The 102,341-nt window shown below is 42.7% G+C and carries 102 protein-coding genes and 1 tRNA gene; 37 read left to right on the top strand and 66 right to left on the bottom strand.

Annotation, left to right across the window (positions count from 1 at the left end):
* The coding region (locus ACI882_RS11865; protein ID WP_411748502.1) for a DegV family protein at positions 1-793 on the bottom strand (793 nt) is incomplete at its 3' end.
* A 118-nt stretch (positions 794-911) separates the two neighbouring features.
* On the opposite strand from ACI882_RS11865, the gene ACI882_RS11860 reads away from it, so the two are divergent.
* Complete coding sequence (locus ACI882_RS11860; protein ID WP_411748501.1) at positions 912-2,276, top strand: anthranilate synthase component I family protein; 1,365 nt, start codon at positions 912-914, stop codon at positions 2,274-2,276.
* On the opposite strand, the gene thrH is transcribed toward ACI882_RS11860, so the two are convergent.
* Entirely contained in the window at positions 2,273-2,890 is a 618-nt protein-coding gene (gene thrH / locus ACI882_RS11855) for a bifunctional phosphoserine phosphatase/homoserine phosphotransferase ThrH (protein WP_411745698.1), read from the bottom strand. The genes ACI882_RS11860 and thrH overlap by 4 nt on opposite strands.
* A 223-nt stretch (positions 2,891-3,113) precedes the next feature.
* Here thrH and ACI882_RS11850 point away from each other — a divergent pair, with 223 nt between their 5' ends.
* Positions 3,114-3,833 carry a phosphoadenylyl-sulfate reductase gene (locus ACI882_RS11850; RefSeq protein ID WP_411745697.1) on the top strand — a complete coding sequence of 240 codons (720 nt, stop codon included), beginning with the start codon at positions 3,114-3,116 and terminating at the stop codon, positions 3,831-3,833.
* Here the strand turns inward: ACI882_RS11850 and cysB are convergent, their stop codons facing one another.
* Positions 3,834-4,808 carry an HTH-type transcriptional regulator CysB gene (gene cysB / locus ACI882_RS11845; protein WP_411745696.1) on the bottom strand — a complete coding sequence of 325 codons (975 nt, stop codon included), beginning with the start codon at positions 4,806-4,808 and terminating at the stop codon, positions 3,834-3,836.
* Between the two features lie 153 nt (positions 4,809-4,961).
* Here cysB and ACI882_RS11840 point away from each other — a divergent pair, with 153 nt between their 5' ends.
* Positions 4,962-5,735 carry a sulfite exporter TauE/SafE family protein gene (locus tag ACI882_RS11840; protein WP_411745695.1) on the top strand — a complete coding sequence of 258 codons (774 nt, stop codon included), beginning with the start codon at positions 4,962-4,964 and terminating at the stop codon, positions 5,733-5,735.
* 7 nt (positions 5,736-5,742) lie between these two features.
* On the opposite strand, the gene ACI882_RS11835 is transcribed toward ACI882_RS11840, so the two are convergent.
* Entirely contained in the window at positions 5,743-6,174 is a 432-nt protein-coding gene (locus tag ACI882_RS11835) for a hypothetical protein (protein ID WP_411745694.1), read from the bottom strand.
* Between the two features lie 98 nt (positions 6,175-6,272).
* Here ACI882_RS11835 and ACI882_RS11830 point away from each other — a divergent pair, with 98 nt between their 5' ends.
* Together ACI882_RS11830 and ACI882_RS11825 are read left to right on the top strand one after the other, a co-directional pair.
* Positions 6,273-7,337, top strand: a complete 1,065-nt coding sequence (locus ACI882_RS11830; protein WP_411745693.1) for a 3-deoxy-7-phosphoheptulonate synthase — start codon at positions 6,273-6,275, stop codon at positions 7,335-7,337.
* Positions 7,338-7,424: 87 nt separating this feature from the next.
* Complete coding sequence (locus tag ACI882_RS11825; RefSeq protein ID WP_411748500.1) at positions 7,425-8,579, top strand: cation:proton antiporter; 1,155 nt, start codon at positions 7,425-7,427, stop codon at positions 8,577-8,579.
* On the opposite strand, the gene ACI882_RS11820 is transcribed toward ACI882_RS11825, so the two are convergent.
* Positions 8,576-9,421, bottom strand: coding sequence for an alpha/beta hydrolase (locus tag ACI882_RS11820; RefSeq protein WP_411746178.1), 846 nt, complete (start codon positions 9,419-9,421; stop codon positions 8,576-8,578). The genes ACI882_RS11825 and ACI882_RS11820 overlap by 4 nt on opposite strands.
* A 75-nt stretch (positions 9,422-9,496) precedes the next feature.
* Between ACI882_RS11820 and lexA the strand changes: the two genes are divergently transcribed.
* A complete protein-coding gene (gene lexA, locus ACI882_RS11815) occupies positions 9,497-10,099 on the top strand; it encodes a transcriptional repressor LexA (RefSeq protein WP_411746177.1) in 603 nt (200 codons plus the stop codon).
* Positions 10,100-10,153: 54 nt separating this feature from the next.
* Here the strand turns inward: lexA and dnaQ are convergent, their stop codons facing one another.
* Genes dnaQ through ACI882_RS11800 form a run of 3 tightly spaced genes read right to left on the bottom strand, consistent with a single transcriptional unit; the run spans position 10,154 to position 12,116 of the window.
* The gene (dnaQ, locus tag ACI882_RS11810) at positions 10,154-10,882 is read right to left on the bottom strand and encodes a DNA polymerase III subunit epsilon (RefSeq protein WP_411746176.1); all 729 of its coding nucleotides are present in this window, start codon (positions 10,880-10,882) and stop codon (positions 10,154-10,156) included.
* On the bottom strand, positions 10,879-11,322 hold the full coding sequence (gene rnhA, locus ACI882_RS11805; protein ID WP_411746979.1) for a ribonuclease HI: 444 nt from the start codon (positions 11,320-11,322) through the stop codon (positions 10,879-10,881). Before rnhA ends, dnaQ begins: the two co-directional genes overlap by 4 nt.
* Positions 11,319-12,116: a class I SAM-dependent methyltransferase gene (locus ACI882_RS11800; RefSeq protein WP_411744852.1), complete on the bottom strand. Its 798-nt coding sequence runs from the start codon at positions 12,114-12,116 to the stop codon at positions 11,319-11,321. The genes rnhA and ACI882_RS11800 overlap by 4 nt, the downstream gene beginning before the upstream one ends.
* A 92-nt stretch (positions 12,117-12,208) precedes the next feature.
* Here ACI882_RS11800 and ACI882_RS11795 point away from each other — a divergent pair, with 92 nt between their 5' ends.
* The gene (locus ACI882_RS11795; RefSeq protein WP_411744851.1) at positions 12,209-13,903 is read left to right on the top strand and encodes a LysM peptidoglycan-binding domain-containing protein; all 1,695 of its coding nucleotides are present in this window, start codon (positions 12,209-12,211) and stop codon (positions 13,901-13,903) included.
* A gap of 6 nt (positions 13,904-13,909) precedes the next feature.
* Here the strand turns inward: ACI882_RS11795 and sohB are convergent, their stop codons facing one another.
* On the bottom strand, positions 13,910-14,974 hold the full coding sequence (gene sohB, locus ACI882_RS11790; RefSeq protein ID WP_411744850.1) for a protease SohB: 1,065 nt from the start codon (positions 14,972-14,974) through the stop codon (positions 13,910-13,912).
* A gap of 73 nt (positions 14,975-15,047) precedes the next feature.
* Between sohB and ACI882_RS11785 the strand changes: the two genes are divergently transcribed.
* Positions 15,048-15,359, top strand: a complete 312-nt coding sequence (locus tag ACI882_RS11785; RefSeq protein WP_411744849.1) for an SCP2 sterol-binding domain-containing protein — start codon at positions 15,048-15,050, stop codon at positions 15,357-15,359.
* A gap of 45 nt (positions 15,360-15,404) precedes the next feature.
* Here ACI882_RS11785 and ACI882_RS11780 read toward each other — a convergent pair whose 3' ends face one another.
* Positions 15,405-17,057, bottom strand: coding sequence for a hypothetical protein (locus ACI882_RS11780; RefSeq protein ID WP_411744848.1), 1,653 nt, complete (start codon positions 17,055-17,057; stop codon positions 15,405-15,407).
* A gap of 283 nt (positions 17,058-17,340) precedes the next feature.
* Between ACI882_RS11780 and dusA the strand changes: the two genes are divergently transcribed.
* From dusA to ACI882_RS11765, 3 genes are all read left to right on the top strand, one after another.
* Positions 17,341-18,333: a tRNA dihydrouridine(20/20a) synthase DusA gene (dusA, locus tag ACI882_RS11775; RefSeq protein ID WP_411744847.1), complete on the top strand. Its 993-nt coding sequence runs from the start codon at positions 17,341-17,343 to the stop codon at positions 18,331-18,333.
* 80 nt (positions 18,334-18,413) lie between these two features.
* Entirely contained in the window at positions 18,414-19,346 is a 933-nt protein-coding gene (gene tal / locus ACI882_RS11770) for a transaldolase (RefSeq protein ID WP_411744846.1), read from the top strand.
* 34 nt (positions 19,347-19,380) lie between these two features.
* Positions 19,381-20,289, top strand: coding sequence for a DNA replication terminus site-binding protein (locus ACI882_RS11765; protein WP_411744845.1), 909 nt, complete (start codon positions 19,381-19,383; stop codon positions 20,287-20,289).
* Positions 20,290-20,297: 8 nt separating this feature from the next.
* Here ACI882_RS11765 and nqrM read toward each other — a convergent pair whose 3' ends face one another.
* From nqrM to ACI882_RS11725, 8 genes are read right to left on the bottom strand one after another with little or no spacing between them, the layout of a single operon-like run.
* Entirely contained in the window at positions 20,298-20,537 is a 240-nt protein-coding gene (nqrM, locus tag ACI882_RS11760; RefSeq protein WP_411744844.1) for a (Na+)-NQR maturation NqrM, read from the bottom strand.
* Position 20,538: 1 nt separating this feature from the next.
* Positions 20,539-21,597 carry an FAD:protein FMN transferase gene (locus tag ACI882_RS11755; protein ID WP_411744843.1) on the bottom strand — a complete coding sequence of 353 codons (1,059 nt, stop codon included), beginning with the start codon at positions 21,595-21,597 and terminating at the stop codon, positions 20,539-20,541.
* A 20-nt stretch (positions 21,598-21,617) separates the two neighbouring features.
* Positions 21,618-22,844 carry an NADH:ubiquinone reductase (Na(+)-transporting) subunit F gene (gene nqrF / locus ACI882_RS11750; protein WP_411744842.1) on the bottom strand — a complete coding sequence of 409 codons (1,227 nt, stop codon included), beginning with the start codon at positions 22,842-22,844 and terminating at the stop codon, positions 21,618-21,620.
* A 21-nt stretch (positions 22,845-22,865) separates the two neighbouring features.
* On the bottom strand, positions 22,866-23,474 hold the full coding sequence (gene nqrE / locus ACI882_RS11745; RefSeq protein ID WP_411748499.1) for an NADH:ubiquinone reductase (Na(+)-transporting) subunit E: 609 nt from the start codon (positions 23,472-23,474) through the stop codon (positions 22,866-22,868).
* Positions 23,474-24,133, bottom strand: a complete 660-nt coding sequence (locus ACI882_RS11740; protein WP_411746498.1) for an NADH:ubiquinone reductase (Na(+)-transporting) subunit D — start codon at positions 24,131-24,133, stop codon at positions 23,474-23,476. The genes nqrE and ACI882_RS11740 overlap by 1 nt, the downstream gene beginning before the upstream one ends.
* Before the next feature lies 1 nt (position 24,134).
* Positions 24,135-24,914 carry a Na(+)-translocating NADH-quinone reductase subunit C gene (locus ACI882_RS11735; protein ID WP_411746499.1) on the bottom strand — a complete coding sequence of 260 codons (780 nt, stop codon included), beginning with the start codon at positions 24,912-24,914 and terminating at the stop codon, positions 24,135-24,137.
* Entirely contained in the window at positions 24,907-26,109 is a 1,203-nt protein-coding gene (locus tag ACI882_RS11730) for an NADH:ubiquinone reductase (Na(+)-transporting) subunit B (protein ID WP_411745601.1), read from the bottom strand. The genes ACI882_RS11735 and ACI882_RS11730 overlap by 8 nt, the downstream gene beginning before the upstream one ends.
* A 2-nt stretch (positions 26,110-26,111) precedes the next feature.
* Entirely contained in the window at positions 26,112-27,449 is a 1,338-nt protein-coding gene (locus tag ACI882_RS11725; protein ID WP_411745602.1) for a Na(+)-translocating NADH-quinone reductase subunit A, read from the bottom strand.
* 340 nt (positions 27,450-27,789) lie between these two features.
* Here ACI882_RS11725 and mfd point away from each other — a divergent pair, with 340 nt between their 5' ends.
* From mfd to ACI882_RS11710, 3 genes are all read left to right on the top strand, one after another.
* Entirely contained in the window at positions 27,790-31,242 is a 3,453-nt protein-coding gene (mfd, locus tag ACI882_RS11720) for a transcription-repair coupling factor (protein WP_411745603.1), read from the top strand.
* A gap of 15 nt (positions 31,243-31,257) precedes the next feature.
* Entirely contained in the window at positions 31,258-32,094 is an 837-nt protein-coding gene (locus ACI882_RS11715; protein ID WP_411746500.1) for a CsiV family protein, read from the top strand.
* 365 nt (positions 32,095-32,459) lie between these two features.
* Entirely contained in the window at positions 32,460-33,824 is a 1,365-nt protein-coding gene (locus tag ACI882_RS11710; RefSeq protein WP_411746501.1) for a hypothetical protein, read from the top strand.
* A 47-nt stretch (positions 33,825-33,871) separates the two neighbouring features.
* Here the strand turns inward: ACI882_RS11710 and ACI882_RS11705 are convergent, their stop codons facing one another.
* On the bottom strand, positions 33,872-34,624 hold the full coding sequence (locus ACI882_RS11705) for an S-methyl-5'-thioinosine phosphorylase (RefSeq protein WP_411746502.1): 753 nt from the start codon (positions 34,622-34,624) through the stop codon (positions 33,872-33,874).
* A gap of 21 nt (positions 34,625-34,645) precedes the next feature.
* Positions 34,646-34,721, bottom strand: a tRNA-Arg gene (locus ACI882_RS11700).
* A 121-nt stretch (positions 34,722-34,842) separates the two neighbouring features.
* Here ACI882_RS11700 and ACI882_RS11695 point away from each other — a divergent pair.
* Complete coding sequence (locus tag ACI882_RS11695) at positions 34,843-35,388, top strand: YecA family protein (RefSeq protein ID WP_411746503.1); 546 nt, start codon at positions 34,843-34,845, stop codon at positions 35,386-35,388.
* A gap of 114 nt (positions 35,389-35,502) precedes the next feature.
* On the opposite strand, the gene ACI882_RS11690 is transcribed toward ACI882_RS11695, so the two are convergent.
* A complete protein-coding gene (locus tag ACI882_RS11690; RefSeq protein ID WP_411746504.1) occupies positions 35,503-35,805 on the bottom strand; it encodes a BolA family protein in 303 nt (100 codons plus the stop codon).
* Between the two features lie 70 nt (positions 35,806-35,875).
* Here ACI882_RS11690 and ACI882_RS11685 point away from each other — a divergent pair, with 70 nt between their 5' ends.
* Positions 35,876-36,421, top strand: a complete 546-nt coding sequence (locus ACI882_RS11685) for a hypothetical protein (RefSeq protein ID WP_411746505.1) — start codon at positions 35,876-35,878, stop codon at positions 36,419-36,421.
* Here the strand turns inward: ACI882_RS11685 and ACI882_RS11680 are convergent.
* The 7 genes from ACI882_RS11680 to ACI882_RS11650 form a co-directional block, all read right to left on the bottom strand.
* The gene (locus tag ACI882_RS11680) at positions 36,418-36,936 is read right to left on the bottom strand and encodes a hypothetical protein (protein ID WP_411746506.1); all 519 of its coding nucleotides are present in this window, start codon (positions 36,934-36,936) and stop codon (positions 36,418-36,420) included. The genes ACI882_RS11685 and ACI882_RS11680 overlap by 4 nt on opposite strands.
* A 102-nt stretch (positions 36,937-37,038) precedes the next feature.
* Positions 37,039-38,736 (bottom strand): protein-disulfide reductase DsbD family protein, encoded by a 1,698-nt coding sequence (locus ACI882_RS11675; protein WP_411746507.1) that lies wholly within the window; start codon positions 38,734-38,736, stop codon positions 37,039-37,041.
* Positions 38,737-39,621 (bottom strand): FAD:protein FMN transferase, encoded by an 885-nt coding sequence (locus ACI882_RS11670; RefSeq protein WP_411746508.1) that lies wholly within the window; start codon positions 39,619-39,621, stop codon positions 38,737-38,739.
* 4 nt (positions 39,622-39,625) lie between these two features.
* The gene (locus tag ACI882_RS11665) at positions 39,626-40,939 is read right to left on the bottom strand and encodes a DUF3570 domain-containing protein (protein WP_411746509.1); all 1,314 of its coding nucleotides are present in this window, start codon (positions 40,937-40,939) and stop codon (positions 39,626-39,628) included.
* 18 nt (positions 40,940-40,957) lie between these two features.
* Entirely contained in the window at positions 40,958-41,170 is a 213-nt protein-coding gene (locus ACI882_RS11660) for a DUF4266 domain-containing protein (RefSeq protein WP_411746510.1), read from the bottom strand.
* Between the two features lie 84 nt (positions 41,171-41,254).
* A complete protein-coding gene (locus ACI882_RS11655) occupies positions 41,255-42,919 on the bottom strand; it encodes a DUF1501 domain-containing protein (protein WP_411746511.1) in 1,665 nt (554 codons plus the stop codon).
* A gap of 15 nt (positions 42,920-42,934) precedes the next feature.
* Entirely contained in the window at positions 42,935-45,316 is a 2,382-nt protein-coding gene (locus tag ACI882_RS11650; RefSeq protein WP_411746512.1) for a c-type cytochrome, read from the bottom strand.
* Between the two features lie 231 nt (positions 45,317-45,547).
* Here ACI882_RS11650 and ACI882_RS11645 point away from each other — a divergent pair, with 231 nt between their 5' ends.
* Complete coding sequence (locus ACI882_RS11645) at positions 45,548-45,898, top strand: hypothetical protein (RefSeq protein ID WP_411746513.1); 351 nt, start codon at positions 45,548-45,550, stop codon at positions 45,896-45,898.
* A gap of 38 nt (positions 45,899-45,936) precedes the next feature.
* On the opposite strand, the gene ACI882_RS11640 is transcribed toward ACI882_RS11645, so the two are convergent.
* The 3 genes from ACI882_RS11640 to ACI882_RS11630 form a co-directional block, all read right to left on the bottom strand.
* Entirely contained in the window at positions 45,937-46,401 is a 465-nt protein-coding gene (locus ACI882_RS11640; protein WP_411745421.1) for a bacteriohemerythrin, read from the bottom strand.
* A 12-nt stretch (positions 46,402-46,413) separates the two neighbouring features.
* A complete protein-coding gene (locus ACI882_RS11635; RefSeq protein ID WP_411745420.1) occupies positions 46,414-46,866 on the bottom strand; it encodes a bacteriohemerythrin in 453 nt (150 codons plus the stop codon).
* 235 nt (positions 46,867-47,101) lie between these two features.
* Complete coding sequence (locus ACI882_RS11630) at positions 47,102-47,791, bottom strand: GntR family transcriptional regulator (protein WP_411745419.1); 690 nt, start codon at positions 47,789-47,791, stop codon at positions 47,102-47,104.
* Between the two features lie 125 nt (positions 47,792-47,916).
* On the opposite strand from ACI882_RS11630, the gene ACI882_RS11625 reads away from it, so the two are divergent.
* Both ACI882_RS11625 and ACI882_RS11620 read left to right on the top strand, forming a co-directional pair.
* Positions 47,917-49,266, top strand: coding sequence for a glutamine synthetase family protein (locus ACI882_RS11625; RefSeq protein WP_411745418.1), 1,350 nt, complete (start codon positions 47,917-47,919; stop codon positions 49,264-49,266).
* Complete coding sequence (locus ACI882_RS11620; protein WP_411745417.1) at positions 49,266-50,576, top strand: NAD(P)/FAD-dependent oxidoreductase; 1,311 nt, start codon at positions 49,266-49,268, stop codon at positions 50,574-50,576. The genes ACI882_RS11625 and ACI882_RS11620 overlap by 1 nt, the downstream gene beginning before the upstream one ends.
* A gap of 13 nt (positions 50,577-50,589) precedes the next feature.
* On the opposite strand, the gene ACI882_RS11615 is transcribed toward ACI882_RS11620, so the two are convergent.
* Positions 50,590-51,393: a YihY/virulence factor BrkB family protein gene (locus tag ACI882_RS11615; protein WP_411748498.1), complete on the bottom strand. Its 804-nt coding sequence runs from the start codon at positions 51,391-51,393 to the stop codon at positions 50,590-50,592.
* Between the two features lie 53 nt (positions 51,394-51,446).
* Here ACI882_RS11615 and arsC point away from each other — a divergent pair, with 53 nt between their 5' ends.
* The 3 genes from arsC to ACI882_RS11600 are packed head-to-tail and all read left to right on the top strand — an operon-like array spanning position 51,447 to position 52,778.
* The gene (gene arsC, locus ACI882_RS11610; protein WP_411745415.1) at positions 51,447-51,791 is read left to right on the top strand and encodes an arsenate reductase (glutaredoxin); all 345 of its coding nucleotides are present in this window, start codon (positions 51,447-51,449) and stop codon (positions 51,789-51,791) included.
* On the top strand, positions 51,791-52,384 hold the full coding sequence (gene wrbA, locus ACI882_RS11605; protein WP_411745414.1) for an NAD(P)H:quinone oxidoreductase: 594 nt from the start codon (positions 51,791-51,793) through the stop codon (positions 52,382-52,384). The genes arsC and wrbA overlap by 1 nt, the downstream gene beginning before the upstream one ends.
* Entirely contained in the window at positions 52,377-52,778 is a 402-nt protein-coding gene (locus tag ACI882_RS11600) for a DUF2069 domain-containing protein (RefSeq protein WP_411745413.1), read from the top strand. Before wrbA ends, ACI882_RS11600 begins: the two co-directional genes overlap by 8 nt.
* Here the strand turns inward: ACI882_RS11600 and ACI882_RS11595 are convergent.
* Complete coding sequence (locus tag ACI882_RS11595) at positions 52,775-53,743, bottom strand: GlxA family transcriptional regulator (protein WP_411745412.1); 969 nt, start codon at positions 53,741-53,743, stop codon at positions 52,775-52,777. The two genes, ACI882_RS11600 and ACI882_RS11595, sit on opposite strands and share 4 nt — an antisense overlap.
* A 374-nt stretch (positions 53,744-54,117) precedes the next feature.
* Between ACI882_RS11595 and ACI882_RS11590 the strand changes: the two genes are divergently transcribed.
* Positions 54,118-56,244: a M4 family metallopeptidase gene (locus tag ACI882_RS11590; protein ID WP_411745765.1), complete on the top strand. Its 2,127-nt coding sequence runs from the start codon at positions 54,118-54,120 to the stop codon at positions 56,242-56,244.
* Between the two features lie 239 nt (positions 56,245-56,483).
* A complete protein-coding gene (locus ACI882_RS11585; RefSeq protein WP_411745764.1) occupies positions 56,484-58,319 on the top strand; it encodes a beta-ketoacyl synthase in 1,836 nt (611 codons plus the stop codon).
* 174 nt (positions 58,320-58,493) lie between these two features.
* Here the strand turns inward: ACI882_RS11585 and ACI882_RS11580 are convergent, their stop codons facing one another.
* The 4 genes from ACI882_RS11580 to ACI882_RS11565 form a co-directional block, all read right to left on the bottom strand.
* Positions 58,494-58,958, bottom strand: a complete 465-nt coding sequence (locus ACI882_RS11580) for a hypothetical protein (RefSeq protein WP_411745763.1) — start codon at positions 58,956-58,958, stop codon at positions 58,494-58,496.
* A 200-nt stretch (positions 58,959-59,158) separates the two neighbouring features.
* Positions 59,159-59,857 carry a DnaA regulatory inactivator Hda gene (gene hda, locus ACI882_RS11575; RefSeq protein ID WP_411745762.1) on the bottom strand — a complete coding sequence of 233 codons (699 nt, stop codon included), beginning with the start codon at positions 59,855-59,857 and terminating at the stop codon, positions 59,159-59,161.
* A gap of 6 nt (positions 59,858-59,863) precedes the next feature.
* Positions 59,864-61,048 (bottom strand): AI-2E family transporter, encoded by a 1,185-nt coding sequence (locus ACI882_RS11570; RefSeq protein WP_411746832.1) that lies wholly within the window; start codon positions 61,046-61,048, stop codon positions 59,864-59,866.
* A 10-nt stretch (positions 61,049-61,058) separates the two neighbouring features.
* Positions 61,059-62,153, bottom strand: coding sequence for a DUF2066 domain-containing protein (locus tag ACI882_RS11565; protein ID WP_411745070.1), 1,095 nt, complete (start codon positions 62,151-62,153; stop codon positions 61,059-61,061).
* A gap of 188 nt (positions 62,154-62,341) precedes the next feature.
* On the opposite strand from ACI882_RS11565, the gene purM reads away from it, so the two are divergent.
* From purM to ACI882_RS11545, 4 genes are all read left to right on the top strand, one after another.
* Positions 62,342-63,391 carry a phosphoribosylformylglycinamidine cyclo-ligase gene (gene purM, locus ACI882_RS11560; RefSeq protein ID WP_411745069.1) on the top strand — a complete coding sequence of 350 codons (1,050 nt, stop codon included), beginning with the start codon at positions 62,342-62,344 and terminating at the stop codon, positions 63,389-63,391.
* Between the two features lie 2 nt (positions 63,392-63,393).
* A complete protein-coding gene (gene purN / locus ACI882_RS11555) occupies positions 63,394-64,044 on the top strand; it encodes a phosphoribosylglycinamide formyltransferase (protein WP_411745068.1) in 651 nt (216 codons plus the stop codon).
* A 22-nt stretch (positions 64,045-64,066) separates the two neighbouring features.
* Positions 64,067-64,792 (top strand): DUF3108 domain-containing protein, encoded by a 726-nt coding sequence (locus ACI882_RS11550; protein ID WP_411745067.1) that lies wholly within the window; start codon positions 64,067-64,069, stop codon positions 64,790-64,792.
* A 77-nt stretch (positions 64,793-64,869) separates the two neighbouring features.
* Entirely contained in the window at positions 64,870-65,865 is a 996-nt protein-coding gene (locus ACI882_RS11545) for a 2-hydroxyacid dehydrogenase (protein WP_411745066.1), read from the top strand.
* 64 nt (positions 65,866-65,929) lie between these two features.
* Here ACI882_RS11545 and ACI882_RS11540 read toward each other — a convergent pair whose 3' ends face one another.
* Positions 65,930-68,107 (bottom strand): malate synthase G, encoded by a 2,178-nt coding sequence (locus tag ACI882_RS11540; protein ID WP_411745065.1) that lies wholly within the window; start codon positions 68,105-68,107, stop codon positions 65,930-65,932.
* Between the two features lie 106 nt (positions 68,108-68,213).
* Entirely contained in the window at positions 68,214-69,164 is a 951-nt protein-coding gene (locus ACI882_RS11535; protein WP_411745064.1) for a LysR family transcriptional regulator, read from the bottom strand.
* A gap of 214 nt (positions 69,165-69,378) precedes the next feature.
* On the opposite strand from ACI882_RS11535, the gene ACI882_RS11530 reads away from it, so the two are divergent.
* Positions 69,379-70,974: an isocitrate lyase gene (locus tag ACI882_RS11530; RefSeq protein WP_411745063.1), complete on the top strand. Its 1,596-nt coding sequence runs from the start codon at positions 69,379-69,381 to the stop codon at positions 70,972-70,974.
* Between the two features lie 515 nt (positions 70,975-71,489).
* Here the strand turns inward: ACI882_RS11530 and ACI882_RS11525 are convergent.
* A complete protein-coding gene (locus tag ACI882_RS11525; RefSeq protein WP_411745959.1) occupies positions 71,490-72,026 on the bottom strand; it encodes an NUDIX hydrolase in 537 nt (178 codons plus the stop codon).
* 232 nt (positions 72,027-72,258) lie between these two features.
* Between ACI882_RS11525 and ACI882_RS11520 the strand changes: the two genes are divergently transcribed.
* Entirely contained in the window at positions 72,259-72,900 is a 642-nt protein-coding gene (locus tag ACI882_RS11520; RefSeq protein ID WP_411745960.1) for a PolC-type DNA polymerase III, read from the top strand.
* Here ACI882_RS11520 and ACI882_RS11515 read toward each other — a convergent pair.
* The 6 genes from ACI882_RS11515 to ACI882_RS11490 form a co-directional block, all read right to left on the bottom strand.
* Complete coding sequence (locus ACI882_RS11515; RefSeq protein ID WP_411745961.1) at positions 72,876-73,415, bottom strand: L,D-transpeptidase family protein; 540 nt, start codon at positions 73,413-73,415, stop codon at positions 72,876-72,878. The two genes, ACI882_RS11520 and ACI882_RS11515, sit on opposite strands and share 25 nt — an antisense overlap.
* Positions 73,416-73,554: 139 nt before the next feature.
* A complete protein-coding gene (locus ACI882_RS11510) occupies positions 73,555-74,325 on the bottom strand; it encodes a class I SAM-dependent methyltransferase (protein WP_411745962.1) in 771 nt (256 codons plus the stop codon).
* Between the two features lie 22 nt (positions 74,326-74,347).
* The gene (locus ACI882_RS11505; protein WP_411745963.1) at positions 74,348-74,755 is read right to left on the bottom strand and encodes a GFA family protein; all 408 of its coding nucleotides are present in this window, start codon (positions 74,753-74,755) and stop codon (positions 74,348-74,350) included.
* Between the two features lie 92 nt (positions 74,756-74,847).
* Positions 74,848-75,336, bottom strand: a complete 489-nt coding sequence (locus ACI882_RS11500; protein ID WP_411745964.1) for an AAA family ATPase — start codon at positions 75,334-75,336, stop codon at positions 74,848-74,850.
* A 28-nt stretch (positions 75,337-75,364) separates the two neighbouring features.
* Positions 75,365-76,303 carry a ketopantoate reductase family protein gene (locus ACI882_RS11495; protein ID WP_411746896.1) on the bottom strand — a complete coding sequence of 313 codons (939 nt, stop codon included), beginning with the start codon at positions 76,301-76,303 and terminating at the stop codon, positions 75,365-75,367.
* An 86-nt stretch (positions 76,304-76,389) separates the two neighbouring features.
* Complete coding sequence (locus tag ACI882_RS11490) at positions 76,390-77,118, bottom strand: class I SAM-dependent methyltransferase (RefSeq protein WP_411746895.1); 729 nt, start codon at positions 77,116-77,118, stop codon at positions 76,390-76,392.
* A gap of 230 nt (positions 77,119-77,348) precedes the next feature.
* On the opposite strand from ACI882_RS11490, the gene ACI882_RS11485 reads away from it, so the two are divergent.
* On the top strand, positions 77,349-79,262 hold the full coding sequence (locus ACI882_RS11485; protein ID WP_411746894.1) for a DNA topoisomerase III: 1,914 nt from the start codon (positions 77,349-77,351) through the stop codon (positions 79,260-79,262).
* Between the two features lie 279 nt (positions 79,263-79,541).
* Here the strand turns inward: ACI882_RS11485 and ACI882_RS11480 are convergent, their stop codons facing one another.
* On the bottom strand, positions 79,542-80,612 hold the full coding sequence (locus tag ACI882_RS11480; protein WP_411745782.1) for a fatty acid desaturase family protein: 1,071 nt from the start codon (positions 80,610-80,612) through the stop codon (positions 79,542-79,544).
* Positions 80,612-81,694, bottom strand: coding sequence for a flavin reductase family protein (locus ACI882_RS11475; protein WP_411745783.1), 1,083 nt, complete (start codon positions 81,692-81,694; stop codon positions 80,612-80,614). The genes ACI882_RS11480 and ACI882_RS11475 overlap by 1 nt, the downstream gene beginning before the upstream one ends.
* 128 nt (positions 81,695-81,822) lie before the next feature.
* Here ACI882_RS11475 and ACI882_RS11470 point away from each other — a divergent pair, with 128 nt between their 5' ends.
* Positions 81,823-82,467 (top strand): TetR family transcriptional regulator, encoded by a 645-nt coding sequence (locus tag ACI882_RS11470; protein ID WP_411745784.1) that lies wholly within the window; start codon positions 81,823-81,825, stop codon positions 82,465-82,467.
* Here the strand turns inward: ACI882_RS11470 and ACI882_RS11465 are convergent, their stop codons facing one another.
* The 3 genes from ACI882_RS11465 to ACI882_RS11455 form a co-directional block, all read right to left on the bottom strand.
* Complete coding sequence (locus ACI882_RS11465) at positions 82,468-83,223, bottom strand: TSUP family transporter (RefSeq protein ID WP_411745785.1); 756 nt, start codon at positions 83,221-83,223, stop codon at positions 82,468-82,470.
* Positions 83,224-83,282: 59 nt separating this feature from the next.
* Complete coding sequence (locus ACI882_RS11460) at positions 83,283-85,034, bottom strand: hypothetical protein (RefSeq protein ID WP_411745786.1); 1,752 nt, start codon at positions 85,032-85,034, stop codon at positions 83,283-83,285.
* A gap of 155 nt (positions 85,035-85,189) precedes the next feature.
* Positions 85,190-85,360 carry a hypothetical protein gene (locus ACI882_RS11455; RefSeq protein ID WP_411745787.1) on the bottom strand — a complete coding sequence of 57 codons (171 nt, stop codon included), beginning with the start codon at positions 85,358-85,360 and terminating at the stop codon, positions 85,190-85,192.
* 489 nt (positions 85,361-85,849) lie between these two features.
* Here ACI882_RS11455 and ACI882_RS11450 point away from each other — a divergent pair, with 489 nt between their 5' ends.
* Positions 85,850-87,049, top strand: a complete 1,200-nt coding sequence (locus ACI882_RS11450) for a saccharopine dehydrogenase family protein (protein ID WP_411745883.1) — start codon at positions 85,850-85,852, stop codon at positions 87,047-87,049.
* Positions 87,050-87,059: 10 nt separating this feature from the next.
* Positions 87,060-88,226: a carboxynorspermidine decarboxylase gene (nspC, locus tag ACI882_RS11445; protein ID WP_411745884.1), complete on the top strand. Its 1,167-nt coding sequence runs from the start codon at positions 87,060-87,062 to the stop codon at positions 88,224-88,226.
* Between the two features lie 176 nt (positions 88,227-88,402).
* Here nspC and ACI882_RS11440 read toward each other — a convergent pair whose 3' ends face one another.
* The 3 genes from ACI882_RS11440 to ACI882_RS11430 form a co-directional block, all read right to left on the bottom strand.
* Entirely contained in the window at positions 88,403-88,876 is a 474-nt protein-coding gene (locus ACI882_RS11440) for a DUF1499 domain-containing protein (RefSeq protein ID WP_411745885.1), read from the bottom strand.
* Positions 88,877-88,911: 35 nt separating this feature from the next.
* Complete coding sequence (gene nrtS, locus ACI882_RS11435; RefSeq protein ID WP_411745886.1) at positions 88,912-89,142, bottom strand: nitrate/nitrite transporter NrtS; 231 nt, start codon at positions 89,140-89,142, stop codon at positions 88,912-88,914.
* Between the two features lie 192 nt (positions 89,143-89,334).
* On the bottom strand, positions 89,335-90,222 hold the full coding sequence (locus tag ACI882_RS11430; protein ID WP_411745887.1) for a LysR family transcriptional regulator: 888 nt from the start codon (positions 90,220-90,222) through the stop codon (positions 89,335-89,337).
* 85 nt (positions 90,223-90,307) lie between these two features.
* Here ACI882_RS11430 and ACI882_RS11425 point away from each other — a divergent pair, with 85 nt between their 5' ends.
* Positions 90,308-91,222: an NAD(P)H-binding protein gene (locus tag ACI882_RS11425; protein WP_411746981.1), complete on the top strand. Its 915-nt coding sequence runs from the start codon at positions 90,308-90,310 to the stop codon at positions 91,220-91,222.
* A gap of 77 nt (positions 91,223-91,299) precedes the next feature.
* On the opposite strand, the gene ACI882_RS11420 is transcribed toward ACI882_RS11425, so the two are convergent.
* From ACI882_RS11420 to ACI882_RS11365, 12 genes are all read right to left on the bottom strand, one after another.
* On the bottom strand, positions 91,300-92,376 hold the full coding sequence (locus ACI882_RS11420; protein WP_411748497.1) for an ABC transporter ATP-binding protein: 1,077 nt from the start codon (positions 92,374-92,376) through the stop codon (positions 91,300-91,302).
* Positions 92,377-92,384: 8 nt separating this feature from the next.
* Positions 92,385-94,001 (bottom strand): ABC transporter permease, encoded by a 1,617-nt coding sequence (locus tag ACI882_RS11415; protein WP_411748496.1) that lies wholly within the window; start codon positions 93,999-94,001, stop codon positions 92,385-92,387.
* A gap of 2 nt (positions 94,002-94,003) precedes the next feature.
* The gene (locus tag ACI882_RS11410) at positions 94,004-95,020 is read right to left on the bottom strand and encodes a Fe(3+) ABC transporter substrate-binding protein (protein ID WP_411745663.1); all 1,017 of its coding nucleotides are present in this window, start codon (positions 95,018-95,020) and stop codon (positions 94,004-94,006) included.
* Between the two features lie 79 nt (positions 95,021-95,099).
* A complete protein-coding gene (locus tag ACI882_RS11405; RefSeq protein ID WP_411745662.1) occupies positions 95,100-95,702 on the bottom strand; it encodes a YitT family protein in 603 nt (200 codons plus the stop codon).
* A gap of 141 nt (positions 95,703-95,843) precedes the next feature.
* Positions 95,844-96,284, bottom strand: a complete 441-nt coding sequence (locus tag ACI882_RS11400; RefSeq protein WP_411745661.1) for a methylglyoxal synthase — start codon at positions 96,282-96,284, stop codon at positions 95,844-95,846.
* 2 nt (positions 96,285-96,286) lie between these two features.
* Positions 96,287-96,655, bottom strand: a complete 369-nt coding sequence (locus ACI882_RS11395) for a VanZ family protein (protein ID WP_411745660.1) — start codon at positions 96,653-96,655, stop codon at positions 96,287-96,289.
* 50 nt (positions 96,656-96,705) lie between these two features.
* On the bottom strand, positions 96,706-97,101 hold the full coding sequence (locus ACI882_RS11390; protein WP_411745659.1) for a VOC family protein: 396 nt from the start codon (positions 97,099-97,101) through the stop codon (positions 96,706-96,708).
* Positions 97,101-98,225, bottom strand: a complete 1,125-nt coding sequence (locus ACI882_RS11385) for a 1-acyl-sn-glycerol-3-phosphate acyltransferase (protein WP_411745658.1) — start codon at positions 98,223-98,225, stop codon at positions 97,101-97,103. Before ACI882_RS11385 ends, ACI882_RS11390 begins: the two co-directional genes overlap by 1 nt.
* A gap of 164 nt (positions 98,226-98,389) precedes the next feature.
* Positions 98,390-98,707 carry a hypothetical protein gene (locus tag ACI882_RS11380; RefSeq protein WP_411745657.1) on the bottom strand — a complete coding sequence of 106 codons (318 nt, stop codon included), beginning with the start codon at positions 98,705-98,707 and terminating at the stop codon, positions 98,390-98,392.
* Complete coding sequence (locus ACI882_RS11375; RefSeq protein ID WP_411745656.1) at positions 98,707-99,105, bottom strand: YiiD C-terminal domain-containing protein; 399 nt, start codon at positions 99,103-99,105, stop codon at positions 98,707-98,709. The genes ACI882_RS11380 and ACI882_RS11375 overlap by 1 nt, the downstream gene beginning before the upstream one ends.
* Positions 99,102-99,776: an HAD family hydrolase gene (locus tag ACI882_RS11370; protein ID WP_411746966.1), complete on the bottom strand. Its 675-nt coding sequence runs from the start codon at positions 99,774-99,776 to the stop codon at positions 99,102-99,104. The genes ACI882_RS11375 and ACI882_RS11370 overlap by 4 nt, the downstream gene beginning before the upstream one ends.
* Positions 99,773-100,846 (bottom strand): zinc ABC transporter substrate-binding protein, encoded by a 1,074-nt coding sequence (locus tag ACI882_RS11365; RefSeq protein WP_411744215.1) that lies wholly within the window; start codon positions 100,844-100,846, stop codon positions 99,773-99,775. Before ACI882_RS11365 ends, ACI882_RS11370 begins: the two co-directional genes overlap by 4 nt.
* Before the next feature lie 74 nt (positions 100,847-100,920).
* Between ACI882_RS11365 and znuC the strand changes: the two genes are divergently transcribed.
* Both znuC and ACI882_RS11355 read left to right on the top strand, forming a co-directional pair.
* Positions 100,921-101,685, top strand: coding sequence for a zinc ABC transporter ATP-binding protein ZnuC (gene znuC, locus ACI882_RS11360; protein ID WP_411744214.1), 765 nt, complete (start codon positions 100,921-100,923; stop codon positions 101,683-101,685).
* On the top strand, positions 101,678-102,341 hold a 664-nt coding region (locus ACI882_RS11355; protein ID WP_411748495.1), incomplete at its 3' end, for an iron chelate uptake ABC transporter family permease subunit. The genes znuC and ACI882_RS11355, both read left to right, overlap by 8 nt.

The raw sequence follows: 102,341 nt of genomic DNA, 5'->3' as shown, positions 1-102,341 counted from the left end.
TCAATAGCTCTTTTTCATCACCTGCAATACTCACAATAACGTATCGACTTAGCAGCCCGGCTCGAATGCGTTTTGTAGCGTAATCAAATAGCTTATTAACCACGCTTTCAAAGCCTTTAGAGTTTGAAATAGACTCTGTTTCGTCTGATTTGAACTGAATAATGGGTTTGATATCGAGAGATTTAGCGACAAGTGCACTAATTGCACCGATTGAGTTTTCACCACGTGACTTTGCTCGGCCTCGTATGTAACCCACCTTTGGGGGAATCATATAGGCATATATTTTATCTTTAAATGCCTCTGCTAATCTAACGACGTCTTGGTTCGACTTTCCAGAAACAATTAAGTCTGAGGTAAAGGCGGCTAACAAGCCCTGGCCTGTAAACATATTAGTTGAGTTCATGATTCTCATGGCAAAATGCTTGTCGGTACGCCCACTTTCTTTTGCTTCTCGGTATGACTTCAGAATTCTCGGTTGCGCGGCTTCATAGTTCTCAAAGATTGGACTTCGTTTTTTGCTGGCCGTCTGAATAAGCGCAAAGTCATAAAACTCCATAATGTCATCTTTAAATACTTGATGTATTTTTTCAGGGCTAAATGGAATGGTTTCTGCTTTATGCTCTAGTGTTAGCCGATCTTCTGTGTAAAAGGCTTTTAATTCTTCCGTGTCTTTATTATCTTCATACAATTGCCCATTAACATTAACAACAATTGGAAATAAAAGTATTCCGCGTTCTACTAAAAATGATGACGGCAAGTCACATGCTGCGTCTACAACTAATAAGATGCTCATTAAACACTCCCATTCATGATTATTTTAGCTTGCGACTGGTGTAAACTATCGCGCTTCATCAAACAGATGAACCAATGCCTCAGGGCCCTAAACAAATATCATTTTATTGGACAATGCATTGCAAGTATTAACAATAGCCTATTTGAGTGAAATTATAACATTAACAGATGTATTATCTGAACATGATGGCTTTATTTGGTTTCACAATGGTCCCGAAACACCCAGTGGCTTGGAGTGGTTCTCTGCATGGCCAACTGAAACCTATCAATATCTGGGTAATCAAAAGTGCCGCATCTCTAGTGGTTCCAATGAGGTTATTACGGTCGATAGTGATTTTTTTGAGCTTTTAAAGCAAAAAGCGCCTTGTTTAGAATTCGCCGATCTACCTCACTTCACAGGTGGTTTGGCGGGCCATTTAAACTATGAACTTGGCTCAGAACTCTTAAACCTAAACAGCCCAATATCCGCTATGAACCAACCTATTGCGACCGTTGGCCTTTATCACTGGGCTTGCTGTATTGATCACAATGCTAAAACAATCAGCGTGTATATTCGCCCTGAGTGTCCTGAAGTTATTCGCCAGCAAGTTGTAGAATGGGTTCACGCCCTTCCAAATGAATCTATTCAACGTGCTAGACCCAAGCGAGAAAACCTAAACTGGAATTGCAGCATGTCTATAGTTCACTATAGAGAAGCCTTCAACGCCATTAAGAAATACATTTATGACGGCGATATATATCAAGCAAATTTGACTCGACAGTGGTCCTGCATCACCAAAAACAGCCCTTGGGTCAACTATCAATTATTGATTAATTCAATGTCAGCGCCATTTTCTTTTTATCACTCTACACCAGAGACTAAGGTTATGAGTGTTTCACCTGAGCGTTTTATCCAAGTTAACGACCATCTTATTCTGACGCAACCCATTAAAGGTACTCGGCCTAGAGGCCAATCTGCCGAAGAAGATACTCTACTAAAAAATGAGTTATCGTCGAGTAAAAAAGACCAGGCTGAGAACTTAATGATCGTTGATTTATTGCGGAACGATATGGCTAAAAATGCAGTTCCAGGCACTGTTAAAGTGGAGAAGTTATTCGAATTACAAACTTTTAAAAACGTGCATCACCTCGTCAGTAGTATTCATGCCACAAAAAAACCAAGCGTTCACCCTATCGATGTCTTAAAAGATGCATTTCCCGGTGGTTCAATTACTGGAGCACCCAAAAAACGGGCTATGGAAGTCATCAATGAAGTAGAGCCAGTGCCAAGAGGACAATACTGTGGCAGTGCTTTTTTCATGTCATTCGAAGGTTATTTAGATAGCAGTATCCTGATACGCACAATGTCACAAAACGACGAGACTTTAGTTTGCTCTGGAGGTGGTGGAATTGTGTATGACAGCCAACTAGAGAGTGAATACAAAGAAAGTGATTTAAAAATAAGGCGTCTTTTAGACGCCCTTTCAGACAACCAAATTAACTAAGCGGGTAGCTTGCGATTACTGGCTTTTAAGAATTCTGCTTTTAAATTTTCATACCCAACGACCGCCGGAAACTGAGGAAACTCACTAATGACGTTGTCTGGCGCATTAAACAAGATTCCTGCTTCAGCTTCTGACAGCATGGTCGTGTCATTGTATGAATCGCCTGCAGCAATGCAGCGATAATTTAACGAATGAAATGCTTTTATTGAAGAACGCTTAGGGTCTTTTTGACGAATTTTGTAGTCCGTAATTTCACCGTTTTCGGCAACTTCTAACTTGTGACATAGCAAAGTTGGGTAACCCAACTGAGCCATTAAAGGTGCCGCAAACTCATAAAACGTATCAGATAATATAACCACCTGAAAACGCTCTCTCAGCCAATCGACAAACTCAACGGCACCATCTAAAGGGCTAAGCTCATTAATCACAGCCTGTATTTCATTCAGGCCAAGGTTGTGTTCCTTTAGAATGGCTAAACGTTGCTTCATGAGAACATCATAATCTGGGATATCTCGCGTCGTTGCTTTTAGCGCCTCAATACCCGTTTTTTCCGCAAATGCGATCCATATCTCAGGGATTAAGACCCCTTCTAAATCTAAACAAGCCAGTTCCACTGAGCATCTCCAGTTATTTTAATAAGTCGTCTAAAATACCGTTGTTCCTATTTAGGAACAAGGCCAGAATTCGCAAAGTATTGTTGCTAACTAGGCTAGCTAGACAATCGATCGATAGGATGCAAGAAACCTTAAGTAATAATCTTATCCTATACGGTTCTTTTTAGAGTTTGAGCATCCGTGATAAAGTCGCGGCAACTTATTTACTTAATTCGGCTGTAAAATGACCAAGCTACTTGAGCTAAACCTAGAGCTTAGCGCTAAGACCCCTCGAGACATTCTAAAACACGCGTTAACCGAACATTCTGCCATTGGCATTAGTTTTAGTGGAGCCGAAGATGTTGTTTTAGTTGATATGGCGGTGAAAATAAAAAAGGATGTACAAATTTTCACTCTTGATACGGGCCGTTTACATGCTGAAACTTACCAGTTTATCGAAGAAGTTCGTAATTTTTATGGTATTAACATTGAGATTTACTCTCCAGAAGCTGCTGCTTTGCAAACCTTCACTAAATCAAAAGGGTTGTTTAGTTTCTATAAAGATGGACATAAAGAATGTTGTGGTGTGCGTAAAATTGATCCCCTAAAACGCGCACTTTCCTCACTCGATGCATGGGTCACAGGGCAACGCAAAGATCAAAGCCCTGGTACAAGGCAAACTATTCCAACCGTTGAGCTCGATAGTTCTTTTACCGGCAACACTGAGCAGCTAGTTAAATATAACCCACTTGCTAATTGGAGTTCTGAAGAAGTCTGGAACTATATTCGTGCCATGGAAATACCGTACAATAGCCTTCATAGCAAAGGCTTTAAAAGTATTGGCTGTGAACCTTGTACAAAGGCGGTATTACCAAACCAACACGAACGTGAAGGACGCTGGTGGTGGGAAGAAGCCACACAAAAAGAGTGCGGCTTACACGCTGGAAACGTCAGCCAAGCTTAATCAATAAGTGGGTAGTGGCGTATTTTTAAACATTTCATCTAACTCTTGGCGATTAGCAGATTTCATTGCCGCCTCAACGGTGGCTTTGTCTAAATGTGGCGCGAACCGCTCAATAAACCGGTACATATACCCTCTAATGAAGGTTCCTTTACGAATTCCTAAACGGGTTACACTGGCTTCAAATAAATGGCTAGCGTCAATACTGACCAAATCTCTATCTGTCTCAGGGTCTACGGCCATGTGTGCTAGTATCCCGACACCCAAGCCTAGACGAACATAAGTTTTAATGACGTCAGCATCCGTTGCGGTAAATACAACCTTAGGCTTTAGGTCACGTTCCAAAAAGGCATCGTCAAGTTTAGAACGCCCTGTAAAGCCAAAGACATAGGTTACTAACGGGTATGAAGCTACATCTTCGAGTGAAATGTTATTCTTTTTTGCGAGCGGGTGATCACGCGGAACCACAAGCGAACGATTCCAGCGATAACAAGGCATCATCACTAGATCTGAGAAGTGGTCCATGCCTTCAGTGGCAATAGCCATATCTACTGTTCCGTCTGCGGCAAGTTCAGCTATTTGTAATGGGTTGCCCTGATGCATGTGTAAGGCAACATCTGGAAAGTCTTCAATGAAATGCTCTATAACTTCAGGGAGCGCATAACGAGCCTGTGTGTGGGTTGTTGCGATACTTAAACTACCCTTTTTATTGTCACTGTACTCTTGGGCAATTTGTTTAATTGAATCTACTTTACCAAGAATCTCGCCCGCTACCTTTAAGACAGCTTCACCAGCAGGCGTTACCCGTGTGAGGTGCTTACCTGAACGAGCAAATATTTCGATGCCCAACTCATCCTCTAATAACCTTATTTGTTTACTGATGCCGGGTTGCGACGTGTAAAGCACTTGCGCCGTCGCACTTACATTAAGGTCATGACGGGAAACTTCCCATATATAGCGGAGTTGCTGTAGTTTCATTGATACGATCCTTTGCTCAAATTACGAGTAGATTTGTTAGTAGCCATCCTAAGTTACATTTTAGTTATATAAATATCAATAAGTATTCTTTTTAGAAATACATAATAACAGTTAGATTAACTTATTCGTTAATTTATGCCTTTTTGGATATTTATGGAAATAATTTTATTTGTAATGGCCGGCGCAGCCGTTGGCCTAATTGTCGGGATGACGGGAGTGGGTGGTGGTGCATTAATGACTCCTATACTTTTGCTTTTCGGATTCCCACCCCATATCGCGATAGGCACCGACCTTTGGTATGCCGCTCTCACAAAGTCGACAGGGTTATACAGCCATCACAAAATGGATAACGTCCGTTGGCGGATAGCAATAAGTATGGCGGCTGGAAGCTTACCTGCTGCCATTTTAACGGGCGTTGCTCTCACGTTTTGGTTTGGTAGCTCTGAAGCATATAGCCATATATTAACAACAGCTTTAGGGTTTATGCTGATCCTCACAGCTACGGTCATATTATTCAAAAAGAAACTGGCGTTAGTATTTTTCACCAACCCCATAACCGACACAGAACATCACCCCACCTTCAAATTATGGCTTGTAGGCTCTATTTTAGGAGTACTGGTGACTCTGAGTTCTGTTGGGGCGGGCGCTATCGGCACAGCAGTATTGCTTTTATTGTATCCAAAAATACTACCTAGCCACATTGTCGGCACCGATATCGCACATGCCGTACCCCTAACTCTCGTTGCAGGTTTTGTTCACCTGCACTTAGGCAATGTTGATTTTACATTGTTAGGCTCATTACTCATCGGCTCAATTCCAGCCATCCATTTTGGTTCTAAACTCACCAAAAGAATACCAACGACGGTTTTACAACCTATATTGGCTTGGTTTCTCTTGGGGCTAGGATTGAAATATGCTGTTTTTTAGCCCCTAACTAAAAGAAACTAAAGCCCGCTCCACCTTTAATGCGCACCTCTAGCAATTGTCGATTCACTGCAGATACATCACAACGAATATAAATATCATTCTTCTCTTGGCCTTTCACTCGTAGATCAATAAAGACAGTGTGCACCTTGAGCTCCGCATTGTACCGAGTCGATCGATCGTCAAAATCAGCTTGCATTAAACTACGACCATAGGTATTTAGTGCTTCTTGCTTACACACTTGAATAGCAACTTGCTGGCTTACCTCTGCTCGGCCTTCTGGCAACTCTCCTCTGCCATTTAAGATATCCCAAATAGTGGGCCGATAATCGCCTTGGGCTGCCATCATCTCATCTATGGCAATTACCATTGCAAACGTAAATAGAGATACAACTGCAACGGGGATTACTATTGTTTTAAACTTGCTCTTTCTATTGCTCATCAACTCACCGTAAACTATTATGTACAGGTTGTAATTATATATTTACTACTTTACTATGCGACTTACATACTAAACAAACATATAAAAGCGCGCACCTTATGAATCCGATCGAAAACCTCAATATTGATAGTCAAACTATCCTAATTACTCCTAGCGACCTAAAGAATGCTTTACCCATCTCGGAAGCTGCATATCAAACCATAGCAGAAGGTCGAAGTGCCGTTAGAAATATTTTAGATCGCAAGGACCATCGTTTAATGGTTGTGGTCGGGCCGTGCTCAATTCATGATCCTGAGGCCGCTCTCGACTACGCTCGGCGTCTAAAGAAACTTAGTGATCAAGTTCAAGAACACTTACTTATCATTATGAGAGTTTACTTTGAAAAGCCAAGAACTACGACTGGTTGGAAAGGACTAATTAACGATCCTCATTTAAACGACACCTTTAAAATTGAAGAAGGTTTGCACATTGGTCGTAAACTACTTTTAGACATTGCTGAGATAGGCTTACCGACTGCCACGGAAGCACTCGACCCAATTTCGCCTCAATACATGCAAGACTTGATCAGTTGGTCTGCTATTGGTGCTCGCACTACAGAAAGTCAGACTCACCGAGAAATGGCCAGTGGCCTATCCTGTGCAGTCGGCTTTAAAAATGGCACCGACGGTGGACTAGAAGTAGCGATAAATGCACTAAACAGCGTTTCTTCTGGGCATAACTTTTTGGGCATCAACAATGAAGGCCAGGTATCTATCATCAAAACCAAAGGCAATGCTTATGGTCATGTTGTATTGCGTGGTGGAAACGGCAAGCCTAATTACGATTCAGTCTCGGTCGCACTTTGTGAAGAAGAGCTTGTAAAAGGCAAATTAACACCCAATATCATGGTGGATTGCTCTCACGCAAACTCAAATAAAGATCATAATTTACAGCCTTTAGTAGCTGAGAACGTTGCCAATCAAATTGCAGAAGGCAATAAATCGATTATTGGCATCATGATTGAAAGTAATATCGAAGCGGGTAATCAAAAAATCAAAGAATCATTAGCAGAGATGACTTACGGTGTTTCTGTTACCGATGCCTGTATTAATTGGACTGCAACCGAAACGCTTTTGACGGATATGAGCAAGAAAATTGGTGGCGCGTTAAGCTCACGCAATTAATTCGATATCGCAAAAGTGCAAAAGGCACTGGTAGTTAATCTACTAGTGCCCTACTCTTACCTTCAAAATTACTACTGTACCTAAACTATGGTCTTTTCTTTCTTTTTAATTTTTACCGGTGCCGCTGTTTTAGCCACCTTCGCACTCTACACAAAACAACCTCTATTGATCGCATATATCGCGTTAGGTGTTTTAGTCGGGCCGTTTGGCTTTTCGGTTGTCGAGAATACTCAATTACTGACCGACATGGCTGAGATCGGCATTATTTTCCTGCTTTTTTTGCTCGGTTTGGACATGCAATTGTCTAACCTTATTTCTACTTTACGCAAAAGTGTCGTTGTTGGCATAGTTAGTAGCTTAGCCTTCGTAGCCGTTGGTTATTCGGTTACTACCGCACTAGGGTTTAACAATTCAGAGGCTATTATCATAGGCTTGTGTTTGATGTTCTCAAGCACCATTATTGGTATAAAACTGCTACCTACAACCGTTTTGCATCACCGACACTCAGGGGAGCTAATGGTCGGTATACTACTCATTCAAGATTTCATTGCGATCCTAGTTTTACTGGCCATCGAGAGCTTAGGTAAAGGCAGTACCGATTTTCTCACCATGCTAACACCATTGATCATGCTTCCTATATTGGTTGGTATTACGTTCGCTGCTGTTAAATATGTTGTGCTACGACTCATGGCTCGCTTTGATCGTTTTCATGAATATATGTTTCTTTTAGCGATTGGTTGGTGCTTAGGCATCGGCGAGTTAGCTCACTTGTTAGGTTTGTCTTATGAGATTGGTGCTTTTATTGCGGGAATCAGCTTGGCGAGCAGCCCTATTTCACAGTTTATTGCGCTAAATTTAAAACCATTACGAGACTTCTTTCTGATTTTATTCTTCTTCACTTTAGGCGCGCAGCTAAATATTGTCGTTTTATCTGAAGTTTGGATTCCAGTACTTATACTAACGGCTACTGTATTACTTGGTAAGCCCGTTATATTCCGGTTTTTATTACGACGATTAAGCGAGTCGAACAGACTCGCCTGGGATATCGGCTTTCGACTAGGGCAAATTAGTGAGTTTTCTTTATTGGTAACTTTTTTAGCACAAGACGCAGCGCTAATGTCAGAAAGATCTGCAGTGCTTGTCCAGTCGACGGCTATTGCAACCTTTGCCCTCTCAAGCTATATCATCGTATTTAACTTCCAAAACCCAATTGCGGTCTCTGATAAGTTGAGAAGAGATTAGCCGAGCCTTTCTTGCTCAACTAACTTAAATAATTCATTAGCCAGCTGGGTTTTACTAACCCGGTTGATTCGTGCCCGTTGCTTTAGATGTCGACGAGCTAATGCAACCCCAGAAGAAGATGTAGGTAACCAGTAAATACGGTTTGCCGATTGTTTAAGAGCCTCTAAGGCAGGCTTCGCTTCTTTTTGAGTAAAATAAGAAAAAAATCCGTGCCGTTTGAGTTCGTGTTTAAAAAACGCACTATGTTCTAATTCGGTTCCTGGACCCTTTATCCAAGTTTTTCCAATTAATTTCAGCTGTTTTAAGAACTTAACGCCTGGTATCCAGTATCGCTTTTTGGCACGTATTGACTTTGCATCGACGCAATAATATCGATAAACAGGCAACGAGAAACGAATAGACTGCAGCGCTAATTGCGCGCCATAACCTACTCCTATTAAATGGATTGGATGAGGTCGTTGTTCGTTAATAAACTTAACAACTGAAGGTACATCAAATTCGGCCATTTGCATTATATAGTTACTGGATGCATCTTTATTTTTTTTTGAGGAGCCATGAGATCGCCAATCCATCAACCAAACTGAATAACCAGCGGCGAGCAGTTGGTTGGTAAGCGACTCATAGGGCGAATCATCAAACTGCCAATGGGTTTGAAATACATCATGCACTAGCAATACCTGACTTTGTTTCGACTCAGTTATCGGGTGCAAGTGCGTTAAGGAAATTTCAACGGTCACATCAGCACTATTATTTGGTTTTAAAGAATATGAGTCTTCAAAGTAATTATCTCGTGCCTCTGCACTGATAATTTCAACCGGAAAAAAACGACTACTGCTTTTCAATTAAATAAATCCTTTACACTATAGGTAAGCTGTATATAATCACAGATACTGTACATAAAAACAGGCTACAAATCCATGGAAAAAATGACGGCACGGCAACAACAAGTTTTAGAGGTCATTAAAGATCATATCGTCGATACGGGTTATCCACCCACTCGCGCTGAAATAGCTAAAACCCTTGGGTTTAAGTCACCAAATGCTGCCGAGGAACATATTAAAGCACTTGCACGTAAAGGGTATATAGAAATTGTCCAAGGTGCTAGTCGAGGAATACGCTTACCTGAATCTGAAACAGGATTACCTATCATTGGTCGTGTTGCCGCAGGCTCACCTATTTTAGCAACGGAGCAAATTGCTGAATATATGGATCTGCCTAAATCATTATTCTACCCAAGTGCCGATTTTTTATTGCAGGTTCAAGGTTTGAGTATGAAAGACATCGGTATCTTAGAAGATGATCTCATTGCTGTACACAAAACGAACATTGCCAAAAATGGTGATATTGTCGTTGCGCGTGTTGGCGAAGATGTCACTGTTAAGCGTTATGAAAAGAAAGGCAGTGTTGTAACACTCTATCCCGAAAACCCAGATTTCTCTCCAATTATAGTTAAGTTGGGCGAAGAAGAATTCGAAATAGAAGGCCTATACGTTGGCGTTATTCGCCGATCGATTCATTAAAGTCCTTAAAAACACTAAGGCATTTGGTCGTTAATTCCAAATGCCTTAGCTAATTTAATGACTCGTACTTGGCCAATTAATATCTTGCCCTGACTTTTTTGCTAACATCTCTAAAAACTCAGCATGTGCCTTTAACTCATCGGCAGTTGCGCTGACTTCTCTCAAACTACCTTGAACTTCGCCCAAATTGAGAATAGCTGACTCATCTTCGTCATTATTTTCCTCTTCTTCGTCACCGAGCAATAAATCTGTTTGCCCGCCGGTAAGCATTAAATAAACATCAGCTAATATTTCAGAATCGAGTAATGCTCCATGAAAGGTACGGTGGGAGTTATCAATTCCGTAACGCTTACATAAGGCGTCTAAAGAGGCTCTTGAACCTGGATGCTTTTCTCGCGCAATTTTAAGTGTGTCTAATACTGAGCATACCGACTCCAATGGTTTAAAGCTCTGTTTTCGACTTTTGGCTAGTATTTCATATTCTGCGTTTAAAAAGCCCATATCAAACGCTGCATTGTGAATCACTAATTCTGCGCCTTCGAGCCATTGCCAAAGTTCATCAGCTATATCGTAAAATTTAGGACAACCTTTGACGCGTTCATTATCAATATTGTGAATTTGAACCACTTCATCAGGGATATCTCGCTCTGGATCAATAATGTAATGGAAAGTGCGCCCTGTTAGTTTACGATCTATTAGCTCTACGCAACCAACTTCAAGAATTCGATCACCTTTTCTAGGGTTTAAACCCGTGGTTTCTGTATCGAGTACGACCTGTCTCATGATTTTTCCAATTCATCCATTGCTTGGTTTGCAAGTTGATCCGCCAACTCATTCATGGGGTCACCGGCATGCCCTTTTACCCAGTGCCAACTTACGTTATGTTTTTCTATTAGTGCATCGAGCGTTATCCATAAATCTTGGTTTTTTACTGGCTTTCGACTCGCCGTTTTCCAACCATTCTTTTTCCAATTGGTAATCCAAGTCGTAATACCTTGCTTCACGTATTGAGAATCGGTGTATAGCTGAACATCCATAGTACGCTTTAATGCATTTAAACCTTCAATAGCGGCTAATAACTCCATACGGTTATTTGTTGTATCGAGCTCACTGCCATATAACTTTTTCTTTTTATCGCCCCAAATTAAGACTGCGCCCCATCCTCCTGGGCCAGGGTTACCGCGGCAACCACCATCGGTATAGAGCGTGACTGACTTATTCAATATTTAGTCCTTGCTGTAGATTGATTACCTATTGAGGTATCGAGAAAACTTTTTTTCTTATGTACATGGGTCGGAGATATTTTACCTAGTACTTGTTTATATCCAACTAACAAATATACCGATCCAGAAAAAGGCAAAACACTTTGCTGTAGTTTCGATAAAAACCGGTTTTGAGACAACCATTTTGGGCGCATAAACGGTGGCGTAAATACATGCCGCTCATGCCGTTCCAATTCAAAATTTAGTAGATGCATCCAATCTTCGACTCGACCACTACGAATAAAGCGTGAGTTCCAGATGCTAGCTTTGCCCTGCCGGCCCTGCATAAGAGCACGAACTCCCCAGGAACTATATGGGTTAAAACCAAGAACAATGAGCAAACCACCTGGTTTCAATGCAATTGCACCTTCTCTAACTGCTTGATATGGGTCCTCACAAATATCTAAGGTATGGTGCATCAATACCATATCGACACTTTCCGGCTCAAAAGGTAGGTTTTCTGGCTCTGCTTGAACAACCGGACATAAGGCTCTATTTTCAAGTTCAGAAACAATGATCCCAGAGCCAAATAAGCGTTTTTCAAACAGTGCGTTATGGTAACCACTATCAAGTTGCACCATAACTGAGCCAAATCGACCAGAAATAGCTCGTGAGACCAGATCTTTTTCTGCACAAATTAAACTCTCGCCTAGCCGGGTCTTATACCAGTCAGACAGTGCCTGCTCTTGCTTTGCGGCATCACTGGGGCCTTTTCGATAGACTTGTTTGAATCTTCGCTTTAACCGTTTAACCAACTAAACCTCACTTTACCTTGCACCAGAGTCTAATCAAAAATAGAATTATCCCCCATCTAATTCACAGTCACAATTAATTGAAAAGTACATTGATGAATTCTACTCGAAATATCGCCCTGTTTACATCGTGTTTGGTGCTCGCGAGCTGCCAAATGATACCCAATGCACCCGGTTTAGCTGAATCGGAAGAGGACAAGACAGAATTAACCTCTAATGAATCGGTTAACGTTAACAGCACTGCGACTGACCGAGACTTACTGTCCGATGAAATTAATCATCATTGGGCGGCTGAAATGCACAGCAACCTAAGCCTGTACGATTTAGCCTGGAAAAAACCTCTAGATTTAACCCGTCCGGACCCTTACGCAAGGTACGAAGATGACCTCTTTCAAGTCTTACGGCGTAACTTTCAGTTTGACCTAACGCTCGAAGACCCTCGGATTACTTCTCAACTGAAGTATTACGCATCCCACCAAAGTTATATAAATAGAGTAAGCGAACGTGCTTCTCGTTACATGTTCCATATTGTTGAAGAAATCCAAAAACGCGATATGCCTCTCGATTTAGCATTATTGCCTATCGTTGAATCAGCTTTTGACCCGTTTGCGTACTCTCACGGCAGCGCTGCAGGCATGTGGCAATTTATTCCATCGACTGGAAGAATGTACGATCTAAAACAAAACTGGTGGTATGACGGTAGACGCGACGTTGTTGAGTCTACCCGAGCGGCTTTAGATTACCTCAATGACCTAAATAAAATGTTTGATGGCGATTGGCTATTGGCATTGGCCTCCTACAATTCAGGCCCGGGTACAGTAAGAAGAGCTCAACGTAAAAACCAAGCAGCTGGCCTACCGACCGATTTTTGGCATTTAGACTTACCGAAAGAAACCGAAGCCTATGTTCCGAAAATGTTCGCACTCGCGAAGCTGTTTCACAGCCCTGACAAATACGGAATAGAATTACCGTATTTAGCTAAAGAGCCCTATTTTGCACAGGTAAACCCGGGAGGCCAAATTGATCTCGCCCAAGCGGCTATTTTAGCGGATATGGAGCTGAGCGAAATTTATATGCTCAACCCCGGCTTCAATAAATGGGCAACTGACCCTGATGGACCAAACCGTTTACTGGTTTTTGTCGATAATGAAGAAATATTTAACGAAAACATGAAAAGCTTACCAGTCGATAAACGACTAACGTGGCAAAGACATACAATACAATCGGGTGATTCTCTGTTGTTAATCGCTAAAACATACGATGTCACTGTCGATGTGATCCGAGATGTTAATAAAATACGCGGCAACCTCATTAGAGCCGGCGACAGCATCCTAATTCCTGTTGCGAGTAAAAATGATAACTTCTATTCATTGAGCGCAGATAACCGCTTAAAGGTTAAGCAAAATGCGTTATCTGGCAGCAGTAAGCAACGAACTGACTACTTAGTGCAAAGTGGAGATACGTTTTGGGACATTTCGCAGAAATTTGATGTATCGGTACAAAGTATTGCTCGTTGGAACAATATGGCACCTAAAGATATCCTCCGCCCAGGGCAAACGCTGGCTATTTGGACTGAACCTGGTACAAGTACCGCTATTTCATCGATCCAAGACCGAGAAGTCGTTAGAAAAGTGGGCTATGTGGTTCGAAGTGGCGACTCATTATCGCGTATTGCAGATAAGTTTAATGTGTTAATTAGAGACATTGAAAAGTGGAATACAATCACCGGGAAGTATATCCAACCCGGTGATCGATTAACGCTATACGTTGATGTAACCCAAATACAGTAATACTATTTAGGGTAACCAACGCTTTTTAAGCAGCGCTTCTGCACTTTCAAAGAATGCGCTGCTGGCACCCTTAATTCGTTGTTCAAACGACTTATGTGGCTGCCAAGATACTCGATATACCTCTTTTGACCCAGCTAAAGCCTGTAAGTAATCATCACTGGTTTTTATTTCATCAACCAAATTTAGCTCAATAGCATCTTCTGCCAACCAAAAATCACCTTCTGATACTGCATCTATATCTAACGAGTCACGCTGTGAGGAGACTAATGTCTTAAAGCGTTGGTGTATTGCATTTAAGTCTTCTAGGTGCTTTTGGCGGCCTTCATCAGTATTTTTACCCAGTAACGTTAATGGGGCTTTATGTTTACCGGCGGTTAACACATCTACATCAACATCGAATCGCTTTAAGAAACGGTGAAGGTTAGGAACTTGGCTCAATACGCCAATTGATCCAACGATCGCAAATGGTGCGGCTAAAATTCTATCTCCGACACAGGCCATCATATAACCACCACTGGCGGCTACCTTATCAATACAGACAGTTAACTTTAACCCGGCATCTTTTAACCGAATAAGCTGCGATGCAGCGAGACCATAGCCAGAAACAGCCCCTCCTGGGCTTTCTAAGGAAATAACGACCTCTTGCCCGGCTTCTGCAATCGCTAATATGGCGGTAACTTCACGACGCAATGACTCAACTTGAGAGGCTTGAATATCGCCCTTAAAGACAATGCTAAATGCTTTCTCTTTAGATTGTGGTGGTTTACTTTGTTGTTTCTTATCGGCTTTCTCAGCTTTTTCTAACACTTTTAAGTCTTTTTTGGACAGCAGCGCTTGTTGCATGTGAGATTTTAAACCATCCCACTGCTTATTTAGGTGAGTTGTCGTCAGCTTGCCCTTACCAGGACCTTCTGTTCCTGACTTTGACGCCCTAATCAAAACGCCTACAATAATTATAAAGGCCACCAAAAAAGTGAGTGTTTTTAATAGATAAAGGAAATAATCGGACCACAAAATAGCATTCTCCATTGAAATAAAACTGTTGTTTAAAACATTTGTTTGATTTTTCATTCAATCAACACATACAATGCAGCTTGGCCACTAATGCTGTCAACTGACAATAAACATTTTTAGGAGCGTTATTATGAGTGCAATCGCTGAAGCGTTTGGGAAAATAGAATCTAAATTTAATGCATCTGCAGCCGCTGGCCTTGATGTCGTCTTTCAATTTAACGTAGATGGTGAAACGCACCACCTTAGCGTTGCAGACGGAGAATGTAAGCTAGCAGAGGGTGAACACGACGAACCTACAGTTACTTTGATCATGGACCAAGCAACCCTTGATGAAATCATCAGTGGTGAATTAAACGGTATGCAAGCATTTATGGCAGGTCGCTTACGCACGGAAGGCGATATGATGTTGGCGACTCGCTTATCTGATCTTTTTGGTATCTAAGCTTTGCCAAACATAAAAAAGGGCGATTGATCGCCCTTTTTTACTTTATACGTGTAAAGAATTAAGCGAATGCACAGCTAAATTCAAGATATCTACATTATCATTACCGCTCAACAACCCTTCTAAATAAAACTCTAAGCTCGACAACGCATCAGCAAACAATTCTAACTGCCCTCCTTCTATGAGAGTTCCACTTTCAAGTAAGTCACGCTCTACGAATGCAATGGATCGTCCAATAAGCTCTGCTGCTTTAGGGCTATTCAAAAACACTAACGCGCCACGCACACCTTGAAGCGTCGGAATGACGTTCGCTAAGTGCAGTTTATCGCCGCTTGAATCCATAAAGGAAGAAATAGACCTTTTTGCTAAAGCCAAGCCATTTTCAGACTCATCTATCAAGACAACTCGCGCATCATGTACTTGTGCTTTAAAGGCCTTGTTATCACCTTCTTGATCTAGCTGCGACTGGCCTTGCAATAATCGCGATAAGGCGCTTTCTGCATAAAGAACAACATCGGCAATATTAAGCAGATCTTCATGGGTGGGTGCTGCGTTATCTGCCCAACCACCAACAATTTTTGCTTGATTCTTCAATACATTTGATGGGCTCTGTAGACCTAACATAACGTATACATCAGCAACTTTTACCAAACGCTCGGTTAGCTCTTTGGCAGAAAAAATACCGCCACGAGCAACTTGATCGACAGAATCTTTTATTGCATTGATATCTTCTTTTAGCGCCTCTGCAACACTTTCCATAACGCCCAAACCAGGACTAAACAACAGTTGGCGCTGCTCTTCTAACAAGGCTTCCGTATATTCAACATGTGGCAGCTCATAAAACTTGGCAATTTGCCGTGCTTTTAGGCTATCACTTTTATTAATTGCGATGAGGTAAAGAAATTCTTTGGTTAACGGAATACTAGAAGGCGTTTTTAAAGAGTCCGGCGCTTGCTGAATGAGCTTTTTTAGCTCCCGATCAAGCATTGAAAACAACCGCTTACGCATAGGCGTCATCGTGGCATTATTTTGCACCATGGCCTCTAACGCACCAGATGCAACCCACCAAAGTGGCGCACAAGGTATTGTACCTAACAACTGATCAACTCGACTTAGGGCTAAGCCCATATATCGCATTGCGCCAATCGTTCTATCGCCACGGATCATATGCAGCAACGAGGCTTGATACATGTGTCGGTATTTTTTTAGCTTTACGATGGTATCGCGAGTAATTCGAACCCTTTTCCCGGATGAAGGCTTGCCAGGCTTAAAACTAAAAGCAAAAAAATATCCTTCGCCAAGCATCGTAGCGTTGCGCGCAACTCGGATATGGTTAATCGCAGGCAATAACACCGCTGGCACTGCTTTATTCTTTAAACTAATAAGCTCTAAATATCGGCTTAGTATCCCTAAGCCTTGACTAATACTTTCTAGAATACCGCGATTCGGCATTGCCTTTGGGTCAGTATCTGGAGTTAACGCCATTAGCCCAGCGTTCATTTCATCACATAAAAAAACAGCAGCAGGCTCCTCTAACATTTGAAAGATGCCACGCAACTGACGAATGTAATCTTGCACTTGCGCCAAAAGAGACAAATCTGAGGAATTTTCACTGTAGCCTTCTAGTGAGGACTGCGTTTGTTGAATTGTCGCCTCAAGCTCACCTTTAATTGCATCTGCAGAATAAATCGCACTCATGAACATTCCTTAACCCTGCTCAAAAATTCGAACAGCGGCCTAACGTAAAATATAAAAACCATATAGCCCTTTAAATTACCCTTTAAAGAGTCAATTTACCAGCGGTGACACTGGTTTAGCTTCAAAAGTGAAAGCAAAGTCTCAAAATTGAGCCATATTAGTTGTTTTATGGCCTATATTTTTATGCTTTCGCCTTTTGACTAGGATATTGACACTGTATTTCCTATAATTGGCCTCACATAAAACATTATGGCCTTCACCGCCATTTCTGAGAAATATTTTAATGCCTGCAAGTCACTATAAACACAGATATTCGGTCGCACCTATGATGGACTGGACTACCTCCGAGTGTCGACAGTTCCATCGCATTTTATCAAAACAAACCCTACTTTATACAGAAATGGTTACCTCAGGTGCCATAATTCATGGTGAAAAGGAGCGCTTTTTAGATTTTGATCGAAGCGAACACCCTGTTGCATTGCAACTGGGTGGCCATGATCCCAAAGACCTTGCAACCTGTGCAAAACTTGCCCAACAGTGGGGTTATGATGAAGTTAACTTAAACGCTGGTTGCCCGAGTGATCGTGTTCAAAATGGAATGATTGGCGCTATTTTAATGGCTCACAGTCAAGTTGTAAGCGATGCAATGAAAGCAATGCAAGACGCCGTTGATATTGAAGTCACTCTAAAGCATAGAATTGGCATAGACGACCAAGACAGCTATGAGTTTATGCGAGATTTCGTAGGTACGGTACAGGCTGAATCTAACTGTAAAACCTTTATCGTGCATGCTCGAAAAGCCATTTTGCAAGGCCTGAGCCCGAAGGAAAACCGGGAGATACCTCCTCTAGAATACGAGCGAGTTATTCAACTCAAAAAAGACTTCCCGCACTTAAACATTGTCATTAATGGCGGCATCAAAAGCCATCAAGATAGCCTTGCATTGCTCGAACAAGGCTTAGACGGCGTTATGATTGGCCGTGAAGCCTATCAAAGCCCTCTGTCGCTGGTAAATGTCGATTCTATCTTTTACGGGACAACAGATTCATTCTCACAACCAGAAATGCTAAACCCATTTTTAATTGACTGGGTTAACCAACAAGTTGCCTCCGGAAAACCCCTTAAATATGTGGCTAGGCATATGCTTGGATTATATTCAGGTAAGCCTGGCTCTCGGCAATACAGACGCTATATGAGCGAAAATATGCATAAGGATCAGGCAGGAAGTGACATTTTTGAACATGCAATTAACCTGATTAAAGCAGATTCATTTTAGCAACTAGACTTGGAATCAATGCTTCCCCTTTTCTTCTAAAACACATAAACTTGACCGACCAGTCTACTAAATAATGAGATATGATGAATAAATTAAAGCAGTTAGAACAAAACACCATCATTGTTGCGGATACAGGCGACATCGAGGCAATTAGTAAGTATGCGCCTCAAGATGCAACGACGAACCCATCATTAATTTTAAAAGCCGTTCAGAGTGGACAGTTTGATCAACATATAGAAAAGCTTGCCCAACAACAGCTGCCTTTTGAAGATTTAATGGACCACATTGCTACAACAGTCGGTTTGGAAATTCTGCAATTAGTTCCCGGTTATGTTTCTACTGAAGTTGACGCCCGTCTGTCTTTTGATAAAGCAGCTACAATCGAAAAAGCACATAAACTTATCGCTCACTATGAAGCGGCGGGTTATTCACGCGATCGAATTTTAATTAAAATGGCGAGTACTTGGGAAGGCATTCAAGCAGCTAGTGAGCTTGAAAAAGAAGGTATTCACTGCAACCTAACGCTCTTATTTGGTATGGCCCAAGCTAAAGCTTGTGCGGATGCAGACGTAACGCTTATTTCACCGTTTGTTGGCCGCATTCTTGATTGGTATAAAAGCAGCACCGGTTTAGACTACACCTCAGAGACCGACCCTGGTGTTTTAAGTGTTCAGGAAATTTATAACTTCTACAAAACACATGATTATAAAACAATTGTGATGGGTGCGAGCTTCCGCAATATCGGTGAAATTGAACAATTAAATGGCTGTGATCGTTTAACGATTGCCCCTGCACTACTCGAGCAATTGAGCCAAGATACCGACTCGCTAGAGCTAAAATTGAGACCTGCGACTAAGATCAGCCCTGCTCCAGAAAAAATAAGCGAAGCTGATTTCCGTTTCCAAATGAATCAAGATGCTATGGCGACAGAGAAACTTGCTGAAGGTATACGTAACTTCATTATAGACACTGTAACCTTAGAAGAGCTGGTTAAAACTAAATTTTTGGGGTGATTTTTCACCCTTTGTTTACCGTCTAGCTTGTAAAGTGTTTAGATCTCGCGTAAATTTTGCAACCCAAGTAGATAACGGTATAAAAATGGAAGGCCAGTTATTTAAGCAGTTTGAAATTTTACGAGATTCAATGCGCGATTTTTCTAATATGCTAACTAATGAACGCAGTACCATTTGGTTAGCAAATTGGAACAACTTAGGCGCCAATGCCAGTATAGAAGATATACTATTTGATCTTTGGTACCAAGATGACCAAGACGGGCGTGAAACTCGCATGTATCCTGGTTTAGTAGGAATAACCCCGCACCAGATTACCTATGCCAATGAAATCAACTTAGCCAAAGACCGCTTCCGTAAAACCGTTCAAAAAATTAAAGCAGATGACTCTGTGTTTTGGCGCGAAATTCAAGGCAAACTAGCAAGACGCTATAAAACTTTAAACGACCAACTTGCCACTGAAGGTTTATCAAGAATTCACCTAAAGCAAGTTTTTAGGCACTTACCGCTTGTGGTGAGTCGCCCAGACAAGGTGGGGTTTAGCTGGTACACCAGTGGTCGGTCCATTCAAAAAATCACAACGTCTGAAGCTTATGACTTGCTGTGCAAGCTTAATACCGAATCGACTCATGTACAGATTCAATTGGAACGCTTAGCTGGGCTACCTTCAAATGAGCCGTTAGCTCGCGTTCAAAAACAAGCACCCGTGTTACGAGCCAATATTGTTTTTGCCAATAAACAAAGACGTTCATTAAACGTATCTCTACCCTTACTGTTTCCTAATGAAGGGCAAATTGACTTACCTGACTTTAATATTCCACCAGAAACGCCACCGACAGAAAGACAGCGATTAGTGCGCTCTGACAATAGAATAGAAGACGAGGCATACCTGCCCTCTATTCGAGTTCACAGGTATGCGCAAAAACAAAAGCCTAACTTTTTCTAAAAATAGGTTTATTTAGGTTGGCTGGCATCATAAAAGGCGCTTTTAACAACGGCTTCGCCTTCAAATGCATCATCTTTATCGCACTTGGTTTTATCGCCACCGCAAACATCACATTCAGACTCCATACCGATGGCGGCCATACCACCACAGGAGCCCGCTATAGGTTTACGACCAAAAATTACTCCGACAGCCATCACCAATATAAATAGCGCCATGAAGGCAAATACAACTACAAACATATTTAACATGTTAACCTTCTCCAAGGTCGAGGTTTAACGAGGTTAATTGCTCGCCAAACTGAGATTTAAATTCTTCTGAAGCGTCTGCATTAAATTGCTCGCCGTCACGATAGATAAAATAAGCGGCAATATTTTGTTCATTAGCCAATGTTAACGCCTTTTCTACTCCCATAGCCATAAACGCCGTTGCAAATGCGTCTGCGTCCATGCAATTATCCATGATAACAGATGCTGACGCTAAACTATGCTTTACCGGAAACCCCGTTTTAGGGTTAATCGTGTGACTATAGCGTATACCTTCTGATTCAAAATAATTACGATAGTCTCCACTGGTTGCGATGGCCATGCCATCTAACTCAAGAATTTCATAGACACGCTGCTCATTAATATATGGGGCTTCAATTGCAATTCGCCATAGTTCGCCAGTCGGTTTGACGCCTGAACTGCGCATTTCACCGCCAATTTCGACTAAAAAGTTGGATATATCCTTACTAATAAGGTATTCAGCGACCAAATCGACCGCATAGCCTTTCGCAATAGCAGATAAATCTAACTCGGTTTGAGCACTTTTGCTGATCGTCTTTTTGGACGTATCTACAATTACTTGCCGATAGCCTATGAATGGCAGCAGTTGTTGAATTTGACTCAAACTGGGTTGTTCACTTACCTTTGCTGAAGGCCCAAAGCCCCACAAATCAACCAATGGGGCGATAGTAGGATCAAAATACCCTTGGGTAATAGCCGAAATCTCCAATGCACGTTGCACTACGCTTATTGTACGTTCGCTAACGGTTACTGGCTCATTAGTAGCTGAGCCTTTAAATTTAGATAAATCAGAGCTCGTTAAATAAGTCGACATACGTGCATTAACATCCGCAAGTATGCCTTCTATACCTAACTGTAAACGCTGTGCTTTAGAAAGGGGCGTTACCAGCTTAATATGATAACTGGTTCCCATTGAATAACCGTATAAGCTTTGAACTTCGGCTTTTTCTGTAAAACTACACCCTGTTAAAAAGCCCACCAAAAGGTAGGCTTTTAAGACAGTGAATAAAACATGCTTACGCATTAATTTCTCGCTGTTATGAACTAGCCACCAAAGTCATCAAGTAAGATGTTGTCTTTCTCAACGCCTAAGTCTTCTAACATTTTAATGACAGCGGCGTTCATCATTGGAGGACCACACATGTAATACTCACAATCCTCAGGTGCTTCATGATCTTTCAAGTAATTTTCATAAAGTACATTGTGAATAAAACCGGTATAACCCTCCCAGTTATCTTCAGGCATTGGGTCGGATAGCGCTAAATGCCAAACGAAGTTATCGTTTTCTGAGGCAAGCATATCGTATTCTTCTTGATAGAACGCTTCGCGCATTGAACGAGCACCATACCAAAAGCTTATCTTGCGCTTACTGTTTAATCGTTTTAATTGATCAAAAATATGTGAGCGCATCGGAGCCATACCTGCACCACCGCCAACGAAAACCATTTCTGCATCGGTGTCTTTAGCGAAGAACTCACCAAATGGGCCATAAACATCAATTGTATCGCCCGGCTTTAAGTTAAAGACATACGAACTCATAATGCCAGGCGGGTGATCCGTACCTGGAGGCGGTGAAGCAACACGAATATTAAACTTAACAATACCTTTTTCTTCAGGGTAGTTCGCCATTGAATATGCACGCACAGTAGGCTCAGTTACTTTTGACGTATATTGCCAAATATTAAACTTATCCCAATCTGGATGATATTCTTTATCGATATCGAAGTCTTTGTAGTGAACTTCATGTGGTGGACATTCTAATTGAACATAACCGCCTGCACGGAAATCAACGTTTTCACCTTCAGGTAGCTTCAGTGTTAATTCTTTAATAAATGTAGCCACGTTAGGGTTTGACTCAACCGTACATGTCCATTTTTTAACACCAAAGAACTCTGGTTCAACTTCAATTCTCATGTCTTGTTTAACAGCAACTTGACACGACAAACGCCAGCCTTCACGCAACTCACCTTTGGTAAAGTTCGGTACTTCAGTTGGCAATGCTTCACCACCACCTTCTAAAACGATACATTTACACTGAGCGCAGGTACCACCACCACCGCACGCTGATGATAAAAATACACCATTTGCCGACAGCGTTTGCAACAACTTGCCGCCCGCAGCTACGGTAATTTTTTTCTCATCATCGTCGTTAATATTGATAGTGACATCACCACTGTTTACCAGTTTTGAGCGAGCTGACAAGATAATTGCCACCAACGCCAAAACAATAATGGTAAAGAGTACAACGCCTAAAATTATTTCAGTTGTCATAAATTGAATCCCTTTGGTGTATTACAGCGAAACGCCAGAAAAAGACATAAAGCCTAATGACATTAAACCAACCGTTGCAAAGGTAATTCCTAAGCCACGCAATCCGTCTGGAACATCGCTATACTTTAACTTCTCACGAATTCCGGCTAAGGCGACGATGGCTAACGCCCAGCCAACACCCGCACCTACGCCGTAAACGACACTCTCACTGAAGTTATAGTCTCGCTCGACCATGAAAAGCGATGCACCTAAAATGGCGCAGTTCACTGTAATTAACGGCAAGAATACACCTAGGGCGTTATATAACGCCGGAAAATAGCGATCAAGTACCATCTCAAGTATCTGTACAATCGCAGCAATGACTCCAATATAGCTTAGGTAGCCTAGGAAACTTAAATTCGCTTCTGGGAAACCAGCCCAAGCTAGAGCACCCTCACGCAATACGTACACGAAAAGCAGATTGTTTACCGGTACGGTAATGGCTTGCACTACAATAACTGCGATACCCAAACCAATAGCTGCAGAAACCTTTTTAGAGATTGCTAAAAACGTACACATCCCTAAGAAGAATGCCAATGCCATGTTTTCAACAAAGACGGCACGTATAAATAAACTAATTAAGCCTTCCATTAGTGAGCCTCCTTGTTAACGTTTTTGGCAATTTTATAATCTTCTGCTTCTACTTGATCTTTTTGGTACAACCGTAGCCACCAAATAAAACCCGCAATAATAAAGAAGGCACTTGGCGGTAAGAGCAATAGACCGTTAGGAATATACCAACCACCTTCGTTAACCAAAGGTAAAATGGTAAAGCCCAACAATTTACCGGCGCCCAATACTTCACGAATAACAGCAATGAAGATCAACACAACGCTGTAGCCTAAACCATTACCGATACCATCCATGAAACTTGGCCCAGGGGGGTTAGACATAGCAAATGCTTCAGCACGCCCCATGACAATACAGTTAGTGATAATTAGACCAACGAATACTGATAGCTGTTTTGAAATATCGTAAGCATAAGCTTTTAATATTTGATCAACGACGATCACAAGAGAAGCAATAATTGTCATCTGAACAATAATTCGAATATTCGAAGGAATAAAATTTCGAATTAAAGAGATGAAAAAGTTAGAACAGGCAGTAACCGCCGTTAAAGCAATACACATAACCAAAGTTACTTGCAAGCTTGTAGTAACAGCTAATGCAGAACAAATGCCCAAAATTTGTAGCGCAATTGGGTTGTTCTCAAAAATTGGCGAAAGCAAGATTTTTTTAGTATCTGACATTTTAAGCGCCCCCTGCTTTTAAGTTATCTAGGAATGGCTTGAATCCATCATCCCCTAACCAATATTGAACCAAGTTTGTTACACCCTTACTCGTTAAGGTTGCACCACTTAGACCATCGATAAGGTGATCTGCTTCAAAGGCATTTTCAGAATTAACAGAACCTTTCTTAAGAGCAATAACCGGTTCACCTTGGTTATATACTTTTTTGCCAGGCCACTGTGCTATCCACTTAGGGTTATCAACTTCTCCACCTAAACCTGGGGTTTCAGTATGAGAATAGAACCCTAGACCTACTACGGTGTTTAGGTCTTCTTCAAGTGCAATAAAGCCCCAAAGTGTTGACCACAATCCATAACCACGAACCGGTAAAATAACCGTATCTAAGTTCCCTGAACTATCACGCACAATATAAACTTCTGTGTACGACTCGCGACGCTTAATGCTCGCAGGGTCTTCCTTTGTACTGAGTGCTTTAGTAATAGATGCATCTGAAGCCGCTTTAACAGGGTCAAATAAATCTACATCAAATTCAGTGGAGTATTGGCCTGTTTCAATATTCACCAAACGAGTTTCTATTTGGGTGAATTGCTCTTCAACTGTTTTACCTTCTACTAAAAGGCCTGCAGCAGAAAGAATATTGCGTTTAAGGTCAATTTCTTTGTTCTTAACTTGCAGTGGACGTAATACAACTGCTGATGTTGCGACGATAATCGCACACACCAAGCAAACTGCGAACGCTACGGTAAAGATATACTGTATAGAATCTTTATTCTTAGCCACGAGCCAACCTCCGTTTGATGTTCCGTTGAACAACAAAATAATCGATCGTTGGAGCAAAAATATTGGCAAACAAAATTGCCAGCATAATGCCTTCTGGGAATGCAGGATTCACTACTCGAATCATAATGGTCATTAAACCAACCAACACACCAAACCAAATTTTACCGGTATTTGTCATTGAGGCCGAGACTGGGTCGGTAGCCATAAACACCATACCGAAGGCAAAACCACCAATAACCAAGTGCCAGTACCAAGGCAATGCAAACATTGGGTTGGTCTCAGAGCCAACAAAGTTAGTCAGCATTGTGGTCGCGATAAGGCCAATCATAACGCCAAGTACGATTCGCCATTGAACGATGCCCATAACCATTAACACCAAACCACCTAAGAAGATCATTAATGTAGATACTTCACCCACTGAACCTTGCTGGAAACCTAAGAATGCTTCCATCCAGGTTAGGCTTCCTAACATGTTGTCCACTAGACCATCAGAGAAAGCCACGCTTAACGCTGTAGCGCCAGAGAAGCCATCTACTGCGGTCCATACTGCATCACCGGACATAGATGCTGGGTAGGCAAAATACAAAAATGCTCGTCCTGTTAATGCCGGGTTTAAGAAGTTTTTACCAGTTCCACCAAAAATTTCTTTGCCAATAACGACACCAAACGAAATTCCTAGAGCAACAGCCCATAACGGGATTGTCGGAGGACAAATCAAGGCAAACAAAATAGAGGTTACGAAAAAACCTTCGTTAACTTCGTGACCACGGACCGAGGCAAACACTATTTCCCAAAAAATACCAACACCAAAGGTGACGATATAAATAGGTAAAAAGTAAACGGCACCAAACACTAAGTTATCCCACAGGCTCGCTGGGTTATTCCCTGCGACCAATGCGATAATCCACTCATGCCAGGTATCTGCAAGGACGCCTGTGCCAGTCGCGACAGCGGTGTTTGCTTGGAAACCTAAGTTCCACATGCCCCAGATCATGGCCGGGAAAACAAACAACCACACCATAATCATCATACGTTTCAAATCCATTCCGTCTCGCACATGCGAAGAAGAATGAGTTACAGAAGCGACCTTGTACAATGCGGTATCAATGGCTTCGAATAACGGATACAAAGGTGCATATCTGCCGCCTTTGTGAAACTGAGGTTCGATTTTATCTAAAAAAGCCCGAAGACCCATATTTAACCCTCCAGCTCTATTTTAGTAAGAACATCCCGAAGAATCGGGCCGTATTCATATTTGCCCGCACAAACATATGTGCAAAGCGCCAAATCGTCTTCGTCTAACTCTAGGGCGCCTAACTGCTCAGCCCCTTCGAGGTCGCCGGTTACGATTGCTCGTAGCAACTGTGTCGCTAAAATATCTAACGGCATCACTTTTTCGAACTGACCGATTGGCAACATGCCACGCTCTGAACCATTCGTGGTGGTTGTGAAATCGAACAATTTGTTTTTAAACAAACTGGAAATAAATGTTCGTTTTACCGAGTGGTTGTTAAAACCTAATCTCAAAAAGTGAATCATTGGGCGACTAAAGTCTTCAGCTAAAACACTTAATTGAGTATGGAATCGACCAAGATACGCAAGCGGACCTTGCCCAGTACGGCCACCGAATACTGAACCCGATATCAGCCGATTTTCACCGTCTTTAAGTTCGTTATCAGCAATAGGCTGTAAATCTGCTCCGAGGCGTGTTCGCACTAAACGCGGCTCTTTAACTTGTGGGCCCGCTAAAGAAATAACGCGATCCACATCAATTTCACCGTTCAAAAACAAGTTGGCTATTGCGATTACATCTTGGTAACCCACGGTCCAAACTGTTTTCGTTGCTGAGACTGGCGATAAATAATGAATATGAGTACCAGGGTTTCCAGCTGGGTGCACACCTGCGAACTCTTCTACCTGAACACCCTCAATACTAGGTATAGAGGCATTAGGTGCTTTACAAAGAAAAACCTTGCCGGCAGTTAGCTTAGTTAACAAGCTTAAACCTAAGGTAAAAGATTCAGCTTGCTCAGCAATAATTACTTCAGGGTTTGCTGCCAACGGATTGGTATCCATTGCCTGAACGAATATAGCGGTTGGCTCACTGTCTATTGCAGGCGCTTTAGAATAAGGTCTCGTGCGAAATGCTGTCCACACGCCAGACTCTACTAACTGGCTGCGAATATCTGCTGCACTGATCGTAGCGAGATCTTGTTTTGAGTATTTTTTAAACTCAACACTGTCATCGCCCTGCACTTCAATAACTACTGATTGAAATACACGTCGATTACCACGATTAATTTCTTTTACCACACCAGATGCTGGAGCAGTATAGATAACGCCTTCGTTTTTCTTATCGGAAAAAACTGGCTGGCCTTTTTTGACTAGGTCGCCTTCACGAACCAACATCGTAGGCTTCATGCCATGATAGTCGTATCCGATCAGAGCCACCGTGCTAACGGGCCGACCTTCTGCAATCTCCTGGCGGGGTACGCCGGAAATCGGAAGATCTAAACCTTTTTTGATGGTTATCATAATTATAGTATCCGTTGACTTCGCGAGATCATTGATTGAAAAACAACCAACCCGACCGCTTCGTTGTCAAATTGTTTTCAGGTAATCCAAAGCAAACGCCTTTCGACATAGGCTCGAACACCTCCCAAAAAATCGAGCGATAGTATAAAGTTCCGCGCCATATAAGGCCAGAGCGGATTTTAGCCATACCGTGAAAAAACAGATTTGAGTTAAAGTTTTAGTACCGCTTTAGTGTAGTCGGCTAGTTAAATTTCACAAATATTCAATGAAAACTCGCGAAACCTCGACTTTTTAGCTAGCATCGCGAACTTAATTTGCCAGGCACTCTTTCCTTTTTCTCATGACATTCTTTACTTACAAGCTACCCACTAAAGCAAACGATACCAAAAAAATAGGTCAACTCGCTGGAAGCAGCCAAGCGCTCTTGCTCGCGAACCTAATTGAACAGCACAAAGGGACAGTTTTTTGCTTAGTAAACTCCCCTTCCGAGCTTGAGGCATTGGCTTCTGATTTAGCCTGCCTAAGAAAAAGTAATGACTGGACCATCCAAACATTCCCCGATTGGGAGATTCTGCCTTATGACGGTTTCTCACCACATGAGGATATTATTTCTGATCGCCTAGCCGTGCTTACGACGCTTGCCGAACAAACCAACACAATTGTACTGGCTACCGTAGCCAACGTTACCCACCGTCTACCTCCGGTTCAGGCTATACAAGGCAATTATTTTCATTGGAAAGTGGGTCAAACGCTCAATATAGATCAGCAACGATTGCAGTTACAAGCATCAGGCTATCGCGCCAGTGATACCGTTTTTGAACACGGTGAATTTGCAGTTCGTGGCGCATTACTCGATGTTTTCCCAATGGGCTGTGAATTTCCGGTTCGCATCGAATTATTCGATGATGAAATTGAGTCCATGCGCTGGTTTGACCCTGAAACTCAACGTACCGCAGAGCATACTAGCGATATCCGCTTGCTACCGGGTCGCGAAGTACCCTTGACAGAAGCAGGGATTAATCAGTTCAGGCAAGCTTTTCGGGAGCGTTTTGACAGTGACTTCACTAAATCTGCAATGTATCAAGACGTCAGCCAAGGCATCGCCAGCCCTGGCGTAGAGTATTACTTGCCCCTGTTTTACTCCGAAACCGCTAGTTTTTTCGACTACTTACCTCGAAACTCTTTAATTGTTACTGCGCAAAAACTCAATGAAACTGTCGAGCAGTATTGGCAGGAAATCAACAATCGCTATGAAAACCGTCGTCATGATGTATTTAACCCGATTTTGACGCCCAGTGAGTTGTTTATCCCACAAGAGCAACTATTCAAGAACATTAAAGGCTTTCCGCGGATAATTTTATCCAGCACATCATTTGAAGAAAGCGGTGCTTTCAATCAAAGCACCGAAAAACCTTCGGTCTACCCTATTGACCATCGCTCAACGGAACCACTCAATAAGTTAGAGTGTTTTCTGCAAGAAACTGACCATCGAATTTTGTTCTGCGCTGAAACGGCCGGTCGAAGAGAAGCACTGCGAGAGTTACTGTCACGAATCCGAATTGCACCCAAAGACTGCCCGAATATTTATTCGTTTTTAGAGCAAGACGATATTCGCATCGGACTTACAACCGCCCCACTCTCCACAGGCATGACGCTAAACGATGCTAAAATCACCTTAATCAGTGAATCACAACTTTTTGGCGAATATGTAGCACAACGCCGTCGCCGTAAGCCAGGAACATCAACCGAACAAAGCGATAGTGAACAAGTTGTAAAAAGCCTTACCGAATTAAGCATTGGCACCCCTGTAGTCCACCTAGACCATGGTATAGGCCACTATTTAGGGCTCGAAATTTTAGAGATTGATGGCCAAACGCAAGAGTTTTTAAAACTAGAGTATGCTCAAGGCAGTAACTTATATGTACCGGTCTCTAGCTTGCATCTGATCAGCCGCTATTCAGGCGCCGATGTTGACTACGCACCAATGCATAAACTCGGCAATGATCGCTGGGTTAAAACCAAACGCAAAGCGGCCGAGAAAATTCGTGATACAGCGGCTGAATTGCTCGATATTTATGCTCGACGCGAAGCTCAAAAGGGTTACGGCTTTAGTATCGACGAAACTGAATATATCCAGTTTGCCAGTGGCTTTGGTTTTGAAGAAACTGAAGATCAAAGCATCACTATTGATGCCGTGACGAAAGATATGCGCCAAAAAAGGCCCATGGATCGTCTCGTTTGTGGTGATGTCGGTTTTGGTAAAACGGAAGTGGCCATGCGCGCTGCCTTCATAGCAGCCAACAACGGTAAACAAGTTGCCATTCTTGTCCCTACGACCCTATTGGCTCAGCAGCACTTTGAAAGCTTTCAAGATCGCTTTGCTGATTGGCCTTTCCGTATTGAGGTACTCAGCCGCTTTAATAGCTCTAAAGAGGCAAAATCTACCATTGAAGGCCTTGAAAGCGGGAATGTTGATATTGTAATAGGTACGCATAAACTACTACAAAAATCAGTTAAGTTTAAAGACCTAGGCCTGCTCATTGTCGATGAAGAACATCGTTTTGGCGTGTCGCAAAAAGAAACCATCAAAGCCCTGCGAGCAAACGTAGATATCCTGGCTTTGACAGCTACGCCTATCCCAAGAACTATGAATATGTCGATGGCAGGAGTACGTGATCTAAGCATTATCGCTACTCCGCCTGCTAAACGCCTATCTGTTAAAACCTTTGTGCGTGAAAAGGAAGATGCCTTAACAAAAGAGGCCATTTTACGTGAAATACTGCGTGGAGGTCAGGTGTACTTTTTGCACAACGAAGTCAGTACCATTGAGAAAACTCAACAATATTTAACTGAATTAATACCAGAAGCTCGAGTTGTTGTTGCGCACGGTCAAATGCCAGAGCGCCAACTTGAACGCATTATGAGTGACTTTTACCACAAACGCTTCAATGTCTTATTGTGTACGACCATTATTGAGACAGGGATTGATGTTCCTAGCGCCAATACGATCATTATTGAGCGAGCCGATAAGTTCGGCTTAGCTCAGCTTCATCAATTGCGCGGGCGTGTCGGTCGGTCGCATCACCAAGCGTATGCCTATTTACTGACACCTCCCTGGAAAACCATTACTAAAGATGCCCAAAAACGTTTAGAAGCCATCGCAGAATCTCAACATTTAGGTGCCGGCTTTACTTTAGCTACCCATGACTTAGAAATTCGTGGCGCGGGTGAGCTCCTCGGTGAAGAGCAAAGCGGCCATATCGAAGGTATCGGATTTTCGCTTTATATGGATTTATTAAACAAAGCGGTTCGCGCTTTACGCAATGGTGAAGAAATTTCACTCGATGACATCGAAAATCAAGGCCCAGATATTAACTTACGAATTCCTGCCTTGATTCCAGCCGACTACATGGGTGATATTAACACTCGTTTATCCATGTATAAGCGCATCGCTACCATTCAAGATGATGCCAATATGCGTGATTTGCAGGTAGAATTGATTGATAGATTCGGACTTTTGCCAGAGCCGGTTAAAAATTTGTGTCGCCAAACCCTATTGCGATTAACTATTGAGCAGATAGGCGCAATCCGGCTCGAAATGAATGACAAGGGTGGCAGTATTGATTTTGGTCGTAAAACATCGGTCGATCCGATTAAAATCGTGCAACTTGTACAAGCGCAGCCGCACATTTATAGCTTAGTAAAAGGCACCAAATTAAAGTTCGAGATTGAAACTAAAACCACAGATCAACGTTTCGAAGCAATTGAAAAATTACTGAAACTACTTAACTAAAGAATTGAAATTACTATGTTTAGATCATCATTTACCACTTTATTGATTATGGCTTTGTGCTCTTCTGGGCTCTTTGCAGCTGACCAGGAAGAAGTGCAACCTGAGCGTTGGTTCCAAGTTGAAATCATTGCTTTCACTAATGCTGAGGTTGAAACTGATTCGCCTGAAGCATGGCCAAGTTTTTCAAGCCTACCGACACCTGATCAATTTATTCAGATTAAAGGTGTCACCGAATTACTCACGGCTAATTCTGCGCTTACGCCTACTGAAGAAGAAACCGCTGAATTGGAACAAAGCGCTATCAATATTGAGCAAGAAGAAACAAACTTGGAGGCCTTTGTCGCCTTATCGGAATTTGAACGTCAATTAACAGGGCAAAGAAATACGTTAGAGCGTAGCCGTAACCATCGTGTTTTATTTCATGAAGCATGGAACCAGCCAGTACCTGGGCGTGACACCGTTATTCCGATTAGACTCGATGGTGGTGAAAAGTATGGTCGACAGGCAGAACTACAAGGCTATATCGATCTATACGTTGAACGCTACCTGCACTTGAATACCCAGCTAAGCTTTATTGAATATGAAAAAAGCCAAGACCCATTTAGCTTTTTTTCAGAAACAAGTTCGGCTACAACTGCCTCTGAAACGATGGATGCCTATGGTGGCTTATCACTCATCAATGCAGACTCGTTGCTAAATAATCGCGTCAGCCGAAAGTCAGACGATTTCTTTATTTCAACACGAGCTGCCCTACTTTCTGAAAGTCGACGTATGCGCAGTAAAGAGATTCATTACTTTGACAACCCACGGTTTGGAATGATCGTATTGATAACACCTATCGACCTTCAATAGCAGAAATGCAGTGAGCTAATTACTCAGATATAGTTACTCACTGCTTAAGCACTCCACACTTTCCCCCTTCTCGTATAATTCAAACCCTACACCATCAGTCTTAATGCCAATGAAATAAACATTCACCCGCCAAATAGTCGCGCAAAAGCGTCAATAGTACTTCTATTTTTGATGGAATTTATGAATTTTAGGCACACATAACTTTCGCTTTGTATCTCATTGAAATAAAAGGCGATATGGTCGATAGGTTCATCTAATTTCGAATAAAACAATAAAGAATGGATCTGTTGTTGAACTTAACTTCAAATGCCTAAAGATGACGACACAATAAAAATATATAACAACAATAATACTGGAGTACAAAATTGAAAAAACAACTCGCCTTATCAATCGCCCTTGCAACAACAAGTATCGCTTTTGCTTCTGAATTTGATACATTTATAGAAGAGACAACGATTGATCTAAAAGTACGTTCGGCGCTAATTAAAATGAATCCGAATGATGTTAAGTATGAAAAACAATATGATGCTGGAACAGCAGCGACTATTTTGCTCAGCTCAGGTGACTATACCTTCGGTACTGATGTTGCTACAGCAGCCGGCAATATTATCGGTTCAGGGCAACTCTCTGCAGTCAATGCTGGCATAAACGCAAATCTTAAAGAAACTGTCGAAAAAGCAGGTAAGTTAGACCAGGCAGGTAGCTCTATTTGGGTTCAAATGGAGTCAGGCTATCTTTATGATATTGTTGGCTTTGATCTTGGCTACCAGGCTGCGCTCAAGCATTTCAAAGAAGATGAATCTGAAAAGTTAATTATTGCCAGTCAAGACGACGATAGCTATACACGGTTAAGTACTGCTCGCATCAAGTTAAAATATGGCAATGAAGATCTATACGTTAAAGCAAATTATGGCCGCTACAGTGACGCCGATGAAACAGATTACCTGATGGACAGTACCGATGAAGGTTATGGTGCCAGCGCCCACTTCAAAGACTGGAGCCTGTCTTATGATGCCGTAACAGCCAGTGCAGGAAAAACAGAAAGCGATTTAACAGAACTGGACACCAAAAAAGAAACTATAGCACTTGATTACAGCTCTAACTTCGGTAAAGCCAGCGCCACCCGCGAGTATATGACTGATATTGAAAACACCGATTCCTACAGTGCGGCTTCTGGCATACCGTTAAGCATGTTAGGTTTAAATATTTCACAAGAACGATTAATGGACTACCTATTAATTGCGCAAGTGGACTATGCAACAAAAACAGTAGATGCGGACACCAGCCTTGAGACGACTCAGTATGAAATTATGCTGGCTCTGAAACTCAATGGGCTCACCCTTGCGGCATCTTACAACAAGGCTGACAAAGATAGCGGCGCGGGTGTTGAAAACCTTGTTGATAAAGCACTGTTGAATAGCTACGACATGGCCGGCCAATCAACTATGACATACGCAGCATCTTTAGATGGCGCCATGTTTAAAGTACCAGGCTTGAGCTTAAGCGCTGTTATGTTAGACAGTAAGATAGCTGATATAACGAAAACGCCATTTACTTATCAATTAACAGGCGATAAAGCCTTTACAGAGACGCTCGTTGATGCAAGCTATGCCTTCGGAGAAGATACCGTCCTTAAAGGGCTGGCATTAAGAGCCGTGTTCGGAAATGAAACCAACCAAGCCAACGTGAGTGGCTATGGAGTGTTTGTAGACTATAACTTGTCTTTCTAATCAATGGTAAATCAGCGGGTTTTTAAATAAACCCGCTGCTCAGTTCGCTAACTATCGTAATAATCGCTAACAAACTGACCTAATATGGTTCGCACTTTTTGAATACCCATGGCTAAATTTTCATCAATTTCTCTGATTGTAATTGCACCTGATCCTTTACCAGAGGCCTGATTTACGACCAGAGACAAACTTGCGTAATTCAATTTAAACTCACGCGCTAAAGACGCTTCGGGCATTCCAGTCATACCAACTATATCGCAACCATCATTTTCCATTCGGAAAATTTCTGCTGCCGTTTCTAAACGAGGCCCTTGCGTGACGCCATAAACACCGCCATTAAGAATTTTCTCACCAACTTTACTTGCTGACTTTAAAATAAGTTCACGCAACGTTTCAGTGTATGGATAACTAAAGTCTACGTTTGATACCGGAGCAAACTCGCCATCAAAAATAGTCTCATCACGACCATAGGTATAATCAATAATCTGCTTAGGCAACACTAATGTACCTGGCTTCATGTTACGCGTAATACCGCCCACAGCATTCACGGCAATAATGTCTGTTGCGTATAAATTTTGTAGTGCCCACAAGTTAGCTCGGTAATTCACCAAATGCGGGGGAATACGATGTGGGTGACCATGGCGTGCAATAAACAGTACGCGCATTCCGCCCAATTCCCCTTCTAAAACAGGCGCCGATGGCGAACCAAAAGGCGTTTGAACATCGTGTGCGTTTGATATGGTCAACCCAGTTAACTGTGTTAAACCAGTGCCACCAATAATGGCTAAAGTATGAGACATGGACACCTCTATAATAGTTTATGGCCTCCCCGCAGGGACTCGAACCCCGATCGCCCGCTTAGGAGGCAGGTGCTCTATCCAGTTGAGCTACGGGGAGGCAGAACTAGAGTGATTGTAGCGACCGTAGCCGTAGAATAAAAGTGTGTTTCGCATTTCCTTTTCGTGATTTGAAGAATTTGCGCGTATAATTACCTAAAACTTCATTGGACGTACCCCTAATGTCAGAAATAGATGTAGATCAACTCGCAGACTGGCTAGAAAACGAACAGCGAAACGAAGACTGTTTCGATATTCATGGCTTGCACGGCTATTTAACCGCCCTAGCCATTTGTTCTGAGCCTCTAACGGATACTTGGCTGGCTACGGCAATTGACCAACCATTAACAGAGTTGCCGGAACCGGAAGCCACTTATTTCGCAAATACCTGCGTTGAACTTCACGGACTTATTCTAGAAGAATTATATTCCGACGATTCCATTTCTTTAACGTTCGAGCCCACTATTGACCATGAAGAATCGGACATGGAAGCATGGTGCCAAGGCTTTATGGAAGTGGTCTTTGAGTTACCAGAGCAATGGCAGCATAGCGATGAAGAGCAAATGTCAGTTCTAATGCTACCAATAGAAGTCGCATCAGGCTTTTTTGTAGACGAGCCCGACTTTATACAGTTTTACAAACAAAAAGCCCTGTTAAAACAAATGTTCGACGAGATACCGGATATTTTGACAGACTTGTATTTATTGATGAATGTACCTTCAAAATAAGCTGCAAGTCTATAGCTGCAAGCTGCAAGTAAAGGCAAAAAAGACTAGATCTCCCTCGCCTTTATCTTTTGAACTTACTTGCAGCTTGAAGCTGGCAGCTTACAGCTTTCTTTATCAATCCCCGCCGCCCATACAGTTCGGAGAATTTGGTGATTCGCCCTGCCATTCCGTCGGGGTGTAGGCATGTATTGCTAGGGCGTGAACTTTACCGGGTTGTAACTCTTCTGTGAGAATGCCGTATATGATTTGATGGCGCTTTACTGCGCGAGCTCCTTCAAACTGGTCACTGACAATAGTGACTTTAAAGTGAGTTTCGCTATTTTTGGGCACAGAATGCTTATGGCTTTCATTGAGCACTTCCAAAAACTCAGGATTTAACACAGTTAGTTTTGATTCAATTACAGATTGAGTAGTCACACTCGACTCCAAATACAGTACAATAATTTCCAATATAGTAACGCAACCTGACCAATAATATGAGGTTTTCATGACAAATCGAGCACAAGAATTAATAAAGAACTTTTACGAAGAAGAAGCTTTGCGCAAAGAAAGCGAAGTGACCTTTGCCGACTTAAGCATTCGCCTTAACAGCTCAGATATTGCCATGCTAGAGATAATCTCTAAGCGGTTCGGACGAACCTCTGATCGTGTTGCCGCAGATGCTCTTTCTGCTGCAATTTACTCAATGGTAGAAGCTTTAGAAACAACAGAGCGTAAGCAACTTGCAAAGGAGGCGGATGAATTTAACGAATCACTGTCAAAAAAAGCAGCGAAAAGTAACGGAATGGCCGACTATGATGAAAAATCTGTTACTTGGACAATGAATGATCGCGCTATTACACGTGATGAAAATAAGCGTAAAAAAGAACAAGAAGAAGCCCAACCCACTTCACAACCTGCCATTGCTACACCTAGTAGTGAACCTGAATCAGAGCCAGTAGCCGCTGAAACAGCGCTAGAACAAGAGCAAACTTACAACAACTCATTCGAGTCAGCTGTAACTGAAGAAACCACATCATCATTCTCTAACTAAGAGCGAGTGTTTTCTAACTGTTCGCAAACAAAGGTTTTTTTATAGGTTTCTTGAATTAATAAAGCATCAATGCCCGCTCTATGATCGGGCAGTTTTCGCTGGCTTTCTATATCGGCTTTTGTTTGATCCCAATGCGCAAGCTGATATTCAGAAAGAATTTTAGGTAATGTTTCTAACTTAAAAAACATCTTTCTATCGGCAACGTAGTACAACAAGCTCAACCAACCAGAGTCAAAACCCCAGCCATCACTGTACAATATTTGCCCTTCAAATATCTCATTTAGTTTATCCGCAATAACACTGGGTCTCAGGCCTTCTTCTAATAACCGAGACCGAGGAATACCGTGCAATTTTTCAGCTTCTATTTTCCAGTGCACCCAATCTTCTTCTGGGTGCACCAGCCAAGAATGCTGTTTGCCTGTCTCAGTCATCACGCCTATTTCTATTGGGTAACTGCCTTTTCCAAAACCGGATGCTTCTATATCTAAAATGGCAGGTAAGCTAAATTGTTCCAACGATAAACCCTATTACGATTAATTATTCAATATGATCGACACAAAAATAAAGAATAGCCTTTATTTCGTGCTTTGACCAACAAACATTAACCTTTTGCGTTACTACAACTGACTAGTAAATGTATCTGAAACCAATCCAAATGTGAGTATTTGAGGTAAAATTTCAGGCTCTACCGATCCTTTATGGTAATAAGCGTATAACGGCACGCCATCTCGATTAAAGCTAGCAATCAGCTTATCAACCGCGGGAGAAGGGTTTGTCCAATCAGCACGAATTAAAACAACATCTTCTTTTTTGACCAACTCATTGAAGCGTTCACCTGATAAGGCTACACGTTCATTCGCTTTACAGGTAATACACCAAGCCGCTGTTATATCGACAAATACGGACTTACCTTGAGCCAAAGAGTCACCGACAATGGCTTCATTATAATCGACCCATAAATCTTCTTTTTCACGAAAATCAAACAATGTAAACAGCGCAATTACAACAAAAGCTGTTCGAGCTAAACGCTTAAACCACGCTAACTTAAAGCCTTGTCCGTGTTTAACCGACATGACCGGCCATACTGCTATCGTAAGCGCTATTAGCCCTAGTCCGACTTTTAGCAGCGCATCGGTGCCCTTAATTTCGACTAAAACCCAAGTTAACCACAAGACTGTTGCAAATAACGGAAACGCCATCAGTTCACGGAAAACATTCATCCATGCGCCCGGCTTAGGGAGCCATTTACCAACGATTGGCAATACACTAATTACCAAAATCGGTGAAGCCATACCAATACCCATTGCTGCAAATATCAATAAGCTGACATAAGCAGGCTGCAGTAAGGCAAACCCGATGGCAGAGCCCATAAATGGCGCGGTACAAGGGGTTGCAACTACTGTCGCTAATACGCCGGTAAAGAAAGATCCAGATAAACCCGACTTCTGAGTTAAATCTTGACCCACACCCATGAGGTTTTGGCCAAATTCAACGTATCCACTCATCGTAAGCGACATTAAAAAGAAAAGCGCTATTAAGAATGCGACAAAATAAGGGGATTGTAGCTGAAAGCCCCACCCTACCCATTCGCCAAAATATCTAATTAACAGCAGAACACCCGCCACTGCAACAAAGCTAACCACAACGCCAACGGTATAGGCATAACCATGAGCTCTTGCGTGCTTTACATCTTGACCGAGTTGGGCCATTTGCATGGCTTTTATGGATAAGACCGGAAAAACGCAGGGCATTAAGTTAAGTATTAAACCGCCAATAGCAGCGAATAAGACAGCCGTGATGATTGTTAAGCCAGAGTCGTTAATGCCACTCGAACTTGAAGACGGTATATCGGCAATTAAAGAGTCGCCTAAGTTTAACGTTGTACTCGATGTATTAACGACTGATTCGATAGGCTCACCAAAAAGCGTAAACGAGCGTTTCTGGGGAGGGTAACAAAGACCCGCATCGGCGCAGCCTTGATAAATTATCTGAACGGCCCCTTCGTCTTCCTGTATTAGGTGCGATACATTCATAAATTTGTAGAACACGGCCATGTCTTCGCCAAAATTAGGATCAAACTTAATTTTGACATTGTCACTGAATTCGGCCGATTTGAGCTTTGCTCCATTTAGCTCATTAATTGAATAACGATCGCGATACAAATAATAATCGGGGGCAACGGTAAACTCAAAATGGAGCGTGTTATCAATTCGGCGAGTTTCAATTTTAAAAGCATCATCAACATCTAGAAACTCGTTCGAAAATACAAAAACGTGACTTACTGCGATTAAAAATAAAACTAAAAACTTTTTCATTTATACCCCAATACTTCCAAATAATGATAAATCTGCTTCGATGGCTAAATATGGTAATTCCATTTCTTGCAACCAAGCTTTGGCTTGAGCACCTTTTAACATGGCAATTGTTGATATACTACCGGCCATTAGGCAGTTTTGTGTAATAACTGAAATAGAAGCCAAGCTATCTAAACTTGGGTAGCCTGTTTTCGGATTAATTAAATGATGATAGCGGCATCCATCTACTATCATAAACCGCTCGTAATCCCCCGAGCACGCTATTGCTCCGCCATGCAACTCAACAGTAGCAATAACGCCACCTTCAACGCGCGGATGAACAACCGATATATGCCAAGGCGAACCGTCAACTTGCAATCCGGTGACACCAATATCTCCAGCTAAGTTGACTAAACCAATGGCTTGATGCTCTAAGAGGATATTCACCAGACGATCTACGGCAAACTCTTTGACCATGCCACCCAAGTCTAGTTCCGCTTGATTAAGAATTTCTAAGGTTTGGCCGTCCCAGCCTATATTGGGCCAACCTATGCGCGACCTAACTTCTTCAATTTCTTCTAAGGAAGGCAGTTTATTTATCTTAAAGTTCCAAACAGAACGAAAACTACCGACGGTAATGTCGAACAACCCATCACTTAACTCATAGCATTGCTGTGCATAGTTGAGCAGTGCCGTGGTTTCTTCATCGAGTGGTTGGCGATTAAACTTACCCTGATTTATTTGCGACAGTAGGCTAGTTTCATCAAAGCGACTGTACTTCGTTTCCAACCGTCGCACTTCTCGCTCCAAGCAGTCTTTCAACGAGTGAGCATTGTTAGAGGCAAGCCAAAAACTCACCTCGCACGGCCCACCCATGGCAATAAACTCATGGGTAAACTTATTCATTACATCAAAACTTAAAGTCTAAGCCAGTTGTGAACCTCCAGTATGCAGGCAGACCGGGCACTTCCCCAATAGCAGGATTATCTGAAAAGTTAAAACCATAAGCCGGGTTGCCAGCGTAACGTTCCACTAAACCAACCAGCGCAAACTGCTTATAGGTTATTTTAAGCCGTGTTTTTAAACCCAATGCACCGTACCAAGAGAGCCTCGGATCGCTCGAATAATATTCAGTGGTATTCACGTCGTAAGCTTTTCCGCCAGGAAAGTCACCTAAATTAGGGACTTCATAAAAATAAGCTGACTTTTGCTGGTAATAACGAATACCCGGCGCAACTTGGAAAGTAATATTATTATCAGTTAGAAATTTGATATCTGGTGCGAATGTTTTATAAACATCAAAATCTAAGGTATGTGAAGCTACATCCCACGTATCAAGGTATAAACGATAGTCGGCATGTACATAAGCATCGTATTGAGGGAAGTATTTGCGTCCACCTAACGCTAACGTTCCGGCTGCTCTACTAGACGGGCGGATATCACAAGGGACATTTTCAGCATAATCACATATATCGCGATAAGGATCAGACAAATAACCGTTTTTATAAGTAAATGAAACCGCAGCTTGAACCACGGTATTCATATCTATGATCTGGCCGATACCTTCAAACACAGATACTTGCCATTTATTTTGCTTATAACCAGCTAAACGGCCTGGTGAAACTGTAGCTTTTTCTGCTGCCGTTAAATCACCTATATCAATAGTTTCGCCTTTACTATTTTTAACGCCTGAGTTGGGGTTTAACCAATCGTAACCCGCACTGATACCACCTGAAACAGTTGTCATTTGATTATTAAATTGCATTGAACCATCGACATTACTGCTCAACGCAAAATAATCTCGTTCTTTCGACAAATACGCACCAGCACCAACGTCTGCTTCAGAAAAATAGTAACGAGCTGAAGTGGTTGCATCGAAGCGTTTTTCTTTTGACGCCCCACTGTAATGGGTTGAAACTTCATCTTCACCCGCTTCAATATATGATGCAGCCGCAGATGCACCTGCCATATATTCGTAACTGACTTCAGCATTAACCGCTAAATGTTGATCAATAGGGTGTAATACATGGAACTGGTGTACTTGAATATTGTATCTAGGGTTCGAAGTATTTGAATCATCACGTGCTACATCTGATGCATCTTCTTGATAAAAGGTATATCGGTAAGAAGCTTCAGATTCAGCAGGCCCAGCTGCTAAAACATTGGCACTCATTCCAGGAATAGCAAGCGCACTGCTCGCCAGAATTTTTAATTTACGAGACATAAAGACTTCCAAGTTAAATTAATTACAACCACACCCACCACCTGCGGCGGCAGTTCCACCTGAAGAGGCTTCTTTAGAAAAATATATGTGACCATCTAAGGTATTTTCTAGCTTATCGGGTGCCCAACTCATTTCTGACTTGGCTAATGTGCCTCGTTGCCACGGACTGACAGTGCTACAGCCCGACATCAGGATTATTAGTGCGATTATTGCAACTAATTTATACTTCATGGATTGTCCAACTTCAAAAATAATTAATAATGAACGAAAAAATAAGGCCAGTTGTTTGAGCAACTGGCTTTTGTACTTCAAAAACTAGCCAAACATATTCAGCTCGCCGACTTCTATTGGGAACTGCAAAGTTTCGGCGGCACTTTCAATGCCAGCTTTTTTACGCAACTGTTTATGTAGATGCGCGGCCGTCATTCGGGTCGAACCACCCACCACTATATCACTACCACTATTATCAACATTAACAGCATTGACTAAGCCGTTTGTAGCATTGACTTCAGTGCCTCCAGCAACATGGTTACCAAATAATAAGTAACTACTAACAGCCCAATGGTCTTTGCCATTGCCATCGTTAAACCAAGGTGTACGACCGAAATCTGAACCAACGATTACAGTTGTTTGCTCTAAAACCTCATAAGAATCTAATGCTTTGAATAAGAAGTGAAGATCTTCTAGCACAGTTCGAATGCGAGCAAAATGGCTGTTATCGTGATTACCGTGGGTATCAAACCCTCCAAAGCCTACTTGCATTGATGAAGCCATACCAGTGTAGAAGCCAGCGGCACCCACTCTCATATGGCGACGAGTGCTGTTCGTCGCTAACGCTTGCACTGCTTGCTGTGCATTGGTCGTTGGGTTAAGAATATCACTTGCAACGGATGAAAACTCGCCGCCACTTTCACGCACTAGATACAGCTGATCTTGTAATTGTCTGCGCAATGGGAGGTTATCTTTTCGAGCTTGAATTTCTTTTCGCAAGGCTTGCGCCTGTTCTAACTCAGTATCGACAAAATCCACCATACCATTTTTAGGGTTCGCTAAAATGCCAAAGAAATTAGCATCACTGGCCGAAGAACGAGCAACTATTCCTGCAGTTTCATCATTCCCACGACCGTCTGTCATCCATGCTAAGGGGCGACTAGCTCCATGCACTGCGGCATAAAGAGCACTAAAATCTGGGTAGCCCATCGACATACTACCCGTATCAGCGTAACGAGTTCCGGTATCATGTGAGTTTGTTTGGTTATCGACTCCGTTCAACACTCGCATTTGATGTGCGTATAAACAGACGAAGGCATCATAGCGAAAGACATCTGCATCTATATTGGCGCCATCAAAGCTGTTATCTAAGTTTCCATTACGATTTCTTACTTGCCCTGCGTTGGCTCCCGTAATTGTCCCTAAAACTATATTTGTAACACTGCCTTCAAGTATTGCTTCTGCATTAGTTTTAACAACTGTTTTATCTACTGAGGCCCAATTAAGGCCGTCTGCCGCTGCAGTTATCTCACTACCGACAAGGTCAATACTACCTGCCAATATTCGACGAATATGCTCGATAGAAAAACCATCATTTGCTGACCCATCATCAATAGAATCATCAGCTGCCAATTCGTTATAGGTTCCTAAATAAGGAGCATAAGTTACATTGGTTGATACTGTACCTGATCCAATATAAATATCTGCTGCGCGTCTTATTGCCGATTCTGGAAAGCGGTTAACCGGACTTTCACCTCGGGTAACTCGACTACCTGGCACAGGCAACTCGGCATTTACTACTGAACGCAGTTTATTACCTTTTGGGTTGCAAAAAGTTGTAGGGTCCCAGCCACCGCCTAAGTGAGCAAATACAAAGTATTGGCCCACCGGTGCGAAATCTGCAGCACTGGCTTTACTACTAAGGGTTATGGGTGCTACTAACGCTAATCCAGAAGCACCTGTCGTTTTTAAAAATTCGCGACGATTCATTTCTATTCTCCTGAATTAACCGTAAATGAAACGGTAGTCTGATAACATGAACACGACGACAACATACCAAGCGTCTGCAACATTATTTCCGTTGGTTCGATTGCAACCAGAGCTTGAATTAGCGCCATTTTCTAGTGCATTCATAAAGAGATCAAAAGCAACATTTACCTCTTCACTGCCTATTGCAACTTCCATATGAAGCATGGTCAAGTACAGGTGTTGTATATTTGAGCGAATAGCACGGTTTTGATTTATACGAACTTGAGCAGATAAACTTACCTGGCTTGGATCCGTGGAAAGTTCAACAAACTTAAACAATGACCGTTCACTTCGATTTAAGTCAAACTCGTTATCGACAATATCACAAGCTTCTTCTACCGCCATTCTATCAAGTACGCCAGAAATGATACCGCCAACAGAATCTGCATCTTTTAAAATATCGATAGAGTTCATACCACCAAGGAACTGACGAGAGTTTAGGTTTCTAAGATCTAGAGAGCCCGTCCAACCTCCGGAGTTAAGTGCTCGCAACTTCTGATGCAACACTTGAGGAGCTAAGTAACGAACAGCACCTATTTGACCATAGGTCGAATCATAGTATTCATTAGAAAGTGAAGCCGAACGGTAGTAGGCACTCTTTGTTACCGCATAGATTAATGACTTAATTTTATAACCACCAGCCCTAAATTCAGACGCTGCATTAGCAATAAGTCGAGATTGCTGAACATAGTCATTACGATATTCCTCTGGAGAATCGTCACCTGGCTCACCGATAATTTCCTGGCCTAACATGCCACCGACAACAATTTGAGCAATACCGCGAGCATAGGCTGGGTCTTTCGCTATTTGGTCACCTAACCATTGTAATTCACGGTCAGCGTAGCTTGTACCTTGACTGAGACTATTGTATTTAATATCTGCATTACTCAAACCCCAACCAATTGTTTTACGGTGACTCTGAACGCCATCTGAATTATCTGGGTCCCATAAACCATTTAACGCATAGCCTTCAAATGCCTTAGCTACGGGATCCATAATGTCATGACAGACGGTACAGTCAGCATTGTTTTGTGTAGGATCATCAACACCAACTGCCACACCACCAAAGTCCTCGAACTGCAGTGCACTCGCATCACGATTCCCCTCGATAGCTAATAAATCTTTAGCTGCGAAAAACCAATAAATCATACGTGCACGGTTTCGGTGCATATTGGTTTCAGTGGCGGTATAAATATTTAGGAATATTTCATCTGTGATCACACCAGAATGAGGAACACCATTCGCACGCGGCATGCCAGTATTGGTTTTTTCGTTATAAAATATTTGAGCTGCTTTCAAATCACGTGGGTCATAAGGGTAATCCGACATTATGTACTGATTTCTATCTGTATTTGAAAGCCCAATCCCACCTAAATACTCGATTACATCAAGGTATTCATTAATTTCTTTTTGAGAAGCAAACTCACGCCATTCTGGCTGTGCTACTGGTTTAGAAGAACCATTCGACTGTGGTTGATCAGGATTTACGATCAAAACATTGTCGTCTAACATGTCAAACATAAATTTATTTACAACCGTATATTTGCCGTTTACAAATTCACGGAAATCCCGATCGTTTCTTGCTAGATACTCGACCATTAATAGTGGCTTTCGCGCCAAGCCTTGCTCTGCGAAAAACCTCAAATAATTGCGAGTTAACATACCTGGTACGCCAGCCTCCCATTCGCGAGTATTCGGAAAGGGCTGATAACTGCCACCATTCGGATTTGGTAACCGAAAACGTTCATTATTGCCACCAGCATATAAACTGTTAACGTTTCCACCGTTTTCTGAACGGTATCTATCTGTCAATAAAGAATCATTAAAAATATCTTTCAACCGCTCATAGAAGTAATCTTCTTCCATGTAGCCATAAACTACTTCTTTTTCGCCTGCAACGTTTTCAGAGAACCGCGTAATTTCGTCATCTGTTGGCAACCGTCCTGCCAAATCAAATGCAATATTATAAATGGCTTCTTTTTCAGTCATTGTTGCTAAGCCAGGCAAAGTTCGTTGAACTGAACCTACAGCTCCGGAGTTAAATGCATCGAAAACATACTCTGCAGTATCTCGAGCATCATCACCTTTAAGTGCGCTTTTTAGGCTTGGCATATCACGTTCAATTTTAGATATCAGTGAGCTGGTATCTCCACAGGTTGCACAGCCAATTAAACTACCGCCATTACCACCTTGGCCACTTGAGCCATGACAAGATGCACATTGTGCGGCATAAATTGCTTGACCTTTTTCATTCAAGCCACCACTGCGCCCTTCTGCATCACCAAAATCTTGTGTACAGGCTGACAGTAATAGTATGACGCCGAATGCGACTGCCTGTAGCCCTGATCTAATATCCATAAGTTTCACCATGCTCTCTCCGAGACCCCTAATGAGGTTCTATCATTGGAACCAACATACAGACTACTGACATATACAAACGGAACCAATTCACACTCTTTTAGCTTTTTTTCAGAAACGCGATTGATGTCACAGTGCATTGACACTATATTTCTTGCAATATGACCAATACGGTCACTTTTACCCATAAAAATTATTATCAAATTGACTTGGAACAAGGTTTTTATTTTCATGGCTGATCTAGTTGATACCAATGTAGTAAGAAAATCACTTAAAAACCTCTGCGTAAAACGGCAACTAATCACCTACAAAGACCTAGTTTCCGCGCTTGGCATACAGCCACCTCAATCCATACAGCAGCTAGTTCGCTTGTTAGAATCATGTCAAGAAGATGATGCGGCATTGCAACAGCCGCAAATCGTGTCTGTGGTCGTACAAAAAACAGGGCTGAACTACCCTAGGTCGGGTTATTTCCAGAAACTAACGGAGCTAGGACTCTATAGCGGTCCTGATGAAGGCCTTGAGTCTCAAATGTGGCATCAAAATGAGTTAGAGAAGGTATTTGCGTTTTACGGGGAATAAGTTTGAGCCGACCATGGGGCCGACCCAAACAAATATAACTAGTTTTTCTTAAAATACTTTTCAATGGCGCGCTTGGTCCATGAGGAATGTGTTTGGGCACCTTGTTTTAGAAGAGTCTCTTTGACAAGAGCACTGTAGCTAAGGTCATCGCTTCGAATATGCTCAAGCAGCCATTTTAATAAAAATTCTGCTAGTTCGTTGGCTATGTCGTGACCTTCTTTGAAGTCACGATGCATTTGCTCAATTTCACTTATAAATGCTTGATGAGTTGCCTGATGCTCTAGCAATTCAGGGTAACCCACCTCCTCTAACAAAGCTTCTTCGAACGCAAAGTGCGATTGCGTGTAATCAACCAAACGGTGCAAAACTTGTTCTAATTCGCCTCGATTTGAATGTGTCGACTGTAGTTCGTCTACATCATTAATATAATCAACGATCCGCTCGTGCTGGTTGTCGATCACTTGAATACCAAGTTCGTACTCGGAACTCCATTGTAATTTCATTGATACCTCACTTTATGCAAATAGCCGCTTAAACCAAGGGCCTTTTTGGGCTTTAACCCGCCGCTCTGCATCATGCATATTTACTTTTACTAAATCTGAATAATCTTTGTCATCTCGCTTAATATGGTTAACTAACCAAGTTTTAAGGACCGTTAACAGTTCAGTCGTGATATCTTCGCCAGCGACTGCTCTCGTCTGAAAATCTTCTACTCTTCGAATAAATAGTTGGTGAACTTTACTATGAGCTTTAACAAATGGATAACCCGCTTCTTCCATCAAGCTTTCTTCAAAGGCAAAATGCGACAAGGTATAATCAACTAGCTCATTTAAGACATTGAGCAGCTGTTCTTGATTGTGTGTATGTTGAACTTCGTCAACTATATTAATGTATTCGACAATTCTCGCGTGTTGAGAATCTATCACCGGAATACCAATTTCCAATTCCGGACCCCATTTGATAGTCATATAACCTCCACCTTCTATATGCACATAACCCAGTATTTGACCTCATTCTCTATATTAGAGAGTCACTTTGAATAGGATAATAGGAGGCAGAAATTAAAATGTTCCTGCTCAGATCAATAAAGCAGATAATTTTTAGAAATATTTGAGAGAATTTTTAAAATAGTTGCTTTTTTAGGCTCTAGCTACGCAGCTCTATTAGCTTAAACCGATGAATACGCTGAGATGATCAAACCGATTATTCCGTTAACTCAAATAGGAGCCGTCCAGATTTTAACGCACCGTCCATAATGTCGTTAGTGATCGCATCGTGTAAAGCGGTCGCGTCTCGTGTGCCCAACGCTGCTAGAATCTCTTTGTGTCGATCAACTTTGTAATCTTCAGATACTCGAGTGAGCACTTGGCGCTGAAATGGACCTAGCTGTAACCAGAGACTCTCTATAATTGGCATTGAAGCCTGGGCTGGATTGACGTTATACAATGTGCGATGGAAATCTTGATTTACTAACGTCAGCTGATCTAAATCTTCTTCATAGATAAAAACGTCCATCTGGCTATCCAATTCTATAAGCTTATCTATAGTAATATCTGCCATATAAGGCAAAGCACGGACGGCTGCATGGGTTTCTACAGTAACGCGCAACGCAACTAATTCCTCAAAACGCTCTGGCGTCATCAAAGGCACCGTCATCCGTCGATTGTCATTTACCTGTATCGCAAGTTCAGAGCTGAGTCGACGAACAGCTTCACGAACTGGCGTTGGGCTAAGCCCCATACGGTCAGCTACGCCACGTATGGTTAGCGAGGTTCCAGGCTCTATCGCTCCCAACATTATCGCATTTCGTAAACGTTGATAAACGTATTCCTGTGTTGTGACCCCAGCCTCGGCTGAAATTTCCGGAATGTTGAGTTCGCTGTTGATGGTCATTTAAGAGCCTTTAAGTTGGGTAAAGGTAATTGTATTGCTTAACTAAATAGATTGACACAAAGTAACAGTTGATATCTTATATCTGAAAATGGTATCACAAAATTAAAAGTCTCCAAAGGTGTAATATGTCCGATAATAAAGCCGAAGCTTGGTTAGCTCTGCATCCTGAAATAGATTCCATATTTGCCTGTGTTTGTGATTTAAACGGAACTATGCGGGGCAAACGAGTCCCTGTGGATCAAGTGTCTAAAGTCGTAGAAGGCGGATTACGCATGCCTTTATCAATCGTTGGAGTAGATATCTGGGGTGAAGATGTTGAAAACAGCGAACTCGTTTTTGAGACTGGCGATTCCGATGGCCTTTGCGATTTCACTGGCCGCCCTTTAATGCCGATTACCTGGACCAGTCGCCCAACGGCGCTGGCCATGTTATGGATGCGTCAGGAAGATGGAACGGCCTTCCCCGGAGACCCACGCCGAGCCCTTGCTAACGTTGTCGAAAGATACACTGCTCTTGGCTTAACGCCAGTTGTCGCGACTGAGCTAGAGTTCTATTTGGTTGACCCAAGCGAGGACCAACCACAAGCGCCGCATTCTCCTGTCACCGGTAAACGGCTAGGCACTGATGGAGCGCTTTCATTAGACGAATTGCAGCATTTCGATGAATTTCTAAACGATGTTTACGATGCATGTGAATTACAAGGCATTCCGGCTGATGCGGCTATATCTGAAAACGGCGCAGGTCAATTTGAAATAAATATGCGCCACGTGGCCGATCCTTTAAAGGCCGCAGACGATGCCGTGTTGTTTAAACGATTAGTGCGCGGAATTGCCCGTAAACACGGTTTTGCCGCCACATTTATGGCCAAACCTTATGGCGATTTATCGGGTAGTGGCTTTCATGTGCATTTTTCACTAGTCGATGAAAATGGCATCAACGTTTTCGACAACGGCAGCGAAGAAGGAACACCGGTACTGCTGAACGCCGTTGCTGGGCTACTCGCGACAATGCAGCAAAATACCTTAACATTCGCACCCCATGAAAACTCCTACCGACGTCTCTTACCAGGTGCGCATGCGCCGACAAATGTAGCCTGGGGCTATGAAAATCGAACCGCCGCAATACGTATTCCGGGTGGTGCTCCCGAAGCGCGGCGCATCGAACATCGAGTAGCAGGTGCCGATGCTAACCCTTACCTTGTCCTTGCAAGCATTTTAGGCGGCGCTATGTTTGGCATCGAAAATAACTTACAACCTGCACCCCCTATTACAGGTAACGCTTATTTACTAAAGCTGGACAATTTACCGCTCGATTGGGCAACAGCTATTGATGCATTTCGTAAAGGCGAAGAAGTACCTACCATCTTTTCTAAGCGTCTTCAGACCATGCTAGTTGAATGTAAAATGCAGGAATTACGTAAGTTCGCGCGCCATGTAACCAACTTTGAATACGACAGCTACTTGGAGATCGTGTAATGAACACAGAGTCTCATCCGTATGCCGGAGATGGCAACCACACTGCAAGTTACTACGCAGCCTCTGCAAACCCAAGCCCTGAGCGACCTGAACTTATAGGTGACCACCAAATAGACATCTGTATTGTTGGCGCAGGTTATAGCGGACTTTCAACGGGTTTACACCTTGCAGAAAAGGGCTACAAAGTTGCCATTATTGAAGGCGCACGAGTTGGCTGGGGTGCATCTGGACGCAATGGTGGGCAAATCGTCAACGGTCTCAACGCAAGCTTACAAACGATCAACAAGCGTTATGGTAAAGACACGGCCACCTTCGTTGCCAGTATGGTTCAAGAAGGCGGAGAAATTATCCGAGAGCGTATCAAAACCTACAATATTAAGTGTGATCTAAAAGAAAAAAATATCTTTACCGGTTTAACCCGTGCACACATGCGTGAATTAGAAGATCGGAAAAAGCTGTGGGCCAATTATGGTATCAATAACCAAGAAATGCTCGATAAAAACCAACTGCGCGAATATGTTAAATCTGACCTCTACGAAGGCGGTTTAATTGATCATAGCGGTGGTCACATGCACCCCCTAAACCTTGCTCTAGGTGAAGCGGCAGCATTTGAACAAAACGGTGGCATAATTTATGAAATGTCACCGGTGATCGACGTTAATCACAAGGCAGTCAGCCCTGTCGTTAAAACTGCAAAAGGTTCAATAACCTGTAAAACGCTTGTACTTTGCGGCAATGCATATCTGGGTCATGTTGTTCCCACACTTACTTCCCGAGTAATGCCGGTATCAACTCAAGTGATGGCGACAGAGCCATTAGGTGAAGCGCTTGCACGCGAGCTTATTCCGTCTGATGCTTGTGTCGAAGATATTCGCTATATTCTTGATTATTATCGTTTGTCTGGCGATAAACGCATGCTCTTTGGTGGCGGCACTGTTTATGGCGGAGCAGATCCTGTCGACATCAAAGCCAAATTGCAACGTAATATGGACAAAGTTTTCCCTCAACTCAAAGGCGTTAAAATTGACTATGCGTGGAGCGGAAATTTCGCCCTGTCATTTAGTCGCGTGCCGCAAATGGGCCGTATTGGAGATAATACCTACTTTGCCCACGGCTACAGCGGCCATGGCGTCACCGGTTCACATACATTTGGTCGTATTCTATCTGAAGCCATTCATGGTGATCTGACTCGGTTTGATGTTTTTGCTAAGTTACCCTGGCATCCATTCCCCGGTGGTCGTGCATTCCGAGTACCCTATTCTGTCATGGGCTCTTGGTGGTATGGCTTACGTGACAAGCTCGGGGCTTAATGCGCCGAAGAGGTTAATTTGAAGACTCAGGGGCTTGTGTGTATCTGGATATCCAGCGTGCGAATAACGCACCGTACAGTAATGTCGCCCAAGCCGCCTGACACCACAATAAAAATAGAGGAATCGCATAAAACACACCAAACACTAGAGACCAGTTAGGAATATTGGTGTAAAACCAAGAAAAGGCCGTTTTTAGTACCATAAAGCCAATAGTGGTAAGCAAAGCCGCCAAAAACACCCATTTCACTGCGATCGTTCTTCTACTCGACAACCAATAAACAAAGAACAGTACCAAAAGCTGTGCTAATTCTGCGCCCAAAGAAATTGAAGGTATTAACTTACTTAAACCTGTCCCTAAGACTATTTGAATCAAGACAATGGCGGTCATTCCAGCCACTAATAAAGTCATTAATGCAGGCATTACCCAAACGTAATGCAACCAACGTCGCTTGCCCCGCCTTGTTTCTAAGGCAAATACCTCATGCAAGCTATGATCTACTCGATTTACCAAAAACAACACACTAACGATCAGCAAAACAAATGAACTCATGGGTATTTCCGTCGTACCAGCTTGCCAAAATTCGAGACGTTCACGCCAGGAAATGGCTTGCTCTGGCACCAGTTGTGCTAAAAATTGCTCAAGCAAGGCAGATATTTGACTTTGATAGGCCGGTAATTGAGATATCAACCAAACCGTTGTGAACGCCATCGGCACGAGTGCAAATAAAGTTGCTAAGGTTAAAACAGAAGAGTGTTGGCCAATCTGACTGTTACTGACAATATTTGATGTTAAAAACACCTGAATACTTCTGCCCATTCCTTTCATACGGTATGATCTCACTACAAAAAATAAATTGGATGATGACGTAAATGACTGCAACTATCTACCACAACCCTCGCTGCTCTAAATCACGACAAGCACTCGCGCTTCTGGAAGAAAAAGGCATTAATGCGGAGATTCGATTATATCTAAATGATCCACTGACAGCGCCAGAACTAAAATCATTGCTTGATCAACTAAAAATTCCAGCTCACGATATTCTACGTGCAAAAGAGTCAGAGTATAAAGAAGCTGGGTTATCAAAAGAAGCGACTGAAGCACAGATCATAGCCGCCATTATTAACACACCAAAATTATTAGAACGTCCTATTGTCGTCACTGACAAAGGCGCCCGTATTGGTCGACCCACTGAAGCCATTCTGGACGTTCTATAGTGCCCTATATTCTTGTGCTTTATGCAAGCCGACATGGAAGCACCGAAGCGCTGGCGATGAACTTTGCTGAAGGCATTGAAACAGTCCAAGGCATGTCAGCTTTAGTTCGAACGGTTGCTCCTATTGGTGCCGAATACAATCCTAAAATTTCAGATATACCAGATACCGGAGCGTTATATTGCACCGTAGAAGATTTCGCTAATGCCTGCGGACTCGCGCTTGGCTCTCCTGGCCGCTTCGGCAATATGGCTACTGAGCTTAAATTCTTTTTGGAGCAAACGACTACACAGTGGATCTCGGGAAGCTTAATTGGTAAACCCGCGACGGTGTTTACCAGTACAACCACTGTACACGGTGGCCAAGAATCTACTTTACTGAGTATGATGAATCCTCTTTTCCATCATGGCATGATGGTCATGAGCGTACCTTACTCAGAGCCGAGGCTGCATGCTCAAACTGGTGGAGGTTCTCCCTATGGCGTGAGTCATGTCTCTGGTCCAAATCACACTCCTATCGATAACGAAACAGCACTTTTAGCGCGCAATCAAGGCAAAAGACTGGCACAACTCGCATTAAGGTTAAATCATGACTGATCACACGATCTCCGTTAATAAAAAGCTAAAGCTGCACTTCTTATTACTCCTCATCGCAATAATGATCGGCGTTTTAGTCAGCGGTCCTTCATTAGACTCAATGTCGTTCGGCATGTGGATTGCTAGCGGGTTATCAATTGCGATAATCACTTGCGTACCGTTACTATTTTTTATTCCAACAATATTACGGCCAACCACCAGCGGATTAAGTTGGTATGGATTTCTCTTATTAGCTTATATTTTGGGTGGCACTATCAAACTATTAGGCCCATCTGGATTTATTGGCGGTTTGTTAATTTTAAGTTTCAGCTTAACCAATTTTGCCTATGTGATTATGTGGTTAATGCCCTTTAAAAAAGCCGCCAAAGCAAAACAAAAAACCGAAGAAAACTAACCTGAAAAAGGCTTACTTCGAACAATGCGTCGGTAATCACTTGGCGATACTGACGCATGATCTCTAAACGCCTTTGAAAAATATGCATTGTTGGTATAGCCACTCGCCTCTGCAACATCTGCCATCGGCAAATTAGTTTCGCGCAGTAAGTCTTGCGCATATTCCATACGAATCTTAGTTAAATACTGTAAAGGTGAAAGCCCTGTTGCCGTCGTAAAACGGCGTCGAAATTGCCGTTCAGACTGCCCAACTACATCTGTTAATTGTTTAATACTAATAGGCTCGGCCAAATGCGTGCGCATCCAACTTTGCGCTAGACTGACGAGTTCATCATTATGCATAGCCCCGCCTGGCTCATAAAAAGGTGTGGTAAACGAGCGCTTAAGCTCATGCATAAATTGCTGCTCTACCAATGCTAGCGCTTCTTCCCCCCAATAACGCTCAATAAAGTACAAAACTAAATCGGTTTGAGCGTTTATTGAACCTGCACAATAAAGACCATCTTGATGGGTAATAAAATGTTGTTTTTGGAACTCAACCTCAGGATAGCGTTTTTGAAAACGGTCTAGGTAATACCAGTGTGTGGTTGATACACGCCCTTTCAATAATCCGGCTTCGCATAAATGACCCACTCCTGTCCCAGTTGAAACTATTTTGGTACCACTGGCGTAAACACTAGCCAACCACTCGTGCATTTGCATTTGAATGCTAAGCTGATGCCAAGGGCTTCCCCACATAGGCGGCACAAAAACCCAATCATATTGATGTAGACTGTCGTATGAATCAGTAGCCATCAACGTTACCCCTCCGGTTAACTCAACGGCCTGACGTTCTGGGGCAATAAAGTGCGCACTAAATTTGGACGTGGTTTTACCTCGAACGTGATCTGCAGCTTGAAACATCTCTACAGGTACCGTAATCGCGGTGGTCAACACTTGCGGGTACAGTAAGAATCCAACCTTCATTATTAGCTTCCGTTAACAAACAATTATCGTCCGAATTACTATACCTTAGATAAATTAACAGCCCTACTTTTAGAGCCAAAAAATACCTTCTTCTTTTTAAATACCATTCAATTTGATCACTTTGTTTTTGGTCAACTTTTTTGTGATAGTCATCATGAAAATGAAAGTATCGATCGGTGTTTTTTAAACAGAGTTCACATTTTCACCAGTAAGGAGTTGTGCCTATTAAATGATCACTCTATTAGTGGCCTTACATCTAAGACCAATTTAGCTCAAAAGGCTGGTTTTTTTGACTCTCTGATGCGCATCAGCCACGAAGTCACAAGCATTATGGTTAATGCTACCTAATAATTATTAAAATAAAGGATATTCTAATGAATACATTAAAATACTCGCTTCTCGTTAGCGGATGCTTAATGGCATCTTCAGCGATAATGGCGGCTGATCGTGTCGATGCGACAGAAGCTCATCTCGCTCAAAGTACTATGTCCGCAAATACTAATTCAGCGGCCGCTCAGTTGGTTAAATCACGCGTATTGCCAAGCAATGTCACCGTTGAGAAATTCCAACAGACTTACCAAGATATACCGGTATGGGGGCAAATCATCACTCGCCGAATCAGTGAGGGACAAGACTCCTCTATTATGGGCGAGTTCATTACCAATATCGATGCAGATTTACCGCAGATGACTCCAAGATTCGACAGTAAATCTATCTTAAATCATGCGATGGAACAGCATACTTTGAATACTCAAGGCCTTATGCCAGGGCGCGTTATGCTTCAAGATATGCTCCTCAACGCAGAAAATAAACAACAGCAGCTTTGGATTCGCTTAAACGAAAACGATGAAGCTCAGCTGGTATATTTAGTGTCATGGGTTGAGTACAGCGACCATCCGACCCGCCCACACTACTTTATTGATGCCATGACAGGCGTGGTTTTAGAGCACTGGGATGGACTAGCACATCGAGATGCAACCGGTCCTGGCGGCAACGAAAAAACAGGTCAGTACATTTACGGTCAGGACTTTCCCCCGCTCAACGTAGATAATAATTGCCGCATGGATAGCCCTAACGTTGAAACCGTTGATATGCAAAATGGAACCAGTGGAGGTTCTGTTTTCCAGTTTACCTGCCCAGAAAACACCAATCGGTATGCCAATGGTGCTTACTCGCCATTGAACGATGCTCATTACTTCGGCAATGTGGTCTTTCAAATGTTTGATGAGTGGTACAACACGGCTCCCATTTCCCAAAAACTAAGAATGCGTGTGCATTACGGTAATAGCTATGAGAATGCTTTTTGGGACGGCAGCCAAATGACATTCGGCGATGGCGCCAGCCGCTTTTATCCTTTGGTCAGCCTCGATGTATCAGCTCATGAAGTGAGTCATGGCTTTACCGAACAGAACTCAGGGTTGGTTTACCAAAACCAATCTGGCGGTATCAACGAAGCATTTTCTGACATGGCCGGTGAAGCAGCTGAGTTCTACATGAAAGGCAGTAACGACTGGAAGGTCGGTGCCGATATCTTCAAAGGAGCTGGGTCACTTCGGTACATGGACGACCCTACTCAAGACGGTAACTCAATCGGACATGCCTCTAACTACTATTCAGGGATGGATGTTCATCACAGTTCTGGTGTTTTTAATCGTGCGTTTTACCTGATGGCAACTTCGACAGGCTGGGACACTCGCAAGGCATTCGATGTTTTCGTTTTAGCAAACCAGACCTACTGGTCGCAAAATACCAATTACGTCAGCGGAGCATGCGGTGCTCTAAGCGCAGCGACAGACTTAAACTACAGCACCAGCGTAGTAACCAGTGCATTTAACACGGTAGGGGTATCTACTGCTTCATGTGGCGGTGGCGATTCGGTAACGCCTCTTGTTAATGGTGTACCGGTCAGCAACCTTAGCGGCACGTCTGGAAGTACAATGATGTACAAATTAGTTGTACCTGCTGATGCCTCTACGGTAACCATTAACATGAACGGTGGATCTGGCGATGCTGATCTATATGTTCGATTTGGGTCGCAACCTACTACATCAAGCTATAATTGCCGACCCTATGTCGGTGGTAACAGCGAAACGTGTAGCTTTGACCCTGCACAAGCCGGAACTTATTACGTGATGGTACGAGGCTACAGTTCTTTCAGTGGTGTAACCCTCACGGGTACCTATGCAACAAGCAATGGTGAGCCTACATCGGGTACTGAATCAAACCTCAGTGCTTCTACAGGCAACTGGTTACATTATCAAATCACTGTTCCGGCAAATGCCAGCGCATTGAATGCATCAATTGCTGGCGGTTCTGGTGATGCTGACTTGTATGTTCGCCAGGGTAGTCAGCCAACTACAGCTAATTATAATTGTCGTCCATACCGTTCAGGTAATACGGAAAGTTGCGCATTAAACTCACCTACCGCAGGTACTTGGTGGGTTAGCGTTCGTGCGTACAGTACTTTTTCTGGCGTAACGTTAAATTGGAGTATCGACTAACCTCCCATGGCCACGGCTCATTCCTGAACTGTGGCCTTTTAGTTTTATTTCTCTTATTCAACAACGAATCACTTCAATCTCCTCTATAGGTGCCTTCAAACTCCAACGCCATTTAAAATGTAAAAGTTTAACCCATACTCAAATACATCCGAATATAAACAAAAGATGTCCGATTTATAATAACCATGATTGAATTTTACCCCTATATTTTGCGCAACTAAATATTTATGAGCCTGGTTATGAAAAAACTTCCTGTAATTGTCGGTTTCGGTGGCATCAATACCGCTGGTCGTTCTTCAATGCATCATGGTCACAAGCGCATGGTCCATGAAGCGTTAGATGACTCTCTTATGGACAGTACCTGGGAAGATTTAGCAACGTTAATGGGCTTAGATCGTCAATCAGCAAGCTTCAAACAAGAGGTTCTAAATGGAACGCTTATCCGTAAAATTGAGGCATCGCTCTACGATCCTGAAAAGGTTCAATCGGCAAAACAAGGTGATTTCAACACTGACCAACCCCGGCACTTCAGTGTTAAAAAAAGCCATTTACCCGAAACGATTCCACCCAACTGGAATATTGCAGAACATGACGGTAAAACGGTCAATGTAACCATCAACGGCCCTATAACTGCAGTAATTCCCGATAACTACAAAGCAAAAGTTAGTAGCGGCGGTCAGCTGCCTACTGGGTTTGACCCGAGCGCCTATTATAACTCTGCGCATCACCCTCGCGGCCTACAAATGACCGTCTACGGTGCTTCTGACGCAATACAGTCTATTGGTATAGGTTGGTCGACCATTGTTGACCACATTTCGCCCGATGCAATCTCTGTATATGCTGGTTCTGCTGTCGGCCAAACCGATCAATTTGGCCTAAAAGGTTTATATCAAGCAGGCTACAATGGTAAACGCACAACCTCTAAAATGATGCCATTGGCCCTCCCGGAGATGCCAGCCGATTTCATCAATAGCTATATTATTAACAGCGTCGGCAACACGGGTTCAAATGCAGGCGCCTGTGCAACTTTTTTATATAACCTGCGCCAAGGCTTAATTGATATTCAATCTGGGCAATGCCGTGTTGCCATTGTAGGCAATGCAGAAGCGCCTATCGTTCCTGAAATAATGGAAGGCTTTAGAGTCATGGGCGCTCTTGCAGAAGACGATCAATTAAAACAGCTAGATGGCACTGAAAAAGCAAATAACCGACGTGCCTGCCGACCGTTTTCCTCGAACGCAGGTTTCACTATGGCTGAATCTGCACAATTTTTAGTGTTAATGGACGATGAACTCGCTCTAGAGTTAGGTGCAACTGTTTTTGGTTCTATCGCGGATGTATTTGTAAATGCCGATGGCAATAAAAAATCTATTTCAGGCCCGGGGGTCGGCAACTACATAACCATGGCCAAAGCCACTGCCTTAGCGCAAGCCATTATGGATAAAGAGCACCATAAAACCTTTGTTATGGCACATGGTACGGGTACACCACAAAATCGTGTCACCGAATCACATATTATCAACGAAGTGGCGCAATCTTTTGGAATAAATAACTGGGCAGTCTCCGCGGTTAAATCTTACGTTGGTCACTCACTCGGCCCTGCCGCGGCCGATCAAATTACCGCAGCTCTGGGTGTTTGGCACACAGGCTTTGTGCCTGGCATTAAAACCATCGACCATATCGCCGATGATGTTCACCACTCGAACTTAAATATTTTAATGGACCATCACAACGTAGGTGAGCAAGGCTCCGATATGTTGGGTACCGTGATCAACTCGAAAGGATTTGGTGGAAATAACGCGAGCGCCCTAATCCTATCACCACAAAAAACTAAAAACTTGATGCAACAGCGTCACGGTGAAAAAGCGTTCACTAAATACCAACATTTAAACGAAGCGGTTGTAGCGAAACAAGCGCAGTTCGATGAAAACACTCGAAAGGATGGACTAAAAGTAACCTATTCTTTTGGTGAATCGGTCATGACCGACAAAGATATTTCATTCGATACTAAATCGTTCAAACTAAGTGAGTTTAAAAACACGATCAAGTTACCTGATACGAATCCATTTATTTAGTATTTATCACTTTGGGGTATTCAGGGGTACTCCGACTCCGCTGAGGTGCTGTAAAAATAGGGACGCCGTAAACCCATCCATGGGGGCTCGCCATTGGCATCCATGCCAATGAACGCCCAATTTTCACAGCACCTCAGCTCCGTTATATCCGTGGCATCTCAAAGTGAGATGATTTTACTTTGATACTTCTTTTGCATCTTTTGTTAAATACAAAAAAACTGACAACGCGATTAATAAAAATGCAGTGCTCGTTATAATAGCCACGGGGTAATATAAATTACCTGCTAGCTCTAGCTGGCTATATTTAATCACCATTATCAACCCTTCTAATGATAACGCCACACACACGGTACCAATAAATCTAGGTATAGTACGGCGTAGCCCAACAACAGCATCTTCTTCTTGGTCGTGACTCGAATATTCGTGATGGATGACTAATGCGAGTTCAAAAACGGCCAATGCAATGATCCCAGTATTAATGCTACTGAGGAATATTTGCATAATATCTTTGCCATTTATAATACCTTCAACGACAGTTTTTGAAAGCGAAACAAGGATAGCGGCGGCTAGCGCAAAGAAGATAAACGTAAACATTTTTGCAAAAACGGTTCGGACGGTGCCGATAAAGTTATCGTTCATAGTTCCCTTAATTCATATTTGTAATGCTTGAATCAAAGACTCCCGAAACTATTAGCGCACAATAGAGCAGCTCAACAATTCGGGAGCCACATTTAAGAGATACCATACTATGTATTTTAGCGTTGAAGCAATAGGAACTGGTTAACGTTAGCTATGTAAAAAAACCGCGTGTAATTACCACTTAATCCTTACAAAACTAACTAAAGCGCTAATACTTGTTTTAAAAATGGAATGGTCAAACGACGTTTGGCCGCAAGGGACTCGGTATCGAGCTTATCGAAGGTGGCGACTAGCTCTTTCATGTTTTGGTTGTGTCGCACAATTAAAAACTCGGCAACTTCTCGCTCTACAACTAAACCTCTTCGTCTTGCCTTCCAAATAACCCAATCAATACGTTGTTCATCATCAAGAGACGTCAGCTGCAATGTCAGCCCAGAACTAAGCCTTGATTTAAGGTCAGCTAGCTCTAACGCTAAATGCAGCGGACTGCTATAACTGCCAACTAAAATCAACTTACCCGCATCACGCATTCGATTATAAAAATGGAAAACGGCCTCTTGCCATTCCGCGTGGTCTGCCACTAACTCAATATTATCTAGTGCAATGGCATCTACTTCATCCAATCCCTCTAATGCTTCTGGACCAAACTCTAAGCAATCGGCTATGGGTAAATATAAAGTTGATAAACCTTGCGCTTGTAGGTCATGTATTGACGCTTGCAAGATATGGCTAACGCCGACTCCTTCAGCGCCCCAAATATAAATGAGGTGATCATCTAAGCGTGCAAGTGCTTGGCGTAAGGTTCCTATTGCGACCGCGTTATTGCCAGGTAAATAATCTTCAAAAACGGTATCGTCTCTAAACGATACATGCAAAGGAATTTGTGGCGTTGGCTGCATAACCAATTAGGAATCCTCTTGTCGAATTGTTTCTTCAACATTTGTTTTAATGTCTGTTTCAGCAACGGGCTCGCTGACCACTTCTTGAACTAGTTCACTATCTATTTCATGCTCACCTTGCCCTGCTTCGACGGTTCGATCATTTCCATATAAATCACTACTTCGGTAGTTATCGTGCATGCGTCGAACAACCACCATAACGACGGCTGCAGTAGGCAATGCTAATAAAATTCCGACGAAACCGAAAAGTTGCCCACCTGCTAAAACAGCAAAGATTACCGCGACGGGGTGCAAACCTATACGATCACCAACAAACTTAGGCGTTAATACCGTGCCCTCCAATGTTTGCCCGACAATAAACACAACGGTGACTAATACTAAATGCGTAATATCGCCAAACTGGAAGAAAGCTGCCACAAGTGCAGCGCCAATACCAACGATAGCGCCAAGGTAGGGTACGACCGAGGCCAGCCCTGCTAACAACCCAATTAGCAAACCTAAGTCTAAGCCCATCAACATTAGACCAACTGAATAGATAACGGCTAAGGCTAACATGACCATTAATTGCCCGCGGAAGAAAGCACCTAAAGTCTCGTGGCATTGCCCAGCAATATCAGAGGATGTTTTATAATAATAACGGGGAATCAATGAGCCTATTTTAGCAATTAGGTCATCCCAATCACGTAATAGGTAGAACCAAACCACGGGAATTAAAACCAAATTACCGACAAAGCCAATAACTGCAAAACTTGATTGAGTTAAGTTACCGATTAATTTTTTAGCCACATCGCCTGTGGCGCCCCAATTAAGTTGCTGGCTCAATTGCAGCCAATCTAACTGCGCCAACTCAAGTCCAAATCGAACTTCAATCATTGGGATGACGGTTGTTTTCACATAGGTTATTAACATCGGAACTAATTTCACTAACTGATCTATTTGCTCAACCAATGCAGGAACAAGTAGCAAGCCGACAAGCGTGAACATAGCCGTCAACGCTAGAAAGGTAACAATAACACCCTGAGTACGAGAGAGTTTCCATGTTTCTAATTTATCAACTATAGGGTCGCCCATATAAGCCAATAGAATAGCCGTTAAGAATGGGCTTAATATTGGCGACAACATCATGAGCAACCAAATAGATAGCGCTAGACAGGCTAAAATGAGCCACTTTTGTGAATCGGTTATATTCATTCAGTTTTCCTTATGGCTGCCAGCGAAATAGGAGTTCGTTATCAAGTTGCGCTTCCAAGGTAGACTCTAATAATGGCACTAGCTTTTTGTCTAACGACAGCAAATCGGAGAATTGATTGCGGTCACCACTAATTTCAACATCAAAAATGATAGTAGATTCAGCTATGGACAATACTTTTAGCTTAGTAATCATATTTATTGATTTCAAATACCGCTCTATAGCTGCAAAGGTTTTAGCATTGGACACATCTTCAATTTTCACAGACACATTGCCTAGCTGATTCGGATCTAAAACGAAGGCATATTGTTCAGATAAACGTTGTGCTACTAAGTCTATTCCTGATTCGGTCACTTCAGTTAAGGTACCGGTAACCGTTGGTAATCGTAACCGCTCACCTTTAAAGAGCATAAGCCAATCTGCTTGATACTTGTCGTTAGACTTTGATAAGCGCCCAGCTAGTATCGCTTCAGGCTCGTAACGAGTTGATGCATATTCTATGTCGGTTGAAAAAAGCCCATATACATCTGCAAACGAAATATTTAGCGTATCTGACAAATCCATGATCGGTAATACGATTGGAATACCTCGTAAATTAGCTTCAGCTAATAAGGTATTCGCTAAATGGCTCTCTTCTGAATCGGCCAAAATATGATCTTGGTTATTAATTCTATCGGCCATCCAGACCAATACTTCTGGGCGTTTTACTCCCCAAACTGGTAGACGATTAGCCACTAGCAAATCATTTATCAATTTTTGATCGAAATCTAACACCATCGCCTTGGTTGGAATTTTCTCACCGAGTACGTTAGTAAAAAACTGACTACTTTCAATAAACCGAAACGATGACAAGTAGCGCTCGCCTAACTTGAGTGATTTGGCAATTTCAGGGTTCTCCACGACCGTTTTTAAACCAGACACCTTAACTAATGTTGTCGTAAAGGCTTTCTCTATGGCGTCTGCCTGTTCGCTATTATTGGCATTAAGGCTGACCACGACGGTACTGCGATATAATTCAACATCGGTTGCCGCTATACTCATCCCGCTCATGTAGACCAAACAGACACCAATAATGAGTGCCCAATTAAAGCTGTACCCTTTACGCATAACTCGCTCCGCTGGCTTTTCGTCAATGCAAAAAAAACGCTATTGTGACAGAGCGTTAACAAAAATACAGCGCTCTATACAACAATATGAAAATTTGACCGTTTAGACATGCTGATTAACAGCCCAGACGCTGGTACAATCCGCGCGCCATTTAGGCTGGTGATCATAATTCATTCTTGGAGCCCTTCATGACCGACCAAAACAAGCCATCATTAAGCTACAAAGACGCAGGTGTTGATATCGATGCCGGTAATGCCTTAGTTGAACGTATTAAAGGCACTGTAAAAGCAACTCGTCGCCCTGAAGTCATGGGTGGTATCGGTGGTTTTGGGGCACTCTGTAAAATCCCTAAAGGATATGAAAGCCCTGTTTTAGTCTCGGGTACAGACGGCGTTGGCACCAAGTTAAAACTAGCCATGGACCTAGATCACCACGATACCATTGGTATTGACCTAGTCGCGATGTGCGTAAACGATCTAATTGTTTGTGGTGCAGAGCCACTATTTTTCTTAGATTATTATGCAACTGGCCAATTAAGTGTCGATATTGCCAGCCGCGTTGTTGCTGGTATCGGTGAGGGATGTTTACAAGCAAACTGCTCATTGGTCGGTGGTGAAACAGCTGAAATGCCGGGTATGTATCAAGGTGAAGATTACGATCTCGCGGGCTTCTGTACAGGTGTTGTTGAAGAAAGTAATATCTTAGATGGTAGCAAAGTTGCTGAAGGCGATGTTGTTATCGGCCTGCCTTCAAGCGGTCCTCACTCTAACGGTTACTCGCTAATTCGTAAGGTTTTAGAGGTTTCAGGTGCATCCACAGATGAAGCACTAGGCGATACAACCCTAGCCGAAGCCTTGATGGCACCTACTAAAATCTATGTTAAGCCGATTTTAGAGCTACTAAAAACTCAGCCCATACACGCAATTTCTCACATTACTGGCGGCGGTTTCTACGAAAATTTACCACGTGTCTTACCTGAAAACTGCAGTATTCGTATTGATGCAACTGCATGGCAAAGACCAACTGTTTTCGATTGGATTCAAACAAACGGTAATATTACTGATAAAGAAATGTTCCGTACCTTCAACTGCGGCATGGGCTTAGTCCTAGTTGTGCCTGCGCACGCGCAGCAAGCGATAATGGAAGAATTGACCAAACTTGGTCAAGCACCCGTTATTATTGGTGCGATTGAAGCTCAGCAAGCCGATAACGTTATCATTGATGGGATTAGCGCCTAACCATGAAAAAAATCGTCGTGCTGATTAGTGGGGGTGGTAGTAACTTGCAAACCATCCTCGACAATTGCCAGTCTGGCGCAATAAATGGCCGTGTAAGCGCGGTCATTTCAAACCGACCTGAAGTGTTCGGGCTCACACGAGCAAAGAACTACGGCTGTGACGCCATAACTCTTGATCACAGTCGCTTTGACAGCCGCGAAGCTTTTGATGCTGAACTTAAAGCAACAATTGACCAGTACCAACCCGACATTCTTGTTCTTGCTGGGTTTATGCGAATTCTGACGCCTGATTTTGTGCAATCTTACCTTGGCAAAATCATCAACATTCATCCGTCTTTATTACCGAAGTACCCTGGTCTGCATACACACAAACGAGCACTTGAAGCGGGTGACAAAGAAGCCGGTGCAACCGTTCATTTTGTAACACCCGAATTAGATGGCGGCCCAGCCATTCTGCAGGGCGTCGTTCCTATCAACGTTGCGGATATCGAACTCGATTTAGCCAAGCGAGTCTTAGCCACCGAGCACCTAATTTACCCCCAAGTAATCAAGTGGCTGTGCGAAGATCGCTTAACCTTTGCTGAAGGGAAAGCCACTTTTGATGGAAAAGCGCTTCAATTTCCGCTGTCATTAGATAATACTGAAGCCTATTAATAAATGTTCTGGAATACTTTTGATGAAGCAAACTGTTTCTAAATACATATTTGCCACCTTATGCCTCTTTGCAAGCTTAGCCGTTCATGCCAACGAGACGCTACTGCCTTTTGTAGCAACGCTTGAAGCGACTCGCTTTGGTACCTTCGACCTAAATTTAGACGGCAAGATGTATCTAAAAACAAACGGGAACCAATGGGAGTTTGGCCTAAATGCCAAGAAAGGCGCCATTGCTACCGACGAAGTTTCTAAAGGCAAACTGCTAGCTAATAATAAATACCAGCCAAACTCTTACGAAAAGAAAAGCCATGTTTTTCTAATAAAAGAAAACATTGACTGGAATTACGATTGGATAAAAAACACCGTAAAAGGCAAGGTTAAGAAAGATAAAATCGAACATACTCTACATGACAACCTTTATGATCCGCTTAGTTATCAATTAGCGCTCAGACAACAGCTTAAGGCGGGGCAATTACAACTAAGCGTCGATAACTTACGCTATAAAAACCCCGAAACGTTTCAGTTTGCGGTCATTGGTGAAGAGCTGCTGGAGATAAACGGTACTCTGATCATGACAAAAATCGTCAAACAATTAAAACCTCAACGAGGCGATTCTAAATACCTCATTTGGGTTGCCCCAGAATTTGATTACATCACCCTGCGCTTTGCAAGCTATAGCAAAGGTAAACTTAAAGATCTTGTTCAAGTAACCTCTTTATCCATCAACGGACAAGCCTCATCTTTTTAATTTTGAGCCAGTCATTTTCCAAACCGCTATGTTAGTCTATTACCCACTAATAAGTTTGTAATCAAGGAGCTCTTTGCATGAAAGTAGCTGTGTTTAGCAGTAAGCCATACGATAATACACACCTCACCACCGTCAATGAAAACACGCACGAACTATTCTTTATTGAAGCGCCGTTGAATGAGCAAACGGCCATACTTTCAAAAGGTTTCGATGCTGTTTGTGGATTTGTTAACGATACACTTAACGCTACGGTCATAAACACCTTAAAAGATAACGGTATAAAGCTTATTGCCATGCGCTGCGCTGGCTTTAACAATGTCGACTTGGCCGCTGCAGAAGCAGCTGGCATTTTAGTGACCCGAGTCCCCGAATATTCACCCTTCGCCGTCGCTGAGCACGCCGTCGCGCTCCTACTGGCACTCAACCGAAATATTCATCGAGCCTATAACCGAGTACGAGAAAATAACTACTCTTTACATGGCTTAATTGGTTTTGATCTCCATGGCAAAACCGTGGGTGTTATCGGCACAGGTAAAATTGGCTTGGCGTTTATTAAAATAATGCTGGGTTTTGGCTGCCGCGTAATTTGTGCAGACCCCTACCCTAATCCTGACGTTGAAGCGACAGATGCAGAATATGTCTCTCTTGAAACCCTATGGGCGCAAAGCGACATAATCTCACTGCACTGCCCGTTATTACCGTCAACACGCCATATTGTGAACAGCAACTCTATCCACCAAATGAAAGACCATGTCACACTCATAAATACCAGTCGCGGCGCCTTGATAGATACCAGAGCAGTTATTGATGGGCTTAAAAGCGGTAAGATCGGTAATCTTGGTTTGGATGTGTACGAAGAAGAAGCGGACTTATTTTTTGAAAATAATTCAAATGAGATACTTCGCGATGATCAACTGGCTCGTTTATTGTCGTTCCTGAACGTAATTGTCACGGGCCACCAAGCCTTTTTCACTAAAGAAGCTTTGACCGCAATCGCGAATGTCACAATCAACAACATTACCGGGTTTGAAAAGAATGACCTAGAAAGTATTTGCATCGTCAAAGCACAGTAAACTGACGAAACGCATAGGAAATGTCAGAACAACCAGCATTAGCCAGTTGTTCTGACGCGGTAACTTACTTCAATGCCGCTTTAAGATCTAAACGCGCTTGATGTAGTAACGGTTCAGTATAACCACTTGGTTGCTCAGCGCCTTTGAAAACCAAATCAAGCGCTGCTTTAAAGGCGATACTTGACTCAAAATCTGGCGCCATTGGCGTATACGTGGGGTCATCAGCATTTTGCCCATCAACGACTGCTGCCATACGCTTCATTGTTTCCATCACTTGCGCTTCATTGGTTAAGCCGTGAACCAACCAATTGCACATATGCTGGCTTGAAATACGCAATGTTGCTCTATCTTCCATTAACCCAACATCTTTAATGTCAGGCACTTTAGAACAACCAACACCCTGATTAACCCATCGAACCACATAACCTAAAATACCTTGTGCGTTATTGTCTAGCTCGCTCTGAATTGCTTGAGCACTTAGGGCGCTTACATCCTCCAATAACGGAATGGTTAAAATATCAGAACGCTTAGCACGAGCACGCTGTGCAATAGACTTCTGTAATTCAAATACATTCACTTGGTGATAGTGAGTTGAGTGTAAGGTTGCGCCATTTGGCGATGGCACCCATGCCGTTGTCGCGCCAGATTTTGGATGGCCAATTTTTTGCTCTAACATGGCGGCCATTTCATCTGGCATGGCCCACATACCTTTACCAATTTGAGCCTTTCCAGATAAGCCTGCTGCAAGACCGGCATCAACGTTGTTGTCTTCGTACGCAGAAATCCATGTAGTGGCTTTCATTTTAGTTTTTTCTATAAAAGCACCAGCATACATACTGGTGTGTATTTCATCACCGGTACGGTCTAAGAAACCGGTATTAATAAACACGACACGCGCTGCAGCTGCTTTAATACAAGCACTCAAGTTTAGGGAGGTTCGGCGTTCTTCGTCCATAATACCGATTTTAATGGTATTTTCAGCTAACCCTAGTGCCTGCTCGATGCGCGCAAACAAACGTACAGCGAAAGCCACTTCTTCTGGGCCGTGCATCTTGGGTTTCACTATATAGATACTGCCGGTACGACTGTTCTGGAATTTACCGAGTTTGTTAAGATCGTGAATTGCAGCAAGGACTGTCACCATGCCGTCTAAAATACCTTCGGGAATCTCTTCACCATTCGCATTCAAGATAGCGGGATTGGTCATTAGATGACCGACGTTACGAATAAACATCAAACTACGGCCTTGAAGCTTAACGCTTTTGCCATCAACCGTTTGATATTCGCGGTCTGCGGCCATATCGCGCGTTAATTTCTGACCGTTCTTAGTAAACCCGGCAGACAAGGTGCCATTCATTAGGCCTAACCAGTTACGATAGACTTCAACCTTGTCCTCAGCGTCAACCGCAGCGATTGAATCTTCGCAGTCCATAATTGTCGTGATCGCGGCTTCTACTAATAAGTCTTTCACACCGGCAGAATCAGATTGACCAATTTGATGCGTCTTATCTATTTGAATTTCAACGTGCAGACCATTATTTTTCAATAGAATTGCCGTTGGTGAATCAACCTTGCCACGAAAAGCTAGATACTGAGAAGCATCGGCCAAACGACCTTGCTCACCATTTACAAAAGTCACCAACAAGCCAGAAGCGTCAACACTGTACTTAGTTACTTGCTCATGGCCTTGGGCGTTTAGCGTAAACACCTCATTCAAATAGCCTTTGGCGTAATCGATAACCTTTTGACCACGAACAGCGTTATAGCCACCTGCTCGCTGAGCGCCACCGTCTTCCGATATAGCATCGGTGCCATAAAGTGCATCGTACAAACTGCCCCAGCGAGCATTCGCTGCGTTTAACGCGAAACGCGCATTCTTCACCGGTACCACAAGTTGTGGACCTGCTTGCTGAGCAATTTCGGTATCAACATTTTCAGTGGTGATTTTGAAATCTTCTGACTCTGGAAGTAAATAACCAATTTCAGTTAAAAAATCTGTATAAGCTGTCGCATCGTGCGGTTGCGAAGCACGCGCTTTGTGCCAATCATCAATTAAACGCTGGAACTCTTCGCGCTTAGCCAAGAGCATTTTATTCTCAGGGCCTAAGTCGTTAAAGATAGCGGCAAGTTCAGCCCAAAAATGCGCACTACTGACGCCTGTGCCTGGTGCTATTTCATCTTCGATGAGTTGAAATAACGCTTTGTCGATCTGAAGGTCACCGCTTTTCAGGTATTGGCTCATAAGTTCTGTCCTACACAAAAGAATTTGTTGTTGTCTTCTTATACTAATCGTCTAAATTAATTTATCTAATGTATATCAGTTATTCTTTCCATTCACCAAATAAATACTAGAAGTATGGTGCTGGTATTTCTTCAGCTACATCTATGATTAAACGCCGTAACCAGCGGTGCGCAGGGTCATGATGCAACAACGGACTCCATACCATTTTCAACAATAGCGAGGGAATTTCGAACGGCGGCGCCTTAATGGCTAATCTTTCATTACGTGCTTGCAGATGAGCTGCACGTGCAGGAATGGTTACGACCAGGTCATTTTCTTCAGCTAACAGCATTGCAGCACCATAATGACGAGTATAAACAGCGATATGACGCTTTTTCCCTAGCTGGTTCAGTACTTCATCGACAAAACCCAAGCGCTGAACATCATCGGGGTTTACACCCACACCGACCCCATAACCCGTCTTACTGACCCAAATATGCCGAGCTTTTAGATAATTGGTTAAACTAAAGTTATCTAATATCGGATTACTTTTACTAAGCATGCAACAGAAGTTATCCGACCAAACCGTCATTTGATGGAACGATTGCGGCAACGCATCAAAACGGTTAATAACCATGTCTACACGGCCCTGCTCGACATCTGAGAAGTTCACATCACTGGGGGTCATGATATCGAGCGCAACGTTAGGAGCTTCGGCTGTGAGTCGCTTTAACAAGGCCGGTAACAAGGTAGATTCAGCATAGTCACTGGCCATAATTCGAAATACTCGGGTGCTCTCTGCAGCATCAAAATGATGTCTAGGCGTCACTACTTTTTCAAGACTTTGTAAGGCCATCCGCAGCATAGGCTCAAGCTCACGAGCGCGCTCAGTTGGTGTCATACCCTCGCTGGTTCTAATCAATAAAGGATCTTCAAATAAATCACGCAATCGACGTAGGCCGTTGCTCATTGCGGGTTGGCTTATACCTAGTTGATGGGCCGCTTTGGTCACACTGCGCTCTTTTAAAAGTACATCCAGATACACCAATAAGTTCATGTCAACTCGATTTAGATGCATAACACCTCCTGATAGCGTAATTTATTTTTTAGCGTAATTTCGCTAGAAAACAACGATTTAGCAACCATTATAATCTTGGCGAATGTCAGGCATCATAATTATAAATTAGACGAATCACAAATAGATTCTTATCTTTGGGTCATCACCAGCGGAGAACAAGAACAACTTCCGCTAATAAACAAAGCAGTCAACGACCAAGAAAGAGGGTTTACCCATGACCGATTACAGCAACGACATTCGTCAAATTACCGAACTAAAAGAGAAGGCTGGTAACAGCTGGTCAGCTATTAACCCAGAGCACGCTGCTCGAATGCGCGCACAAAACAAATTCCAAACAGGCATAGATATCGCTCGTTACACCGCAGACATTATGCGTAACGATATGGAAGCATACGATGCAGACCCTGCACAGTACACACAGTCTTTAGGTTGCTGGCACGGTTTTATCGGCCAACAGAAGATGATTTCAATTAAGAAGCATTTCGAAGGTAAGACAGATCGTCGTTACTTGTACCTTTCAGGTTGGATGGTTGCAGCACTTCGTTCTGAGTTTGGCCCACTTCCAGATCAGTCTATGCATGAAAAGACCTCTGTAGCGGCTTTAATTAAAGAGCTATATACTTTCTTACGTCAGGCAGACGCTCGTGAATTAGGTGGCTTGTTCCGTGACCTAGACACTGCCCGTTTAGCGAAAGACACGGCTAAAGAAGCCAGCATTCAAGACCAAATCGACAACTATGTAACTCATGTTGTACCAATTATTGCTGACATCGATGCGGGCTTCGGTAACGCTGAAGCGACTTATTTGATGGCTAAGCAAATGATCGAAGCAGGCGCTTGCTGTATCCAGATTGAAAACCAAGTATCGGATGAAAAGCAGTGTGGCCACCAGGACGGCAAAGTTACCGTTCCTCACGAAGACTTCTTAGCGAAAATCCGTGCGGTTCGTTACGCTTTCTTAGAGCTTGGCGTTGATAACGGCGTTATCGTTGCACGTACTGACTCTTTAGGTGCAGGCCTTACTAAGCAGATCGCAGTTTCTCATACCCCTGGCGATTTAGGCGACCAGTACAACTCTTTCTTAGATTGCGAAGAAATTGCAGCTGGCGATCTTAAAAATGGTGACGTAGTCTTGAATCGCGGCGGTAAGTTACTACGTCCTAAGCGTTTACCTTCAAACTTGTTCCAGTTCCGTCAAGGTACCGGTGAAGATCGTTGCGTACTAGACTCAATCACATCTTTGCAAAACGGTGCTGACCTATTGTGGATTGAAACTGAGAAGCCTCATATCGGCCAGATCGGTAGCATGGTAGACCGTATCCGTGAAGTAATGCCAAATGCTAAGCTTGTATACAACAACTCGCCGTCGTTCAACTGGACATTAAACTTCCGTCAGCAAGTATTCGATGCATGGACAGAAGCAGGTAAAGATACCGCTGCATACAACCGCGCTGAGTTAATGAGCGCTGATTACGATGCAACAGACCTTGCTCTTGAAGCTGATGAGCGTATCCGTACTTTCCAAGCCGATTCTGCGCGTCAAGCGGGTATCTTCCACCACTTGATCACGTTACCGACTTACCATACTGCTGCGCTGTCTACTGACAACCTAGCGAAAGAGTACTTCGGTGACCAAGGTATGCTTGGCTACGTTGCAAACGTTCAGCGTAAAGAAATCCGCGAAACAATCGCCTGTGTTAAACACCAGAACATGTCTGGTTCAGACATCGGTGATGATCACAAAGAGTACTTCTCTGGCGATGCAGCACTAAAAGCTGGCGGTAAAGACAACACAATGAACCAGTTCTAATTTACTGTTTCTAAAGCCAACCTCCCCTGACCTTGGTCTCGGGAGGTTTTTTGTTTTTGTGACTTTATAATTTTTTATAGTTTCATTGAGCCTTAAAAGGTATTGGCTTTATTCCGCTTGGGAGTGTTATTGCCCTTGAACGGTCGCTCGGGCGCATCCATGCGACGCCAAACTTCGGCATCCATGCCTCAGATTCCCGATCAAGAGCAATAACACCCCCAAGCTAACCCAAGCACCACCCAAAAAAGTCGTTACGATCTTTTCTTTTGAACTTACTTTCAGCTGACAGCTTAAAACTTGCAGTTATCTTATCTCTTGAACCTACCCGCAGCCCGCAGCCCAAAACCAGCAGCTTTCTCTTCTTTTGAACTTACTTTCAGCTGACAGCTTAAAACTTGCAGTTATCTTATCTCTTGAACCTACCCGCAGCCCGCAGCCCAAAACCAGCAGCTTTCTCTTCTCTTGAACTTACTTTCAGCTGACAGCTTAAAACTTGCAGCGTCCCCCCCCCCCCCTTACAACGTCTTCCGTACCATTCGCAATACCGATTCTTCCTGCGTTAAGACCTCAATTTCTTCACGGCTTAACCATTTCAAATCATTTGATTCTTCGTTTATATTCAGTGTTTCGTTGTTTGCGACCAGCCAAAAACGAACATCTAAATGCCAATGTTTGGGTTCGTTCTTTCGCTCTGGGATTGCATGTACGTCTAAATCAAAGATGCCGTATTGGTGGAAGGCTAAGTCGGTTAGCCCTGTTTCTTCCATGGCTTCACGCATACTCGCTTGCGCTAAGGTTTTATCTTCGTCATCAACGTGTCCGCCAGGCTGAACCCATATATCGAGTTTTTTATGATGCAATAACACAGCTTTGCTTTGATCTTTATTGGTGATCCATGCTGAGGCTGTTAGGTGGCCTTCGAGGGTATCTCTTGCCCAATACCTAGGTTGTTGTGTAACAAAGTTGCGTATAAAAGCGTGAGCTTCCGCTTCCAAGGCATCGCTTGGGGTGTATTGATCCAATAATTGAAGGGTTTTATCTTGGGATTCCACAGTCTGCTCTCTAATCTGCCAAAACAAGTATTATAAACGATGATGAGGCTGAAAACTTAGGCTTAATGTCATTTGTAATCGTGTTTACTAAGTCGGTTTATCGGTTTGGTTAATACGTAAGGTGCTATTCTCTAGCACAATAGCCTTCGATATTGTGAGCTTGCTGTATTTTGCTTATTATCAGCGACCTAAAATTCCCCTTCACTAATGATTTAAAACCTTGGAGCCAACTATGAGCAGAGCGGATTCGCTCGTTGTACTCGATTTCGAAACCACTGGTTTGTCACCTGATATGGGTGACCGTGCTATTGAAATTGGTGCAGTTAAGATCGAAAACGGTGTTATGACCGAACAGTTTCAAGCGCTGATGAACCCTGGTCGTCGGGTTGATTCCTTTATTGAGGGGTATACAGGCATCAGCAATGCCATGCTGGCATCGGCTCTACCCTGTGCAGACGTTATGCGTTCATTCGCAGAGTTCATGGGGGATAGTAATTTACTCGCGCACAATGCTTCTTTTGACAAGCGCTTTCTTGATGCTGAGTTTAACCGCATTGGTCACCGCTATTCAGGTCAATTTGCCTGCTCATTATTGGTATCTCGTCGTATATTTCAAAATGCACCCAATCATAAGTTAGGCACCTTGGTCGATTACTGCAATATTGAATCAACAGGCGCATACCACAGAGCCTTATACGATTCCGAGATGACGGCAAAATTATGGTTAAGTATTTTATCCGACATTCGTAACCAATATGAATTAGATGAGCTGCCCTTCTCGGCAATCCAAAAGCTCTGTAAAACACCCAAGAAGTCTGTCAGTAAATTTTTTACGGGATTAAAAGCCAGTCAATCTGTTTCACTTTCAACATAAAGGAAATCACCAAGCTTTACTTCCTTTAATACCCATAACAAATCATTTAACGATAAGGTTATACACCCTGCTGATCCGCCATAATTATCACGAGCTATATGCATAAACACAGCACTACCCTTATTGGCTACAACTGGATCATCGTTATAACCTAAAACCACGACCACATCATATAACGGACTTTCACGCCACATACGTTCATGAGAGACACCATTTGGTAATGGTAATCGGGTGTGCATATTATATTTTGGGTGGTCAGGCTGATCTACCCAAGCATCAGCTTCATGCATAGCGCAAACGGGTAATTGGGTGTTTGGTTTGGTAACACGATCAGCTCGGTAAAATACATGACGTAAAGGCATTAAACCCGCCGGTGTTGCGCCATCACCTTCAACTTTATCAAGACGAATACCGGCACGCCCGACTGCACATTTGAAGGTTTTGCCACCGGGAAGTTTTAACGATTTTTCTTGCACCATTATTTTTTGCATGTCCGGTGAGTTGTGCTCTAGCATCCATATTTCCTCGAATTCGTGAAAGCGATAACCAGTTAAAAAGATCAAACCGTATACGGAAAATGATCTCATTGCTCTTTGGTGTCAATTTAGTCACTATGTATTTTCATTTAATATAAGGTTTCGTTTGAAAAATCGGTTAGTTAATATCGGCCAAAGTGACACAAAAAGTGACCGTCCCCGTTACCGTCTCTGGGAAACCATTCGCTTGTAATAAAGACTCTAACTTATTATCAAACTCTTTTGCTAACTTTTCACCCATTCTCTCAACACTGAAACCATTTCGAGCATGATATGAAGCGATGTACTCTGTTGTCTTTTGAGTCACTTCGACAATAGGCATTGTTTGGGTGACTGTGTTTTTGATATGACCCGCGTCTTCTAAAATCGTCACAACCGAATAGGGTTTAAAGTTCTTTGTTGTTGAATAAGCCTGTATTAACTGAATAACCTCACTATTAATGGTATCGACAATTAAGTCACCTCCAGTCACAATAGCCATTTTGGTTTGAGGCTTTGATAAGCCTTTCAGCAGCGGAAAGGTTTTATCCCAATCAGCCCAGTGAATACTGTTAGCGGCCACAATTAAATCAAATGTCACATCGGATTCAAATTGTTCAATATAGGCGTTCACAAAACTGACTTTTGAACCTTTTGCTACAGCCGCTTTCACCATTGCCTTTGACGGATCAACACCGACAACACAGTGACCTTGTTTAGATAAAGGGATTGAAATCTCACCAGTGCCTGAGCCAATATCCAATACACTCATTGCGTGAATTTTTAAACAATGGGAAAGGTAATCTATTACTTCTGCCGTATAGTTTGGCCTGTAACCGTAATGATCGACGATACTACTGTCACCAAACTGGTCGCCAATTTCTTTACTTAGATGATCTGGCTTAGTCATAGTTTCCCTTAAGGTAATAGGATTAACTTACATCTGCTGGATGGTTAACGCCGTCGTATGTCGGAATATTTATTATTTTCAATGGATTTATCCCTTCAAGGCAGGCTACATTAAAACCATATTGAGTCGGGTTTGAACGTCGTTGATGATGAGTATAAATACCACAGTTTCTGCAAAAAAAGTGCTTGGCTGTTTTAGTGTTAAATTGATAAAGCTTCAATACTTCGGCACCTTTGATAACATGAATTCCCGACAGCGGAATTGAAGCCGCTATTGCGCCTCTTCTACTGCACAATGAACAATCACAACGTCTAACATCAATGAGTCCATCCGGAAGATCTAGTTCGAACTTAACTGCACCACAGTGACATGAAGCCTTATGTTTTTGTTGAATTTTTACTCCATCGACTTCTTTCAAATTGATACTCATACATTAAACTCCTTAACGCTTTACAGATTAGCTAATAGTAACGTTTTTTAAGGTTGTATGGCTGACATACTGACCCACAGAAATTGGTTTACTTACTCCATAATATGAAGGCTTAGTCCTTCTGACTCATTCGGTTCTTCAAAGTACTGAGTTACCATTTCAAACACTTCCGGCGTGTCAAATTTAACCCTATCGGGTTGCTCTAGCCTTCGCTTAGCAATCTGTAGCAGGCATAATTCGTTCGAAACATTAAGATATGTTGCTACGTGCGGAGCCTTAATTTCATTTGCAATATTCAAATACCGTTTCCTATCTTTAATTGTATTGGCGGGGAAATCTAATACCACTGAGCTGCCTGCCTTCAAAATTTTTTGGACATGTGGACCTATTACATCCAACAATTTAGAATGCCTTACGAGGAAGTCATCGAAATTATTAATTTCATTTGGATACAATTTATTTAGCCACTCATCTTCAGAAATCAACACTCCACCAATCTCTTTGCTGAGTTTCGTTGAGTAGGTTGTTTTTCCAGCTCCCATCTTGCCGATGAAAAAGTGCAGTGTTCCTAGCTCATTCATAAAGCCCCTTGTTTATTATGAAAAGCATTTACTTTTGTAAAGTGAGTAATGCATTCACCAAATTGGTTGTCGGCACATCAATAGCCAATTTTTCAGCCCTACTAATGACGGCCCCGCATATACTATCTAGTTCCAGTAGCCGCCCTTTTTCTTTATCAACCAGCATTGATGTTTTTATCGCATCGAAAGTTGAAATAAGATTATACATTTCGTCAACGTCATTTTTACCTAGTAAAACGCCGTCAGCTTTTGCAACGGAGGCAACTTCTTCCATCAATGTATAAACCGTTTTCCTCAAAATAGGATGTGATGTAAGAGCCTTTGTATCTAACCCACTCAGAGCTGACAATGGGTTAACACCATTATTAATAATTAACTTACGCCAAAGCTCATATTGGATATCTAAACTCATCTGAGTCGGAATGCCCGCTTTATTAAATTCACTCACTATTTCATTAATCAGCGGAAGCACTTGCTGACTCGTTGATTTTGAATTTGGCCAAGGCCCTAGAATAATCTGAGCAACCCCTTTTACATCGACTATCCCGGGTGCTGTAATGTGACCTCCAATTCGAACCGCTAGTCCACCTAAAGTTCGGTGCTCTCCGATTACTGCAGAAATGAATGGCTCATTATCTACACCATTTTGTAATGATAAAAAAGGCGTAGTGCCTGAGCTGAGCCAGGTTTTTAAGCCATTTAGAATTGCCGCAGTTGATCCACCTTTTGTGGTTAATATTATTAGGTCGAACTGATCACAAGATTTTACTTTCACCAGCTTTTTGAGACTGTACGCGTCTACCCGCCCATTAAAATCAAAGTCACTGTGATTAACCTTAAGACCTTGTTGCTCTAATGTCTGTAAATGCTCTCCACGGGCCAAATAGGTAACAGAGTGCCCTGCCGTTTGCAGTCGTGCACCGTAATAACAACCAATACCGCCAGCACCAATTATTAAAAAACGCATACCTTATCCTGAAAAATTGTATTTAATCTTGTGAAATAGAAACCACGACAAAGCATAGCGCTAGTAATATCTGATTTTCTTAGCATTTATAGTTTACGCGCAATAATGAAAACACTTATCCCCTTGGTTCCATGACTCCATTGCGTTTCAATTGAAAAGCCTAAGTTCTTAATCTCGTCTACTAACTTAGACTCGGTAAAAACAAACACATCGGGCATTAACCCAAGCAATTTTCCAAACGGCGCAAACAGCTTTAAAAAACGAAAGTAAGAGCCACCAAGGCAAGCAGAGCTACTGATAAAAAAGCCGCCAGGTTTAAGTATTCGAGCGACGTCTTCAAGCACAGAGCTTCTATCAGGTAATAGGTGAATTACATTTAGACCCAGAACAGCATCCAAACTGTCAGAAGGAGCATTAAACTCCATTAGCGTGCCTCGTGTGAATGTAATATTTTCAATATGGCTCTCAACAGCCCTTTTACGCCCTATCTCAATCATGTTTTGCGAGATATCTATCGCATCGATATGTTTTACATAGGGTGCATGTTGTATTGCTGTTGAACCTGTTCCACAACCAAACTCTAAAATTCGCATACTTGAAGAAAGAATAGCTTGCGTTTGATTCAGCTTCGCCTGATAAGTCTCTTGGTCTGAGACTGGGTTTTTGGCATACTTTTCGGCAATACGGTCCCAGAACTGGTCAGATTTCTTCATATAATCTCTTTCTACGTGAATTTTCTGTGTGAACGCCCTATAAATATCAGCTTCAACTAAACCAAGCAACCAAGTTGTCCAATTTGAACTACTGCCACTCATTTTACATTAGCTAGTTCCTTACAATTCGCGTCCATGTACCGCTACAAAGCCTAAGCATCCTCTCCTTTTTAGTAAAAATAAAGCCACTTTACTACCTTTGCTTCAGGCGTAAAACGCCTACGTTTCCTGCCTGCTCTCCTATCCACTTAAAGATTCTTTAGACAGCTTTACTTTCTATCGTCAGAGACATCGGCTAATATACTGTATATAAACACAGCTATTGATATAAAATGCGATTATTTATTGCTGAAAAGCCCAGCCTGGGACGTGCTATTGCCACCGTTTTACCCAGGCCTCACAAAAAAGAAGATGGTTATATTGTTGCCGCTAATGGTGATACGGTCTCTTGGTGCGTGGGTCACTTGCTCGAACAACAAGAACCAGAAGCTTACGACCCAGCCTATAAACAATGGTCGCATGAGCATTTGCCCATCGTGCCAGAACACTGGAAGTTAAAAATAAAGGCCAAAACCGCAAAGCAAGTGGGCATATTACGAAAGCTCTTTAAGCAAGCTGAAATCCTAGTCCATGCAGGTGACCCAGACCGCGAAGGTCAGTTGTTGGTCGATGAACTGATTCATTTTATCGACACCAAGAAAAGCAAACCCGTTTTACGTTGCCTAGTGAATGATTTAAATCCAGCCGCCGTATCAAAAGCCGTCAACAGCTTGCGTAATAACAACGAATTTATTCCGCTATCAACCTCCGCACTGGCCAGGTCACGAGCCGATTGGCTCTTCGGCATAAATTTAACACGCGCCTACACCCTTCAAGGTAAAGCTGCGGGCTACAAAGGCGTGCTTTCAGTAGGCCGAGTACAAACACCTATTTTAGGCTTAGTGGTAAAACGCGACCAAGCCATAGACGCCTTTGTTAGCCAACCCTTCTATGAAGTATGGGCAAACTTAAAAACAGAGAACGACGATGAGTTTCAAGCTAAATGGCAGCCCAGTGAATCTTGCCAGCGCTTTTTAGATGAACAAGGTCGCAACTTATCACAACCCCTAGCAGACAATGTCGCCAAACGAATTAGCCATCAACTCGCCCTGGTAAAAAACGTGAAGCGAGAGCTTAAAAAACAAAGTGCACCGCTACCTTATAGCTTATCTGCTTTACAAATTGATGCAGGGAAAGCATTTGGAATGAGCGCCAAACAAGTTCTCGATGTATGCCAAAATTTATACGAAAATCATAAAGCCATAACCTACCCTCGATCCGATTGCCGCTATTTACCAACTGAGCATCATGTCGAAGCACCGTCTGTATACAGCGCCATCCAAAGCAGCCTGCCAAACTTAAATGGTAAAGATCTTAGCAAGATTAACTTTCTATTCACGCAAAAAACACGTGTTTGGAACGACAAACAAGTCAGTGCGCACCATGCAATTATTCCGACAAAAAAAACAGTCACCCGCTTAAATAATGAAGAGTCCAAAATATACGGGTTAGTCGCCCGGAACTACCTTGCTCAATTTTTACCACAGCATGAATTCGCAGCCACCACCGTTCACATTGATATAGCAGGCGGACAATTCAAAACCACCGCGAAAGAAATATTGGTTGAAGGTTGGCAGCAAGTATTTCCAAAGCGAAAACCGTCTTCAGATGAACCCGCCATTTTACCAAAGCTAGAAAAGGGACAACACTTACAATCACTTCAAGCAAGCATCAAAGAAAAACACACCTCACCACCCGCACACTTTACCGATGCCACCCTGCTCGCTGCGATGACCGGTATCGCCAGCCACGTCAAAGACTCAAACATTCGGAAAATACTAAAAGACACTGATGGGCTCGGTACCGAAGCCACACGCGCCAATATAATTGAACTGTTGTTTACCCGAGGCTTTTTGCAACGAAACGGGAAAACCATAACAGCAACTCCCGCCGGGCGTGTTTTTATTAATGCACTACCCGAAAGATTAACCTTGCCAGATATGACCGCACAATGGGAAGCCACCCTAGCCGACATCGCACAAGGAAAACAACGTTACGAGACTTTAATGACACCCTTAACCGAAGCGCTTTGGCATATGACCATTGAAAGTCGCAGTATTATACCAACCGGGCTTAATGGTTTAGGGTCAGTTAAAACTTTTCGAAAGAAAAAACGGTTTAAGGCTGCGGGTTTTAAAAAGCCGTAAGCTTTCAGCTGCAAGCGGTCAGTAAAATACAAAACACCTAAATATTGAGCACTAGTGCCCAATTGGCTTTGAACGGGAATCTGAGGCATGGATGCCGAAGCTTAGCGGCGCAGGGATGCGCGAACAGCGACCGTTTAAAGTTAGTTGGGTGCCAGGGCGGGAAAACGGTTTATGGCTGCTGGCTTCGGATTTAAAACAATCGCCTCTTCACTTTGTTACGAAGGCTCCTACAAGTAACGAAGCTGAAGCTACTGCGTTTTGCTGTAGCTTCAATTACGACTAGCTTACAACGACGCTTGACGGGAAAGCGTGGCGGAAGATTCGATACCATACTTGGCCGAATTGTTTTGATAGGCGGCCGGTGTTGTAGGTTTGGCCGTAGCGTTCGCAAATCTCTTTAACTTTTGGTGCTAGGTCAGCGTAGCGGTTAGCTGGTATTTCAGGGAACAAATGATGCTCTATCTGGTGGCTTAGGTTACCACTTAAAATGTGGAACCACTTATTGCCAGAAATGTTACTTGAACCTTGAATTTGACGTAAATACCAATGTCCATTGCGAGTCTCGTTAATGGCACTTTCTGGGAACACTTGGGCTTTGTCTGTAAAGTGGCCACAGAAAATAATAGTAAAAGTCCACAAGCTACGAATAACGTTCGCCACAGCGTTACCTGCAAGAACCGATAAAAATAAAGGACCTGCTAAAATTGGGAACACAACATAATCTTTAATGGCTTGCCACTTCATTTTTTTTAATTCAGCGGGGTTGTTATCAACAATAGACCTGAACAAACTTTTACCCGGCTCTTTCTCAAACTTCACATTTTGTAGCGCAACACCCCACTCAAATACAAATGCAAAAAAGAAAGTATAGATAGGCTGTAATAAATACCACGGGTTCCACTTTTGCTCAGCAAACACACGAATAAAACCGTAGCCGATATCTTCATCGTGGCCTTCGATATTGGTATAAGTGTGATGTTTGTAGTTATGCGTCTCACGCCAATTTTGACTGGTACCGGCAATATCCCACTCAAAGTTTTTACCTTGATAATATGGGTCACCCATGAAATCAAACTGCCCATGAATTACGTTATGCCCCAGCTCCATGTTATCGAGTATTTTTGATAACGACAAAAATGCCACGCCTAAAAACCAAACACCTGGAATAAAGCTCAAGAATAATAATCCACGACCTAGAACTGCCGTATAGCGAACAGCACGATGGATACTGCGAATGTAGCGAGCGTCCTGCTCACCTATGCTTTTTTTAACATCAAGTTTCAGCGCATCTATTTCAGCACCAAAGGCTTCGGTTTCTGCATCGGATAATTTTTTATAATATTCAGTCATTACAGCTCCAAGGTGATGTCGCTGATAGCGGCATGCATACAAGGTTTAAACATGGCATCGTCTTCAGCATGAACACGCTTATCTTGCTGGTCTTGAACCAAACCGCTGACTTTTTTACAGGTACAGGTGTTACAAGTGCCTCTGCGGCAACCGCTGGCAATGGAAACGCCCGCTTGTTCGAGAGCATGCAGTAAATTCATACCACTTGGAATAGTCACACTGCGGCGCTGTTTGGTTAGGTTAACTTGTATCGGGGCACCTGCGGTTGTGGTCACAAAAGCTGGAGAAAAAGATTCAAACGAAAAGTTATTCACCCAGGGTTGCAAACGATCTTTTAATTGACTTACAAAACCATCGTTACCACAAGCAAAAGCCTCAAAGTTAGGTAAGCGCTTTTTTAAATCTTCAAACCATTGTGAAGACTCCGCTAACAGCTTTGGAGTGCCATCTTCATTACGCTCAATAAATTCAGTTTCAATCACATGTAAACGAAACCATTCGTTTTGGCTGGCTATTTTTTTAAGCCGCTTAATAAAGGCAAGGTCTTTTTCAGACTTACCCCAGTACATTAATTCTACCGGATGATCTCGAATACTGGTCGCCCAAGCTTCAAGCATACTAATGATTGGCGTAATACCAATGCCACCCGCTAAAAACAGCGCTGGCTTTTGCTCGAAGGTGGCCATTGAAACATCACCATAAACTTCACCTAGATGAACCTGCATGCTCTTTTTAGCATGATGATTTAAAAAGTTACTCACTTTACCCTGACTAACTTGCCGAGTTGTAATTCGGAAACGACCGCCTTTCACTCGGGAAACCGAGTAACTGCGATGTAAGCGACGGCCATCGATTTCAACACCGATATTGATATGTTGCCCAGGCTGAATACCTTTAAAATTACCATTTGGCTTGAGCCATAACGATACGGAATCTGAAGACTCCTGAACAACTTTAACCACTTTGGCCACTACTCGTTCACGCCGAGCTAACAAACCTAATTCTTCACACCAAAAGTCATACACATGCGCGGGAAGAACCATATCTCGCGCAGTAGACAACAACTTTACAAATTTATTCATACTCAAAATACCCTAATAACCATCTATTCAGTATAACTTTATCTATACAGTTGTCTATTAATCAATAGAAGACAGTATCTGCCTTTCGAGGTAGTATAATAGACCAGTTACGTAGTGAAGGAATATCTGTGAACATTGTTCAACCGCAAGAAAAACGCACCGCTGGGCGTAAAGCCACCATCAACAGAGAAGATATCATTGCCGCCGCTATGCGTTTAGTGGGGCCAAATCGCAGTGTCTCTTCTTTAAGTTTACGTGAAATTACTCGTGAAGCCGGTATTGCCCCTAACAGCTTCTATCGCCACTTCGACAACACAGAAACTCTTGCAATTAGCGCAATTGAACTAGCCGGTTCGACCCTAAGAACATTAATTGGAGAAGCTCGCTACAAGGCAAGTGAACTCAATAAAGGCATTGTTCGCATGTCTGTCGAAACCTTTATTCATCAAATTTATGCAGACGGCCAGTATTTACCACTATTACTGCGAGAAGGCATTGTCGGGTCAGATAGTTTTAAAGAGGCTGTGCGTGAGCAGCTGGCTTATTTTGAGCAAGAATTAGCCGATGACTTAGAAGCTATCGCTAAAAAAACCAATAAAGCTCCCTATCGGCCCGACATTGTTGCGACATCTATCACTAGGCTTGTGTTTTCTATGGGCTCAGATGCACTAGATATGCCGGCAGAAAAACACCAAGAGCTAATTGATAGCATGGTCATCGCGATTAAAATGCTAATAACCGGCGCACATATTATTCAAAAGCTGGACCACTAATCAGAGCAACGCTAGGATTTGCTTAATAGACATTGCCACGCACATTAGTATGACCAATGGTCTGATCAACTTAGCACCGCCCCAAAAAATTGTATGAGTGCCAATAAACGCGCCTAACAATTGTCCCAACATCATTATGGCACCGACCTTCCAAAGTACTTGCCCGCCAAAGGCGAACACAACCAGCGATGCAATATTTGAGGTGAAATTAAGAGGCTTAGCCATGACCGTGGCATCTATTAAGTTTTTCCCGCGTAACATAACGCTGCTGGCGGCAAAAAATGAACCGGTGCCCGGTCCAAAAAAACCATCATAAAAACCTATTAACGGTACTGCTGAGTTTTTCCATTGATTGTGGCTTAGCTTTGGCTTTTTTTCGACAGCGCCTAAGTTCGGGCTTAATAAGAAGTACAACGCAACAAACACCAACAAAACAGGCACTGCCCAGCTTAGCCATTGGGTGTCTATCAACTGAATCAGCACCGTTCCGATTGCAGCACCAACCCCACTCATCAGCATTAATGGCAATAAACCGTCCGTACTGAGTTTTCGTTTGGTAATTAGGGTGATGGTTGCCGTAAAGGTGCCGACAAATCCTTGGCATTTATTGGTAGCAAGCGCAGCTACGGGAGATATACCCGTCATCATTAATACCGGCAAAACAATCAGCCCGCCACCACCGGCTAAGGTATCGACCCAACCGGCAATTGCCGCGACTGCAAACAAGACAACAATAAGTTCGAGACTTACTTCCACCGGCGCCACCTATGTTTAATTTGGGGCGCCATAGTCTATAAATTACCGCTGTGAGTCAATCACTGCTCAGCCAGCGATGGCATCAGACCAACGGCGGACAAGCTTGTCCAAATTTGGGTTTGCTCAGCCTTAGTTTTAACATTGGCAACAACTATGCGATAGCGGCTGTCAGCTTCAAACCAGTTAAGACTCAGAGTCACGGGCCGTTCATTTATGCGCTGATAAGCTTCGAACCACAGGACTTCAGGCGAACGTAAGCTTTCTAAAATTTGGATGTTTGAAGCAGAGCGCTCTATTTCAACACTATACTTAGATATTTCTGCGCCTAGCGTAAAGCCGTATATATCTCCCAACAACCGATTAACTTCATTTAGCGACCTAGCGGCATAACCCTGTGCTTCAAACATCGTCAACCAGATATCTTGTGCGTAGGTACTTTCAAAACCTGAGAAGTTTAGCCAGGCTTCTTGTCGTGTTTCATCCCAATCCATGGCCATAGTAACGGGTAAATTTAAAGTTTCATCGCGACCAAGAATTCGTTTAAAAGAGTCTGTCTCAATTAGCGACAATAACTGAGACATTGGCAATGGCCCAACCTGCACATAGCCGTTGACGATCATTTTTTTATCTTGAACCGCATTAGCCTTTACCGCATCAACCATTGGCTTGGCCTTGCCAGTTGGCACTCGGTTTATAGCTTCAACGTCCACAACATTAGAACCAGAGTCACCAGGCAGCGAATTCATTCTGGCGACTTCTTCAGCCGTATAGGTAACTTCAGGCTCAACAAAAGCAGGATCAAAAGCCATCATTGGGTTATCAACACGCTCACCATTGGTACCAACCACCTTGCGTAAACGCGCACTCAAGCCATTTTTCTTTAACTCGTGACGCCAGTATCGAAGCTCTGTCAATTCAGTGACTTCACCTAAAAAGATAGCAACTGCACCGTAATCGTCTACTTCTGCTAAAAACACAGGCAATGGATTCTTTTGGAACGCACGGGAATTAAAAAACTGTCGTAAACCACGATACTCCAAACTTCGAATTGCTTGATTCATATTTTTAAATTCACCCAACTGCAATGTATACGGCCCCGCAGGGAAGCACTTGCACAATTCTGCAAGTTCAATAATAGGTGGTAACGATTCGCTCATATTATTGGGAATATATTGAGGTACTCGAGTATCAATCGTCATACTTGGGTTTGCTAATTCTTGGGCTTCTTTCTCAGCAACTTCTTGCGCTTGTTGTTTTTCAACGGCCTCTAACGGTAGAACATCATTACCACCAAAGTTTAACCGAAGGCCATATCGCCAACGCATGCTGCCAGGCATTTCAGTCGAAGGCCAAGCTTGATAGCCGCCTTCGGCAAATGCTCTAAAATGAGTAAATACAGGGACACTGATACCCGCATCTACACGATATCCTAAATCGTACTGTTCTATTATCGTCCCGCCTGATGTCGCAACGTCGGTACCAGAAAACAAACCACCCGCTAAAACTTGCACACGCACGCCTTTATCGCCCCATTGCTTCAATCCTGCAATTTCTAATTGCGTAAAGGCATCTTGATCGAGCACACCATAACTGTCACTAGTGTAAGTAAGGTCATTGAAGTATCGAACACCTAAGTCCAAGCCGACGCCTTGATCAGAGATAATTTGCGCATGAGTACCGATGCCCCACGCGTTCACAATGGGCGAGCTTGCAAAGCTACCATCCACGCCAAACTCAGCCGCTAAAGCGGGCATACCCAACAGGCTGACATAGAAAGTCGATTTTAGAATACTTTTTACTGATTGAGTCATAGCAACCTATCCGATTCATCTCAAACAGGTTATCGCCCAATAGCAGGAAATATTTAGGTTTTCTCGAAAATAGACTTATTTAACTAGAAAAAAGTAAATAAGGTACTTGGAAGGCAGCTAGAACAGCTGCCCTTTCACTATTTGTTGTGTGACGTTTAGTTATCACTAAGAACGGCAACACCCTCAATAGACAGTTGGTCTCTTACTTCTGGATTAGAAATCTGCTTTAAGGCATTACGATTTGATAAATCACGTGTTTTAGGCGCTTTCGCTACCACCTTAAAAAAAGCAGTAAAAGAGGGCCTGTCGGGGTCGTTACGGTTCATTTTTAATTCCTTTAACATTCATCTGTATTGTTCAATTTACTAATAGCTAGACTATTTTCTAGCCGTTAAATTTACTGTAGTTCAGCTTTCACCTAATTTCTGTATATTTATCATACAAACATTAATGAATAATATTCACTTATAAACAAACCATAAGCACTATAAATTCGATTTAGCTCAGGCTATAGCTGCCTTACAGCGAGGTATATAATAGAGCTTATAATTTTAAAAAACACCACCTACTGCACATTTTTCGCACAAATATAAAAATAGTTGTCAAAATTGTGATATTTGTCCAGTTTTACCCACCCATTCTGATGTTTCGTCAAATAATTTACGCCTCATAACGGTAAATGCCAAAAAATCACTTGTGTTTTCTACTGTGGTTACTTAAATTCGCGCTCCCTAAAATTGGCTATGATTAATCAACAATTAACGTAAGATTAACCCAATAGGTATCCAACTCGTCCTCGATAAAAGGAAAAGATAATGGCTAAAGTTATGATTATTGGCGCTGGCGGCGTCGGCAATGTTGTTGCCCACAAGGTAGCTCAACTCAATGAAGTATTTACCGAAGTCGTTCTAGCAAGTCGAACGCTATCTAAATGTGACGCTATTGCTGCAACGCTGACTCGACCAATCACCACTGCACAAGTTGATGCCGATAACGTACCCGAACTGGTTGCCCTACTTAAAAAGGAAAAGCCTGAGCTGGTTATCAACGTCGCGCTGCCTTACCAAGATTTAACTATCATGGATGCCTGTTTAGAAGCCGGCGTTCACTATATGGATACAGCCAATTACGAACCACTCGATACTGCAAAATTTGAATATCATTGGCAGTGGGCGTACCAAGAAAAGTTTGAACAAGCCGGTTTAACTGCATTACTGGGCAGTGGGTTTGACCCAGGTGCGACCAATATGTTTACGGCTTACTTGGCAAAACACTACTTTGATGAAATTCACACACTAGATATCATCGATGTAAACGGTGGCGATCACGGCTATCCATTCGCCACAAACTTCAACCCAGAAATCAACATCCGTGAAGTAACAGCAGAATGTCGTCACTGGGAAGATGGTGAATTTATTGAAACACCGGCGATGTCTAAAAAAGCAGAATTCACCTGCCCAGAAGAAGTCGGTACTTATAATATCTACCGTATGTATCATGAAGAGCTAGAGTCTCTCACCAAGCACTACCCAACTATTAAACGTGCTCAGTTCTGGATGAGTTTCGGCGATAGCTATCTGAAACATTTAGAAGTGCTCGGTAACGTAGGTATGACGGGCATTGAACCGGTTGAGTTTAATGGTCAACAGATAGTACCTATTCAATTTTTACGCACTCTATTACCTGACCCTTCAACATTAGGTGAACGTACACATGGTAAAACCTGCATTGGATGCGTGGTTCAAGGCGTAAAAGACGGCAAAACCAAAACCATGTATTTGTACCAAATTAAAGATCACCAAGATTGCTACAAAGAAGTGCAGTCTCAGGCGATCTCATACACCACTGGCGTACCTGCGATGATCGGCGCGAAGATGATAGTTGAAGGTCACTGGAAAAAACCCGGTGTTTGGAACATGGAGCAAATGGATCCAGATTTGTTTATGGAAGATATGAACAAATACGGCCTACCTTGGCAGGTCATCGAACTCGATAACTTTGATTTAGACAGCTAAAGGTAAAACCATGCAATTCACTGATTTCACCAGACTAGATCTAGAACAACTGCCCTCGCCCTGCTTCGTTGTTGATGAAGTAGCGCTGGAGCGTAACCTGACCCTATTGAAACAGGTGGCCGATGCCAGTGGTGCGAAGGTGTTAGCGGCATTAAAAGCCTTTTCAATGTGGCATTTTGGTGAAAAAACCGGTGAATTTTTAAGTGGCACCTGTGCCAGTGGGTTGCATGAAGCTAAGCTAGGTAAAGAGCATTACCCTGGTGAAGTGCATGTTTTTTCAGCTGCGTTTTCGAAAGACGACGTGCAAGAGCTACTCGGTTTTACCGATCACATGGTCTTTAACAGCAACTCTCAATGGCAGCGTTTCCAGCCGCTTATTCAAGAGGCTATGCAAAAACGGCCTACGTTAAAGTTTGGCTTGCGGATTAACCCTGAACATTCCGAAGGTGCTGTACCCATTTACGACCCTTGCGCACCGGGTTCTCGCTTAGGTATTCCATTATCGCAGCTCGATCAAGACAACTTAGACGGCATTTCAGGGCTGCATTTTCATACCCTGTGCGAGCAAGGCTTTGAGCCGTTATCGCGCACGTTAGACGCCGTAGAAAAAAACTTTGGTCATTTACTTCATAAAATGGATTGGGTCAATTTTGGCGGTGGTCACCACATAACGGCTCCGGGCTACAACGTTGACGGCCTCATTAGCCGCATCAAACAGTTTAAAGCGACTTATAACGTTGATGTATACATTGAACCAGGAGAAGCCATAGCGATTGGTACAGGCGTATTAGTAGCCGAAGTACTTGATATTACCTTCAATCAACTGCCACAGGCCATTTTAGACACCTCCGCCACCTGTCACATGCCAGACACCTTAGAAATGCCCTACAGGCCCGACATAACCGGATCAGGCGAAGCCAACGAAAAAGCACACACCTATCGTCTCGGTGGCCTAACTTGCTTAGCAGGTGACGTGATAGACGACTACAGCTTTGATGCCCCATTAGAAGTCGGCCAACGGTTAATTTTTGAAGACATGGCGCACTACACCATGGTGAAAACCTCAACTTTTAATGGCACCAAATTACCCGCACTCGCGGTTTGGAACTCTGAAACGAACGAGCTAAAAGTGATTAAAGAGTTTGGTTATGAGGATTTCAAGCAGAGGTTGTCTTAGGGGCGTTTTTTAAGCTGCGGGCTGTGGGTCAAAACCATATGGCTACTTTCGATTATTTCCATACTTGAACTAGCAGCAAGCCTCCAGTCTCTATAATAATGAGAATAGACCCATTACTCAAAAATCTAGGCCATAAACTTTGACCTGAATTTTTGGAACTTACTTGCAGCTTACAACTATAAACTTGCAGCTGCCTTTACAACTTTAGCAATACCCTGCTTTTGAAGTATCTTTCTGAAAGTTTCGACTCTATTCCGATTTACGCCCATATCATAAAGCCCTAACAAAGATTGTGATCTGACCGCGAGTGACCTCTGATCTGGCTCAACTAAAACTTCAAAGTAATCTGGAAAACCAATCACACTGCTTTTGCAAACCATGTCCAAATAACCAAAACGCGTTTCTTTTAGGGTCGCACCTTGAATCGTTAATGCGGCATCTTGTATTTTTTGCCAGTTGGCAGGCGTAAGCTTTTCCACTAACGCAATTGAATCAATTTTATACAGGAAAACGACTGACTCACTCGAAACACAATTTAAAAAAGGCGTGCAACGATCTAAAGTGAAGTCTACCCCCTGCTCCGGGATAGGATATGTAGAAACGCAACCGGTTAGAATGACGGTTAAAGCCAATAACACGCTACGATACATAATGGTTTCTCTTTTATATTATTGGGTATTATAAATTACGATCCGTTAGCTCGCAGAGCTTGAACCGCTGACCAAGTAGAAACACCATACGGGACGAGATATGTAAGAATAACTTTTAAGAGATCTTCATTAGACAACGTCAAGGTAAAAATCCTTTCACCATGATTAATCAGCGCCAACATAGTGCCAACAATCAAAGCCACCTTTAACGCTCTAGACACAACTTGTTTAGACAACGCTAACGAAATAGAATAATTTTGATTCATATTAATGAACAACTCTCATATGACGCACATGGTTGTTAAACTTCTTGGCTTCAAACAATTCAACAATTACGAGCACTTCAAAAAAACACAACAATCAAATTATGATGATCTTTAATCACCTATGTGTCAACTTCGCTGACTTTAGACAGTAGCACCCAATTGCATATTTTTAGGCTAACAAAGTAGGCTCTATTATATCATTTGAGTCGATGCTTCTAGATATTCAGCTAAAAATTCCATCATAACTCTGATTTTTTGATTATGCTGAACGTCACGGTGGCAAGCTAGGTAAATGGGCAATGAAGGCAACTGAACATCAAAACACAACTCTTCAAGGCCCGCGTTGAAACATAATGCCTTATGCGTCACCACCACCCCTCCTTTATTCCGAGCTATTTCGAGATGCATCGGCAAAAAATCACTGCGTACAAAAAAGTCTTCTTTACTAATATTCCACCCCTTAGAGCGGGCGCCCTTAATAAACTGTTCATCACGATCAAAGCCTAAAATTCGGCAGCTGAATAGCTCCGCTTCTGTGGTGGGACGACCAACAGTATCCAAATATTCTTTATGGGCAAAAAAACCCAGCGGAATATTAAATAAATGCCGCGCCTTAATGTCTAACTGCGTTGGAGGGAACATTCTAATAGCAATATCGGCATCACGTTTATCCAAATTACTGGCCTGATTAGAAACTTCTATTTCTACCGCTACTTCAGGATATTGATCCATGAATTTAGGCAATATTTTCGGTAAATAGTACTGTGCAACCATTTCATTTGCAGATAAGCGTAAGCGCCCGACTAGTCGATTCTCTTGTCCTTGTGCGAATCTCTGCAACCTTTGCGCTGTCGCCTCCATCTCTTGGGCTTGCTCAAGGAAACCTGCACCAAACTGAGTTAAAGACAACCCTTGAGTACTTCGATCAAACAATGCCTGCCCCAACTTACTCTCCATAGCCACTAATTGGCGACTAAGGGTTGGTTGAGACACTAATAATATTTCAGCGGCTTTCGATAAACTCCCATGTTCTGCCAACGCTAAAAAATATTGCCACCATTGCCAATTAAATCTATTCATTTTTGCATATCCACTATCACATTAATGTCATTCACTATTGATTTTTGAATAATATACTAGCGTTAAATGAACTGGAGGACAAATCATGAAAACGGCATTAATCATTGGCGCTACAGGCAATTTTGGCTTTCAAATGGCCTTAACTTTGCTCAATAGAGGTTGGCAGCTAAAAATACTCATACGCGATAAAGACAAATGCCCGGGTGCCCTAGCTGCTGCGGACATTATAGAAGGGTCAGCCAATGACAGCGAGGCTGTTTTGAATGCAGCCCATGGCTGTGCGCTCATTGTTTATGCGGCAAACCCAAAATACCATCGCTGGCAACAAGAAGCGTTAGCGATGCTAGAGCCAACTATTGCCGCCGCAAAAGTATCGGGCGCACGCATTTTATTGCCCGGCAATGTTTATAACTACTCACCACAACCTCAATGGGTCAATGAATTAACCCAACAGCTGCCCTATTCCAAAAAAGGCGAAATACGGGTTGAAATGGAGCAACGTTTAAAACAAGCCAGCCAGCATGGTGTGAAAACTACCATCATTAGAGCAGGCGACTTTATTGGACCCAATACTCATTTTACATGGCTAAATATGGCACTAAGAACCAAAGGCAAACAATCAAAATTATCTATGCCTCACGACCAAACGCATAAGCACTTTTGGAGCTACCTACCCGACCTCTGTACCAATGCGGCACAACTCGTCGAAAGTAGCGAAGCCACCTTCGAGCTATGGCACGATGTAGGCTTACAACTCACCACCCAAGAGTGGGTTACAGCGCTCCAACAAAATGGACAAACAGTGAAGCAATCAAAGTTCCCTTGGTTAGCTTTAACCTTTGCAAGCTTATTCAGCCCCATGTTAAAAGAAGTCATTAAAATGCGCTACTTATGGCAAGAACCCCTTGTTTTAAACGGCGAGAAAATGAAAGAAAAACTAGGCAGTAAACAAGAAGAAACCCAAATAGCAGATATTGTAAAAGCAATATTAGTCAAATAAGACCATAGGCTGCACCTAAAAACTGCAGCCACACCATCTTTTGACCTTACTCGCAGCTTGCAGCTAAAAACTTGCAGCTACTCCCCACCCTGCGCTTCAAACAACATAATATGATCAAGATCTAACTTAATACCAATGCGTTCACCCAATGCATGATTATGGTGACTAGACGCTAAGCAAAGTAGCTTTTGTCCATTAGTCAGTTCAACTTGATATTGAAAGTAAGTACCACGGAACTGCTTGCTGATAATAACACCGAAGAAGTTGCTTTCGTCATCATGCAATACATCGTCTGGGCGAACTAACACATCGACAATGGTGTTAGTGGCAAAGTCATGAGGGTCGGTTAAATTTAAAATACCCAGTTCGGTATTGATTTGACCTTCGTTGAGAATCTCAGCGTGTAAAAAATCGCCTTGACCGATAAAGTCGGCGACAAAACGTGTTTCAGGTAAATGGTAAAGTTCGAACGGGGCACTGTATTGCTCTAAGCAGCCGTTATTCATCACTGCTACTTTATCTGCAATGGCAAACGCTTCCAGTTGGTCATGGGTGACGACTATTGCGGTGATATTTTCCTTCACTAATATGCGGCGAATATCTGGCACTAGCGTTTCTTTTAAGGTCGCATCTAACCCTGAGAACGGTTCATCCATTAACAATAAGGTTGGCTTGGGCGCTAAGGCTCTGGCCAAGGCAATACGTTGTTGCTGACCGCCTGATAAAGAGTTTGGATAACGTGATTCAGTGTCTTCTAGACCGACTAGACTTAGTAACTCGGATACTCGGGCTTTGCGTTCAGTTGTTGGCAACGATTGAATACCAAAGGCGATATTTTGCTCAACAGTCAGGTGCGGAAATAACGCGATATCTTGAAATACCATGCCTATATTGCGAAGCTCTGGCGATACTTGAGTTGACTTTGACGACATCTCTTTGCCGAGCATGGTGATCTTTCCATGAGTGACCGATTCAAAGCCAGCAATCGCGCGCAAGAGTGTCGATTTACCGCAACCACTAGGTCCAAGCAAGCAGCCCACTTGGCCATTTTCTAGGTGCAACGAAACCCGTTTAACAACTCGATGGCTGCCGTAGCTGACATCTACATCGTCAAGATCTAATACAAACTGAGACTGCGGTTCTTTGGGTTTCATAGCAACCATTAATTTTTAACAATAGAACGATTTAATAAAAAAACTGGCACTAGGCCAACTAATACAATAGTTAAACTTGCTGGGCCTACATCAATAAGCCGTTCGTCGGAAGCAAACTCGTAGGCTCGCACTGCCAAAGTATTAAAGTTAAACGGCCGCAGAATAAGTGTTGCTGGCAATTCTTTTAATACATCTACAAACACGATTAAAAATGCCGTCAAGACACTGCCACTGAGCAAAGGCACATGTACTTTACGAATAATTTGAGACGGTGTTAAGCCTAGCAACTGAGCACTTTGGTCAATGCTCGGTTTAATACTTTGTAAGCCGCTTTGAATCGCCCCTAAAGACACCGCTAAAAAACGCACGGTATAAGCAAAAACAACCGCGACCAAGGTACCTGATAAAAACAAGCCAAACTCAATATCAGTATAGCGCTCTAAAAAGCTTAAAAAGGCATTGTCGAAGCCATTGAAGGCGATGACCACACCAATCGCGACGATTGTTCCCGGCATAGCGTAACCTAAGGAGGTAACTTGCACTGCCCCATTCACGAGTTTGCTTTTCGACTTTCGTGCTGCATAAGCCAGCACTAAAGCTAATGTAACGGCAACAAAAGCCGCAATAAAAGCCAAACTAAAGCTATTCCAAATTAATACAAAAAATTCAGAACTTAATAATACGTTACTTTTAACTGACCAGTAAGCAAGGACAGCCGCCGGAATTAGAAAGCCAATAGAGACCGGAACCATACACCAGGCTAAAACAATCCACTGCAGGGCACCAGTGAGTTTAACGCGGTTCGGCTTTATTTGACTTTCAGTATGACTAAAATAGCGGATGCGGCGGCGAGAAAACTTTTCTAGCATCACCAGCAACAATACAAAACACAAAAGACCCGTGGCCAATTGTGCGGCCCCAGCAATACTGCCAAGCCCATAATAAGTTCTAAATATGCCTGTGGTGAAGGTACTGACACCAAAATACTCAACGGTGCCATAATCTGCCAAGGTTTCCATCAATACTAGGCTTAAACCGGCAATAATTGCGGGTCGAGCCATGGGTAAGGTCACTTTGAAGAAACTCATTAACGGCGAAACGCCTAATGATCGGCTAACATCAAGTAAGTTGCCCGACTGAGATAAAAAGGCCGCTCTGCTCATTAAATATACATAGGGATATAGAACAAACGCCAACATCAACATGGCACCGGTTAACGAACGTATCTCGAAGAACCAGTATTCACCATAAGAAACTTGAAAAACAGAACGAAGAACAGTTTGGATCGGACCCGCAAAATCAAGAATCCCTGTATAGGTGTAAGCAATAATATAAGCTGGCATCGCCATGGGCATTAGCAATAACAGTGAAACTATGCGGCGACCTGGAAAGTCAAAGCTGCTCGTCCACCATGCAGTAGATACCCCAAGAATAATCACACCCACACCAACGCCAAACATCAATAACAAGGTATTCGTTACATAATCAAAAAGGACAGTTTCGTAGAGATGATGCCAGATCGACATATCTTGAGAGAATATTTGAATGACTATAACGACAATCGGCAGCGTTAATAACGCTGCCGTTGCAATTGTAATAAAAGAAAGTTTATCAAATCTTAGCAAGACTACTTCCAGCCAGCGCGATCCATCAATTTAACCGCTGCTTCATTATTTACGCCTAGTACAGTTAGATTAACTGCATCGGCTTTGAATTCACCTAAGTTAGTTAATGCATTAGATGCATCAACTCCAGCAACAACTGGGTACTCATTATTCACCTCAGAATACCACTGTTGAGACTCTGTGCTTAGCATAAATTCAATTAATTGTTTTGATTCTTCAACATTTTTAGAGGCTTTGGTAATCGCGATACCACTTACGTTAACATGTGTGCCTCGGTCACCTTGGTTTGGCCAAAAAACGCCCAGTTTTGCGGCTACTTCGTTATCTGCTGCTGAATCGCTGTTAACTAATCGACCGTAGTAGTAGGTGTTGGCGATTGCGATATCACAAAGACCTGCTGCAGCTGCTTTTAATTGATCGGTATCACCACCTGAAGGCGGACGTGCCATATTTGCAACTAAACCCTTAGCAAACTCTTCAGAAGCGTTCTCACCATTTGCATCAATCATCGATGCGATTAACGATTGATTATAGATGTTACTTGAAGAACGAATACAGATACGCCCTTTCCAGTGAGCGTCGGTCAATGCTTCGTAGGTTGATAACTCATCTTCCGTCACATTGCCTTTCACATAAAAAATTGGACGCGCACGCATAGTTAATCCGGTCCAAAAATCATCGCTGTCGCGTAAATTCGCAGGCACTTTAGCATCGACAACATCACTCTTTAACGGTTGTAATACATTGGCTTCTTTAGCACGATACAAACGACCCGCATCAGCTGTAATCAATAAGTCAGCAGGAGAGCGTTTCCCTTCTGTAGATAAACGCGTAATAAGCGCATCATCTTTACCGGAAACCAAATTTACTTCAATGCCAGTTTGCTCTGTGAATTTATCTAAAAGAGGCTTGATTAGACCTTCTTGACGTGAAGAATAGATATTAACTTCCGCCAAAAGAGGCGTGGCGGTTAGAGCCAAAAGACCTGTTGTCAGTAATTTTTTTGTTGCTTGCTTCATACATAGCTCTCTTAGGAGTAGATTTTCGAGAACAATAACGACAACTAGACTCAAATGCAAACGATTATCATTAGATAGTCTAGTTAATTTGATATCGCCCAGGTTTGTGATTCAGCGCAATTACGATATTTAAAGCAAATGCACCCAATATTGACGTTAATAAGAGCGGTAAAGGCACTAAGAAATACCCTACTCCGACAATACCTATATCAACCACCATTTGAAATTTTCCAGCTGATATTCCGAATCGATCTTGCATAAATAAGGACAAAACACCCAGACCACCGAGGCTAGAAACATGTCGAAACATAATTAGGATTCCCATGCCAATGCACAAACCACCCACGACAGATGCAAAAACTGGGTTCACGTATTCAAACTGTAGGAAAATTCGAAAATAATCAGAAATGAATGAGACAAGTGATACTGAAACAAAGGTATTTAGGGTGAAACGGGTACCCATTCGTCTATAAGCCAAGTAATAAAACGGTACATTGACAACGAAGAATATTTGACCAAAGCTAAAGGGGGTTACATGCGTTAGTAACACCGCTATGCCCGCTGTTCCGCCTGTTAAGAGTCCGCACTCGCTGAAAAGATAGATCCCCAAAGAAACGAAAATAGAAGCCATAAATACGGCGATGACATCTTCTAAAATTGAGTGATGTGTTTTCGGTTTCAAACGCAGCCCTTTACTTAGTTAGGTGAGCACGCATCGTACTGATAATTCACGTTCAGTATAGCCTGACGTCGACCAAAGGGTTGCGCTGTACGGGCATTTTTGTAAACTTTAGCTTACAAAATATCGAAAACACTGTTCTAACTAGCCTGCAGGTGTCGTCCGGTTAGCATAAGCTGAGAAGTCGGGTGCATCGGCTTGGTAATCATTATGCAACAAAGGTGACATTATCATAAAGTCAGCACTGGCTTTATTGCAGGCTACTGGCACATTGTATAAAGCGGCTATCCGCAATAGAGCTTTAATGTCTGGGTCATGTGGTTGCGGCTCTAATGGATCCCAGAAGAAGATCAATAAATCTATCGCGCCCTCCGCAATCTTTGAGCCTATTTGCTGATCACCTCCAAGTGGCCCACTGAGCAATCGAGTGACAGGCCGACCTAGGCCTTCTTCGATCAAACGACCCGTCGTACCAGTTCCCCAAATAGTTAGCGGCGCTAAATGCTCTTGATGAACTTTGGCCCATGCCACTAGCTCTTTTTTCTTATTATCATGCGCTACCAGCGCTACATTTTTACTGGCCATAATTAATTCCTAAATAAACGATTATTTTTTAGAACGCTGAAATAGAGTCCTGCGTACACCCCTGCCCCAATAATGATACCTAACGAGTTTGCAACAACATCAGCGCCGCTTGCAAAACGGTATTCGGTCATCCCCTGTAAACACTCAATTAAAACACCATAGCAAAATAAACCTATCGCAACCCAAAACCAGCGTTGAAATGCGAAAAACCCTACAAATGACAAAGTGCCATAGGCAATAAAATGGTTAACTTTATCGTTTGGAGAAAAGTCAGGTTGAGAAACCGGCGCCAAGGACAACACCATGACCATCACCAACAACAAGCATAAAATAATTCGGCTTATAAATTGTGGAGAAATATTGAAGCCCATACCAACCTCTTTAATTCAAATTAGCTATCGGTGACTGATTAAAGACACCGTTATTCGCACTCTACTAGCTCTAAGGGCAAGCCATCAGGATCTTTAAAAAATGTAAAACGATTGCCCGTCAACTCATCCACACGAATTGGCTCTACCGACACCCGCATGGAATCTAAATAATTAATGGCTGCATTTAAGTCTGCTACCCGAAAAGCCAAATGGCGTAAGCCCTGGGCTTCTGGTTGTGAAGCTCTAACGGGAGGATCAGGAAAACTAAACAGCTCTATTTCAAACCCCTCAAAACTTATATCTAGCTTATAGCTCTGGCGTTCTTCTCGGTTCGTTTCTGCTTTTAGCTTGCCACCAAGTACGTTCAAATAGAAATCTTTTGACGCTTGGTAGTCTGAACAAATAATCGCAATGTGATGAATAGACCCAAGCGTCGGAATAGCCATTATAGCGGCCCTTTATTTTCTTTCATTCGCATGCCATTTGCATATTGCTTGAGTAAATAGGGTTTAACATGATCATTTAACTTTGCACAGCGTGCAGCTAATTGTTCCACCGCGCTATTCACAAGCTCTATTTCACGGCCTTCAAGTTGCGCTTCGGCCCATTCATTGGTTTCAAACGGCCGATATAACTTATAAATTTGTTTATCTATAACGGTGGCAACTTCAGCGTCTTTTTCGTAATCGCCATTGAGCACATCGCCAAATTCTAAGTGTACTCGCCCTTTCCAGCCGGTCATGCCTTTAGCGATTGAATTCATATCTTCATGCTTACGCTTTTTGTAGCTTCCTTCAGAAGCGTGAGCATACAACTCTCGGGCTTTTGAAATATCTGTAGGGTCAAGCTCGTAGCTTATAGCAACGGGGACGATATTTAACTCGTTAATGTAGTCAGCATAAGGAACTGGCTTTGGTTTGCTTAAACTGAACATACCTATCACTGCACTATTGGTTTTGTCGTAACCTGCTTTGGCACGGCCTTCAGCTTGAGCTATCCAGACATTGGCGTTGTCTTCACGAATAGAATAATGAATATAACGTGACAGTTTTTGTGCCGCACGCAGGCGTTCTTTCATACCTTTTAAACCACGAACAACAATAAAGCTTTTATTGAGTCGCATAAGGTTTGACGAGAATGGTTTGGTGAGCAGGTTATCGCCAATGGCTATTCTTACGGTGTCAAAACCATTGTTGTACAGTGCCCAGTTAACAATCGCTGGGTCCATCACAATATCTCGATGGTTAGAGACAAACAGATACGCTTTTTTGGGATCTAGTTTTTCTAACCCATGTACGCTGTATTCTTGAATTGACTTGCGAACCAATAAACCCGCAAAAGGCGCCAACTTGTTTTGAAACTTTTTAATATCCGATACACCCAATAGGTAGGCCTTAAAGACTAGCCGTATAAGCGGCCGCACTAACCAGGGGATTTTTTTATTTAACTTAGGAGCCAACCATGAACCAATTGTCTTCGCAAACTCTGGGTCATTCAGCGTCTCTTTTAGGACGGCTTTAACTTCATCATCATGGAAGGGTCGAATGTCATCAAACAAGCTATCGCTCATGTTGCTCACTAAGGTTATTCAAGATGACCCGATAGTAGCGAATATCTGAGCATTTTTCAGCAGTTTTAGTTGGATTTAACTAATTTCAATGCAGTTATTCTTTCAGGCCCATAACCATTTAGATATAGCTAGCCCATTTGATCAATGGTGGGGTTTGCGATTGATTATAAATTTATGCTCCATAACATTTGAGTGTCTTTAATCGTTAGCTGAAAGGCTTCTGTTCGAGTTAATGCATAGCTGGCGCCAGTAAACAGCGCGAATAACAGATCATCATTAAATAGCTCGAAACTAGCAACATTACTCGTTTGCAAAAAGTCAGATGGGTTAGTTGGTAATGCTTCAAGATAAAGCTGCCATAAGCTGGCAATTTTCTCTAGCACCTCAGTTGGAAGTGAAAACTCGATTGAACCATTTTGCTCTAACCATCGGTATTGCACCGTAGGTTGGATCAGTATTTTATCTATGGGTACTTTTTGCATTATTGTAAAATACGATAATCACCAATGAATTTACATACGGTCTCACCGAGTTCATCAACTGCATTAATTTCAACCATTGCTCGCCAATGTCCGCTTGGTCGCTTCTCAGGTAAAGCTTTAAATGCAGCTGTTACCGTGAGGTCACCTAATGCAGCCTTGGGGTAAGCGACCTCACCAGATTTAATGGCTACTTTTTCGCCCAAGTCATTCAGCCCGGCCCAATGTGAACAAAGATACCACCCCGAAAGAACCACAGCGGAATATTGGCTACCGGCAAAAAAAGTACCTTTATCATTTCGGTTGCCATGCAGTGGAATGGAAAAAACTGCTTGTCCTGAATTACAAGAAACTAATTCAATGCCTAAAGCCGATAACGGCTCAATGGCCTCTAAGTTCATACCCACATGCCAAATTGTTTAGACGATAACCATTCAGGAAATGATTCAAGAGAATCTAATGCGCCATAGATTACATTGTTCCATTCTAACTTGGTGTTAATAAGGTCTGGCATGTGTAAAACCATACAGCCTGCCGCGACTCCTGACTTCACGCCGTTTTCGCTGTCTTCGATGACAAGTGCATTTTTAGTGGGTACTTTGAGCCTATTTGCGCCTGTGATATAAGGCTCAGGATGAGGCTTACCCTTGCTAACTTGATCGCCTCCTAATACATCTTCAAAATATGACAAAATATTGAATCGGGCTAATTTCAATAAGGCTACTTCTGTTCTTGTGCTGGTGACGACCATTTGAGGAATGCCCATATATTGAACAGTTTTTAACGCCTCAACAACACCCGCTTTGAGTTTAAGTTGGGTTTTAGAGAGCTCTATGTAAGTATCATGTACTTTTGAATAGAGTTCTTCAGCAATTTCACGGCTACCCACATAAGGAAGGTACCAATTCACTGTACTTGCCCTATTAAAGCCAACGGTTTCAAGGTACTTTTGTGCTGGGTCGTCCATGTAATCAGTAGCTAACATTACTTCGGTGAATGCTTGCTGCACTAGGTGTTCAGAGTCAATCAATACCCCATCCATATCCCATAGTACTGCTTCAATCAAATTCACTGTTTGTACTCCAGGCAACTAATCATGTTTGCTGCAAGTTGCGTTAATAGCTCGGTATATAATGTTTCGCCAATTAAAAGCTGACTGCCTAAGGTGTCAATAACACCAATTTTAGCAGAGTTTAGATTTTTCTGAATAAATGTTAGGTATTTTTGGTCATATTGAGGCTCTGCAAAAAGGCAAGCAACATGATGTTGCTGAGCTGCATCAATTAAGCTATTTATCGTTTTTGGACCCGGCGGTTGATCTGGAATCAAGACCACCGACCCTATACCTGTTAACGAGAAGGCCTGTTCAAAATACTGAAAACCGTCATGAAAAACGATAAATGGAACCGATTGTATAGGCTGGGTTTGAACTTTTAGTTCAGCCTGAAGCTCTGTTAAATCGGACTCTAACTTAGTTAAGTTTGCTAGGTATTGCGAAGAATTTTTGGCATCAATTACGATAAGCTGCTGGTAAACCGCTCGACTGAACTGCAAGGCATTATCTGGGCTTAGCCAAAAATGAGGGTCCAACAAACCATGGTCATGGGCTTCGTGACCGTGCTCTTCAGCATGACCTGTCACCTCTGTGTGTCTATCTGCATCATGATCGTGTTCAGAATGCTCGCTATGTGCATCTTCTTCTGTCGATAATTCAAACAGGCTTGGACGATTATTGAGCAATGTTAAATTTGACTCATAACTGATAGCACCGTTTTCTTCATATAACTGCATTATCTGACCACTCGGCCGACGTTGCGATATAATTCGTCCTAGACTGTGCTCTAGCGACTCATCAACCCAGATTAATAAGTCTGTATTGAGAATAAGGCTAAGCTGACTTGGTCTTAAAGCAGCAGAATGAGGTGACTGTTCGATAGAGTATATTAAACTCGGCTCAAATATACCGTGTCCAAGTTGCGCAACCAAACTGTGCAGCGGTGCCAAGCTAACGGATACCTTTAAAGGCTCAGCAAAAGCCGAAATTGACAACATGAACCCAAGTACTAAACCAAATTTATTAATTAATGCCTTCTTCAAGTGATACTCTCCAGTCAATGTAGGCGAAAGGCTACCGATAGACATCGCTAAAGTCTATGCAGGCCTTGATTTTTTACTGTTCGCCGTCATCATTGTTGCACCAATCTAGGAGCTCTTTTGTGCCGATATCGTCATCACCACTACCCTTTTTACTGCAGGCTGAAAATATCTGTTTACAGATAAATGGGCAAACTATCTTAGATAACGTCAACGTGACGGTCAGCGCGGGGGAAATTGTCACCATCGTTGGTCCTAACGGCGCAGGTAAATCATCATTAATTAAGACCCTCATTGGCATCCAAAAACCAACATCGGGTAAAATTCATCGAAGCAATGGCTTACGTATTGGTTACATGCCGCAAAAGCTTTCAATTGATGAATCTTTACCCCTAGATGTTTATCGCCTCATGACTCTCACCCAAACAGCAACGTTAGAAGATGCCAGCGCAGCTTTAGACCGCACTGGCGTTGCGCACCTCATTCATCGACGCGTTCAAAAATTGAGCGGCGGCGAGTTTCAGCGAGTTATGTTAGCCCGTGCGCTGCTCGCTAAACCAGACATTCTAGTTCTCGATGAGCCCGCCCAAGGTGTCGATTTTAATGGTGAAGTAGCTCTATATGAGTTAATTCAAGCATTGCGTACTGAGCTTGGTTGCGCTGTGGTCATGGTCTCTCACGATTTACACATTGTGATGGCTGCTACTGATGAAGTCATTTGCCTGAACAAACACATTTGCTGCTCTGGTCATCCAGAGTCGGTTTCGCAACATCCTGAATTCACGCAATTATTTGGCAAAAAATTCGCCCCGGCCCTAGCCGTTTATACCCACGAACATGACCACACTCATGATCTATCTGACTGTGGAGGTCATCACCATGATTAGTCTTTTATGGCCTGCATTAATGGCCGGTATACTTATTTCTCTATTGGCCGGCCCGTTAGGTAGCTTTCTAGTTTGGCGTAAAATGGCTTATTTTGGTGAGACTATGGCGCATTCCGGTTTGCTGGGCATTACCATTGCGGTATTGTTGAACTGGAACATTACCCTTGGTATTGCCATCATCACGTCATTACTTGCACTGCTGCTCTTTGCGCTGCAACACCAACAACGTATACCAACCGATACCCTGCTCGGCATAATGTCTCACGGTTCTTTAGCGTTAGGCATGTTAGTTTTAGCGTTTTCTACACAAATTAGAACTGACTTAACTGGTTTATTATTTGGTGATTTATTGTCTGTTGGCTATAGCGACTTAATGTTAGTCGGCATTATCGTTTGCATTGGCTTACCCCTGTTAATTTATATCTGGAAACCGCTGCTAGCCATAACCGTCAATGAAGACTTAGCCAAAGCTGAAGGTGTTAATACTGGTTTAATAAAAATTATCTTTTTATTATTGGTCGCACTGACGATAGCCACCGCGATGAAAATTGTTGGGGTTTTGTTAATTACAGCCTTGATGATTATTCCACCAGCAGCGGCACGCTTTGTCGCTAAAACACCTGAGCAAATGGGCGTACTAGCAACTATTATTGCCA

Origin of the sequence: Reinekea sp., assembly GCF_046710285.1 — a bacterium.
In the GTDB taxonomy this organism is placed as follows: domain Bacteria; phylum Pseudomonadota; class Gammaproteobacteria; order Pseudomonadales; family Natronospirillaceae; genus Reinekea.
Note: the sequence above shows the minus strand (reverse complement) of the source record. Positions and strands in the feature narration are given on the sequence as shown.

What these genes read in the sequence shown, in the direction of transcription:
- ACI882_RS11850 (WP_411745697.1), top strand. Translation starts at nt 3,114, where the DNA reads ATGACCAAGCTACTTGAGCTAAACCTAGAGCTTAGCGCTAAGACCCCT.
- cysB (WP_411745696.1), bottom strand. Translation starts at nt 4,808, where the DNA reads ATGAAACTACAGCAACTCCGCTATATATGGGAAGTTTCCCGTCATGAC.
- ACI882_RS11840 (WP_411745695.1), top strand. Translation starts at nt 4,962, where the DNA reads ATGGAAATAATTTTATTTGTAATGGCCGGCGCAGCCGTTGGCCTAATT.
- ACI882_RS11835 (WP_411745694.1), bottom strand. Translation starts at nt 6,174, where the DNA reads ATGAGCAATAGAAAGAGCAAGTTTAAAACAATAGTAATCCCCGTTGCA.
- ACI882_RS11830 (WP_411745693.1), top strand. Translation starts at nt 6,273, where the DNA reads ATGAATCCGATCGAAAACCTCAATATTGATAGTCAAACTATCCTAATT.
- ACI882_RS11825 (WP_411748500.1), top strand. Translation starts at nt 7,425, where the DNA reads ATGGTCTTTTCTTTCTTTTTAATTTTTACCGGTGCCGCTGTTTTAGCC.
- lexA (WP_411746177.1), top strand. Translation starts at nt 9,497, where the DNA reads ATGGAAAAAATGACGGCACGGCAACAACAAGTTTTAGAGGTCATTAAA.
- dnaQ (WP_411746176.1), bottom strand. Translation starts at nt 10,882, where the DNA reads ATGAGACAGGTCGTACTCGATACAGAAACCACGGGTTTAAACCCTAGA.
- ACI882_RS11795 (WP_411744851.1), top strand. Translation starts at nt 12,209, where the DNA reads ATGAATTCTACTCGAAATATCGCCCTGTTTACATCGTGTTTGGTGCTC.
- sohB (WP_411744850.1), bottom strand. Translation starts at nt 14,974, where the DNA reads ATGAAAAATCAAACAAATGTTTTAAACAACAGTTTTATTTCAATGGAG.
- ACI882_RS11785 (WP_411744849.1), top strand. Translation starts at nt 15,048, where the DNA reads ATGAGTGCAATCGCTGAAGCGTTTGGGAAAATAGAATCTAAATTTAAT.
- ACI882_RS11780 (WP_411744848.1), bottom strand. Translation starts at nt 17,057, where the DNA reads ATGAGTGCGATTTATTCTGCAGATGCAATTAAAGGTGAGCTTGAGGCG.
- dusA (WP_411744847.1), top strand. Translation starts at nt 17,341, where the DNA reads ATGCCTGCAAGTCACTATAAACACAGATATTCGGTCGCACCTATGATG.
- tal (WP_411744846.1), top strand. Translation starts at nt 18,414, where the DNA reads ATGATGAATAAATTAAAGCAGTTAGAACAAAACACCATCATTGTTGCG.
- nqrM (WP_411744844.1), bottom strand. Translation starts at nt 20,537, where the DNA reads ATGTTAAATATGTTTGTAGTTGTATTTGCCTTCATGGCGCTATTTATA.
- ACI882_RS11755 (WP_411744843.1), bottom strand. Translation starts at nt 21,597, where the DNA reads ATGCGTAAGCATGTTTTATTCACTGTCTTAAAAGCCTACCTTTTGGTG.
- nqrF (WP_411744842.1), bottom strand. Translation starts at nt 22,844, where the DNA reads ATGACAACTGAAATAATTTTAGGCGTTGTACTCTTTACCATTATTGTT.
- nqrE (WP_411748499.1), bottom strand. Translation starts at nt 23,474, where the DNA reads ATGGAAGGCTTAATTAGTTTATTTATACGTGCCGTCTTTGTTGAAAAC.
- ACI882_RS11740 (WP_411746498.1), bottom strand. Translation starts at nt 24,133, where the DNA reads ATGTCAGATACTAAAAAAATCTTGCTTTCGCCAATTTTTGAGAACAAC.
- ACI882_RS11730 (WP_411745601.1), bottom strand. Translation starts at nt 26,109, where the DNA reads ATGGGTCTTCGGGCTTTTTTAGATAAAATCGAACCTCAGTTTCACAAA.
- ACI882_RS11725 (WP_411745602.1), bottom strand. Translation starts at nt 27,449, where the DNA reads ATGATAACCATCAAAAAAGGTTTAGATCTTCCGATTTCCGGCGTACCC.
- mfd (WP_411745603.1), top strand. Translation starts at nt 27,790, where the DNA reads ATGACATTCTTTACTTACAAGCTACCCACTAAAGCAAACGATACCAAA.
- ACI882_RS11715 (WP_411746500.1), top strand. Translation starts at nt 31,258, where the DNA reads ATGTTTAGATCATCATTTACCACTTTATTGATTATGGCTTTGTGCTCT.
- ACI882_RS11705 (WP_411746502.1), bottom strand. Translation starts at nt 34,624, where the DNA reads ATGTCTCATACTTTAGCCATTATTGGTGGCACTGGTTTAACACAGTTA.
- ACI882_RS11695 (WP_411746503.1), top strand. Translation starts at nt 34,843, where the DNA reads ATGTCAGAAATAGATGTAGATCAACTCGCAGACTGGCTAGAAAACGAA.
- ACI882_RS11685 (WP_411746505.1), top strand. Translation starts at nt 35,876, where the DNA reads ATGACAAATCGAGCACAAGAATTAATAAAGAACTTTTACGAAGAAGAA.
- ACI882_RS11675 (WP_411746507.1), bottom strand. Translation starts at nt 38,736, where the DNA reads ATGAAAAAGTTTTTAGTTTTATTTTTAATCGCAGTAAGTCACGTTTTT.
- ACI882_RS11670 (WP_411746508.1), bottom strand. Translation starts at nt 39,621, where the DNA reads ATGAATAAGTTTACCCATGAGTTTATTGCCATGGGTGGGCCGTGCGAG.
- ACI882_RS11665 (WP_411746509.1), bottom strand. Translation starts at nt 40,939, where the DNA reads ATGTCTCGTAAATTAAAAATTCTGGCGAGCAGTGCGCTTGCTATTCCT.
- ACI882_RS11660 (WP_411746510.1), bottom strand. Translation starts at nt 41,170, where the DNA reads ATGAAGTATAAATTAGTTGCAATAATCGCACTAATAATCCTGATGTCG.
- ACI882_RS11655 (WP_411746511.1), bottom strand. Translation starts at nt 42,919, where the DNA reads ATGAATCGTCGCGAATTTTTAAAAACGACAGGTGCTTCTGGATTAGCG.
- ACI882_RS11650 (WP_411746512.1), bottom strand. Translation starts at nt 45,316, where the DNA reads ATGGATATTAGATCAGGGCTACAGGCAGTCGCATTCGGCGTCATACTA.
- ACI882_RS11645 (WP_411746513.1), top strand. Translation starts at nt 45,548, where the DNA reads ATGGCTGATCTAGTTGATACCAATGTAGTAAGAAAATCACTTAAAAAC.
- ACI882_RS11640 (WP_411745421.1), bottom strand. Translation starts at nt 46,401, where the DNA reads ATGAAATTACAATGGAGTTCCGAGTACGAACTTGGTATTCAAGTGATC.
- ACI882_RS11635 (WP_411745420.1), bottom strand. Translation starts at nt 46,866, where the DNA reads ATGACTATCAAATGGGGTCCGGAATTGGAAATTGGTATTCCGGTGATA.
- ACI882_RS11630 (WP_411745419.1), bottom strand. Translation starts at nt 47,791, where the DNA reads ATGACCATCAACAGCGAACTCAACATTCCGGAAATTTCAGCCGAGGCT.
- ACI882_RS11625 (WP_411745418.1), top strand. Translation starts at nt 47,917, where the DNA reads ATGTCCGATAATAAAGCCGAAGCTTGGTTAGCTCTGCATCCTGAAATA.
- ACI882_RS11620 (WP_411745417.1), top strand. Translation starts at nt 49,266, where the DNA reads ATGAACACAGAGTCTCATCCGTATGCCGGAGATGGCAACCACACTGCA.
- ACI882_RS11615 (WP_411748498.1), bottom strand. Translation starts at nt 51,393, where the DNA reads ATGGGCAGAAGTATTCAGGTGTTTTTAACATCAAATATTGTCAGTAAC.
- arsC (WP_411745415.1), top strand. Translation starts at nt 51,447, where the DNA reads ATGACTGCAACTATCTACCACAACCCTCGCTGCTCTAAATCACGACAA.
- ACI882_RS11600 (WP_411745413.1), top strand. Translation starts at nt 52,377, where the DNA reads ATGACTGATCACACGATCTCCGTTAATAAAAAGCTAAAGCTGCACTTC.
- ACI882_RS11595 (WP_411745412.1), bottom strand. Translation starts at nt 53,743, where the DNA reads ATGAAGGTTGGATTCTTACTGTACCCGCAAGTGTTGACCACCGCGATT.
- ACI882_RS11590 (WP_411745765.1), top strand. Translation starts at nt 54,118, where the DNA reads ATGAATACATTAAAATACTCGCTTCTCGTTAGCGGATGCTTAATGGCA.
- ACI882_RS11585 (WP_411745764.1), top strand. Translation starts at nt 56,484, where the DNA reads ATGAAAAAACTTCCTGTAATTGTCGGTTTCGGTGGCATCAATACCGCT.
- ACI882_RS11580 (WP_411745763.1), bottom strand. Translation starts at nt 58,958, where the DNA reads ATGAACGATAACTTTATCGGCACCGTCCGAACCGTTTTTGCAAAAATG.
- hda (WP_411745762.1), bottom strand. Translation starts at nt 59,857, where the DNA reads ATGCAGCCAACGCCACAAATTCCTTTGCATGTATCGTTTAGAGACGAT.
- ACI882_RS11570 (WP_411746832.1), bottom strand. Translation starts at nt 61,048, where the DNA reads ATGAATATAACCGATTCACAAAAGTGGCTCATTTTAGCCTGTCTAGCG.
- ACI882_RS11565 (WP_411745070.1), bottom strand. Translation starts at nt 62,153, where the DNA reads ATGCGTAAAGGGTACAGCTTTAATTGGGCACTCATTATTGGTGTCTGT.
- purM (WP_411745069.1), top strand. Translation starts at nt 62,342, where the DNA reads ATGACCGACCAAAACAAGCCATCATTAAGCTACAAAGACGCAGGTGTT.
- purN (WP_411745068.1), top strand. Translation starts at nt 63,394, where the DNA reads ATGAAAAAAATCGTCGTGCTGATTAGTGGGGGTGGTAGTAACTTGCAA.
- ACI882_RS11550 (WP_411745067.1), top strand. Translation starts at nt 64,067, where the DNA reads ATGAAGCAAACTGTTTCTAAATACATATTTGCCACCTTATGCCTCTTT.
- ACI882_RS11545 (WP_411745066.1), top strand. Translation starts at nt 64,870, where the DNA reads ATGAAAGTAGCTGTGTTTAGCAGTAAGCCATACGATAATACACACCTC.
- ACI882_RS11540 (WP_411745065.1), bottom strand. Translation starts at nt 68,107, where the DNA reads ATGAGCCAATACCTGAAAAGCGGTGACCTTCAGATCGACAAAGCGTTA.
- ACI882_RS11535 (WP_411745064.1), bottom strand. Translation starts at nt 69,164, where the DNA reads ATGCATCTAAATCGAGTTGACATGAACTTATTGGTGTATCTGGATGTA.
- ACI882_RS11530 (WP_411745063.1), top strand. Translation starts at nt 69,379, where the DNA reads ATGACCGATTACAGCAACGACATTCGTCAAATTACCGAACTAAAAGAG.
- ACI882_RS11520 (WP_411745960.1), top strand. Translation starts at nt 72,259, where the DNA reads ATGAGCAGAGCGGATTCGCTCGTTGTACTCGATTTCGAAACCACTGGT.
- ACI882_RS11515 (WP_411745961.1), bottom strand. Translation starts at nt 73,415, where the DNA reads ATGCTAGAGCACAACTCACCGGACATGCAAAAAATAATGGTGCAAGAA.
- ACI882_RS11510 (WP_411745962.1), bottom strand. Translation starts at nt 74,325, where the DNA reads ATGACTAAGCCAGATCATCTAAGTAAAGAAATTGGCGACCAGTTTGGT.
- ACI882_RS11505 (WP_411745963.1), bottom strand. Translation starts at nt 74,755, where the DNA reads ATGAGTATCAATTTGAAAGAAGTCGATGGAGTAAAAATTCAACAAAAA.
- ACI882_RS11500 (WP_411745964.1), bottom strand. Translation starts at nt 75,336, where the DNA reads ATGAATGAGCTAGGAACACTGCACTTTTTCATCGGCAAGATGGGAGCT.
- ACI882_RS11495 (WP_411746896.1), bottom strand. Translation starts at nt 76,303, where the DNA reads ATGCGTTTTTTAATAATTGGTGCTGGCGGTATTGGTTGTTATTACGGT.
- ACI882_RS11490 (WP_411746895.1), bottom strand. Translation starts at nt 77,118, where the DNA reads ATGAGTGGCAGTAGTTCAAATTGGACAACTTGGTTGCTTGGTTTAGTT.
- ACI882_RS11485 (WP_411746894.1), top strand. Translation starts at nt 77,349, where the DNA reads ATGCGATTATTTATTGCTGAAAAGCCCAGCCTGGGACGTGCTATTGCC.
- ACI882_RS11480 (WP_411745782.1), bottom strand. Translation starts at nt 80,612, where the DNA reads ATGACTGAATATTATAAAAAATTATCCGATGCAGAAACCGAAGCCTTT.
- ACI882_RS11475 (WP_411745783.1), bottom strand. Translation starts at nt 81,694, where the DNA reads ATGAATAAATTTGTAAAGTTGTTGTCTACTGCGCGAGATATGGTTCTT.
- ACI882_RS11460 (WP_411745786.1), bottom strand. Translation starts at nt 85,034, where the DNA reads ATGACTCAATCAGTAAAAAGTATTCTAAAATCGACTTTCTATGTCAGC.
- ACI882_RS11455 (WP_411745787.1), bottom strand. Translation starts at nt 85,360, where the DNA reads ATGAACCGTAACGACCCCGACAGGCCCTCTTTTACTGCTTTTTTTAAG.
- ACI882_RS11450 (WP_411745883.1), top strand. Translation starts at nt 85,850, where the DNA reads ATGGCTAAAGTTATGATTATTGGCGCTGGCGGCGTCGGCAATGTTGTT.
- nspC (WP_411745884.1), top strand. Translation starts at nt 87,060, where the DNA reads ATGCAATTCACTGATTTCACCAGACTAGATCTAGAACAACTGCCCTCG.
- ACI882_RS11440 (WP_411745885.1), bottom strand. Translation starts at nt 88,876, where the DNA reads ATGTATCGTAGCGTGTTATTGGCTTTAACCGTCATTCTAACCGGTTGC.
- nrtS (WP_411745886.1), bottom strand. Translation starts at nt 89,142, where the DNA reads ATGAATCAAAATTATTCTATTTCGTTAGCGTTGTCTAAACAAGTTGTG.
- ACI882_RS11430 (WP_411745887.1), bottom strand. Translation starts at nt 90,222, where the DNA reads ATGAATAGATTTAATTGGCAATGGTGGCAATATTTTTTAGCGTTGGCA.
- ACI882_RS11425 (WP_411746981.1), top strand. Translation starts at nt 90,308, where the DNA reads ATGAAAACGGCATTAATCATTGGCGCTACAGGCAATTTTGGCTTTCAA.
- ACI882_RS11420 (WP_411748497.1), bottom strand. Translation starts at nt 92,376, where the DNA reads ATGAAACCCAAAGAACCGCAGTCTCAGTTTGTATTAGATCTTGACGAT.
- ACI882_RS11410 (WP_411745663.1), bottom strand. Translation starts at nt 95,020, where the DNA reads ATGAAGCAAGCAACAAAAAAATTACTGACAACAGGTCTTTTGGCTCTA.
- ACI882_RS11400 (WP_411745661.1), bottom strand. Translation starts at nt 96,284, where the DNA reads ATGGCCAGTAAAAATGTAGCGCTGGTAGCGCATGATAATAAGAAAAAA.
- ACI882_RS11395 (WP_411745660.1), bottom strand. Translation starts at nt 96,655, where the DNA reads ATGGGCTTCAATATTTCTCCACAATTTATAAGCCGAATTATTTTATGC.
- ACI882_RS11390 (WP_411745659.1), bottom strand. Translation starts at nt 97,101, where the DNA reads ATGGCTATTCCGACGCTTGGGTCTATTCATCACATTGCGATTATTTGT.
- ACI882_RS11385 (WP_411745658.1), bottom strand. Translation starts at nt 98,225, where the DNA reads ATGAGCGATAGCTTGTTTGATGACATTCGACCCTTCCATGATGATGAA.
- ACI882_RS11380 (WP_411745657.1), bottom strand. Translation starts at nt 98,707, where the DNA reads ATGCAAAAAGTACCCATAGATAAAATACTGATCCAACCTACGGTGCAA.
- ACI882_RS11375 (WP_411745656.1), bottom strand. Translation starts at nt 99,105, where the DNA reads ATGAACTTAGAGGCCATTGAGCCGTTATCGGCTTTAGGCATTGAATTA.
- ACI882_RS11365 (WP_411744215.1), bottom strand. Translation starts at nt 100,846, where the DNA reads ATGTCTATCGGTAGCCTTTCGCCTACATTGACTGGAGAGTATCACTTG.